At 63.7% G+C, this 113332-nt stretch carries 110 protein-coding genes and 1 pseudogene (1 of these 111 cut by a window edge); 62 read left to right on the top strand and 49 right to left on the bottom strand.

Features of this window, described 5'->3' with window-relative positions; translation table 11 throughout:
* The 4 genes in view from C0Z19_RS19975 to C0Z19_RS19960 are tightly spaced (at most 23 nt apart) and all read left to right on the top strand, a layout consistent with a single transcriptional unit that may run on beyond the window.
* On the top strand, positions 1 to 1423 hold the 3' portion of the coding sequence (locus C0Z19_RS19975; RefSeq protein ID WP_102611567.1) for a glycosyltransferase. The gene continues 1091 nt to the left of window position 1, outside the view; the window shows 1423 of its 2514 coding nt (coding positions 1092–2514); its start codon lies off the left edge, out of view; it ends in the stop codon at positions 1421 to 1423.
* A gap of 10 nt (positions 1424 to 1433) precedes the next feature.
* Entirely contained in the window at positions 1434 to 3551 is a 2118-nt protein-coding gene (locus C0Z19_RS19970; RefSeq protein WP_102611566.1) for an O-linked N-acetylglucosamine transferase, SPINDLY family protein, read from the top strand.
* Positions 3552 to 3574: 23 nt separating this feature from the next.
* The gene (locus tag C0Z19_RS19965) at positions 3575 to 5857 is read left to right on the top strand and encodes a tetratricopeptide repeat protein (RefSeq protein WP_102611565.1); all 2283 of its coding nucleotides are present in this window, start codon (positions 3575 to 3577) and stop codon (positions 5855 to 5857) included.
* A complete protein-coding gene (locus tag C0Z19_RS19960; RefSeq protein ID WP_102611564.1) occupies positions 5854 to 7824 on the top strand; it encodes an O-linked N-acetylglucosamine transferase, SPINDLY family protein in 1971 nt (656 codons plus the stop codon). Before C0Z19_RS19965 ends, C0Z19_RS19960 begins: the two co-directional genes overlap by 4 nt.
* Positions 7825 to 7866: 42 nt before the next feature.
* On the opposite strand, the gene C0Z19_RS19955 is transcribed toward C0Z19_RS19960, so the two are convergent.
* From C0Z19_RS19955 to C0Z19_RS19940, 4 genes are all read right to left on the bottom strand, one after another.
* Entirely contained in the window at positions 7867 to 8727 is an 861-nt protein-coding gene (locus tag C0Z19_RS19955) for a hypothetical protein (RefSeq protein ID WP_102611563.1), read from the bottom strand.
* 319 nt (positions 8728 to 9046) lie between these two features.
* A complete protein-coding gene (fliT, locus tag C0Z19_RS19950; RefSeq protein WP_102611562.1) occupies positions 9047 to 9346 on the bottom strand; it encodes a flagellar protein FliT in 300 nt (99 codons plus the stop codon).
* A gap of 29 nt (positions 9347 to 9375) precedes the next feature.
* Complete coding sequence (gene fliD / locus C0Z19_RS19945; RefSeq protein ID WP_102611561.1) at positions 9376 to 10788, bottom strand: flagellar filament capping protein FliD; 1413 nt, start codon at positions 10786 to 10788, stop codon at positions 9376 to 9378.
* A 198-nt stretch (positions 10789 to 10986) separates the two neighbouring features.
* On the bottom strand, positions 10987 to 11805 hold the full coding sequence (locus C0Z19_RS19940) for a flagellin domain-containing protein (protein ID WP_102611560.1): 819 nt from the start codon (positions 11803 to 11805) through the stop codon (positions 10987 to 10989).
* Positions 11806 to 12425: 620 nt separating this feature from the next.
* On the opposite strand from C0Z19_RS19940, the gene rpsU reads away from it, so the two are divergent.
* Positions 12426 to 12638, top strand: coding sequence for a 30S ribosomal protein S21 (rpsU, locus tag C0Z19_RS19935; RefSeq protein WP_006401410.1), 213 nt, complete (start codon positions 12426 to 12428; stop codon positions 12636 to 12638).
* Positions 12639 to 12886: 248 nt separating this feature from the next.
* On the opposite strand, the gene C0Z19_RS19930 is transcribed toward rpsU, so the two are convergent.
* Together C0Z19_RS19930 and C0Z19_RS19925 are read right to left on the bottom strand one after the other, a co-directional pair.
* Positions 12887 to 13315 carry a hypothetical protein gene (locus C0Z19_RS19930; RefSeq protein ID WP_102611559.1) on the bottom strand — a complete coding sequence of 143 codons (429 nt, stop codon included), beginning with the start codon at positions 13313 to 13315 and terminating at the stop codon, positions 12887 to 12889.
* A gap of 139 nt (positions 13316 to 13454) precedes the next feature.
* Positions 13455 to 14036 (bottom strand): DNA-3-methyladenine glycosylase I, encoded by a 582-nt coding sequence (locus tag C0Z19_RS19925; RefSeq protein ID WP_102611558.1) that lies wholly within the window; start codon positions 14034 to 14036, stop codon positions 13455 to 13457.
* 197 nt (positions 14037 to 14233) lie between these two features.
* Here C0Z19_RS19925 and C0Z19_RS19920 point away from each other — a divergent pair, with 197 nt between their 5' ends.
* From C0Z19_RS19920 to C0Z19_RS19905, 3 genes are all read left to right on the top strand, one after another.
* Positions 14234 to 15118, top strand: coding sequence for a glucosamine kinase nucleotide-binding domain-containing protein (locus C0Z19_RS19920; protein ID WP_102611590.1), 885 nt, complete (start codon positions 14234 to 14236; stop codon positions 15116 to 15118).
* 51 nt (positions 15119 to 15169) lie between these two features.
* Positions 15170 to 15994 (top strand): Cof-type HAD-IIB family hydrolase, encoded by an 825-nt coding sequence (locus C0Z19_RS19915; RefSeq protein WP_102611557.1) that lies wholly within the window; start codon positions 15170 to 15172, stop codon positions 15992 to 15994.
* Between the two features lie 608 nt (positions 15995 to 16602).
* Positions 16603 to 16902, top strand: a complete 300-nt coding sequence (locus C0Z19_RS19905; RefSeq protein WP_102611556.1) for an H-NS histone family protein — start codon at positions 16603 to 16605, stop codon at positions 16900 to 16902.
* 286 nt (positions 16903 to 17188) lie between these two features.
* Here C0Z19_RS19905 and C0Z19_RS19900 read toward each other — a convergent pair whose 3' ends face one another.
* Positions 17189 to 18256 carry a glycosyltransferase family 4 protein gene (locus C0Z19_RS19900; protein WP_102611555.1) on the bottom strand — a complete coding sequence of 356 codons (1068 nt, stop codon included), beginning with the start codon at positions 18254 to 18256 and terminating at the stop codon, positions 17189 to 17191.
* Between the two features lie 521 nt (positions 18257 to 18777).
* Between C0Z19_RS19900 and flhD the strand changes: the two genes are divergently transcribed.
* From flhD to C0Z19_RS19830, 14 genes are all read left to right on the top strand, one after another.
* Complete coding sequence (flhD, locus tag C0Z19_RS19895) at positions 18778 to 19098, top strand: flagellar transcriptional regulator FlhD (RefSeq protein WP_102611554.1); 321 nt, start codon at positions 18778 to 18780, stop codon at positions 19096 to 19098.
* A gap of 86 nt (positions 19099 to 19184) precedes the next feature.
* Positions 19185 to 19766, top strand: a complete 582-nt coding sequence (gene flhC / locus C0Z19_RS19890; RefSeq protein ID WP_102611553.1) for a flagellar transcriptional regulator FlhC — start codon at positions 19185 to 19187, stop codon at positions 19764 to 19766.
* Positions 19767 to 19979: 213 nt separating this feature from the next.
* Positions 19980 to 20840 carry a flagellar motor stator protein MotA gene (motA, locus tag C0Z19_RS19885; protein WP_102611552.1) on the top strand — a complete coding sequence of 287 codons (861 nt, stop codon included), beginning with the start codon at positions 19980 to 19982 and terminating at the stop codon, positions 20838 to 20840.
* A gap of 34 nt (positions 20841 to 20874) precedes the next feature.
* Positions 20875 to 21897 carry a flagellar motor protein MotB gene (motB, locus tag C0Z19_RS19880; RefSeq protein ID WP_102611551.1) on the top strand — a complete coding sequence of 341 codons (1023 nt, stop codon included), beginning with the start codon at positions 20875 to 20877 and terminating at the stop codon, positions 21895 to 21897.
* A gap of 79 nt (positions 21898 to 21976) precedes the next feature.
* Positions 21977 to 22342 (top strand): response regulator, encoded by a 366-nt coding sequence (locus tag C0Z19_RS19875; protein ID WP_102611550.1) that lies wholly within the window; start codon positions 21977 to 21979, stop codon positions 22340 to 22342.
* 114 nt (positions 22343 to 22456) lie between these two features.
* Positions 22457 to 24664 (top strand): chemotaxis protein CheA, encoded by a 2208-nt coding sequence (gene cheA, locus C0Z19_RS19870; RefSeq protein ID WP_102611549.1) that lies wholly within the window; start codon positions 22457 to 22459, stop codon positions 24662 to 24664.
* Between the two features lie 23 nt (positions 24665 to 24687).
* Positions 24688 to 25215, top strand: a complete 528-nt coding sequence (gene cheW, locus C0Z19_RS19865; RefSeq protein ID WP_102611548.1) for a chemotaxis protein CheW — start codon at positions 24688 to 24690, stop codon at positions 25213 to 25215.
* 35 nt (positions 25216 to 25250) lie between these two features.
* A complete protein-coding gene (locus tag C0Z19_RS19860; RefSeq protein WP_102611547.1) occupies positions 25251 to 27170 on the top strand; it encodes a methyl-accepting chemotaxis protein in 1920 nt (639 codons plus the stop codon).
* A gap of 173 nt (positions 27171 to 27343) precedes the next feature.
* Positions 27344 to 28330, top strand: a complete 987-nt coding sequence (locus tag C0Z19_RS19855) for a CheR family methyltransferase (protein ID WP_102611546.1) — start codon at positions 27344 to 27346, stop codon at positions 28328 to 28330.
* On the top strand, positions 28327 to 29103 hold the full coding sequence (gene cheD, locus C0Z19_RS19850) for a chemoreceptor glutamine deamidase CheD (protein WP_102611545.1): 777 nt from the start codon (positions 28327 to 28329) through the stop codon (positions 29101 to 29103). Before C0Z19_RS19855 ends, cheD begins: the two co-directional genes overlap by 4 nt.
* A 46-nt stretch (positions 29104 to 29149) precedes the next feature.
* Complete coding sequence (locus C0Z19_RS19845) at positions 29150 to 30250, top strand: protein-glutamate methylesterase/protein-glutamine glutaminase (protein WP_102611544.1); 1101 nt, start codon at positions 29150 to 29152, stop codon at positions 30248 to 30250.
* 52 nt (positions 30251 to 30302) lie between these two features.
* Entirely contained in the window at positions 30303 to 30698 is a 396-nt protein-coding gene (cheY, locus tag C0Z19_RS19840; RefSeq protein WP_102611543.1) for a chemotaxis response regulator CheY, read from the top strand.
* 1 nt (position 30699) lies between these two features.
* Positions 30700 to 31404: a protein phosphatase CheZ gene (gene cheZ, locus C0Z19_RS19835; RefSeq protein ID WP_102611542.1), complete on the top strand. Its 705-nt coding sequence runs from the start codon at positions 30700 to 30702 to the stop codon at positions 31402 to 31404.
* A 170-nt stretch (positions 31405 to 31574) separates the two neighbouring features.
* Entirely contained in the window at positions 31575 to 32078 is a 504-nt protein-coding gene (locus tag C0Z19_RS19830; RefSeq protein WP_102611541.1) for a DUF2844 domain-containing protein, read from the top strand.
* Here C0Z19_RS19830 and C0Z19_RS28765 read toward each other — a convergent pair.
* Positions 32056 to 32391, bottom strand: coding sequence for a hypothetical protein (locus tag C0Z19_RS28765; protein WP_233196217.1), 336 nt, complete (start codon positions 32389 to 32391; stop codon positions 32056 to 32058). The genes C0Z19_RS19830 and C0Z19_RS28765 overlap by 23 nt on opposite strands.
* Here C0Z19_RS28765 and C0Z19_RS19825 point away from each other — a divergent pair.
* The 9 genes from C0Z19_RS19825 (at position 32372) to C0Z19_RS19785 (ending at position 43318) form a co-directional block, all read left to right on the top strand.
* Entirely contained in the window at positions 32372 to 33418 is a 1047-nt protein-coding gene (locus C0Z19_RS19825; RefSeq protein ID WP_233196216.1) for a DUF3443 family protein, read from the top strand. The genes C0Z19_RS28765 and C0Z19_RS19825 overlap by 20 nt on opposite strands.
* Positions 33419 to 33829: 411 nt before the next feature.
* Complete coding sequence (locus tag C0Z19_RS19820) at positions 33830 to 34339, top strand: DUF2844 domain-containing protein (RefSeq protein WP_102611539.1); 510 nt, start codon at positions 33830 to 33832, stop codon at positions 34337 to 34339.
* Positions 34340 to 34360: 21 nt separating this feature from the next.
* Entirely contained in the window at positions 34361 to 35614 is a 1254-nt protein-coding gene (locus C0Z19_RS19815; protein WP_102611538.1) for a DUF3443 domain-containing protein, read from the top strand.
* Positions 35615 to 35892: 278 nt separating this feature from the next.
* Positions 35893 to 37098, top strand: a complete 1206-nt coding sequence (gene flhB / locus C0Z19_RS19810; RefSeq protein ID WP_102611537.1) for a flagellar biosynthesis protein FlhB — start codon at positions 35893 to 35895, stop codon at positions 37096 to 37098.
* Positions 37095 to 39197 (top strand): flagellar biosynthesis protein FlhA, encoded by a 2103-nt coding sequence (flhA, locus tag C0Z19_RS19805; protein ID WP_102611536.1) that lies wholly within the window; start codon positions 37095 to 37097, stop codon positions 39195 to 39197. Before flhB ends, flhA begins: the two co-directional genes overlap by 4 nt.
* Positions 39194 to 41017 (top strand): flagellar biosynthesis GTPase FlhF, encoded by a 1824-nt coding sequence (flhF, locus tag C0Z19_RS19800; protein ID WP_102611535.1) that lies wholly within the window; start codon positions 39194 to 39196, stop codon positions 41015 to 41017. Before flhA ends, flhF begins: the two co-directional genes overlap by 4 nt.
* Positions 41010 to 41885 carry a MinD/ParA family ATP-binding protein gene (locus C0Z19_RS19795; RefSeq protein ID WP_102611534.1) on the top strand — a complete coding sequence of 292 codons (876 nt, stop codon included), beginning with the start codon at positions 41010 to 41012 and terminating at the stop codon, positions 41883 to 41885. The genes flhF and C0Z19_RS19795 overlap by 8 nt, the downstream gene beginning before the upstream one ends.
* Before the next feature lie 31 nt (positions 41886 to 41916).
* The gene (locus C0Z19_RS19790) at positions 41917 to 42645 is read left to right on the top strand and encodes an RNA polymerase sigma factor FliA (protein WP_102611533.1); all 729 of its coding nucleotides are present in this window, start codon (positions 41917 to 41919) and stop codon (positions 42643 to 42645) included.
* A gap of 103 nt (positions 42646 to 42748) precedes the next feature.
* Positions 42749 to 43318, top strand: coding sequence for a cysteine hydrolase family protein (locus C0Z19_RS19785; protein WP_102611532.1), 570 nt, complete (start codon positions 42749 to 42751; stop codon positions 43316 to 43318).
* Between the two features lie 100 nt (positions 43319 to 43418).
* Here C0Z19_RS19785 and C0Z19_RS19780 read toward each other — a convergent pair whose 3' ends face one another.
* From C0Z19_RS19780 to flgA, 5 genes are all read right to left on the bottom strand, one after another.
* Complete coding sequence (locus C0Z19_RS19780) at positions 43419 to 43751, bottom strand: type II toxin-antitoxin system HicB family antitoxin (protein WP_102611531.1); 333 nt, start codon at positions 43749 to 43751, stop codon at positions 43419 to 43421.
* Positions 43748 to 44002, bottom strand: coding sequence for a type II toxin-antitoxin system HicA family toxin (locus tag C0Z19_RS19775; protein ID WP_102611530.1), 255 nt, complete (start codon positions 44000 to 44002; stop codon positions 43748 to 43750). The genes C0Z19_RS19780 and C0Z19_RS19775 overlap by 4 nt, the downstream gene beginning before the upstream one ends.
* Before the next feature lie 144 nt (positions 44003 to 44146).
* Entirely contained in the window at positions 44147 to 44587 is a 441-nt protein-coding gene (locus C0Z19_RS19770; protein ID WP_102611589.1) for a flagella synthesis protein FlgN, read from the bottom strand.
* Positions 44588 to 44668: 81 nt separating this feature from the next.
* Positions 44669 to 45013 carry a flagellar biosynthesis anti-sigma factor FlgM gene (gene flgM / locus C0Z19_RS19765; RefSeq protein WP_102611588.1) on the bottom strand — a complete coding sequence of 115 codons (345 nt, stop codon included), beginning with the start codon at positions 45011 to 45013 and terminating at the stop codon, positions 44669 to 44671.
* 162 nt (positions 45014 to 45175) lie between these two features.
* Positions 45176 to 46564, bottom strand: a complete 1389-nt coding sequence (flgA, locus tag C0Z19_RS19760) for a flagellar basal body P-ring formation chaperone FlgA (RefSeq protein WP_102611529.1) — start codon at positions 46562 to 46564, stop codon at positions 45176 to 45178.
* 234 nt (positions 46565 to 46798) lie between these two features.
* Between flgA and flgB the strand changes: the two genes are divergently transcribed.
* The 12 genes from flgB to flgL all read left to right on the top strand — a co-directional run bounded on the left by flgB (position 46799) and on the right by flgL (position 58969).
* A complete protein-coding gene (gene flgB / locus C0Z19_RS19755) occupies positions 46799 to 47293 on the top strand; it encodes a flagellar basal body rod protein FlgB (RefSeq protein WP_102611528.1) in 495 nt (164 codons plus the stop codon).
* Positions 47294 to 47377: 84 nt separating this feature from the next.
* The gene (gene flgC, locus C0Z19_RS19750; protein WP_102611527.1) at positions 47378 to 47800 is read left to right on the top strand and encodes a flagellar basal body rod protein FlgC; all 423 of its coding nucleotides are present in this window, start codon (positions 47378 to 47380) and stop codon (positions 47798 to 47800) included.
* A gap of 11 nt (positions 47801 to 47811) precedes the next feature.
* Positions 47812 to 48522, top strand: coding sequence for a flagellar hook assembly protein FlgD (locus C0Z19_RS19745; RefSeq protein ID WP_102611526.1), 711 nt, complete (start codon positions 47812 to 47814; stop codon positions 48520 to 48522).
* 35 nt (positions 48523 to 48557) lie between these two features.
* Entirely contained in the window at positions 48558 to 49796 is a 1239-nt protein-coding gene (gene flgE, locus C0Z19_RS19740; protein WP_102611525.1) for a flagellar hook protein FlgE, read from the top strand.
* Positions 49797 to 49833: 37 nt separating this feature from the next.
* Complete coding sequence (gene flgF / locus C0Z19_RS19735; protein ID WP_102611524.1) at positions 49834 to 50592, top strand: flagellar basal-body rod protein FlgF; 759 nt, start codon at positions 49834 to 49836, stop codon at positions 50590 to 50592.
* Positions 50593 to 50652: 60 nt separating this feature from the next.
* Positions 50653 to 51441 carry a flagellar basal-body rod protein FlgG gene (gene flgG / locus C0Z19_RS19730; RefSeq protein ID WP_102611523.1) on the top strand — a complete coding sequence of 263 codons (789 nt, stop codon included), beginning with the start codon at positions 50653 to 50655 and terminating at the stop codon, positions 51439 to 51441.
* Positions 51442 to 51565: 124 nt separating this feature from the next.
* Complete coding sequence (gene flgH, locus C0Z19_RS19725; RefSeq protein ID WP_102611522.1) at positions 51566 to 52291, top strand: flagellar basal body L-ring protein FlgH; 726 nt, start codon at positions 51566 to 51568, stop codon at positions 52289 to 52291.
* Between the two features lie 5 nt (positions 52292 to 52296).
* Complete coding sequence (locus tag C0Z19_RS19720) at positions 52297 to 53448, top strand: flagellar basal body P-ring protein FlgI (protein ID WP_102611587.1); 1152 nt, start codon at positions 52297 to 52299, stop codon at positions 53446 to 53448.
* 12 nt (positions 53449 to 53460) lie between these two features.
* Complete coding sequence (flgJ, locus tag C0Z19_RS19715) at positions 53461 to 54468, top strand: flagellar assembly peptidoglycan hydrolase FlgJ (protein ID WP_102611586.1); 1008 nt, start codon at positions 53461 to 53463, stop codon at positions 54466 to 54468.
* Positions 54469 to 54844: 376 nt separating this feature from the next.
* A complete protein-coding gene (locus tag C0Z19_RS19710) occupies positions 54845 to 55600 on the top strand; it encodes a flagellar brake protein (RefSeq protein WP_102611521.1) in 756 nt (251 codons plus the stop codon).
* Between the two features lie 116 nt (positions 55601 to 55716).
* Complete coding sequence (gene flgK, locus C0Z19_RS19705) at positions 55717 to 57717, top strand: flagellar hook-associated protein FlgK (RefSeq protein ID WP_102611520.1); 2001 nt, start codon at positions 55717 to 55719, stop codon at positions 57715 to 57717.
* Positions 57718 to 57730: 13 nt separating this feature from the next.
* Positions 57731 to 58969, top strand: a complete 1239-nt coding sequence (flgL, locus tag C0Z19_RS19700; RefSeq protein ID WP_102611519.1) for a flagellar hook-associated protein FlgL — start codon at positions 57731 to 57733, stop codon at positions 58967 to 58969.
* Between the two features lie 85 nt (positions 58970 to 59054).
* On the opposite strand, the gene fliR is transcribed toward flgL, so the two are convergent.
* The 13 genes and pseudogenes from fliR to fliF form a co-directional block, all read right to left on the bottom strand.
* On the bottom strand, positions 59055 to 59837 hold the full coding sequence (fliR, locus tag C0Z19_RS19695) for a flagellar biosynthetic protein FliR (RefSeq protein ID WP_102611518.1): 783 nt from the start codon (positions 59835 to 59837) through the stop codon (positions 59055 to 59057).
* Between the two features lie 37 nt (positions 59838 to 59874).
* A complete protein-coding gene (gene fliQ / locus C0Z19_RS19690) occupies positions 59875 to 60144 on the bottom strand; it encodes a flagellar biosynthesis protein FliQ (protein WP_102611517.1) in 270 nt (89 codons plus the stop codon).
* Between the two features lie 26 nt (positions 60145 to 60170).
* Complete coding sequence (gene fliP, locus C0Z19_RS19685; RefSeq protein WP_175084041.1) at positions 60171 to 60887, bottom strand: flagellar type III secretion system pore protein FliP; 717 nt, start codon at positions 60885 to 60887, stop codon at positions 60171 to 60173.
* A gap of 60 nt (positions 60888 to 60947) precedes the next feature.
* Positions 60948 to 61571 carry a flagellar biosynthetic protein FliO gene (gene fliO, locus C0Z19_RS19680; RefSeq protein WP_102611515.1) on the bottom strand — a complete coding sequence of 208 codons (624 nt, stop codon included), beginning with the start codon at positions 61569 to 61571 and terminating at the stop codon, positions 60948 to 60950.
* 4 nt (positions 61572 to 61575) lie between these two features.
* Positions 61576 to 62064 carry a flagellar motor switch protein FliN gene (gene fliN, locus C0Z19_RS19675; protein ID WP_102611514.1) on the bottom strand — a complete coding sequence of 163 codons (489 nt, stop codon included), beginning with the start codon at positions 62062 to 62064 and terminating at the stop codon, positions 61576 to 61578.
* Positions 62057 to 63058 carry a flagellar motor switch protein FliM gene (gene fliM / locus C0Z19_RS19670; protein ID WP_102611513.1) on the bottom strand — a complete coding sequence of 334 codons (1002 nt, stop codon included), beginning with the start codon at positions 63056 to 63058 and terminating at the stop codon, positions 62057 to 62059. Before fliM ends, fliN begins: the two co-directional genes overlap by 8 nt.
* 102 nt (positions 63059 to 63160) lie before the next feature.
* A pseudogene (gene fliL, locus C0Z19_RS19665) lies at positions 63161 to 63584 on the bottom strand (flagellar basal body-associated protein FliL).
* Between the two features lie 272 nt (positions 63585 to 63856).
* Positions 63857 to 65371 carry a flagellar hook-length control protein FliK gene (locus C0Z19_RS19660; RefSeq protein WP_102611512.1) on the bottom strand — a complete coding sequence of 505 codons (1515 nt, stop codon included), beginning with the start codon at positions 65369 to 65371 and terminating at the stop codon, positions 63857 to 63859.
* Between the two features lie 70 nt (positions 65372 to 65441).
* Positions 65442 to 65894: a flagellar export protein FliJ gene (gene fliJ / locus C0Z19_RS19655; RefSeq protein WP_102611511.1), complete on the bottom strand. Its 453-nt coding sequence runs from the start codon at positions 65892 to 65894 to the stop codon at positions 65442 to 65444.
* A 13-nt stretch (positions 65895 to 65907) separates the two neighbouring features.
* Positions 65908 to 67638: a flagellar protein export ATPase FliI gene (fliI, locus tag C0Z19_RS19650; protein WP_102611510.1), complete on the bottom strand. Its 1731-nt coding sequence runs from the start codon at positions 67636 to 67638 to the stop codon at positions 65908 to 65910.
* The gene (fliH, locus tag C0Z19_RS19645) at positions 67632 to 68300 is read right to left on the bottom strand and encodes a flagellar assembly protein FliH (RefSeq protein WP_102611509.1); all 669 of its coding nucleotides are present in this window, start codon (positions 68298 to 68300) and stop codon (positions 67632 to 67634) included. The genes fliI and fliH overlap by 7 nt, the downstream gene beginning before the upstream one ends.
* Positions 68293 to 69288, bottom strand: a complete 996-nt coding sequence (gene fliG, locus C0Z19_RS19640; protein WP_102611508.1) for a flagellar motor switch protein FliG — start codon at positions 69286 to 69288, stop codon at positions 68293 to 68295. Before fliG ends, fliH begins: the two co-directional genes overlap by 8 nt.
* Positions 69278 to 71095 carry a flagellar basal-body MS-ring/collar protein FliF gene (fliF, locus tag C0Z19_RS19635; protein ID WP_102611507.1) on the bottom strand — a complete coding sequence of 606 codons (1818 nt, stop codon included), beginning with the start codon at positions 71093 to 71095 and terminating at the stop codon, positions 69278 to 69280. The genes fliG and fliF overlap by 11 nt, the downstream gene beginning before the upstream one ends.
* Before the next feature lie 264 nt (positions 71096 to 71359).
* On the opposite strand from fliF, the gene fliE reads away from it, so the two are divergent.
* From fliE to C0Z19_RS19610, 5 genes are all read left to right on the top strand, one after another.
* Entirely contained in the window at positions 71360 to 71701 is a 342-nt protein-coding gene (gene fliE / locus C0Z19_RS19630; RefSeq protein WP_102611506.1) for a flagellar hook-basal body complex protein FliE, read from the top strand.
* A 191-nt stretch (positions 71702 to 71892) separates the two neighbouring features.
* A complete protein-coding gene (fliS, locus tag C0Z19_RS19625) occupies positions 71893 to 72330 on the top strand; it encodes a flagellar export chaperone FliS (RefSeq protein ID WP_102611505.1) in 438 nt (145 codons plus the stop codon).
* Positions 72327 to 72656, top strand: a complete 330-nt coding sequence (locus C0Z19_RS19620; protein WP_102611504.1) for a flagellar protein FliT — start codon at positions 72327 to 72329, stop codon at positions 72654 to 72656. The genes fliS and C0Z19_RS19620 overlap by 4 nt, the downstream gene beginning before the upstream one ends.
* A 90-nt stretch (positions 72657 to 72746) precedes the next feature.
* Complete coding sequence (gene fliK, locus C0Z19_RS19615) at positions 72747 to 74327, top strand: flagellar hook-length control protein FliK (protein WP_102611503.1); 1581 nt, start codon at positions 72747 to 72749, stop codon at positions 74325 to 74327.
* Positions 74324 to 74704, top strand: a complete 381-nt coding sequence (locus C0Z19_RS19610) for an EscU/YscU/HrcU family type III secretion system export apparatus switch protein (RefSeq protein WP_102611502.1) — start codon at positions 74324 to 74326, stop codon at positions 74702 to 74704. The genes fliK and C0Z19_RS19610 overlap by 4 nt, the downstream gene beginning before the upstream one ends.
* A gap of 92 nt (positions 74705 to 74796) precedes the next feature.
* On the opposite strand, the gene C0Z19_RS19605 is transcribed toward C0Z19_RS19610, so the two are convergent.
* From C0Z19_RS19605 to C0Z19_RS28940, 8 genes are all read right to left on the bottom strand, one after another.
* Complete coding sequence (locus C0Z19_RS19605) at positions 74797 to 75081, bottom strand: PAAR domain-containing protein (protein ID WP_102611501.1); 285 nt, start codon at positions 75079 to 75081, stop codon at positions 74797 to 74799.
* A 10-nt stretch (positions 75082 to 75091) separates the two neighbouring features.
* On the bottom strand, positions 75092 to 75889 hold the full coding sequence (locus C0Z19_RS19600) for a hypothetical protein (RefSeq protein WP_233196215.1): 798 nt from the start codon (positions 75887 to 75889) through the stop codon (positions 75092 to 75094).
* A gap of 107 nt (positions 75890 to 75996) precedes the next feature.
* On the bottom strand, positions 75997 to 77169 hold the full coding sequence (locus tag C0Z19_RS19595) for a DUF2515 family protein (protein ID WP_102611500.1): 1173 nt from the start codon (positions 77167 to 77169) through the stop codon (positions 75997 to 75999).
* Positions 77170 to 77202: 33 nt separating this feature from the next.
* Complete coding sequence (locus C0Z19_RS19590; RefSeq protein WP_102611499.1) at positions 77203 to 77448, bottom strand: hypothetical protein; 246 nt, start codon at positions 77446 to 77448, stop codon at positions 77203 to 77205.
* Positions 77449 to 77511: 63 nt separating this feature from the next.
* Entirely contained in the window at positions 77512 to 77796 is a 285-nt protein-coding gene (locus tag C0Z19_RS19585) for a PAAR domain-containing protein (RefSeq protein WP_102611498.1), read from the bottom strand.
* A gap of 10 nt (positions 77797 to 77806) precedes the next feature.
* Positions 77807 to 78604: a hypothetical protein gene (locus C0Z19_RS19580; protein WP_233196214.1), complete on the bottom strand. Its 798-nt coding sequence runs from the start codon at positions 78602 to 78604 to the stop codon at positions 77807 to 77809.
* Positions 78605 to 78711: 107 nt separating this feature from the next.
* Positions 78712 to 79884, bottom strand: a complete 1173-nt coding sequence (locus tag C0Z19_RS19575; RefSeq protein WP_102611497.1) for a DUF2515 family protein — start codon at positions 79882 to 79884, stop codon at positions 78712 to 78714.
* A 33-nt stretch (positions 79885 to 79917) separates the two neighbouring features.
* Positions 79918 to 82488: a type VI secretion system Vgr family protein gene (locus C0Z19_RS28940; RefSeq protein WP_102611496.1), complete on the bottom strand. Its 2571-nt coding sequence runs from the start codon at positions 82486 to 82488 to the stop codon at positions 79918 to 79920.
* 348 nt (positions 82489 to 82836) lie between these two features.
* On the opposite strand from C0Z19_RS28940, the gene tssF (C0Z19_RS19565) reads away from it, so the two are divergent.
* The 3 genes from tssF (C0Z19_RS19565) to tssG are packed head-to-tail and all read left to right on the top strand — an operon-like array spanning position 82837 to position 87627.
* Positions 82837 to 84693 carry a type VI secretion system baseplate subunit TssF gene (tssF, locus tag C0Z19_RS19565; RefSeq protein ID WP_158243029.1) on the top strand — a complete coding sequence of 619 codons (1857 nt, stop codon included), beginning with the start codon at positions 82837 to 82839 and terminating at the stop codon, positions 84691 to 84693.
* Positions 84694 to 84715: 22 nt separating this feature from the next.
* Entirely contained in the window at positions 84716 to 86557 is a 1842-nt protein-coding gene (gene tssF, locus C0Z19_RS19560; protein WP_102611494.1) for a type VI secretion system baseplate subunit TssF, read from the top strand.
* Entirely contained in the window at positions 86521 to 87627 is a 1107-nt protein-coding gene (gene tssG, locus C0Z19_RS19555) for a type VI secretion system baseplate subunit TssG (protein ID WP_102611493.1), read from the top strand. The genes tssF (C0Z19_RS19560) and tssG overlap by 37 nt, the downstream gene beginning before the upstream one ends.
* A 105-nt stretch (positions 87628 to 87732) precedes the next feature.
* Here the strand turns inward: tssG and C0Z19_RS19550 are convergent, their stop codons facing one another.
* From C0Z19_RS19550 to C0Z19_RS19510, 9 genes are all read right to left on the bottom strand, one after another.
* Positions 87733 to 88761, bottom strand: coding sequence for an XdhC family protein (locus tag C0Z19_RS19550; protein ID WP_102611492.1), 1029 nt, complete (start codon positions 88759 to 88761; stop codon positions 87733 to 87735).
* Positions 88734 to 89300 carry an SRPBCC family protein gene (locus tag C0Z19_RS19545; protein WP_102611491.1) on the bottom strand — a complete coding sequence of 189 codons (567 nt, stop codon included), beginning with the start codon at positions 89298 to 89300 and terminating at the stop codon, positions 88734 to 88736. Before C0Z19_RS19545 ends, C0Z19_RS19550 begins: the two co-directional genes overlap by 28 nt.
* A 292-nt stretch (positions 89301 to 89592) precedes the next feature.
* On the bottom strand, positions 89593 to 90990 hold the full coding sequence (gene bcaP, locus C0Z19_RS19540) for a branched-chain amino acid transporter BcaP (RefSeq protein ID WP_102611490.1): 1398 nt from the start codon (positions 90988 to 90990) through the stop codon (positions 89593 to 89595).
* A 228-nt stretch (positions 90991 to 91218) separates the two neighbouring features.
* Positions 91219 to 91875, bottom strand: a complete 657-nt coding sequence (gene rqpR, locus C0Z19_RS19535) for a response regulator transcription factor RqpR (RefSeq protein ID WP_102611489.1) — start codon at positions 91873 to 91875, stop codon at positions 91219 to 91221.
* Positions 91872 to 92753 (bottom strand): sensor histidine kinase, encoded by an 882-nt coding sequence (locus tag C0Z19_RS19530; RefSeq protein WP_233196213.1) that lies wholly within the window; start codon positions 92751 to 92753, stop codon positions 91872 to 91874. Before C0Z19_RS19530 ends, rqpR begins: the two co-directional genes overlap by 4 nt.
* Before the next feature lie 453 nt (positions 92754 to 93206).
* Entirely contained in the window at positions 93207 to 93977 is a 771-nt protein-coding gene (locus C0Z19_RS19525; protein ID WP_102611488.1) for a ferredoxin--NADP reductase, read from the bottom strand.
* Positions 93978 to 94209: 232 nt separating this feature from the next.
* Entirely contained in the window at positions 94210 to 94851 is a 642-nt protein-coding gene (locus C0Z19_RS19520) for a LysE family translocator (protein ID WP_102611487.1), read from the bottom strand.
* 124 nt (positions 94852 to 94975) lie between these two features.
* Positions 94976 to 95785: an endonuclease/exonuclease/phosphatase family protein gene (locus C0Z19_RS19515; RefSeq protein WP_102611486.1), complete on the bottom strand. Its 810-nt coding sequence runs from the start codon at positions 95783 to 95785 to the stop codon at positions 94976 to 94978.
* 29 nt (positions 95786 to 95814) lie between these two features.
* Positions 95815 to 96408, bottom strand: coding sequence for a hypothetical protein (locus tag C0Z19_RS19510; RefSeq protein ID WP_102611485.1), 594 nt, complete (start codon positions 96406 to 96408; stop codon positions 95815 to 95817).
* 333 nt (positions 96409 to 96741) lie between these two features.
* Between C0Z19_RS19510 and C0Z19_RS19505 the strand changes: the two genes are divergently transcribed.
* The 3 genes from C0Z19_RS19505 to C0Z19_RS19495 all read left to right on the top strand — a co-directional run bounded on the left by C0Z19_RS19505 (position 96742) and on the right by C0Z19_RS19495 (position 99560).
* A complete protein-coding gene (locus C0Z19_RS19505; protein WP_102611484.1) occupies positions 96742 to 97719 on the top strand; it encodes an AAA family ATPase in 978 nt (325 codons plus the stop codon).
* A gap of 150 nt (positions 97720 to 97869) precedes the next feature.
* Positions 97870 to 99045 (top strand): NAD(P)/FAD-dependent oxidoreductase, encoded by a 1176-nt coding sequence (locus C0Z19_RS19500; protein WP_332882221.1) that lies wholly within the window; start codon positions 97870 to 97872, stop codon positions 99043 to 99045.
* Positions 99046 to 99245: 200 nt separating this feature from the next.
* Positions 99246 to 99560, top strand: coding sequence for a high-potential iron-sulfur protein (locus tag C0Z19_RS19495; RefSeq protein WP_102611482.1), 315 nt, complete (start codon positions 99246 to 99248; stop codon positions 99558 to 99560).
* A 123-nt stretch (positions 99561 to 99683) separates the two neighbouring features.
* On the opposite strand, the gene C0Z19_RS19490 is transcribed toward C0Z19_RS19495, so the two are convergent.
* On the bottom strand, positions 99684 to 100379 hold the full coding sequence (locus C0Z19_RS19490) for a dienelactone hydrolase family protein (protein ID WP_175084100.1): 696 nt from the start codon (positions 100377 to 100379) through the stop codon (positions 99684 to 99686).
* A gap of 352 nt (positions 100380 to 100731) precedes the next feature.
* On the opposite strand from C0Z19_RS19490, the gene C0Z19_RS19485 reads away from it, so the two are divergent.
* Both C0Z19_RS19485 and C0Z19_RS19480 read left to right on the top strand, forming a co-directional pair.
* The gene (locus C0Z19_RS19485) at positions 100732 to 101841 is read left to right on the top strand and encodes an NAD(P)H-dependent flavin oxidoreductase (RefSeq protein ID WP_102611481.1); all 1110 of its coding nucleotides are present in this window, start codon (positions 100732 to 100734) and stop codon (positions 101839 to 101841) included.
* 456 nt (positions 101842 to 102297) lie between these two features.
* Complete coding sequence (locus tag C0Z19_RS19480) at positions 102298 to 103446, top strand: branched-chain amino acid ABC transporter substrate-binding protein (RefSeq protein ID WP_102611480.1); 1149 nt, start codon at positions 102298 to 102300, stop codon at positions 103444 to 103446.
* Positions 103447 to 103587: 141 nt separating this feature from the next.
* Here the strand turns inward: C0Z19_RS19480 and C0Z19_RS19475 are convergent, their stop codons facing one another.
* A complete protein-coding gene (locus C0Z19_RS19475; protein ID WP_102611479.1) occupies positions 103588 to 104706 on the bottom strand; it encodes an MFS transporter in 1119 nt (372 codons plus the stop codon).
* Between the two features lie 275 nt (positions 104707 to 104981).
* Between C0Z19_RS19475 and C0Z19_RS19470 the strand changes: the two genes are divergently transcribed.
* From C0Z19_RS19470 to C0Z19_RS19460, 3 genes are all read left to right on the top strand, one after another.
* A complete protein-coding gene (locus C0Z19_RS19470) occupies positions 104982 to 105647 on the top strand; it encodes a HugZ family pyridoxamine 5'-phosphate oxidase (protein ID WP_102611478.1) in 666 nt (221 codons plus the stop codon).
* 405 nt (positions 105648 to 106052) lie between these two features.
* Positions 106053 to 106349, top strand: coding sequence for an H-NS histone family protein (locus C0Z19_RS19465; protein ID WP_102611477.1), 297 nt, complete (start codon positions 106053 to 106055; stop codon positions 106347 to 106349).
* Between the two features lie 304 nt (positions 106350 to 106653).
* Positions 106654 to 107847: a cation diffusion facilitator family transporter gene (locus C0Z19_RS19460; protein WP_102611476.1), complete on the top strand. Its 1194-nt coding sequence runs from the start codon at positions 106654 to 106656 to the stop codon at positions 107845 to 107847.
* A gap of 33 nt (positions 107848 to 107880) precedes the next feature.
* Here the strand turns inward: C0Z19_RS19460 and C0Z19_RS19455 are convergent, their stop codons facing one another.
* The 3 genes from C0Z19_RS19455 to C0Z19_RS19445 form a co-directional block, all read right to left on the bottom strand.
* Positions 107881 to 108339 carry an Lrp/AsnC family transcriptional regulator gene (locus C0Z19_RS19455; RefSeq protein WP_102611581.1) on the bottom strand — a complete coding sequence of 153 codons (459 nt, stop codon included), beginning with the start codon at positions 108337 to 108339 and terminating at the stop codon, positions 107881 to 107883.
* 90 nt (positions 108340 to 108429) lie between these two features.
* Positions 108430 to 109083, bottom strand: a complete 654-nt coding sequence (locus C0Z19_RS19450; protein WP_102611475.1) for a 3'-5' exonuclease family protein — start codon at positions 109081 to 109083, stop codon at positions 108430 to 108432.
* The gene (locus tag C0Z19_RS19445; RefSeq protein ID WP_102611474.1) at positions 109080 to 109724 is read right to left on the bottom strand and encodes an MBL fold metallo-hydrolase; all 645 of its coding nucleotides are present in this window, start codon (positions 109722 to 109724) and stop codon (positions 109080 to 109082) included. The genes C0Z19_RS19450 and C0Z19_RS19445 overlap by 4 nt, the downstream gene beginning before the upstream one ends.
* A 650-nt stretch (positions 109725 to 110374) precedes the next feature.
* Here C0Z19_RS19445 and C0Z19_RS19440 point away from each other — a divergent pair.
* Positions 110375 to 110959: a septal ring lytic transglycosylase RlpA family protein gene (locus tag C0Z19_RS19440; RefSeq protein WP_102611580.1), complete on the top strand. Its 585-nt coding sequence runs from the start codon at positions 110375 to 110377 to the stop codon at positions 110957 to 110959.
* Between the two features lie 200 nt (positions 110960 to 111159).
* On the opposite strand, the gene rsmI is transcribed toward C0Z19_RS19440, so the two are convergent.
* Positions 111160 to 112041 (bottom strand): 16S rRNA (cytidine(1402)-2'-O)-methyltransferase, encoded by an 882-nt coding sequence (gene rsmI, locus C0Z19_RS19435; protein ID WP_102611473.1) that lies wholly within the window; start codon positions 112039 to 112041, stop codon positions 111160 to 111162.
* A gap of 37 nt (positions 112042 to 112078) precedes the next feature.
* On the opposite strand from rsmI, the gene C0Z19_RS19430 reads away from it, so the two are divergent.
* Together C0Z19_RS19430 and C0Z19_RS19425 are read left to right on the top strand one after the other, a co-directional pair.
* Positions 112079 to 112531, top strand: coding sequence for a YraN family protein (locus C0Z19_RS19430; RefSeq protein ID WP_425330313.1), 453 nt, complete (start codon positions 112079 to 112081; stop codon positions 112529 to 112531).
* Between the two features lie 94 nt (positions 112532 to 112625).
* Complete coding sequence (locus C0Z19_RS19425; RefSeq protein ID WP_102611471.1) at positions 112626 to 113216, top strand: SIS domain-containing protein; 591 nt, start codon at positions 112626 to 112628, stop codon at positions 113214 to 113216.
* Positions 113217 to 113332: the final 116 nt, after the last annotated feature.

Below are 113332 nucleotides of genomic sequence, written 5' to 3'. Positions count from 1 at the left end.
TGAGTTTCTTGAGCAAATCGAATCCGTCGGCTCGACGCTCGAACGGCACTTGTGCCCGCACTGCCACAGTAATGACCGCGATCGGCACCTTTGGCTCTATATCGCCTTCACAGGCGTGCTCGAACAGGCTTCTGGGTTGAGGATTTTGCACGTCGCGCCTGAGCCGCAAATCGAGCAGCGGATTCGCCGGCTCGCGCCGCTCGAATATATCGCAGGAGACCTGCATCCGCGCTCGCCCGCGCACCGTAGGCTCGATGTCGAGGCTCTCGACTTTCCAGACGACTTTTTCGATCTGATCATCTGCAACCATGTGCTCGAGCACGTGGAGCAGCCCCATGCGGCGCTCGAGCAGTTCAATCGCTGCCTGAAGCCGGGTGGGCGTTTGATTGCGCAAACGCCGTATTCGCCGGTACTCAAATACACTTTCGAGTTGATCAAGGCCCCGACAGCGCAGTTCGCGACGCGTTACTTCGGGCAATCGGACCACGTCCGCTTCTTCGGCTCCGATATCGCCGATCATTTTCGCGAGGCGGGGTTTAGCGGCGAGTTGCTTCCACACGCATCGGTGCTCTCCGGTATTGACGCCGATGCGGTGGGGTGCAACGCGCGTGAGCCGTTCTTCCTCTTCACCAAGACCGGGGCGCCGCGCGCCGCTGTTCGGTCGGGGAAATCGCCACGGCGCGAGACGTGCGCCTGCGCGCCTGTGGTGTTGGGCGGCAACTCGGTCGATATTGCAGAGAAACCCATTCGCCTGGTGTGCGCGACACGCCATTCGCAAGACCGTTTCCTGCGCGAGACGGCGCTGGGCCGCTCGCTGTCCGTTCAGCGCCAAGCAAGAGCGCCCGAGTTGCTGTTGTTCGACGACAATACGACGGGCCTGCCGGCTCTCTATAACGCAGCTATCGAACAAGCCGCGGACAATCCGGCCATCCTCGTGTTCGTGCATGACGACGTGTCGATCAACGACTTTTTCTGGACTGAGCGCGTCCGCGAAGGGCTTCGAGAGTTCAACGTACTCGGCTTAGCCGGCAATCGACGCCGATCGCCTCAGCAGCCGGCCTGGGCTTTCGCGACACCGCACTTTACATGGGACAGCCCGGAATATCTGAGCGGCTCCGTCGGACACGGTAAAGGTCTCGCCAGTGAAGGCGTTTCGTACTTCGGTCCGGCCGGTGTCGAATGCAAGCTCCTCGACGGGCTCATGCTCGTTGCGGACAGTGAGCGCCTGATCGAGAGCGGTGTGCGCTTCGACGAGCAGTTCGACTTCCACTTCTACGACATGGACTTCTGCCGACAGGCGGAACTGAAAGGACTGACCATGGGTACGTGGCCGATCAGCGTAGTTCACGAGAGCGCGGGCGCATTCAATACACCCCCTTGGCGCGCCGGCTACGAACGGTATCTGCGTAAGTACGGTGAGTGAGCGTAGGGCGATGTCAGGTCGGCTGTTTACGAATCCGATAGAACAATTGCAGCAGTCGGAAGATGTGCCGCCGCCGGCGAAGTTAGCGCGGCCGGCGCTTTCGGCTGCGGGCTCGGCGCAAGGCGGCGTGCGTTTTGTGACGCCGCCGATCGTGGCTGCGCGCCGCATTGAAGGCGTTTCGCCGACACGTGTTGCCGAGGGGCGTGAGCCGGCCTTTACGCTTGGGCAGGGGTTCGCGCTAGTGTCGCCCGTCGTGCGCAACTCTTCCGCGGCAACGACGATTCCTGGCGGCGATAGACTCCGTCACGGACCTAAGGGCCTTGCTCCGGCTCTCGCGCCAGCGTCCGTGCTGCCGATCGAATCGGGCCTCGCCCTCCAACATGCGGGCCGGTATGCCGAAGCGGCAGCTGTTTATCGCCAAATCCTCTCGGCAGTTCCCGAACACCCCGATGCTCTGCACTTGATGGGGTTAGTCTCCTATCACGAGGGCGATTACGCATCGGCAGTCGATTGGATCATGCGTGCGCTGGGTCGTCACGAAAGCGAAATCTTCTACGGCAACCTCGGCAATGCCTTTGCGGCGCAAGGCAAGCGCGCGGCCGCGGTCGAATGCTTCCGCCAAGCGATCGCGCTCAAGCCCGATTACATCCAGGCGCACAACAACCTCGGCAATATGCTGCGCGAGCAGGGCAGTTATGCCGATGCGGTGCAATGCTTTCGCGTGGTGATTTCGCTGAAGCCCGACTACGCCGAAGCCCACAACAACCTGGCCAACGCCCTCGTCGACTTGGGCGATCTCGATGCCGCGATCGAAGCCTATCGCCGTGCGATCGCGCTCAAGCCCGATCTCGTCGAAGCACGCAGCAATCTGCTGTTCATTCTCAGTTATCGCGATGATCTGAATCAGGCCGACTATCTGAACGAAGCCGTTGGGTTCGGTCGTGTCGCGACGGCGAAAGCGCGAGCATGGCGCGACTGGCATGTTGTGCTAAGCGCCGATCAGCGCACGCGGCCGTTGCGCGTCGGACTCGTATCCGGCGACTTGAAGATTCACCCGACGGGTCATTTCCTCGAAAGCATCCTCGCGCATATCGATCGTAGCCGGATCGAACTCGTCGCTTATCCGACGCGCCGCCTCGAAGACGCCCTGACCGCACGCATCAAGCCCTATTTCGCCGCTTGGACGCAGCTTGCCTCACTGAACGACGAGCAGGCAGCCGCGCGCATCCGCGACGATCGCATCGATCTGCTGCTCGATCTGTCGGGGCATATGAACTTCAATCGCCTACCGATGTTCGCGTGGCGTCCCGCACCGGTGCAAGCTAGCTGGCTCGGTTATTTTGCGAGCACGGGTTTGCCGGCGATGGATTATCTGCTCGGCGACGCCCACGTGTTGCCGCCCGATGCGCAAGCCTGGTACACCGAGCGCCTATGGCGGTTGCCCGACAGCTACCTTTGCTTCACGCCTCCGCTCGAGCAGATCGAGGTGGGGCCGTTGCCGTTGTCGTCACAGGGCCATGTGACGTTCGGTTGCTTCAATCATCTGATGAAGATGAACGATGGTGTGGTCGACGTATGGGCGCGCATTCTGCAAGCGGTGCCGCACTCGCGCTTGTTCCTTAAAGCGAAGCAACTCGACGACGCGGCCACGCGCGCTACGACGCTTGCACGCTTTGCCGCGCGCGGCATCGACTCGTCGCGTCTGACGCTGGAAGGGCGTTCTCCGCGGACCGAATACTTCGCGGCCTACAACCGCGTCGACATCGCGTTGAGCCCGTTTCCCTATCCGGGCGGCACGACGAGCGTCGAAGGCTTGTGGATGGGCGTGCCTGTGTTGTGCCGGCGCGGCGATCGCTTCTTGTCGAACATTTGCGCGAGCATGCTGCACTCGGCGGGGCTGGCCGATTGGATCGCACAGGACAACGACGACTATGTCGCGAAGGCGATTGCTTTCGCGGGCGATGTCTCGCACCTTGCCGCACTGCGCGCGCGCCTGCGTGCGACCATGCTTGCGTCGCCGCTATGCGATGCGAAGCGCTATGCACGCAATTTGGAAGACGCGTTCGAAGCGATGTGGCGTGACGGCCTCGCGCGTTTGAGCGCAGCTGAATCGGCGTCTACCGCGTAGCGACACACAAGACCGGATCGAACATGCAAGACCTCGCCCAATTGCTCAACGCGGCACTGGCGCATCATCAGGCCGGGCGGCTTGCCGATGCCAAAGCGCTCTATACGCGCATTCTCGCGCAACAGCCCCAGCACGCCGATGCACTGCATTTCATGGGGCTGCTCGCCTGTCAGATCGGGCAGAGCGAGGCGGGCATCACGTTGATGCGCGAATCGATCGCCATGCATGCGAGCCCGATCTACTACAACAATCTCGGCAACGCGCTACGCGAGCTGGCCGCGCTGGACGACGCAATCGAAGCCTATCGACGTGCGGTCGGTCTGAAGCCCGACTACTTCGAAGCGCACAACAATCTGGGCAACGCCTTGCGCGAGTCGGGCAACGCCGCGGCGGCGCTGACGAGCTGTGCGCGTGCGATCGAGTTGCGGCCCGGCTACGCCGAGGCTTACAACAATCTCGGCAATGCGCTGAAGGATCTGGGTGAACCCGACGCCGCGATTGCCGCCTACGGCAAAGCGATCGACGCAAAGCCTGCGTCCGCCGAAGCGCACCTGAACCTGGGCGTCGCCTTGCAAGCGAAGGGCCATGGCGATGCGGCGCTCGAGTGTCTGCGCGAGAGCGTCAAGCTCGCGCCCCAGTTGGCCGCGGCCCACGACAAACTCGCCGGCATGCTCATGCATCGCGGCGAGATCGCCGATGCGATCGACGCCTATCGACGCGTAGTCGAGCTCTCGCCCACTTCGGCGCTGGCTTACAACACGCTCGGCAATGCGCTGAACGGCGCGGGGCGCGTGCCCGAGGCCGTGCCTTGCTACGAGCGTGCGATTGCGCTCGAACCCGATTTCGCCGATGCGTATCACAACCTCGCCAACGCATTGCGCCGGTTGAACGCGCCCGAGCGTGCACTCGCCTTCGCACGGCGCGCAATCGAGTTGCGCGCGGACATGCCGTCGTTCCACAACAATCTCGGCACGATCCTCGCCGATCTTGGCGAACCCGAAGGCGCACTGGCCTGTTACCGCGAAGCATTGGCGCTGAACCCCGATTTCGGCGAATCGCATACCTGCGTGCTGTTCGGTCAGTCGTATGTGCCCGATTGGTCGCCGCAAGTGCATCTGGCCGATGCTCGCTATTTCGGCGAAAGGATGCGCGCACGTGCGAAACCTTTCACCGACTGGCCCGCGCTGGCCGATTCGACCCGCACGGGACGCGCGTTGCGCGTCGGCTTCGTCTCGGCCGATTTGCGCAAACATCCGGTCGGCTACTTCTTCGAATCGGTGCTGACGCAACTGGATCGGACGCGCATCGAGCCGATCGCTTACTCGAACGCATTGCACAGCGACGAGTTGACGGCGCGCATCAAGCCGCGCTTCGCGCTTTGGCGGCATGTGGCTGAGCTCGACGACGCAGCGCTGGCCGAACGTATCCGCGACGACCGCATCGACGTGCTCGTCGACCTGTCGGGTCATACGGGACGCAACCGGCTGCCGATGTTCGCGTGGCGGCCGGCGCCGCTGCAGATCAGCTGGCTCGGCTACTTTGCGACGACGGGGCTCAGCGAGATCGACTATGTATTGGCCGACCCGCACGTGGTGCCGCCTGGCGAAGAAGCGCAATACACGGAACGGATCTGGCGTTTGCCCGACAGCTACCTGTGCTTCACGCTGCCCACGGAGCCCGTTGCAGTTGGTACGCTGCCCGCGCTGTCGAACGGCTGCTTCACGTTCGGCTGCCTGAACAATCACAAGAAGCTCAACGACGGCGTGCTCGAAGTCTGGTCGCAGATTCTGCATGCGGCGCCGCGGACGCGTTTGCTGCTGAAGAATCATCAGCTCGGCGAGCCGTCGATACGGCGCGAAACGTTCGCGCGCTTCGCCGGGCATGGCATCGACGAGTCGCGTCTATTGCTCGAAGGACCGTCGTCGCGCGAGCAGTACTTTTCCACTTACGATCGCGTCGATCTTGCACTCGATCCGTTTCCGTACCCGGGCGGAACGACGAGCGTCGAAGGGCTATGGATGGGGGTGCCCGTGTTGACGCGGCGCGGCGATCGATTCCTGTCGCATCTCGGCGAGCTCGTATTGAAGACGGTGGGCCTGCCCGAATGGATCGCGGCCGATACCGATGATTACATCGCACGCGCCGTGGCCGCGACGACCGATCTGCCGGCACTGGCCCGGCTGCGCGCAACCTTGCGCGAACGCGTCGAACGCTCGCCGTTGACGGACGCACGCCGCTTCGCCGGCCATTGGATGACGGCAATCGAACAGATGTGGCAAGCGAAACTGAAGGAGATCGCACGATGAGCGCGGTCGATCAAGGTGCATACGCACTCGTCGAAGACGGGCTCGTTCATCACCGGAGCGGGCGTCTGCAAGAGGCGCGCGCGCGTTACGAAGCCGCGCTTGCGCGGATGCCGCGCCATGCCGATGCATGGCATTTGCTCGGTGTCGTCGCGATGCAGGAGCAGCGTCACGCCGATGCGCTCGATCTCATCAGCCGCGCCATCGAAATCAGTCCGCAGGCGACGTACTTCGACAATCTCGGCTGCGCGCTCAGAAGTTGGGGCAAGCTGGCGGCGGCCGTGGAGAGCCACGAGCAGGCCCTCGCGCTCGACCCGCATCACTTTCGCGCGCACAACAATCTCGGCTTGGCGCTGATGGACATGCGGCTGCCTGCCGCGGCCGCGGCGGGTTTTCGTAAGTCGCTGGCAATCAATCCCGAGTTTGCGGAAGCGCATAGCAACCTTGGCAACGTGCTGCGCGAGCTGGGCGAATTCGAGGCGGCGGCCGATCACTGCCGCAAGGCCATTGCCTTGCAGGGCGGGTTCGGCCAGGCGCACAACAATCTCGGCAATGCGTTGAAGATGCAGCGCCAGCTGACCGAGGCTGCGGCCTGTTACGAGGAAGCGCTGCGACTGCTGCCGCACGAAGCTCAAGTCGCGCTGAATCTCGGCATCGTGCGGCGCGAGTTGGGCGATCATGCGGCGGCGATCGAAGCATTCAGAAGGTCAATTGCGTTGCGGCCGACGTGGGGCGAAGCCTGGAGCAATCTGCTGTTCACGTTGAGTTTCGCGCAGCATGTCGCGCCGCTTGATTACCTGACCGAAGCGCTCGCATTCGGGCGCATGGCTGCCGCGCAGGCGCGACCGTTTACCGATTGGCTCGTCGCGCGAGCGCCCGGGGCGCCATTGCGGATCGGCTTCGTGTCGGGCGATCTGCGCACTCATCCGGTCGGATTCTTCCTCGAAAGCGTGCTGACCCAGCTTGACCCCGCGCGCGTCCAGTTGTTCGCGTATTCGACGCGGCCTTACGAAGACGAATTGACGCAACGCTTGAAGCCGCGCTTCGCGCAATGGCGCACGCTCGTCGGCCTGACCGACGAAGCGGCGGCAGCGACGATACGCAACGACGGCATACACATCCTGTTGGACATGTCCGGCCACACGGATAGCAATCGCCTGCCCGTGTTCGCCTGGAAGCCGGCGCCCGTGCAAGCGAGCTGGATCGGCTACTTCGCGTCGACCGGATTGACGGCGATCGATTACGTCCTCGGCGATCAATGGGTGCTGCCGCCTGTCGAGGCCGAACATTTTGTCGAACGGCCGTGGCGGTTACCGCATGGCTATCTTTGCTTCACGCCGCCCGAGCCGGCAGTCGCGATCGATGTGAACGCGGCGACCGATGCGACGCGCCCACTGACGTTCGGTTGCTTCAGCGATCTCGTGAAAGTCAACGACCGCGTCGTGGCCGTATGGGCGCGCATCCTGCATGCGGTCCCCGGCGCGCGCCTGTTCTTGAAAGCGCAGCAGCTGGCCGACGAGGCGCAACGCGCGGCGACGCTCCAGCGCTTCGCCGCCCATGGCATCGCACCCGAGCGCGTGCTGATGGAAGGTCCGTCGCCGCGGGCCGAGTACCTCTCGGCCTACAACCGCGTCGATATTTCGTTGAGCCCGTTCCCGTATCCGGGCGGGACGACGACGGCCGAAAGCCTGTGGATGGGCGTGCCCGTGCTGTGCCGTCACGGCGATCGTTTTCTCGGGCACTTGTGTGAAAGCGTGCTCCAAAGCGCCGATCTCGGCGATTGGATTGCAGCGGACGACGACGCCTATGTCGCACGGGCGCTCGCGGCTGCAAGCGAGCGGGACGCTCTGGCGGCATTGCGCCGGCAATTGCGTGAGCGGGTATTGAACTCGTCGCTATGCAACCCCGATCGCTTCGCGCGCACGCTCGAAGGCGAATTCGAGCGCATGTGGCGCGCACGGAATCTTTGAGGCTACGCGCGCCCCGGCCGCCGCACCCGCATGGCTAACGCTTCAGGCCTGCATCCCTTTGGCCCGGCGCGCCGTATCGAGCAGCGTGTTTCTGATCTGCTGAAACATCTTCAGGTAGTTGTCATGCCCGGTTTCGATGGCAGCGGTCTTCAGTGCATCGAGCACGAGCAGATCGGCCGGATAGCCGCTCACGATCGAACCCGACATCGGTAGGCGCAGCGGATCGTAATGCTTCACGCGCCATTGTTTTTCGCCGAGCAGCAGCAGCGACACGACGCGCTCCTGCACGAAGACCTTCGCCGGCACGAAGCCGCTCGCATAGGGAATCGGCCCGTTGAGCAGTTGCGCGAGCGCACTGGTGCCGGCTTCCGCGACCGAGAACAACACCTCGTTCACCGCCAGCCACCGCCGCCAGAAAGCGGCCGTCGCCACGAAGTAGTTGCAGAAGATGCTGTGGCGCGAATCCATGACGACGTTGTGCGGATCGATGCCCGGGGCGACGAACGCAACGACCTGCTCGAACACCGGCCAGCTGTTCGCATGATTGGTGGCCGCCTGCTCGAACGTATTCAGGTGAACCGCCCCTTGATCGAAGAACGGCGAAAACCCGATGACGTCGATGTCGCGTGGCACAGTGGCGAGAAATTCATTCACGGCTACCGACGTGAGCGTCGTCTTCTGGCGGAACTTCGGCGAAAAGAACCCGTATAGCGTGTTTTCGTCGAGCGTATTGTTCTGCAGGAAGGTGCGAATCGGCCAGTACTCACGCCAATCGGGGCGCTGACCGCAATTGTCGAGCGCCATGAAACCGGGATCGAGCTGCTGACGGGTCGCCTCCGAGTAGAAGATCTGGCGAATCTCGACGCGGCGAGGGCCAGCGGGTGAACTCGACGGTGCTTGCATGGATGGATCCCGATCGTTTGAACTTGGCGTGCCGTTGTGTTGCGTCGCAGCGATGCGCGCGCACTACGACGAGTAGACAGTGTGCCAGTGAGCACGGCGATCGCATTGCTCGAAAAGCGCCCGAATCGCCGTTTAATTTAAGGTCAAAAATTTGCGTTCTGTGGCATCGTGGGACGCGTAGCTTGCGTCAGATGCGGGTAGCCCACGTATCGCCGCACCCAAAAAAAACAAAGCCGCGTCGCTGCGGCTTTCGAGGGTCACGCACCGCATCGACTTCATGCGGATGTTTTTCGTTATTCGATTCTGTGCGACCGATCGATCAGCGCATTTGCCCCGCGGCCAGATACTGCTGGGCCGCCGACACGCGCTGGCGCGCTTCGCCATGGTGGTCGGCGACAGCGTCGCGCGCGGTCGAAGCCTTGTTCATGATCGTCGCGTTCATCGCGATGATTTCGCGAATCAGCGCGAGGTCCGCGTCGGTCTGCTCGCGTTCGAGCGACATCAACAGCGGCGAACGCTGATCGGCCAGATCGGCCGCGAACGCGAAGTCGCCGGCGTCGAGCGCGGCGAGAAGCGTGCGCGTCAATTCATGGGCGCGCGTGACTGATTCGTTCGACATGACACTACTCTCGCTTCAATGCTTCGTGACTATTTCTTGTTGATCGTACCGGCGCTGCCGTTACCGCCGAACAATTGATTGAGGTACGTCGTGTTGTTCTGCGTCTGTGACATGATCGTGTTCAACTGCGTGAATTCGGCCTGATATTGCGACGTCAGCGCCGCTTGGTAGGCCACCAGATTCGTTTCCGCCTGCTGCTGCGCCGTCAGGTCGGATTGCAACGTCGAGTTGCGTTGCGCAATCTGACCGGTCACGGCCGTGGTGTACGAACTGATGAACGAACTCAATTGCTCGCCGATGCCATTCGTGCCGTTGAATACGTTCGAGGCCATCGAGGGCGACGATGCGAGCGTCGATTGCAGCGTCGTCGCATCGAGCGGCGCCAAGGTGCCGTCGTCGTTCAGGTTCACGCCCAACTGCGCCAGGCTGTAGGTCGTTCCGCCAACCGTGACCCCGCTCGCCATGATCGAGGCGATGCCGTTGACCGCCGAGTTCAGCATCGCGTCGCCGAGCAACGGGCCCGCCGCATGGGAGGTCGAGTCGTAGCTGGACAGGGATTTCACCGTCGAGATCCACGAGTTATAGGCCGTGGTGAAGTTTTGCAGCGCGGTCGAGATCGACGACGTGTTCGTCGCAACCGAAAGCGTTTGGCTTGTGCCGACGGACGCCGAAGTCAGGCTCAGCGTGACGCCCGACATCGCGGTCGTGACGTTGTTGCTCGCGCTGACGACTGACGTGCCGCTGACCGTCAACTTGGCGTCCTGGGCGGCCGTCACCTGCGTGAAGTTCGCCGTGGCCATGCCTGCGTCGACGGTCGGATCGGCGCTGACCGACACGGTGTTGGCCGAGCCCGTCTGGGTCGACGTGAGCACGAGGTGCTGGCCGTCGGTGCCCGTGACGACCGCAGCCGTCACGCCGGGGTTGTTCGTCGCGCTGTTGATGGCCGATGCAATTCCTGAGAGCGTATTGTTCGACGAAGTCAGCGCGATCGTCATCGTGCCCGTGCCGACGCCGATGTTCAGGTTGCCCGTGCCCAGCGTGGCATTGCTGGCATAGGCTTTGGAGGAAATCTGATTGGCGGTGGCGATTTGCTGCACGCTCACCGAATACGTGCCCGCGGCCGCGCCCGTGGACGTCGTGGCCGTGATGCCCGTGCCGCTCATGGAGGCCGACAATTTCGTGAAGATGCTGCCGTCGGCCAGGCCGCCGAGCGAGTTCAGCAGATTGGACATCGACGATTGCATCGAGCCGAGCGCGGACAACTGCGTATTGTCGCTGTTCGCGGCGACGGCGATCGTCGACGCTTGTGCAGCCGTCGCGCCGGTCACAAGGGCGGAAACGAGCGTGTTCACATCGAGTTGCGAGTTCGTCACGCCGCTCAGAATCGACTGTGCCGCTTGCTGAAGAACTGAACTGGTGCTGCTCGAAGATACCGTACTCATGCTTGGCTCCTTGTGCTGCGGCGCGATGATGAATCTGAACCGAGCCGCTCATCGAAGAGACGGCCTGCTATCAATACGTAACGGGAGGCATGCCTCCCGCTGCGTTCAAACCGTGTTGGCGGGCCCACGCGACGCGATTGCTTCGAGAGGGCCCGGCGGCGCGGCGAGATCAACTGGGACTCGCCGCGCGGCTTCCTTTTAGCCGAGGAGCTTGAGCACTTGTTGCGGCAGCGAGTTCGCTTGTGCGAGCACCGAGATACCGGCTTGTTGCAGCACTTGAGCCTTCGACAGGTTCGCCGTTTCTTGCGCGAAGTTGGCGTCGACGATCTGCGATTGAGCAGCCGACAGGTTCGTCGATTCCGTTTGCGTGTTCATGATCGCGGCCGAGAACGTGTTTTGCGTTGCACCCAGCGTTGCTTGGAAGTTGTTCACTTGCGACAGCGCTGCGTCGATTGCCGTGATCGCGTTTTGCGCGCCCGACGTCGTCGAGATGTCCACGCCCGACACGCCCAGGCCCGTCGTCGTCCACGACGTCGTACCGAAGTTCGCCGTCAGCGTTTGGTTGGCGGCTGCGCCGATCTGGAAGTTCACGCTGCCCAGGCCACCCAGCACGGCTTGGCCGTTGAACGTGGTTTGCGATTCAACGCGGTTGATTTCCGTCAGACGCGTCGTCACTTCCGTTTGCAGGTTCGCTTGAGCGGCGGTACCGAGCGAGCCGTCGCCCGATTCCACGGCGAGCTGGCGGATACGTTGCAAGTTGGCGACCGTCGACGAAATCGCGCCGGCGGCGGTTTGCACCATCGAAATACCGTCGTTGGCATTGGCCACGCCTTGGTTCAGCGCGTTGATCGACGCCGTTTGCGTCGTGGCGATCGCCAAGCCGGCAGCGTCGTCAGCAGCCGTGTTGATCCGCTTGCCCGACGACAGACGGTTGATGGCTTGCGACAGGGCGCCTTGTGAACCTTCGAGGTTCGTTTGCGTCTGCAGCGACAGAATGTTGGTGTTGATGTTCAGCATTTTGCTTCCTCGTTGGGAAAAACGGTCCAGGGTCTTGGCTGGTTTGGGGTTCGGCGTCGCGCTTTCGCGATTGGCGCTGCCCGCCTGTCCTGGTTGTCGGCGAGGGTGAGAAAAAACTTTAGGGACTGACCGACGAATTCGTGTGTTCAGACGGGGAAATTGGCTTGGAAGTCTTGTCGGACAGGGCTGAGAGAAAAACAAAACGTTTGCGAAATCGTGCGATCCGGCTGTTGTTTCGACGTCTGCACGCAGATCGCCCGGCGCAAAAAGTGGCCCGCTCGCGGTTTACCTGCTATCATCTCGGGTCGAATTGAGATCGCTGCCGTTTTCATTTGAGATCTGCTGCCCTTTCGTTGCACCGGCCAGGCATCATCGGTCGTCCTGCGGCGGGCTCGCGGTCACTTCGCGAGCGGCACGGGCAGGTTCAGCTCCGGCAGTCAAACGCGGCGTCGGTAAGGTAGCCGGCCGGCGTGCGCGGTGAACTCTCCGCTCTCTCTTTTCAGGCCAGTCCGAACGTGGCAATGTCCGCGCCGTCTATCGTACGGTTGCGTGGTGGCCTCTAGCGGACGGGCGCGTGCGCGAAAGCGCGCTACGCATTTGAACGTAACTTTGGGAAATCCATGACGACCATTCTTCTGAAGGAAAACGAGCCGTTCGAAGTGGCGATTCGCCGCTTCCGTCGTGCTATCGAAAAGAACGGCCTGATCGCCGAACTGCGCGAGCGCCAATCCTACGAAAAGCCTACGGCTGTTCGTAAGCGCAAGAAGGCAGCTGCGGTCAAGCGCCTGCACAAGCGCCTGCGCAGCCAAATGCTGCCGAAGAAGCTGCACTGAAAGTCGCGCGGCACTGTCGGCGCGACAGTGCGGCTGCGAAAACGAACGGCGGTGTGCTTCGAAAGAAGCAGCACCGCCGTTTGCTTTGGTGGCGTGAAGGCTGCGTGCGGCGTGTCGACGCGCAAGCGGAGCGAGCGGGTGCTGCTGGTGCGCATACGCGTGCCTGTGCGCGAGGATGCACCGCGGCGCGTGCCGCTACCGTGCCGATGTGCCGGCGCTGCAGTGGCGCCGGACCCGCCGCGCCCGCGTCAAGCCGCGTGCTTCTCGAGCCGGACGGTCGATAGGCTGAATTGCCGTGCGATCGATGCCAGCCGTTCGCGCCATTCCCAGACGCCGAACGCGTCGTGCACGTTTTGTAGACAGCTGAGCAGGTCGACCGTGGTGGGATCGTAAATGTTCACGCGTGCCTTCAACAGCGCTTTCCGGAGCGCCGTGACACCGGCGTCCATATAAGCCGGGACCATCGTGGCCGGTTTGTCGATATAGCGCACCGGCACGCCTTCGATCGCGGTCATGTAATCGCGCGGGTGAATCAACCGGCCGATCGGGCAGCCGCCACGATAACCGTGGTAGGCGCCGCCGCCGCGTGGCAGCAGCGCTGCCTGCCGTTGGACGAAAAGGTGATCGACGGCGTGATCGAATAACTCCTGGTGCGTCAGGAAACGCTGGGTCTTCATGTCCGGGTTCGCTGTTGGTCTTCAGCGATGAGGTCGTTGTTCATGATGGTTATAACGGCCTCGGCGAGAAAAAGTTACAGCGATTCGGGGATATTCCCTACGTCTTTTTCGCGTTCCCGTACCTCTTTCCGTCTAAGTGCTATTTCGCGCCGGCCAGCAGGGCGCACCGTTCGCGCGAACCGCAGTTCGTTTGATGATCGTTGACCATGCCGACCGCTTGCATGAACGCGTAGCAGATCGTCGAGCCGACGAATTTGCAGCCATAGTCTTTGAGCGCTTTGCTGAGCGCATCCGATTGCGGTGTGGAGGCGGGCGCATGTTGCTTGTACAGCGCCCAGTCGTTCTGCACGGGTTTGCCGTCGACGAACGACCAGACGAAGTTGGCCAGCGAGCCGTGTTCGGCCCGGATGCGCAAGACGGCGCGTGCGTTCGCGATGGCGGCTTCGATCTTGGCGCGGTTGCGGACGATGCCGGCGTCTTGCAACAGGGCGTCGACCTTCGCGGGGGAAAAGCGCGCGACCGCTTCGACATCGAAGTTCTTGAACGCGCGGCGATAGTTCTCGCGCTTGTTCAGAATGGTCGACCACGACAGGCCGGCCTGCGCACCTTCGAGGACCAACATCTCGAACAGATGACGATCGTCGTGCGAAGGCACGCCCCACTCGGTGTCGTGATAGTGCTCGTCGGCGGGCGTTTTCACCCAGTTGCAGCGCTCGGTCATAGTTCCTCGCTGGCCCGGCGCGCCCCACGTGAGCGGGCAAATGCCGGTGTTGGTAGTTCGATTAGGATAGCGGATCGGCATCGAAGAGAAACTTTGCCGTTCGGCCAATCGGTGAATCGGCGGAAGCGGATAACCTTGCGCGACGTCGCGCGCGCAACGATCAGGACATGCGGCTCAGCGCCGCGCGGAAGGTAAGCATGGAAGCAGCGGAGTTTTTGATTGGGGTCGACGGGGGCGGCACGGGCACGCGCGTCGTGTTGGCCGATGCTCGATGCGTCGAATTCGCGCAAGCAGCCGGCGAGGCTTCGGCCCTTGCGCTCGGCGCCGAGCGCGCCTGGCGCGCGATCGAGGCGACCTGTCGTCAGGCGTTCGCGTCGGCCGGGCTCCCGCTCGATTGGGCGCGCTGCGCATTGGGGTGCGGGCTTGCCGGCGTCAACAACCGCGATTGGCTGTCGGCGTTCGTAGCCGGTGCGCCCAAGCTCGCCGCGTTCGACGTGCAAAGCGATGCTTATACGACGCTGCTCGGCGCGCATGGCGGCGAAGCGGGTGTCATCGTCGCCGTCGGCACGGGCAGCATCGCGGCTTCGCTCGATCGCAGCGGCGCCTATCGCATCGCGGGCGGCTATGGGTTTCCGTCCGGCGACGAAGCGAGCGGCGCGTGGCTCGGATTGCGCGCCGTCGTCCATGCGCAGCAGGCGCTCGACGGCCGCGCCCGCCCGGATGCCTTCTCCGAGGCCCTGCTCGCACACCTGCATGCGGCCGATCGAGACGCACTCGTTGTTTGGCTTTGCGAAGCGACGCAAGCGAAGTACGCCGAATTGGCGCCCGTCGTACTGCAGCATCGCGCGCACCCTGTCGCGAAGGCGCTGCTCGCACAGGCTGGAGCCGACATCGCGAAGCTCGTCGATGCGCTGGACGCAAGCGGCGCGGCGCCGATCGCGCTCTGCGGCGGGCTTGCCGCGCCGCTTGCCGAGTACGTGCCCGCCTCACACCGCGCGCGGCTGCGGCCGCCATTGGCCGATTCGGCCCACGGTGCGCTCGAACTTGCGCGGCGCGCCGGCGCGGCAAGCGGCATAAAATAACGATCGTCTCGCCTCACTTACTTTGCGTGGGCCCATCGCCCGCCGTCCGCCATGTATAAGCTCGTCGCTACCGATCTCGATGGAACGCTGCTCAACAGCGACCATCAACTCGACCCGTTCACGGTGGCCACTGTCCGTCGGCTCGCCGAATCGGGCGTTCAATTCGTGATCGCGACGGGGCGCCACTATTGCGACGTCGCCGGTATTCGCGACGTGCTCGGTATTCGGCCGTACCTCGTCACGTCCAACGGCGCGCGCGTGCATGCGCCCGATGACACGATGATCCATTCGCGCAATCTGTCCGATGAGGCAGTGCGTCGGCTCGTGCAACCGGAAATCGTCGGCGACCATGGCCGCGTGATCGTCAATCTGTTTGCCGACGATGCCTGGCTAATCGACCGGGATGCGCCCGAATTGCTCGCATTCCATCAGGATTCGGGTTTTCGCTATGAAATCATCGATATGTGTGCGCATGACGGCTTCGATATAGCGAAAGTCCTTTATATCGGCGACCCGTCGGATCTCGCGCCCATCGCGGCGCGTCTGGAAAGCGAATTCGGCGATGCGCTCTACGTCACTTATTCGTTGCCCGACTGCCTGGAAGTGATGACGTCGAACGTGTCGAAGGGGCGTGCGCTGCGGTTCGTGCTCGGGCGTCTGCAGATGCATGCTTCCCACTGCGTCGCATTCGGCGACAACATGAACGATATCGATCTGCTCGAAACGGCCGGGCATCCGTTCATGATGAATAACGCCAATCCCGATCTGATCGCCCGCTTGCCGTTCGTGCCGCGCATCGGCAACAATTTCGAGGCCGGCGTCGCGCATCATCTGCGTAAATTGTTTTCCCTCACGGACGAAATCACCGCTTCCTAGTCTGGGGAAGGGACGCGTCGTGCGATGCGTCGCTCATCGCGCAGACGACGCGGGTGATGCGGGCGCATCGGGCAGCGCGGCGCAGGGGCAATCCGCAGCGCGTCCGTCAAGGCCCTCGCGATCGAGCGCGAAGCTGGCCCGCGGCGCGGGGCCTGCGCCCGCATGCGTGCTCTCATCTCATTTCCCTCGCAGCGAGATGGCTTGCAGTGGTTCACCGTGTCCGGCGTGGCCGGTTGTCGCCAAATCGCGCTGAATGCCCGTTGAATGTCGACGGGCGAATGCCGTTGTAATCGCACTCAGCAGGCCGGAAAAGGGCGAATGAACGGGCGGCGCAAACGCGTACGCTTGCCGAATGTGTCTTATATTCGGGGCCATTCGACATACGTCGCCAGCCCGGTTCGTCGTCGCATTCATGCGTATTCGGACCTTTAGTCAGGGCATGATGACCGGCTATTGGTCCCATAATGAGGCTTTACGCACGGTACGGACATTTTTAAGAATTATCATACGATATCATTTCGCCCGATCTCGGGTAAATTCGGCATTGCCAGTTGGTAAACTTCCGACTAACCTCCGAACAAACTCTTTTTCATTCAAGGGAGACCACGATGTCCCAATACGCAGAACTGAAGGCACAGATCGCAAAACTGCAGGCACAGGCAGACGAGGCGCGTCGCCAGGAAGTCGTCAATGTGATTGCCGAAATCAAGCAGAAGATCGCGGAATTCGGCCTGGGCGCACACGACCTCGGATTCGCGGAAGCCGCGCGGCGCGGCCGTCCGGCCAAGAAGGCGCCGTTGCCGGCCAAGTATCAGGATCCGAAGTCGGGAAATACGTGGAGTGGGCGCGGTAAGCCGCCGAAGTGGATCGCGGGCAAAAACCGTGACCGTTTCCTGATCGCCCAGTAAGGCGTTTGGCGGTCGATGCGATGCGCGCCGCGTGGCGCGCTTTTCGCATCGTCGGCTGTCTGTCTGGATGCCATGGCGCATTGTCTTTGCGACTCGCCAGGCAATGCGGATAGCGGTTTTTTGCGAATTATTTCAGCTACGGCTTCACGCCCGGATTGCTGCTCCGAGGTTTGCCCGATTTCGGCCTTGATTGCGGCCGCTTGCAGCGGCTTGCCGCCGTTGCAAGCCCAGCCCGATTGCGGCAATCCGACGATCGGGCCTGGCGCCTATTTGCATTCCTTCCGGGTTATCCCGCGGCCACACTGCGCAGTTGCGGACGTCCCCTGCCGTGTTCGAGCAGAGTCTCATAGCATTTGACGTAGTTGCGCGCCATTGTCTGCGCCGTAAAGCGGCGTTCGAATTGCGCGCGAATTTCGTTTCGTGACAACTCATCGAGGCGTTCCAGCGCCGCTACCGCGCCTTGGACGTCTTCCACGATATAGCCGGTTACCGCGTGGTCGATCACTTCGGGCACCGAGCCTCGATTGAAGGCGATTACAGGCGTGCCGCACGCCATCGCTTCGATCATGACAAGGCCGAACGGCTCGCACCAATCGATCGGAAACAGCAGCGCCTTCGCGCGCGACAAGAACTCGGGCTTGCGCGCTTCGTCGATCTCGCCGACGAACTCGACATGCGCCTGCGAGAGCAACGGCTCGATCTGTTCCTTGAAGTAATCGCGATCGACCTTATCCACCTTGGCCGCGATCTTGAGCGGCAAGCCGCTCATCGCGGCGATTTTGATGGCGGTGTCGACTCGCTTTTCCGGACAGATCCGTCCAAGGAATGCCAGATATTCGGGCTCGCAATGCGGTTGCGGTGTCAACAGACCCTCAGGCAATCCGTGGTAGACCGTATCGCGCCAACGCGCCTGCGGCAAAGGCATGCGTTGCGATTGCGAGATAGACACGACGTTCGCTTTGGAAAACGCATCGAATACGGGCTGCAGTTCGGGCAGATCGAGCCGGCCGTGCAGGGTCGTCAACGAAGGCGTACCGGCTTCGGCGAATAGCGAGAACGGCAAATAATCCAGATGAAAATGCAGCACGTCGAATTCACCGGCAAGCCGACGCACTTTTTCCAGCAGCAGCATATGCGGCGCAAGCGGATCGCGGATTGTCGGGTCCAGTCGCAGCGCCTTGGGCCATGCCGCATCGAGTGTCGCCGATGTGATCGAATCGCCGCTGGCGAACAGCGTGACATCGTGTCCGAGCTCCACAAGCGCTTCGGTCAAATACGACACGACGCGTTCGGTGCCTCCGTAGAATTTCGGCGGTACGGCTTCGTAAAGCGGTGCGATTTGAGCGATTCGCATGCATCAATCTCCTTTCGATGAGCGGCGTGCGCGACTTCGCCGCCGATGACTTTCGTGCTGCCCTGCCATTATCGGGAGTGGGTCCGCTCCACAAGAGCGGGTTTTCAAACCCTTAATCCTTGTTACACGCAGCAACAGCTGGGCCTGACAACAACGTATCAATCCGGTAAGAACGGGCCTTGTCTGTTTAAAAAGCCGGCATTTGTTGCGACGTGATGACGGCCGCCTTCGAAAATCGCGCCCGTTGGTGTCGCGCCACGGATCGGTCGGGCTTACTTTCGTCGAGACCTCTCCGGGAAACTGCCCCGATGCGGCGAAACCCGGCCGGGCGGACCGTGTCAGAAAAATTCCTACACGCTTTCTAGACATTTCCGGCACAGACCGGCGGTGCTCTTCCTATTTCCACCCCTTTTACAATTCGACACAATTTGCTCACGACCAAAACGGGCGGCAACACGCATTGATGCGGCGCGTTGCCGAGCAAACGTTTCCGAACGACAGACCATCAGCCCGGGGAAATCATGAGCGCCACAAGCGAAATGCTCAGCGAGATCAAGGAAGTCAACCTCTCGTACCTGTTGCTTGCGCAGCGTCTGTTGCGGGAGGACAAGGCGATGGGGATGTTCCGCATGGGCATCGGCGATCAACTGGCCGATGTCCTCGCCAACCTCTCATTTGCTCAAACGGTGAAGCTGGCTGCCTCGAATCAACTTCTGTGCCGGTTCCGCTTCGACGACCACGCAGTGCTGTCTTCGTTGGCCGACAAGGGCAAAACCGCGTCGTTGGCTCAGGCGCATTCGGCCATTCTCATGGCCGGCCAAAACGTCGAAGCGCTGAATTGACGCGTTCTATCATTTTTCGCCGCAATCGGACGTCGTTCGGACGTTCGAGGCGGCCGAATCTCAAGTAACCGGGGCGCACGGCCGATATGGCAACCAAGAGCGTCGTGCTCGAAGTCAAGGAAATCACGCTGGCGATCGAGCTCATCGAATTGGGCGCACGCCTGCAATTGCTCGAAGCGGAAACGAGCCTGTCGCGCGACCGGCTCATCAAGCTCTATAAGGAGTTGAAGGGGGCTTCGCCGCCCAAGGGCATGCTGCCGTTCTCGACGGACTGGTTCATGACCTGGCAGCCGAACATCCATTCATCCCTTTTTTACAACATTTACCGCTTCATGGCCGAGCACGGCGGCTGCGAGACGATTCAGTCGATCGTCAAAAGCTACCGGCTCTATCTCGAGCACACGGCGCTCAATGGCGACGAGGCGCTTTTGAGTCTGACGCGCGCCTGGACATTAGTGCGCTTCTTCGAATCGGAGATGCTGCAACTGACGTCCTGCGCGCGTTGCCGCGGGCAGTTTGTCGCGCATGCGCATGATCCGCAGCACGGCTTCGTGTGCGGTCTTTGCCAGCCTCCATCGCGGGCAGGCAAGACCCGGAAATCGGCTGCCGCCAAGGCGGAACAAGCCGCGGCGGGCGTGCAATCCGGCATCTCGGAGCTCGCTGCCTAGCCCGCCGGCGGATTCGTCCGCCTCCCTGCGATCGCGCGATCTTGCTTTCAATTTACTTTCAATAGTGCCCAGCCGGCGCAATACCCAGCCCGAGCGCGCGCCGTTCTGGTTTACACGGCGTCCCCGGCCCCCTTTTGCCCCCAAAGTTTTCGGCGTCCCTGCCGTAAACCAGTTTAACGACGGTCCCCCGTCGCTCTTGTGAGGACACCGGCTGTGCTGATTTTCGTTGGAACACTCGTTACCGTATTGTCCGTCTTCGGCGGCTATGCGCTCGCGGGCGGCCATCTGGGCGCGCTAGTGCAACCCGAAGAGGGGTTGATGATCGCGGGCGCAGGGCTGGGAGCGTTCATCCTCGGCAACGGCATGAAGACGATCAAGGCGACCATCAGGTTGCTGCCGACGCTATTCAAGGGCTCGAAGTATACGAAGGACACGTATATGGAGCTGATGGCGTTGCTTTACGTTTTGCTTGCGAAGGCACGTAAGGAAGGCACGCTCACGCTCGAGGCCGACATCGACGACCCCGAGAAGAGCCCGATCTTCACCCAGTATCCGAAGATCCTCGCTGATCACCACATCGTCGAATTTCTGACCGACTACCTGCGTTTGATGGTGGGCGGCAATATGAATGCGTTCGAGATCGAAAGCCTCATGGACGAGGAGATCGAGACGCACCACGCCGAAGGCGAAGGCCCGGCGCACGCGTTGAGCCGCGTGGGCGACGCCATGCCGGCGTTCGGGATCGTCGCCGCGGTGATGGGCGTCGTCCATACGATGGCGTCGGCCGACAAGCCGCCCGCGGTGCTGGGCGCGATGATCGCGCAGGCGCTGGTCGGCACGTTCCTCGGCATCTTGCTTTCGTACGGCCTCATCGGTCCGCTCGCGAGCCTCGCCGAACAGCGCGTGGCCGAGTCGACGAAGATGTTCCAGTGCATCAAGGTCACGATTCTGGCGAGCCTGAACGGCTACGCGCCGGCGATCGCCGTCGAGTTCGGCCGCAAGGTGTTGTTCTCGCCCGAGCGTCCGTCGTTCGCCGAGCTCGAAGAGCACGTGCGCCGCGTCAAGGCGAAGTGAGCGGTAAGGGCCGGGAAAGCGAGGGCGCGCAAGCATGACCAAGGGCAAGGACAGAGCAATCATCGTCAAACGCGTGGCGCCTTCGAAGAAGGGGCACCACGGCGGTGCATGGAAGCTCGCGTACGCCGACTTCATGACCGCGATGATGGCGTTTTTTCTGCTGATGTGGCTGCTCAGCGCCGTCACGCCGGTTCAGCTCAAGGGGATCGCCGAATACTTCAACCAGCCGTTGAAGGCCGCGCTGCTGGGCAGCGGCGATCGCAGCGCGCAGGAGTCGAGCATCATCAAGGGCGGCGGGCGCGATATTTCGACCGATACGGACGGTGTGACGCGCCGCTCCGACGGGACGACGTCGCAGGCCACGCACACGATCGCCAAAGCCGACGATCAGTCATTGAACATGTTGGAAGGCGCGCTCGAGCGGCGCGAGCAGGCGCGTCTGCACGATCTGCAGGTCAAGCTGATGGCCGCGATCGAATCGAATCCCGTATTGCGCCAGTTCAAGCAGCAGATTCGCATCGATTCGACGCTGACGGGCCTGCGCATCGAGATCGTCGATACGCAGAAGCGGCCGATGTTCGCGACGGCGAGCGACGAGGTACAGCCTTACATGCGCGACATCTTGCGTGCGATCGGCCAGACGCTGAACGACGTACCGAACCGGATCGTGGTTCAGGGGCATACCGACGCCGTGCCCTATGCCGGTGGCGGCAAGGGCTACAGCAATTGGGAGCTGTCGGCCGACCGCGCGAACGCATCGCGGCGCGAATTGATCGCCGGGGGCATGGACGAGAACAAGGTCATGCGCGTGCTCGGCCTCGCGTCGACGCAGAACCTGAACAAGGCAGACCCGCTCGATCCGGAGAATAGACGCATAAGCATCATCGTTCTCAACAAAAAGTCCGAGGATGCATTGATGCATGATGACTCGACGGCGACCACGCTGTCGGACAACGCCCCGAGCGCAGCGCCGTTGGTCGGCAAGATCGCCCCGCAGGCGGCGCCGGCGGCGGTTGTGCCGCCGCAGGGCGCAGCGGGGCAGGCAGGCAGGCAATGAGACAGGCTCGCCGCGCGTTCGTATCCGGTGCAGGCGCGCGGCAGGTGGGCGGGGTGAGGCATGGCGGTGTGAGGCATTCATGATCAAACACATTTTGGCGATCGACGATTCGGTCGCGATGCGTGAAATCCTTGCGGCGACGCTGCGCACGGCGGGCTACGAGGTGACCGTGGCGGCCGACGGCGACGAAGGGCTCGCGAGCGCCTTGTCGCAGACGTTCGACCTCGTGCTGACGGACCAGTATATGCCCAGCCGCAGCGGGCTCGACGTGATCGCGGCGCTACGCGCGCAGCCGGCTTACGCGACCACGCCGATTTTCGTGCTGACGACGGAAGACGGCGTCGCATTCAAGGATGCGGCGCGCGCAGCGGGTGCGACAGGCTGGATCGAAAAGCCGCTCGACCCCGATACGTTGACGGAACTCGTCGACGCGCTCAACGCATAAGACGCGTGAGCGCAGAGGCGCGATACAGATAACAGGCGGCGCAAGCCGCGTGCATTGACAACACGGATCGGCGACGCGAAGCAGCGGGCACACGACTCTTGGCGGTACTTACGCATGACACTCGACATTACACAGTTTTATCAGACCTTCTTCGACGAGGCGGACGAGCTGCTCGCGCAGATGGAGCAGCTGCTGCTGAACCTGAATGTCGGCACGCCCGATCCCGAAGATCTGGCGGCGATCTTCCGCGCGGCGCACTCGATCAAGGGCGGTGCGGCCACGTTCGGCTTCACGGCATTGACCGAGACGACGCACATCCTCGAATCGCTGCTCGATCGCGCGCGCAATAACGAGTTGACGCTGCGCAAGGACATGATCGACACGTTCCTCGAAACGAAGGATGTGCTGGCCGACCAGCTCGCCGCCTATCGTTCGAGCACCGAGCCCGATGCGGCCGCCGCTTCCGCCATTTGCGCGAAGCTCGAACGGCTGCATGTCGAAGGCAACGGCGCGATCGCGGAGCCGGCGCCGGCCGCAGCGACGGCCGAGCCCGCACCGGTCGCCATCGATAGCGCCGCGGGCGGCACGCCCGAGCACGTGGTCCAGCAGGCCGTCGAGGTTGCGCATGGTGCGGCTTCGGCCGGCGCGGCGACGAGCGATACGAACAATGAAGGGCCTCACCTGAAAGTTACGCTACGGGGGGTGGGGGAGAAGGACCAGGCGCTCCTGATCGAAGAATTGGGGAACCTGGGCACCATCGCCGGACAGGTGAAGAGCGGCGGCGACCTGGTCGTCTACCTCGAGACCGACGTGCCGTCCGACGATATCACCGCCGTGTGCTGCTTCGTGATCGACGAAAGTCAGATTCTGATCGGCCGCGGCACCGCGCCGGCCGGCATCGCACCGGGCGCAGAGGTGCCGTTCGCCAGCGTCTCCCAAGCGAGCGCGCCGGCGGCTGCGCCGGTCGCGGCGGCACCGGTTGCAAGCGTGACTGCGGGCGCGACTTCAAGCGCCGCGACGCCTGAGCTGAAAGCCGAGCCCAAGGCCGAGCCGCCCAAGGCTGTCGCCGCGGCGGCCACGGCGTCTGGCGCCGAGGACAAGAAGGCGCGTCCGGCTGCGGCCGCGGCAGCGGGCGAAGGCAGCTCGATTCGCGTCGGCGTGGAAAAGGTCGATCAGCTGATCAACCTCGTCGGCGAACTCGTCATCACGCAGGCCATGCTGGCCGAGACGACGAGCACGTTCGATCCGGCGCTGCACGACCGGCTCTTCAACGGCATGGCGCAGCTCGAGCGCAACGCGCGCGATCTGCAGGAAACCGTCATGTCGATCCGCATGATGCCGATGGATTACGTCTTCAGCCGCTTCCCGCGCCTCGTGCGCGATCTCGCGGCGAAGCTCGGCAAGGAAGTGGAACTCGTCACGTTTGGTCAGGCGACCGAACTCGACAAGAGCCTGATCGAACGAATCATCGATCCGCTGACGCACCTTGTGCGCAACAGTCTCGACCACGGCATCGAAACGGTCGAAGCGCGTCGCGCAGCCGGCAAGGACGGTGCGGGGCAACTCGTGCTGTCGGCCGCCCACCACGGCGGCAACATCGTGATCGAAGTATCCGACGACGGCGCGGGCCTGCGACGCGACAAGATTCTCGCCAAAGCCATGAAGCAAGGCATGCAGGTGAGCGAGTCGATGAGCGACGAGGAAGTCTGGAACCTCATCTTCATGCCGGGCTTCTCGACGGCCGAGCAGGTGACGGACGTCTCGGGTCGCGGCGTCGGCATGGACGTCGTCAAGCGCAACATCCAATCGATGGGCGGCCATGTCGAGATCACCTCGCACGCGGGCAAAGGCACGACGACGCGCATCGTCCTGCCGCTCACGCTGGCGATCCTCGACGGCATGTCGGTGAAGGTCGGCAACGAAATCTTCATCCTGCCGCTGAACTTCGTCATGGAATCGCTGCAGCCCGTCGCCGAGGACATCTACACGGTGGCCGGCGGCGAGCGCGTCGTGCGGGTGCGCGGCGAATATCTGCCGCTGGTCGCCCTGCACGAAGTGTTCTCGGTCGAGGGTGCTCGCACGGAGCCGACGCAGGGCATCGTGACGATCATGCAGACCGAGGGCCGCCGCTTCGCCATGTTGATCGACGAACTCGTCGGCCAGCAGCAGGTGGTCGTGAAGAACCTCGAAACGAACTACCGCAAGGTCCGCGGCATTTCGGCGGCGACCATCCTCGGCGACGGCAGCGTCGCCCTGATCGTCGACGTTGCGGCATTGAACCGTGAGGCCCGTGTATCGCACGGCGCCGTGAATTTTTCGTAATTCCCAACCGCTTGGGGGCTAACGTGGCAGAAGTCCAATCCAACAATGCAAACGCGCTCGTCGCGGCCGGTCGTCGCGACGCGCTGCAGGCCGATGCGACCGGTCAGGAATTCCTGATCTTCACGCTCGGCGCGGAAGAGTACGGCATCGACATTCTGAAGGTGCAGGAGATCCGCGGCTATGACAGCGTGACGCGCATCGCGAATGCGCCCGATTTCATCAAGGGCGTCATCAACCTGCGCGGCATCATCGTGCCGATCGTCGACATGCGGATCAAGTTCCATCTTGGCCGCGTGGAGTACGACCATCAAACCGTCGTGATCATCCTGAACGTCGCGCATCGCGTGGTCGGCATGGTCGTCGACGGCGTGTCGGACGTGCTGACGCTGACGGCCGACCAGATCATGCCCGCGCCCGAATTCGGCGCGACGCTGACGGCCGAATATCTGACGGGCCTTGGCACCGTCGAAGGACGAATGCTGATCCTGATGGACATCGAAAAACTGATGGTCAGCAAGGAAATGGCGCTCATCGAAACGTTCGCGCAGTAAGGCGACGGCTCGAGCGTACCCAACGGAGATTTACGATGCTGCAGAACTGGTCGATTCGCACGACGTTGACGGCGATCGGCGCCGTGCTCGTGGCGCTGACCATTGCGGTCGGCGTGCTCGGGCTCACGGCACTCTCGAGCGCGAGCCGCTCGCTCGATACGCTCGCGCACGGCGACTTGACGACCATTCATTCGCTCGACCAGGCGAGCGCCTATCTGCTGCGCTCGCGCGTCGCGCTCGATCGCTTCCGCGCATTGTCGGAAGCCGGCAATGCCGACGAAGCGAAGAAGGTGCTCGCGCGTGCGCAGGAGTTGCTCGCGACGTCGAATCAGGCTTGGCAGGCGTTTTCGAGCACGCCGCGCGAAGGTATCGATCCCGCGCTCGTCGACGAACTGAACGCACGACATGCGTCGCTGCTGCACGACGGCGTCGAGCCGGAGTTCGCGGCGGCGCAAGCGGGCGATCTGGCTGCGTATCACGCGATCGCCGATACGAAGATCAGCCCGATGTTCGTCGCCTTCGACAACGCTGCGGCCAATGTGCTGAAGGCGCGCCAGGCGCACGCCGAGTCGCAGCGTGACGAATCGGCCTCGCGCATCACGTTGATGAACTCGCTGATTATCGCCGTCACGGCGCTCGCCATCGTGGTCGTCGTCTTCATTCGCTTTGCGCTGCGCGGGCTCATCGTGCAACCGATCAACGATGCGATCGCGCATTTCGAGCGCATCGCCGACGGCGATCTGACGCGCCCGGTGCGCGCCCACGGCACGAACGAGATCGGCCGGCTCTACGCGGCCATCCTGCGCATGCAAAGTGCGATCACGACGATGGTCAAGGCCGTGCATACGGGCACGGAGTCGATCGATCTCGGCGCGCGCGAAATCTCGATCGGCAACACCGATCTTTCGCAGCGCACCGAGGAGCAGGCGGCTTCGCTGCAGCAAACTGCGACGAGCATGGGCCAACTGACCGGCACCGTTCGCCAGAACACCGAGAACGCGCGGCAGGCGAGCCAGCTCGCCGTCAACGCGTCGGATATCGCGACGCGCGGCGGCGAGGTCGTGAGCCAGGTCGTGACGACGATGCAGGACATCGCGACGAGCTCGAACAAGGTTGTCGACATCATCGGCGTGATCGAAGGCATCGCGTTCCAAACCAACATTCTCGCGTTGAACGCAGCCGTCGAAGCGGCGCGCGCGGGCGAGCAGGGCCGCGGCTTTGCGGTCGTTGCAGGCGAAGTGCGCAGCCTTGCGCAGCGCAGCGCCGCGGCCGCGAAGGAAATCAAAGCGCTCATCGGCGATTCGGCCGACAAGGTGGCGAGCGGCTCGGAACTCGTCGGCCGCGCCGGCACGACGATGGACGAAATCGTTCAAGCCGTGCGCCGCGTGACCGACATCATGGGCGAAATCAGCGCGGCATCGGAAGAGCAATCGACCGGTATCGAAGGCGTGAACCGCGCGCTCACGCAGATGGACGACGTGACGCAGCAGAATGCGGCGCTCGTCGAACAGGCGGCTGCGGCTGCGGCTTCGCTCGAAGAGCAGACGCGTCAGTTGAAGTCTGTCGTCGGCCAATGGCGCATCGACGGCTCGGCGCAGACAGTGCGTAGCGTGCCGGCAAAGGTCGTTGCCGCCCCTGCGGCCAAGGTGATCTCCACGAGTTCGCAAGCGCCGCGCGGGAAGACGGCGCAGGTGGCTTCCAAGGTGTCCGCGACCCCGCGCGCGGCGTCGCTCCCGCGCCGAACGGCCAGCGCGCCGAGCGCAGCGTCGGCCGCGCCGGCGGCGGATGCCGCGCCTGCTGTGCTGGCTGCGCCAGCCGTCAAGGCGGCGCCGGTCACGCAAAGTGCGCCGGTTGCAACGAAGCCCGCGTTGAAGAGCGCACCGGCCCCGGTTGCTGCGGCGCCGGTCGTGACGGCGTCGAGCAGCAAGTCCGACGACGACTGGGAAACGTTTTAAACCCGCGGCGCGTGCTTATCTCACGCGCCGCCAGCAGGAAAGGCAGACGAGCATGTGGCGTTTCGGCACCCCGCCCGCAACCGGGCGACTCATTGCGCCGCGCGTGGCCCGCGCGAGCGGGGCGCTGCTGACGCATTGGCGCTGCTCGGCATCCACGAAGTGAGAGAAGCACCATGACGACAGCGCGCGCATTGCTTCGGCCCGAACGGGCCGAGCCCGGCGGCCCAGGCGATCGGTCCGATGACCGGGGCGATCGCCCCGGCTTTGCCGATCGCGATTTCGAGTTCACCGCCGCCGATTTCGCCCGCATCCGCGAGTTCATTCACCGGCGCGCGGGTATATCCCTGTCCGAACACAAGCGCGACATGGCCTACAGCCGGCTCGCGCGGCGTTTGCGCGCGCGCGGGCTCGATACGTTTCGTCGCTATCTCGATCTGCTCGAATCCGAAAACAGCGCAGCGGAGTGGGAAGCCTTCACGAATGCGCTGACAACGAACCTCACGGCCTTCTTTCGCGAGTCGCATCACTTTCCGATCCTCGCGGACTTCGTCAAGCGCCGGCAGCAGCCGGTTTCAATCTGGTGCTCGGCCGCTTCGACCGGCGAAGAGCCGTACTCGATTGCGATGACGCTCGTCGAGGCGCTCGGCGAATCGCAAGCGCGTCAGGCGACCGTGCTCGCGACCGATCTCGACACGCAGGTGCTCGCAAAGGGCGAGGCGGGCATCTACTCGCTCGACCAGGTCAAGCAGCTGAGCCCCGAGCGTCTGAAGCGCTTCTTCCTGAAAGGAACGGGCCCGCATGCGGGGCTCGTCAAAGTACGGCCCGAGCTGCGCTCGATGATCCGCTTCGCACAATTGAACCTGACCGACGCCGATTACGGCCTGCGCCAGCCGTTCGACGCGATCTTCTGTCGCAACGTGATGATCTACTTCGACAAGCCGACGCAGTCGCAAGTGCTCTCGCGTTTCGAGCCGCTCGTGAAGACGGGCGGCCTGCTGTTCGCCGGCCATTCCGAGAATTTCACGTATGTCACGCAGTCGTTCCGGCTGCGCGGACAAACGGTGTACGAGCTTGCGCGCGACGCGCAGGCGGGCGGCCGCGGGCAGAGCGGCTCGCGCGCATCGAGCGCCTCACCCGTTCAGCAGGAGGCCACTGCATGAGCGCCCTTCCGATTGCGACGAACCTGTATTTCGACAATCACTTCGGCCGGCGCGGCGTGAAGCTGCTGCCGAACGAGTTTTATACGACGCGCGAGGACATGGTGCTCGTGACCGTGCTCGGCTCGTGCGTCGCCGCCTGCATTCACGACCGGACGGCCGGCATCGGGGGCATGAACCACTTCATGCTGCCCGACGACGGCGAGCAACCGTCGCAGGCCGCATCCGATTCGATGCGTTACGGTGCCTATGCGATGGAAGTGCTCATCAACGAGCTCATCAAAATGGGCGGCCGGCGCGAGCGTTTCGAAGCGAAGGTATTCGGCGGCGCGGCCGTGCTGGCCGGCATGACGACGATCAACATCGGCGATCGCAACGCCGAGTTCGTGCGCCGTTATCTGGGGCTGGAGAAGATCCGCATCATCGCCGAGGATTTGCAGGGCGTGCATCCGCGCAAGGTCGCGTTCATGCCCGACACGGGGCAGGCGCTTGTCAAAAAGCTGCGCTTGCAGCAAGAGCCGAGCGTGGCCGAGCGCGAGCAGGCGCTCGCAAAGCAGGTGGCCGAAGCGCGCGCGGCGCGTCATGCGAGGGCGGCGCGCGAGCACGGCCATGTCGAATTGTTTGCAGGCGCCGGCCAGGCAGCCGCGCAAAAACCACGAATCGAGTTGTTCGGCACGCCGGCCGCGCAAAAGCCGCGCGTCGAGTTGTTCGGCGCGGGCGCACGCGGTGTCGCGCCGGCCCCGAGCAACAGCGCCAAGACCGTAGAGGAGGCATGATGGACAACCCCCAAGCTCACTTCGTTCGTTGCCTCGCCAGGGAGGCATGATCGCTGTGCAGAAAATCAAAGTATTGTGTGTCGACGACTCGGCGCTGATTCGCAGCCTGATGACGGAGATCATCAACGCTCAACCCGATATGGCGGTCTGCGCGACGGCGCCGGACCCGCTCGTCGCGCGCGAACTGATCAAGCAGCACAACCCCGATGTGCTGACGCTCGACGTCGAAATGCCGCGCATGGACGGACTCGACTTCCTCGAGAAGCTGATGCGTCTACGGCCGATGCCGGTCGTGATGGTGTCTTCGCTGACCGAGCGCGGTTCGGAAATCACGCTGCGTGCGCTGGAACTGGGCGCCGTCGACTTCGTCACGAAGCCGAAGGTCGGCATTCGCGAGGGGATGCTCGATTACGCCGAAAAGCTCGCCGACAAGATTCGCGCCGCCGCGCGCGCCCGCGTGCGTGCGCGTACGGCAGTGCCGGCCGCCGCCGGGGCTGGCGCTGCGCAAGCGGCCGCGGCCCATGCGCCGATGCTCAACAATCCGCTCGTCAGTACCGAAAAGCTGATCATCGTCGGCGCTTCGACGGGCGGCACCGAAGCGATTCGCGAAGTGCTGACTCCGTTGCCGCCCGATGCACCGGCCGTCTTGATCGCGCAACACATGCCGCCCGGCTTCACGAAGTCGTTCGCGCAGCGCCTGAACGGTTTGTGCCGGATTACGGTGAAGGAAGCGGAGCATGGCGAACGCGTCTTGCCGGGCCATGCTTACATTGCGCCTGGCCATGCACATCTGTTGCTTGCACGTAGTGGCGCGAATTACATTGCGCACTTGTCGGACGACCCACCCGTCAACCGCCACCGTCCGTCGGTCGACGTTTTGTTCCGCTCCGCCGCCCAGCACGCCGGGAAGAACGCCGTGGGCGTGATCCTGACGGGGATGGGCCGCGACGGGGCGGCCGGATTGTTAGACATGAGAAATGCGGGCGCATACACTCTCGCGCAGGATGAGGCGAGCTGCGTCGTCTTCGGCATGCCGCGCGAGGCGATTGCGCTCGGCGGCGCCGACGAGGTCGCGCCTTTATCGGAAATGAGCCGCAGGGTGATGGCACGTCTCGCGGCGATGGGCGATCGAGTGCAGCGCGTATGATCGGGCCAGCCCGGTATCTTGCGCCGACCAATCAAGGTTAAAGGGAACGAAGATGGACAAAAGTATGAAAATCCTGGTGGTGGACGACTTTCCGACGATGCGCCGGATCGTCCGCAACCTGTTGAAGGAGCTTGGCTACGGGAACGTCGACGAAGCCGAAGACGGCGCGGCGGGCTTGTCGCGCCTGCAGGGCGGCGGCTTCGATTTCGTGATTTCCGACTGGAACATGCCGAACATGGACGGTCTGGAAATGCTCAAGCGCATCCGTGCCGACGCGGCGTTGTCGCATTTGCCGGTGCTGATGGTGACGGCCGAATCGAAGAAGGAAAACATCATCGCGGCGGCGCAGGCCGGTGCGAGCGGCTACGTGGTGAAGCCGTTTACTGCCGCCACGCTCGACGAGAAACTGACGAAGATTCTCGAGAAGATGGCGAAGACCGGGAGCTGATGTGGACGAGGCCAGCAATTTCCAATCGGATGGCGCGGAAGGCCCCGATCTGACGACCGATCGTATTCTTGCCCGCATCGGGCAATTGACGAAGACGCTGCGCGACTCGATGCGCGAGCTCGGTCTGGACAAGCATGTCGAGCAAGCCGCCGAGGCGGTGCCCGACGCGCGCGACCGCCTGAAGTATGTCGCGAACATGACCGAGCAGGCCGCCGAACGCGTGCTGACGGCCATCGATATCGCCAAGCCGCTGCAAGAGAAGTTGCAGGCCGATGCGGCCGAACTCGACAGCCGTTGGGAGCGTTGGTACGCGGCCCCGATCGAGCGCGAGGAGGTTCGCACGTTGATGACCGATACGCGCGCTTTCCTCGGGCGCGTGCCCGATGCGACTTCGGCCACGAATCAGAAACTGCTCGACATTATGATGGCGCAGGACTTCCAGGATCTGACCGGACAGGTCATCAAGAAGATCATGGACGTCGTGTATATCATCGAGCAGCAGTTGCTGACGGTGCTCGTCGAGAACATCGCGCCCGAGCGGCGCGAGCAGTTCGCGCAAACGGCGGCGGCGCTGGCCGCCGAACCGAGCGCGACCGGTACGCCCGATCACCTGCTCAATGGCCCGCAGATCAATCCCGAAGGGCGCGCCGACGTCGTGCAGGATCAATCGGACGTCGACGATCTGCTCGCCAGCCTGGGGTTCTGAACGCACTGTTTTCCGACTTCGATTTCGGGGTTCGGACTCTGAAAATCGAACGACGCCTCCTGTTTTTACCGGGTGCGCCTGTGATAGCGTTACGTGCCGGCCGATCTGCGGCGGCACGCGACTCTCCACACGCGTGACAACCAAGAAAACGAACCCTCCGAGGACTACAGATGCCCAGTCGATCGATTCGCGCCACGTTGGTCGCGACGCTCGCCGCTGGCGGCGTGTTGTACGCACTGCCGTCAGCTCACGCCGCGCTCGGCGGCACGCCGACCCCGCCGCCCGAGGGCGCGACGTCACGCTTGCTTGCACCGGTGGCTCGCGCCGCATCGGGTGCCGCGAGCGCCACCCCCAGTGCCTCCTATTCCGTCACGCAAACGACCTTGTCGTCGGGCACCGTCGTGCGCGAGTACGTCTCGACGGCGGGAACGGTGTTCGGCATCGCCTGGCGTGGGCCGATGATGCCCGACCTGCCGACGTTGCTCGGCAGCTACTTCACGCAATTTGACAGCGCGCGCAACGCACTGCGCGCGGCGCATCCGGGTCGCGGGCCGCTGAACCTTGAAGTGCCGGGGCTCGTCGTGCGCTCGGGCGGCCATATGGGTGCGTTCTCGGGGCAGGCCTATCTGCCCCAGTCGCTGCCGGCCGGCGTCAGCGCCGCCGATATCCAATAACGAATGAGATCGAGGAGAGAACGATCTTGCGAATCGACAGCAAATGGGGCCGAACGCTCGGCGCGTTCATCCTGGCGACGGCCGTAGCGTTGGTGGCGGGTTGCGGGGGCGGTGGTTCGAGCAGCGTCTCGGAGGGCAGCACAAACAGCAGCACGAGCGGTACAGGTAGCACGGGCGGCACCAGCACCGGCAGCACTTCGACCGGATCGACCGGCGGCACGGGCACACCGACGCTCGCCGCCAACCAGACAGCGATCACCGTATCGTCGGGTTTGACGGGCGCGGCCCCGAACATGCCGATGGTCAGCGTCACGCTCTGCGTGCCGGGCACCACGACATGCCAGACGATCGATCACATTCAACTCGATACGGGCTCGTTCGGTTTGCGGCTCGCGAGCGCCGCCGCGAGCACGTTCCTCGGTTCGCTGCCGAAGGAAACGCTCAGCGGCTCGGCGGTGGCCGAATGCGCGGGCTTCGCAGACGGGTACACCTGGGGCTATGTCCACGTGGCCGACGTGAAGATGAACGGTGAGACGGCATCGAACGTACCCGTGCATGTGCTTGACGATCTGTCGCAGTCGGCTGTGGCGAGCGGCCACTGCGCAACCGGCACGCTGAACAATACGCCGTCGCGGTTGGCGGCGAACGGCATTCTCGGCGTGGGGACCGCTCGTTACGACTGCGGCAGCTATTGCGCCACGACAATCGCGAACGGCGCCTACTACGTCTGCCCGACTTCCACGAGCTGCAGCAGTTCGTTGATGCCGCTCGCCGGACAAGTGTCGAATCCGATCCGCAGCTTCGCCACCGACAACAACGGCATCGTGATCGCGATGCCCGCCGTTGCGGCGGCGGGTGCGACGAGCGTCACGGGCAGTATCACGTTCGGCATCGGCACGCAGACGAACAATGCCTTGCCGGGTTCCGGCATCAACAGCTACACGACGGACCACTACGGCGACGTGCAAAGCGCGACGCTGGCCGGCACGGGCGGGCTGACGGCGTTCTTCGATTCGGGCTCGAACGGCCTGTTCTTCGTCGACAACTCGATTGCGCAGTGTAGTAGCGGTTTCTTCTGTCCGTCGTCCACCGTCCAGCGCGGTGCGACCGTAACAGGGTTCAACGGTACGACGGGTTCACTCACGCTCAACATCGCCAACGCCACGCAACTATTGAGCAGCAACAACTACGCGTTCGACGATCTGGGCGGCTCGATCTCGGCGATCAGCGATCTCGACCTCGGCATGCCGTTCTTCTACGGCCGCTCCGTCTACATCGGTTACGACATCGCCTCCAGCGGCAGCGCCGGCGTTGCCTCGTCGGCATACGTCGCGTTCTAGCGCGAAGCTGTCCGCGCGCCGTAGGCGTGCGGCGACCTCGGCCGCTCGCGGATGAAAAACGGCGCGGCGCCAGCCATCGACGGCTGGCGCCGCGCCGTTTCTGCGAGTTGCCTCGCTCCTTTCCATTCCCTTTCGCCGCTCTATTGACGGCAGATGGCCAGCCCCATCGCGCCGCGTCGCCGGGAACCGCCCGGCGCTTCCCCTTACGCCCCTTGGCCCTTGGCCACGCTCCCCGCATCGAGGGACGGACGATTCGAATCGTCCAGGCACGCGACTTGCGCCTTCATTGTCCTTACGCACACGCTGTCTATGTACTAAATTTGCACTGAGGAATGCCGGCAACGACGGCGCTCGCCGCCCGTCCAGGCACGGTCACGCGACCGATCACTCCAACCCGGAGGAACCGATCCGATGTCGAATCGTCCTGTTTGCGCCGCCGTGTCCGCGGCGTTCGTCCTTTGCGCGTTGGGGGCGCTCTCCCGGCCAGCCAGCGCCGCGCTAGGCGGCAGCCCGATGTCCACGCCCGCCGACGCCACCACCACCACACTCCAGCCCACGGCCCGAGCGGCCTCGACCATGCAGGGCGCATCGCCAGCGGCGGCGGCCGCCTATTCCGTCCGAGCCACGACGTTCGCCACCGGCACACGGGTGAGCGAGTACGTCGGCGCCGACGGGAACGTCTTCGGCATTGCGTGGAATGGCCCGCGCATGCCCGACCTGCAGAGCCTGCTCGGCGGCTATTTCCCGCAGTACGCGAGCAGCGTGCAAGCGCAGCGGGCGGCGCGCCCAGGCCGCAGGCCGGTCGCGGTCGAGCAATCGAATCTGGTCGTGCATTCCGGTGGGCACATGGGTTCGTTCTTCGGCCAGGCATGGCTGCCGAGCGCATTGCCGGCCGGCATCACGGGCGCGGACATCAAATAACGAGCGAAGGAAGGGAGCGCCATGTCGCTTACTCACAGCAAACACAGCAGCGTATTTCGAGTGCTTGGTGCGCTCGGTTTGGCTGTCGTGACGGCGCTCATCGCCGCCTGCGGCGGCGGGGGCGGCGGGAGCGGAGGCGGCGGTTCGGGTGGGACACCGCCCGCAGCGAACCAGGCAACCGTGACCGTCGGCTCGGGCGTGGAAAACGTGGCGAACATTCCAACCGTCAGCGTGACGATCTGCGCGCCCGGGACGACCGTGTGTCAGACGGTCGACAATATCCAGGTCGATACCGAATCGTTCGGGCTCAGGGTGGCCAGTTCCGCCGCCAGCCAAGTCCTGGGCTCCTTGCCGAAGGAAGCCGTGGCGGGCGCCCAGTTGGCCGAATGCACGGCCTTCGCGGACGGGTTCACCTGGGGCTCGATCCGCACGGCCGACGTCAAGATCAGTGGCGAGACAGCGGCGGGTTTGCCGATTCAGATCGTCGGCGACATGCCGCAGGGCGCCGTGCTCACGGGCAACTGCTCGTCGGGCTCGCTCGAACTGACGCCGGCCGCGCTGGGCGCGAACGGCATTCTGGGCGTGGGCGTGGCGCCCAATGACTGCGGCGGGGTGTGCGCCGCCGGATCGGCGGGCAACAGCAGCTATTACGCGTGCCCGAACGGCGCCAATTGCGTCCAAACCCTCGTTGCCGTGTCGCAGCAGGTCACCAATCCCGTCTCGAAGTTCGCCAATGACAATAACGGCGTCATTTTGTCGATGCCCGGCATTTCCCCGAGCGGCCAATCGACGGTCACCGGCACGCTCACGTTCGGCATCAACACACAGACGAACAATGCGTTGCCAAGCACCGTGACGAAACTAACCACCAACGCATTCGGCGACGTCAACGCGACATTCAACGGCGGCCCGATCACCGCATTCTTCGATTCGGGGTCCAATGCCTACTTCTTCACCGATCCCACGCTGCCCAATTGCACGGGTAACGCGTCGGCGTTCTACTGCCCGGCCGGGACCGTGACGCGCAACGTATCGGTGGCGAGCTACAACGCGAACACGACCGGTGCGCCCGGCGGCATGACGCTGACGATGTCGATCGGGAACGCATCCCAATTGCTGCAGAACGGCAATTTCGCGCTCAATAACCTGGCCGGCAGCCTCGGCAACGGCGCAACGTTCGTCGATCTCGGCATGCCGTTCTTCTATGGCCACACCGTCTATTACGGTATGGATCAGTCGGGTTCGGGCGGCTCGAATCCGTTCGTCGCTTTCTGATCGACGGCCCCGAAATTATCGGGGCCTTATCAGTTGACCTGCTTTCAGACGGCGGGCCCGTGTCGGGGTCCGCCGTTTTTGTTCCCGCTCGGGACGGCAATCGGCATCGATTCTCGTTGAGGCCGCCGCGGCGGCGCATCGCGGGAGGCCAACCGCCGATCACTCGAAATGCACCCGTTTCCCCCGCCTTATCCGCCGATCATCCATTGACCTGTGCGGGAATAATCGCTCTCACTGGATAACGGCATGTCGCCGGGATTCTTTCGGAGAAATTTCCCGTGGCAGAGGATAGCGACCTCGACAAAACCGAAGCAGCAACCCCCCGGCGCCTGGAGAAGGCGCGCTCGGAGGGCCAGGTTGCACGCTCGCGGGAATTGGCGACGTTCGCGCTGCTCGGGGCGGGCTTTTTTGGCGTGTGGGGCCTCTCGGGCCCAATCGGTCTGCATTTGCAGCACATGCTGCGCGGCGCGTTCACCTTCAACCACGCGGCGCTCGTCGACACCAACCGGATGCTGATCGGCGCCGGCAACGCGGGCCGCGAGGGCTTGCTGGCGGTGGCGCCGATCCTCGGGCTGACAGCCCTGGCCGCGGTCGCGGCGCCGATGGCGCTGGGCGGCTGGCTGCTTTCGCCGAACGTCTTCGAATTCAAGTTCGAGCGGCTCAACCCCGTCGCCGGCGTGGGCCGGATGTTTTCGATCAACGGCGTGATCCAACTCGGTATGTCGCTGGCCAAGACGCTGCTCGTCGGCGCGATCGGCGGCACGGCCGTGTGGCATCGCAAGGCTGAAATCCTCGGGCTCGCGACCGAGCCGCTGCACAAGGCGATCGGGCACGGTATGTCGATCGTCGCCGCCTGCTGCGCAACGACCGTTGCCGGCATGTTCCTGATCGCCGCCGCCGACGTCCCTTATCAACTCTGGCAGTACCACAAGAAGCTGCGCATGACGAAGGAAGAAGTGAAGCGCGAACACCGCGAAAACGAGGGCGATCCGCACGTGAAGGGCAAGATTCGCCAGCAGCAGCGCGCCATCGCACGCCGCCGCATGATGGCCGCGGTGCCCAAGGCCGACGTGGTCGTGACGAACCCGACGCACTACGCGGTGGCGCTGCAGTACGCCGACGGCGAAATGCGCGCGCCGAAGGTCGTCGCCAAGGGCGTGAACCTCGTGGCTGCCCGCATTCGCGAAATCGCAGCGGAAAACAACGTCGCGCTGCTCGAAGCGCCGCCGCTGGCGCGAGCGCTCTATCACAACGTCGAACTGAATCGCGAAATTCCGGGCGTCCTCTACAACGCCGTGGCCGAAGTACTGGCCTGGGTCTACCAGCTGCGCAAGTTCCGCGAGGAAGGCGGCGATATTCCGGCTGCGCCGACCGAACTCGACGTCCCGGCCGAACTGGACAAGAAGGGCCCGATTTCGGAGGCCGACGAGCGTGAAGAGGCCGAGGACGCACTCGGCGACGCGAACGAAGGAGCATCGGCATGAACGCACGCGTCGGAACCCTCTTCGGCAAGGGGCAGATGCTGAACGGCACGAACCTGCGCGCACTCGCAGGTCCGATCCTGATCTGCATGATCCTCGGCATGATGATCCTGCCGTTGCCGCCGTTCCTGCTCGATCTCTTGTTCACGTTCAACATCGCGCTGTCCGTGATGGTGCTGCTCGTCAGCATGTACACGCAAAAGCCGCTCGATTTCGCCGCCTTTCCGTCGGTGTTGCTGTTCTCGACGCTGCTGCGGCTGTCGCTGAACGTCGCATCCACGCGCGTCGTGCTGCTCCAAGGCCATACGGGCCCGGGCGCGGCGGGCCAGGTGATCGAATCGTTCGGCCACTTTCTCGTGGGCGGCAACTTCGCCGTCGGTATCGTCGTGTTCGCGATCCTCATGGTCATCAACTTCATGGTGATCACCAAGGGCGCGGGGCGTATCGCCGAAGTGGCCGCACGCTTCACGCTTGACGCGATGCCCGGCAAGCAGATGGCCATCGACGCCGACCTGAACGCGGGCCTCATCAACGAAGACGGCGCGCGCAAGCGTCGCCAGGCCGTGTCGCAGGAAGCCGAGTTCTACGGCGCGATGGACGGTGCGTCGAAGTTCGTGCGCGGCGACGCGATCGCCGGCCTCATCATCATGGTCGTCAACGTGTTCGGCGGCCTGATCGTCGGCGTCGTTCAGCATGGGATGGATTTCGCGTCGGCCGGCAAGACCTACACGCTGCTGACGATCGGTGACGGCCTCGTCGCGCAGATCCCCTCGCTCATCATCTCGACGGCGGCCGGTGTGATCGTCTCGCGTGTCGCGACCGACGAAGACATCGGGACGCAGCTCACGGGGCAGCTCTTCACGAACCCGCGCGTGCTGTTGATCACGGGCACGATCATCGTGCTGCTCGGCCTGATTCCGAACATGCCGCACTTCGCCTTCCTGCTGCTTGGCGGCGGTGCGATCCAACTCGGCCGCACGATGAACAAGCGCGCCGAAGCGGCCAAGGCCGGTACCTCGCTCGTCGATGTCGCGCCGTCGATCGTCGCGCCGGCGGAAAACAACGAAGCGAGCTGGGACGACGTCACGCTGATCGATACGCTGGGCCTCGAAGTGGGCTACCGCCTGATTCCGCTCGTCGACAAGAACACCGACGGCGAACTGCTCAAGCGCATCAAGAGCATCCGCAAGAAGTTCGCGCAGGAAATCGGCTTTCTGCCGCCCGTCATCCACATTCGCGACAACCTGGAACTGCGTCCGAACGGTTACCGCATTGCGCTCAAGGGCGTCGAAGTCGGTGTGGGCGAGGCGTATCCGGGCCAGTGGCTCGCGATCAATCCGGGGCAGGTCACGGCCGCGCTGCCGGGCCAGCCGACGCAGGATCCCGCCTTCGGCCTGCCGGCGATCTGGATCGATACGAACCTGCGCGAACAGGCTCAGGTGTACGGCTACACCGTCGTCGATGCAAGCACGGTCGTCGCCACGCACTTGAACCACCTCGTCGTGCAGCATGCGGCCGAACTGCTCGGCCGCCAGGAAGTGCAGGCGCTGATCACGCGCACCGGCAAGGATGCGCCTTCGCTCGTCGAAGACCTCGTGCCGAAAACGCTGTCGCTCACGACGCTGCAAAAGGTCCTGCAGAACCTGCTCGAGGAGGGCGTGCCGATCCGCGACATGCGCACGATCCTCGAAGCGCTCTCGGAGCACGCCGGCAGGTTGACCGACGCGCACGATCTGACGGCGACTGTGCGTCTGGCTCTGGGCCGCGCGATCACGCAGCAGTGGTATCCGGGCAACGGCGAGATGCAGGTCATGGGTCTCGATTCGAATCTCGAGCGTGTGCTCTCGCAAGCGCTCTCGACGAGCGCGAACCCGGGCCTCGAGCCAGGCCTCGCGCACACGCTGATGACGGCGACGCAAAGGGCGATCACCCGTCAACAAAACACCGGGCTGCCGCCGGTGCTGCTCGTGCAACACGCGCTTCGCGCGATGCTTGCCCGCTTCCTGCGCCGCAGCCTGCCTCAATTGAAAGTGCTCTCGTATGCCGAAGTGCCCGAGACGCGCACGATCAAAGTTGTTAACCTCATCGGGGGTCAAGCTTGAACATTCGTAAATTCATCGGCGCAACGAGCCGCGACGCGCTGCGTCTCGTGCGCGAGGCCCTCGGTGCGGACGCAGTCGTGTTGTCGAACCGGACCAACGAAGACGGCACCGTCGAAATCGTCGCGCTGGCCGATACCGACTTCGCGCAGATCGCACCCGACGCGCACGACGCGGCGCCGGCCGGCAAGCCGGCCAATCCCGATCATCCGTACCCCGGCGGTTCGCTGAGCGCGAGCACGCAACCTGCGCCGGCTGCGCCCTACCCGAACGCGATGGCGTCCAATCCGTACGCGAACGGGATGCCCGACGTGTTCTCGGCCGTATTCGGCGCGAGCCCGGAAGTCGGCGCGAAAGCCGAAGAAGGCCGCCCCGCATTGCCCGATGCCGCCGCGATTGCCGCGCCGCGCCTCACGGGGCGTACCGGTCTCGCCGCGCGGCCCGCCGCCAACGTCCCGTCGCCAAGCGCGCCGACGTCGGCCACGTCCGGCGCCACGGGCGCCGACGAGGCAGAGGGCGACGCGCCCACGATGGCCGAATCGAATCCCTGGCTGATCGACCACGCGCGCCGCATCGCGGCGCAAAGCGAGCGCGCCGCGCACAGCTCGCGTGCCCACGCGATGACGCCGGCCGCCGCGTCGGCCAAGGGTCTCGGCGCACCGGGCCGCGTGCTCTCGCCCGAGGAACTGGCGAAGGCGCAAGTGCCCGACTGGGCGCACGAAGCCGCCCGCGTGGCTGCGCGTCGCGCGGTGCCGCCGCGAGTGACCAAGCCGGCGTTCGAAGGCCTGGGCGAGAAAGAAACCGAAGCGGTGGCCGACGCGATCCGTTCGCGGGTGGAAGAGATCGTCAACCAGACCGTGATGAGCGAACTGTCCGCGATGCGCGGCATGATGGAAGAGCAGTTCGCCGGCTTGATGTGGGGCGAGCGCCAGCGCCGCAACCCGGTGGAAGGCGAAGTGACGAAGGCGCTGTTCTCGGCGGGCTTCTCGGCCCAGCTCGTACGGATGGTCGTCGACCGCATGCCTGAAGTGGAGACCACCGACGCCGGCATGGAGTGGGTGCATCACGTGCTCGGCGCGAATCTGCCCGTGCTCGAGAACGAGGACGCGCTGATGGAGCGCGGCGGCGTATTCGCGTTGATGGGCCCGACGGGCGTTGGCAAGACGACGACGACGGCCAAGCTTGCCGCGCGTTGTGTGATGCGCTTCGGCGCGAGCAAGGTCGCGCTGCTGACGACCGACAGCTACCGGATCGGCGGCCACGAGCAGCTTCGCATCTTCGGCAAGATCCTCGGCGTGTCGGTGCATGCCGTCAAAGATGCGGCGGATCTGCAGCTCGCGCTTGCCGAACTGCGCAACAAGCACATCGTGCTGATCGACACGATCGGCATGAGTCAGCGCGACCGCACGGTCTCCGATCAGATTGCGATGCTGTGCGGCGCCGGACTGCCCGTGCAGCGTCTGCTGCTGCTGAACGCGACGAGCCACGGCGACACGCTCAACGAAGTGGTCCAGGCATACAGCAGCGCCGAAGGGCAACCCGGGTTGGCCGGCTGCATTCTGACGAAGCTCGACGAAGCGACGAATCTCGGCGGCGTGCTCGATACGGTGATCCGTTACAAGCTGCCGGTCCACTACGTGTCGACGGGGCAGAAGGTGCCGGAGAACCTGTACGTCGCCACGAGCAGGTTCCTGATCAAGAGTGCGTTCTGCATTCCGCGCGACGGTTCGCCGTTCGTGCCGCAGGACGATGAAATCCCTGCACTGCTGTCCGCGTTGTCGAGCCGGACGAGCGCCGAGCTGCATGAGGTTCGCTTTGGTTAAACAAGTCACCGATCAGGCAGAAGGGCTGCGCCGGCTGCTCGCGAAGAGCGGTTCGCGCGTCGTCGCAGTGACGGGCGGCCCGGTGGGCGTCGGCTGTACGTCGACGGTGGTGAATCTGGCGGCGGCGCTGGGGGCGCTCGGCAAGGACGTGCTCGTGATCGACGAGCGTCCCGGCATGAACTGCGTCTCGACGATGCTCGGCGGCTTGCGCGGAGCGGGGTCGCTGCGCGCGGTGCTCGACGGCACGGTCGAACTCGGCCAGGCATGCGCGCGCCACGAACTGGGTTTTTCGGTATTGGCCGCGTCGCGCGAGAACTGCGCCGGCTATAGCGCCGGGCAACTCGCCGCGTTGCTGTCTGGCCCGTTTGACGTGGTGCTCGTCGATGCGCGACTCGATCGAAACGGTGCGCTCTCGCCGCTCGCGGTGCAGGCGCACGACGTGATGATCGTTACGCGCGTCGCGGCGCAGGCGATCACGGAAGCCTACGCCTGTATGAAGCGCCTGCACTTCGAACACGCGATCGCGCAATTCCGGGTGCTCGTCAATCACGTGTCGAGCCTTGCGGATGCGCAGACGACGTTCGAGAACCTCGCCGAAGTCGCGGCGCGCTACCTGTCGGTGTCGATCGAAGACGCTGGCTGTGTGGCGGCCGATCCGCTGATGGAGCGATCGCTCGAACTGAAACGCTGTGTGGTCGACGCTTTCCCGTCGGCTCATTCGGCGCGTGACTACCGTCACGTCGCCTCGGAAATGTTGTATTGGCCGATGCGCCCGGCGATGAGCTCGCCGCGCGCTGAAACCAAGATGCGCACGGCGATGCCGGCGTCGGCGCTCGCCGACACGGTGACCGCGCGCCAGCATGCTTGAAACGTTAGGGACAAGGAGAAGGGGGCCCTCGATGTACAACGCTCAAGGGAAAATGTCCCAGACGGATGTATTGACGCAGTACGCACCGCTGGTGCGCAGGCTTGGTTTGCAACTCGTGGCGAAGATGCCGGCGAGCGTCGATCTGGACGACCTGATTCAGGCCGGCATGATCGGATTGCTCGACGCGGCAAGCCGCTATAAGGAAGATCAGGGCGCGCAGTTCGAGACGTACGCGAGCCAGCGCATCCGTGGGGCGATGCTCGACGAGCTGCGCAACAACGATTGGTTGCCGCGCAGCCTGCGCAAGACGTCGCGCGAAGTCGAATCGGCCGTGCATCAGGTCGAGCAAAGGCTCGGTCGCTCGGCAAGCGAGACGGAAGTGGCCGACCATCTGCAGATGCCGCTCGATTCGTATCAGTCGATGTTGCAGGATCTGCACGGCAGCCAGTTGATCTATTACGAAGACTTTGATCGCTCGGCCGACGACGAACCGTTCCTCGACCGCTACTGCGTCGACCATGCGGATCCGCTGTCGGCGTTGCTCGACGATAGCCTGCGTTCGGCGCTGGTCGAAGCGATCGAAAAGCTGCCGGAACGCGAGAAGCTGCTGATGTCGCTGTATTACGAGCGCGGCATGAATTTGCGCGAGATCGGGGCGGTGATGGAAGTGAGCGAATCGCGGGTTTGCCAGCTGCATAGCCAGGCGGTGGCGCGGCTGCGGGCCAAGCTGCGGGAAATGGCCTGGGCCAGCGTGGATTGAGGCGGGATGGCGGCGCCTGGGTGGGCCGCCCGCATCTGCGGCCGCGCGCGGCGTGGCTGGCGCGCGCTAACATGGCGTTCATACCTTGAACGCTTCGCACACTATGCAACTGCTCGCCGCCAACGCCGCCCTCATCGTCATCGACATGCAAAACGGGATCAATCGGCCGACGCTCGGCCGGCGCAACAATCCCGATGCCGAACGCAACATCGAAACGCTGCTGCTCGGCTGGCGCGCAACGCGCCGGCCGATCGTCCACGTCCGGCACATTTCCCGTTCCCCCGAATCGATCTTTTGGCCAGGCCAAAGCGGCGCCGAATTTCAGCCGTGCTTTGTGCCGATGTCCCATGAGCACGTCGTCGAAAAGAACGTCCCTGATGCCTTCGCGGCGACGGGGTTGGAGCGCTGGCTACGCGTGCGCGACATTGAGCAGGTCGTCATCGTCGGCGTCATCACGAACAATTCGGTTGAAGCGACGGCAAGGAGCGCGGGTGGTCTGGGCTTCGAGGCGACCGTCGTGTCCGACGGCGCATTCACTTTCGATCAGCGGGATTTGACCGGTCGGCTATGGCCGGCCGAGGACGTGCATGCGCTGTCCCTGGCCAATATCGCAATGGATTACGCATCGGTGCGGCCAACCGCAGAGATCGTTCAAGCACTGAACGGGGGTTAAGCACGGGTTCGAATCCGTGCTGACGCGAGTGGGGCAGCGAGTCCGTCGTGCGGATACCCGCGCTGCGGATCGTTCCCGGGCGCTTTCGCCAGACCCGCCGCTACGCCCTGACTTCGTGCTCGATCGCCCGCTCGATGAACTGGTTGAGGCTGATCCCTTCGGCCGCGGCCGCTTCCACGGCACGCGCGTGCAGTTGCGGATCGATGCGCGCGTTGAAGCGCCCCGAGAAATGACGGTACGGTTCAATACCGTTTTCTTCGCAGACTTCGAGAAACGCAGCTAACGATTTGGCCCCTTCGGCCTTGAGCGACGCAATGTCGTTGGCGTAGAAGTCGGCACCGCCGTTGAGGCCGATGAATTCACCCCTCAACATATCCGTATCGGGATCATAAGTGACGACTGCTCGTTGATTGCCGATGGTCAAGAGATTCATGGCTTCACCCCATTGGACTCGAGCCACTTGCGGATGCTGGCTACGGCGCCTTTGTCGGTGGTCGGCTGCGGATGTGGGCGATGATAAACCTGCACCTGCCCAAATAGGACAACCGCCACTCGCGACCCCTCTCGCTGCGTAATTTTCCCGCCGAGTTCGATGAACAGCGCCTCGATGTCTTTCCATCGGACGTTGGCCGAAACAGGGCGGGCAAAGATCAGATCGAGGGTCTTGGCGTTGGCTCGCTTCATGCCGGTATGGTACCACAAAGCAGTACTGCTTCTGGAAAGCCGGTTTGTTGTGCGAGCTTTTGAGCTATCTGCCGATGGAGGGCGTGCTAATGCTGAAATTGAGCTTTGGACGAGCCGAATGCGGGCTAAAGAACCCGCAACGCCTCAAACCGCCGCCATCCGCCCATCCGGGCCGTACACGGTGGCCGCATGGCGCGCGGTGGTGCCGCGCAGGATCGCGAGCGCGCTTTGGTTGTAATTCATCCGAACCCGGATCATGAGGCCATTCGTGGCGTTGGCGCGGCGCGCGCGTTCCACGACGGCTTGCAAGAGCTTCCATTGCTTGGCCAGCCGCGCGTCGTCGGCGATGGCGAGCTCCATGCCCTTCCAACCGGCGGGCAGGCCCATCTGGCGAAGCTGGTCGTCGCGGGTTTTTTCGAGCGAAGCGAGTTTTTCCGTCAGCTCGTTCTTCTTCTCGATGATGCCGGGCAGCGTCTCGAGCGGCGACACGGCCGCGAGCGCTTTTTCCTCGTAGGCGAGCAAGGACGCGAACGCTTCGAGCGTCGCGTGTTCTTCGGTCACAGTGGCAAACAGGGCGTCTCTCATCTCATCCGCCAAAATCAAGTGCGCGCATGCACGCGCTCAAAATCCAGCCGACGGAACGAGCGTGACGACATGTCCGCCGCCTCAACCGCCCGTCGACGGGTTCTTCAACAGCTCGCGGGCCGTGGCCAGAATGCCGTCCGCGATCTTGCCCGCATCCATCTTCAACGTGCCGTCGGCAATGGCTTGCTTGATCGACTCGACGTGCGCGACGTCGATGTCGGCTTCGCCCGACGCAGCGAGCGAACGAAGTTGCGACGACAGCCCCGACAGGCTGACGCTGGCGTCGCCCGGAGCGGCGCTCTGGGCCGGCGCAGTGCTGCCGCCCGCAGGCGCGGCGCTCGCCGCGGCCTGGCTGCCGGCACGGGTACCCTGCACGTCGCCCTTGGGCGAAGTCAGGCTCGAACTAGAGGTGGAATCGACTTTCACGATAGCTTTCCCGAACGATTTCGATCTGAGTGTGATAACGGCGACACCCATCGAAACTTTAGCGCAATCGGGAAAATTACCGGCAGACCGCTTCCGTCGATCCGGCGACGAATCGCTCGGCGCTCCTATGTGCCTGCTTTTCGAAGCAATTCCCTCAGACCATCACATCTCCACCTGCACCGTCGAGCCGTCTTTGACGATGCCGGAAATGATCTGACCCCCTGCCATCCTGACCCGCACCTGCTGCCCCGGCGAGGCATTGTTCATCACGCTGCCCTCGGACGAAATCGAGAAGCCTTGGCCCTGTGCAACCACGCGTACGGTTTGGCCGATCGTCACGGCGCTCGCGCTCTTGAGCAGATCCTGACGCAACGGCATACCGGCGTTGATGCGCACGAGCGCCGTCGAGCCGACCGCCTGCGACGGGTCGGTAATGATTGCGCGCGGCAGGTTCGACAAGTCGCCGTCGCGGGCGAGCAAATCTTCTGCCGTCACCATCGCACCGGACTCGATTTGATGCGCGGCCAGGTAGTAGGTCGCTTCGATCGAGATTTGCGCTTGGAGGTAGAGCGTCCACGGCTTCGCGCCGGCGCAGCGCACGCCCACCGTGGTGCGGCCCCAGAGCCGTGCACCCGTCGGCATGAACGGTTCGAGCGTCGTGCAAGCGGCCAGGCCGCGCGGGAACGTCCGCATGACCTTGATGCCGATCTTGCCCGGCAATCCGACCGTCTGTTGTTGCAGAAAAGCGAGCGCCGCGCGGCGAATCGTTTCGCCGTCTTCCTGGCCGGCCGGCGCGTTCGTCGTCGGGGTTGCCGCAGCCGTAGGCGCAGGCGTCATCGCCGAAGCGGCCGAAGTGGCCGGAGCCGCCGGAGCAGGCGTTGCCGCGGCCGCCTGCGCTACCACGCGGGGCGCGACCCTGGCCGGGGCAGCCGGGCTGACCGGCGCTTGCACTGCCGTGCCGGTCTGCGCAACCGCCGCAGCGGGCGCGAAAGCCATGTTCGCCGGCTGCTCGACGGCAACGGGCTGGACCGCACGGGCGGCGCGCTGCGGTGCGGTCACGATGACGGGGATCGACCTGCCGGCAGTTGCGCCGACGCTGGTCGTACCGCTGGCCATGGGGCGCTGCACCGCCACGGTATTGGCCAGCGCTGCAGCCGGTGCGTTGGCGCGGGCCTCGCCCGGGCCGGGGATGACGATCATGCCGTTGGCCGCGGCGCCGCTTGGGGTGGAATCCGTGGCGCGCCTCTCGCCGGGTCCCGGAATCGAGATCATTGCGCTTTGCTGGCTGGCCTGTGGCTCGCCAGTGCCCGGAATCGAAACCGTGCCGCTTTGCTGGGCGGGGCGGGCCTCGCCCGGACCCGGAATATAAATCCGTCCGTTCGTGCCCGCGGTTTGCGCGTGCGCCGCGCCGGCCGGCAGGAGCAGTGCGGCCGCCAACACACCGCCAGCCGTGGCGATCAGGCGCGACAAACCCGCCAGGCGCATAGACCGCCGGCCGAGGGCACGCCTGCCGGAGCGGCGCGCGGGATCGGAAGCGGCGGACACGGACATCGGTTTTCTCCATTGAGACGAATTCTGACGACGAAACGAATTCTAGGGCTCGCGCGTGGGGCGCAAACGTTGAATAGAGGGCGCCTTCCCCGGTTATTCGTCCGATTGGCTCTTGTCCTGCGCCCCTAAGATGCACCTCATGCAAAAAAGCCTTCGCGGCCCACCTTGTCCCGAACCAGGGTGACGCCAAGAAGCGGCAACAAGCGGCCTACGCTTGGGTACGGAGAAACACCGATGCTGGACAAACTCGATGGTGAATTCGCCTTCGGCCGTGAAGCGCTCGATGTACGCGCCTATCGGCAGGAACTGCTGTCGTCGAACATCGCCAACGCCGACACGCCCGGCTATAAGGCGCGCGACGTCGACTTCTCGTCGTCGCTGGCGGGCGCGCTCAAGCGCACCGGCGCAACGAGCGCCACGGCAAGCTCGGGCACGGCGCAGCTCGCCATGGCCCAGCCGGCCGGCGTGACGGGCGGCATGACGATGGCCTCGACCGAAGCCGGTCATATGACGGGCAAAGCGTCCCTCATTCCGACCGGCGGTCAGACGCAGGACTACGGCACGCTGGCCTACCGGGTGCCGACGCAACCGGCGCTTGACGGCAACACCGTCGATCTCGACGCCGAGCGCGTTCAATTTGCCGACAACACGCTGCATTACGAATCAGGCATGACCGTGATGACGCAGCAGATGAAGCAAATGCTTGCCGCCATCACGTCGGGCGGTTAAGCGCACGCGTTGCGCCCCGGTTACGAATTTGCAAAGCACACCTCGAGCATTGTTTAAGCGTCCATCGAAAGAGGCACTCAAGCCATGGCATTGATGAACATCTTCACCGTTGCGGGATCAGCGCTGTCGGCCGAATCCGAACGGCTCAACGTCACCGCGTCGAATCTCGCGAACGCCGACAGCACGACGGGCCCGGACGGTCAGCCGTACCGCGCCAAGCAAGTCGTGTTCGCGGTCAAGCCGATCGGCGGCGCACACACGGCAAGCGGCCAGCAGGTGGGCGGCGTGCAAGTGTCGAACGTCATCGACGACCCCACGCCGATGAAGACCACCTACGACCCGACCAACCCGGCTGCGGACTCGAACGGTTACGTCAAGATGCCGAACGTCGATCCGGTGCAGGAAATGGTGAACATGATCTCGGCCTCGCGCTCGTATCAGGCCAACGTCGAGACGTTGAACACCGCCAAGAACCTGATGCTGAAGACTTTGACGATCGGCACCTGAGGAGAGTTTTAGTGACGTCATCCAATACGACCATCGCGAGCGGCGGCACCGTTTCGCAAAACCTGCTCGATACGATCAACGGCACGTCGTCGGGCAGCGCCGCGGCGAGCACGGGCAATTCGCCCACCGACATGCAAACGACTTTTCTGAGACTGCTCACGACGCAGCTTCAGAACCAAGACCCGACCAATCCGATGGACAGCTCGCAAATGACTTCGCAGCTGGCCCAGATCAATACGGTGACGGGTATCAGCCAGTTGAACACGACGCTGACCTCGCTGGCCTCGCAACTCTCGGCTGGCCAGAACGCGCAAGCGTCGCTGCTGATCGGCCAGAACGTGCTCGTTCCGGGTTCGACCACGAGCGTCGTCAGCGGCGCCTCGTCGGGCTTCGGCGTCACGCTCGCCTCGAACATGTCGGACGTCACCGTGACGGTCAAGAACTCGTCGGGCCAGGTGGTCAACACGCTCGATCTCGGCGCGCAGCAGGCCGGCACGATCCCCGTTTCATGGACACCGGTCGACTCGTCGGGCAATACGCTGCCCAACGGCACGTATTCGATCGTCGCATCCGGCACGGACAGCTCCGGCGCGACGTCGGCTCAGACGACGCTCTCGGGCGCCCAAGTGCAAAGCGTCGTCCGGCAAATCGACGGCAGCACGGGGCTCCTGCTCAGCAACGGCTCGACGGTCGATTCGACCCAAGTCGTCGCCATCCTGTAACGAACCAACGAATTTATCCGAAGGGAGACCGCTAAATGGGCTACCAACAAGGCTTGAGCGGCTTGTCCGCGTCGTCGAACGACCTCGACGTCATCGGCAACAACATCGCCAACGCCAACACGATCGGCTTCAAGCAAAGCACGGCCGAGTTCGCCGATCTGTACGCGAACACGATCGCAACGTCGGTCAACAACCAGATCGGTATCGGCACGCAGCTCTCGGGCGTGCAGCAAGACTTTACGCAAGGCACGTTCAAGACGACGGGCCAGGCGCTGAACGTCGCGATCAACGGCACGGGCTTCTATCAGATGTCGAACAACGGTGCGCTGACCTATTCGCGCAACGGCGTGTTCCAGCTCGATAAGAACGGTTACATCACGAACTCGCAGGGCCTGCAGCTGATGGGCTACGGCGCAAACGCGAACGGCGTCATCAACTCGGCTCAGACGGTGCCGATCCAGGTGCCGACGACGAACATCGCACCGATCGCGACGCAGAGCATCACCGCGCAGTTGAACCTGAATTCGCAGGACACGGTGCCGACCGTCACGCCGTTCTCGGCGACGAACTCGTCGACGTACAACTACTCGACCTCGATCCAGGCCTACGACTCGCTCGGCGGCTCGCAACAGGTCAACATGTACTTCGTGAAGACGGCCGCGAATGCGTGGGACGTCTATTCCGGCCCCGCATCGGGCACGATCAGCAAGGTGGGCTCGGTCGGCTTCAGCTCGGCCGGCACGTTGACGTCGACAACGGCGACGGCCCCGGCGACGAGCCCCAGCACGGGCCTGCTGAACTTCACGATTCCCACCACGGACGGCAGCACCACGCCGCAACCGCTGACGCTGAACCTCACCGGCTCCACGCAGTACGGCGGCAAGGACGGTGTGACGAACCTGTCGCAAGACGGTTTTGCCACGGGCGAGCTGACGAACTTCTCGATCGGCGCGGACGGCACGATCTCGGGTACGTACTCGAACGGCCGCACGCAAGCGCTCGGCCAGATCGTGCTCGCGAACTTCAACGATCCGAACGGCCTGCAGAACCTCGGCAACAACGAATTCGGCGAAACCGCGGCATCGGGCGTGCCCCAGATCTCGGCGCCGGGCAGCACGAACCACGGCACGCTGACGGGCGGCGCGGTGGAAAACTCGAACGTCGACCTGACGAGCCAGCTCGTCGATCTGATCACGGCGCAGCGCAACTACCAGGCGAACGCGCAGACGATCAAGACGCAACAGGCCGTCGATCAGGCTCTGATCAGCCTGTAAGCGCAGCGCACACCGGTAGAGCAACAGAAGGCGAGCCATGGACCGACTGATTTACACCGCGATGACGGGCGCCTCGCAGGCGCTCGAACAGCAGGCCGTCGTCGCCAACAACCTGGCGAATACCTCGACGACGGGTTTTCGTGCGGAACTTGCGAACTTCCGCAACGTGCCGATGAGTTTCGGCGACGGCACCACCGTCAACAACGAGACGACGCGTACCTTCGTGCTGTCGGCGACGCCGGGAGCCGACTTCGCGTCGGGCCCGATCTCGCAGACGGGCAACCCGCTCGACGTCGCGATCACAGGTCCGGGCTGGCTCGCCGTGCAGACGGCGGACGGCAACGAGGCCTACACGCGCGCCGGCAACCTGCACACCGATGAAAACGGCCAGCTCGTGACGGCTACGAATCAGCCGGTGCTCGGCACGGGCGGTCCGATTTCGATTCCGCCCGGCGCCAACGTGACGATCGGCAAGGACGGGACGGTTTCGGCGCTTGGCGCGGGCGATTCGCCTTCGCAGATCGTCGTGCTCGATCAGCTCAAGCTCGTCAACCCCGACGCGGCCACGATGACGCGCGGCGATGACGGCCTGTTTCGAACGAGCGATGGCCAGCCGGCCGACGTCGACCCGACAGTGACCGTGCAGCAAGGCGCACTCGAAGGCAGCAACGTGAACACCGTGGCGGCGATGGTCTCGATGATCTCGAACGCGCGTCAGTTCCAGTTGCAAACGAAGTTGCTGCAGACGGCCGACCAGAACGACCAGACGGCCAATCAATTGCTGTCGTTCACTTAACCGGTTCTGCGCAGCACGAAGAACCGCCAGAACCGGATTGCATTAACCAGGAGATTGACGATGAACCGCTCGCTCTACATCGCCGCTACCGGCATGAACGCGCAGCAGTCGCAGATGGACACGATTTCGAACAACCTCGCCAACGTGAGCACCACCGGTTTCAAGGGCTCGCGCGCGGTGTTCCAGGATCTGGTCTACCAAACGTTGCGCCAACCGGGTGCGAACTCGACGCAGCAAACGGAGCTGCCCTCCGGCCTGCAAGTCGGCACGGGTGTGCAGCAAGTGGCGACCGAGCGTCTGTACACGCAAGGCAACCTGCAGCAGACGGGCAACTCGAAGGACATCGCCATCAACGGCAACGGCTTCTTCCAGGTGCAGATGCCCGACGGTTCGACGGCCTACACGCGCGACGGCTCGTTCCAAACGAACGCGCAAGGCCAGCTCGTGACCTCGAGCGGCTACCCGATCATGCCGCAGATCACGATTCCGCAAAACGCGACGTCGTTTACGGTCGGCAGCGACGGCACGGTCAGCATCACGGTGCCCAATTCGACCAACAACCAGACGATCGGCACGGTCCAACTGGCCACGTTCGTGAATCCGGCCGGTCTCGAATCGAAGGGCGAAAACCTGCTGGCGGAAACGACGTCGTCGGGCGCACCGAATGTGTCGACGCCCGGCATGAACGGCGCAGGCACGCTCCAGCAGGGGTATATCGAAGCGTCGAACGTGAACGTCGTGCAGGAACTCGTGAACATGATCGAGACGCAGCGTGCGTACGAGATCAACAGTAAGGCGGTCCAGACTTCGGACCAAATGTTGCAGACCTTGAGCCAGATGTCGGTTTAAGAGGGCCCCCAAACCTGTCGCTGCGCGACAGGCCCCCCGAGGGGGCAAGAAAACTTGGGGCGGCCCGGCGTTTTCTTGAGGCGAGTAGGACAGTCGGTTTTTGAACAGCAGGCGGTAAACGAAGATGTCGCAAACGAGTCGAATTCCCTTTCGCGTGCGTGGCTTGCGCGCGGCGGCCACGCTCACTTATGCGGGTGCGCTCGCAACGGTGCTGGTGGGCCCTTTCGCCGGATGCGCGCAGATCGAGCACCGCCAGCCCATCACGCAGCAGCCGATGACGGCCACGCCGCCCGTGCCGCCGCAACTGCAGCCGCCGGGGTCGATCTACAACCCGGGCTATGCCGGCCATCCGCTGTTCGAAGACCAGCGTCCGCGCAACACGGGCGACATCCTGACGATCGTCATCGCCGAAAACATCAATGCGACCAAATCGTCGGCGGCCAACGCCGGACGCAACGGCAGCTCGAACCTGTCGGTGCCGACGGCCGGCTTCCTGAAAGGCCTGTTCAATCACGTGAACCTGTCGGCCTCGGGCGCCAACGGGTTCGCCGGCTCGGGTGGTGCGAACGCGTCGAACACGTTCAACGGCACGATCACCGTCACCGTCACGAACGTGTTGCCCAACGGCAATCTCGTCGTGAGCGGCGAGAAGCAAATGCTGATCAACCAGGGCAACGAGTTCGTGCGCTTCTCGGGCGTCGTCAACCCGAACACCGTCTCGGGCGAAAACACGGTGCTCTCGACCCAGGTGGCCGATGCGCGCATCGAGTATTCGGCGAAGGGCTACATCAACGAAGCGGAAACGATGGGCTGGCTCCAGCGTTTCTTCCTCAACATAGCCCCGTGGTGAGCGCGATGAGAACTTCGATCATGCGTGCTTTGCGATTGGCGCTCGTTCTCGTCGGCGCACCGCTCGCGCTGGCCATGGCCGGCACGGCACACGCGGAACGCTTGAAGGATCTCGTGCAGATCCAGGGCGTGCGCGACAACCCGCTCATCGGCTACGGTCTCGTCGTCGGTCTGGACGGCACGGGCGACCAAACGACGCAAACGCCGTTCACGACGCAGACGCTGACGAACATGCTCGCCAACCTCGGCATTTCGCTGAACAACGGTCAGGCGAACGGCGGCTCGGCTTCGAATATGCAGCTCAAGAACGTCGCGGCCGTCATGGTCACGGCGGTGCTCCCTCCGTTCGCGCGCCCCGGCGAAGCGATCGACGTCACCGTGTCTTCGCTCGGCAATGCCAAGAGCCTGCGCGGCGGCACACTGCTGCTCACGCCGCTCAAGGGCGCCGACGGCCAGGTCTACGCGCTGGCGCAAGGCAACGTCGCGATCGGCGGCGCCGGTGCGAGCGCCAACGGCAGCAAGGTACAAGTCAATCAGCTCGCGGCCGGCCGTATTGCGTCGGGCGCCATCATCGAGCGTTCGGTGCCGACGCAGGTCGCGCAGGCGGGCGGCATGATGCAAATGGAGCTGAACGACATGGACTACGACACGACGCAACGCATCGTGGCGGCCGTGAACAACGCGTTCGGCCAGGGCACCGCGCTGCCGCTCGACGGTCGCACGATCCAGGTGCGGGCGCCGGTCGATCCGGGACAGCAGGTCGCGTTCATGGCCCAGCTGGAAAACATCGACGTGCGTCCGGCACAGGCCGCCGCCAAGGTGATCCTCAATGCGCGGACCGGCTCGATCGTGATGAATCAGATGGTGACGCTGCAAAGCTGCGCGGTCGCGCACGGCAACCTGTCGGTCGTCATCAACACGCAGACGGCCGTGAGTCAGCCCGGGGCGTTCTCGAACGGGACGACGGTCGCGGCGCAGCAGTCGCAGATCCAGTTGAAGCAGGAAAACGGATCGCTGAAGCTCGTCAATGCAGGCGCGAATCTGGCTGAAGTGGTGAAGGCGCTCAATGCGCTCGGTGCGACGCCGGCCGATCTGATGTCGATCCTGCAAGCGATGAAGGCCGCGGGCGCGTTGCGCGCGGATCTCGAGATCATCTAAGAGGTCATGACGATGAACCCGAACGCCAGCAACACCGCCAGCCTCAATACGGGCACCGACATCAATCAGCGCTTCGCGCTCGACGTGCAGGGCTTCGACGCCATGAAGGCGCAAGCCGGTGCGTCGCCGCAGCAGGCGCTGAAGTCGACGGCCAAGCAGTTCGACGCCGTGTTCCTGCAGATGATGCTCAAGAGCATGCGCGAGGCGACGCCGCAAGACGGCATTCTCGATTCGAACGACAGCAAGCAGTATCAATCGATGCTCGACCAGCAGCTGTCGCAGCAGCTTTCGTCGAAGGGCGTCGGCGTGGCCAACGCGCTCATCACGCAACTCTCGCGCAACGCGGGGTTCAACGTGGGCGAGGGCGGAGCCGGTGGGATCGGCGCGAATACGATCGCCGGCGGCGGCTCGATCGGCGGCATGGCCGGCAATTCCGGCGACGCGGCCATGCTCAATGCGCTGGCGCGTGCCTATTCCAACGCGCAAGCGAACGGCTCGCTCGCCTCGGGCAAGGGTTACACGGCGCAAAGCGCGTTGACGCCGCCGCTGCACGGCAACGGCACATCGGCCAAGATCGACGCGTTCGTCGACAAAATGGCGGGCCCCGCCCAGGCCGCGAGCGCCGCGACGGGTATCCCGGCACGCTTCATCGTCGGCCAGGCCGCCCTTGAATCGGGCTGGGGCAAGGGCGAGATCAAGAACCCGAACGGCACGCCGAGCCACAACGTGTTCGGCATCAAGGCGACGCCGGACTGGACCGGCAAGACGGTCTCGGCGGTGACGACCGAGTACGTCAACGGTAAAGCGCACAAGGTCGTGCAAAAATTCCGCGCCTACGATTCCTACGCCGATGCGATGACCGACTACGCGAGCATGCTGCGCGACAATCCGCGCTACGCCTCGGTGTTGTCGACTTCGCACGACGCGGCCAGCTTTGCGCACGGGATGCAGAAAGCGGGCTACGCAACCGATCCGCACTACGCGACGAAACTGATTTCGATCATGCAGCGGATGGGGTAAGAGATATGCCGGGATCGAATGCTTGAATATCGATCACCGGCAACTACGGGGAGCGCACCAAAGCGCGATGGGGCCAAGCAGAAGACGGTAATAAGGCCGGCCGCCGAAAGGCGGCCGGCCGAGCCGCTTTAAACTGCCGCGCGACGCACTATAATGTCGCCCGACATCGATTAGAGACACGCAATGGACGGACTCGGCAGGGGCCGGGAAACCGAGCGTTTACTCGAAAACTAAAAAATTATTTCGGGGGCGCCTCTAAACTTTGCACGTCGGATGCCGCTAATCAGTCGAGACCCTTGTCGGATCGCTGAAATGGATCCGAAAGCTTTGGCGTCGACGCGCCTGACGCGCCGCGCAAGTACGCATACCCGAGCCCATGGATACCAATCAGTCGAATGGCCCGACGGAGGAAGCCGCCGAAAGTTATCATGACTTCGGCCGCCGCAATCCCCTCGAAATCGGCGTTCAACTCCGCAATCTGGCCAATCGCGGCGATTTTCTGACCGTTCAGTACAAGAACGGGCAGCTTGTCACGAAGATTCTCGATGTCGACGTGCGCGGTCGCACGTTCTCCTTCGACTGGGGCGCCCTGCCGGAGCAGAACAAAGGCGTGCTTGGCTCGTCGATCTGCACGTTCCGCGCATCGCCCGACGGTGTGCGCGTCGAGTTCTCCACGGTCACCCCGAGCGAGACCAAATTCGAGGGACTGCCCGCTTTCGAGGCACCGTTCCCGGAAGTGCTGTTCTACGTGCAGCGGCGCGAGTACTTCCGCGTCGATGCGCCCGTGCTGGACCCGTACTTCTGCCGCGGTCATTTGCCGGAAGGCGATACGTTCCGCTTCGAGGTGCATGACCTGTCGCTCGGCGGCATCGGCCTGCGCACGACCGATGAACGCGTCGCCGAACTCCCGATGGGGGCGATGCTGCCCGATGTCGAGGTTCACCTGAACGGCCACGGCATGCTGTCGCTCGATCTCGAACTCGTTTCGATGCGGGCGACCGAGCTGCCGAACGGCGGCCGCCGCTTCCAGCTCGGCATGCGCTTCGTCTCGTTGCCGGGCAGCGCCGAGAACACGCTGCAGCGGCTCATCACCCAACTCGAAATGCGCCGGCGCTCGCTCGTCAAAGCCTGAAAAAAAACAGGGGACGGTGCGCCCGTCCCCCTTAAACTTTCGCGTGCGCGGCCGATATACATGTGTTCCCTCAACGAGGCAGACAGCCAGGTGCCGTCCGCCCTTCAGGAAGACGCATGTCCAACGATATTTTCAACATCGGCTTGTCGGGTCTGAATGCCGCCCAGTGGGGCTTGACGACGACGAGCCAGAACATCAGCAACGCATCGACGGCGGGCTACACGGTCGAAAACCCCGTGTACGCCGAAGCGAGCGGCCAGTACACGGGCTCGGGCTTCCTGGGCAACGGCGTCGACACCGTCACGGTCCGCCGCAACTACAGCCAGTATCTGAGCACGCAGCTGAACAACGCCACGTCGACGAACAGCGCGCTGTCGGCCAACTATGCGATGGCCGCGCAGCTGAGCAATCTCGTCGGCAGCCCGACGGGCGGTATCTCTTCGGCGATCACGGCTTACTTCACGGGCATGCAGAATGTCTCGAACAACCCGAACAGCGTGCCGACGCGTCAAACCGCGATCAGCGCCGCGCAGACGCTCGCCACGCAGTTGAACGCCGCCGGCGAGCAGTACGACCAGCTGCGTTTGAGCGTGAACCAGCAATTGCAGACGGCCGTCGCCTCGATCAACACCTATTCGTCGCAGATTGCGGATCTGAACAGCCAGATCGCCGCGGCATCGGCGCAAGGTCAGCCGCCGAACCAGTTGCTCGACCAGCGCGACCAGGCGGTCGCCAACCTGTCGCAACTCGCCGGTGTCTCCGTCGTGCGAAACTCGAGCGGCTACAGCGTCTTCATCGGCAACGGGCAGCCGCTCGTCGTCGGTTCGCAGAACTTCCAGCTCGGCACGGCCACCTCGCAAAGCGATCCGAGCGAACTCGCGGTGACCTACAACGGCCTGAAGGGCGCGACGCCGACTCCGCCCGTCGAATACCTGCCGTCCTCGGCGGTGAGCGGCGGCACCGTGGGCGGCTTGTTGCAGTTCGTGAGCCAGACGCTCGATCCGGCCGAGTCGCAACTGGGCGCGATCGCGACGAGCTTCGCCGCTCAGGTGAACGCACAAAACGCGTTGGGTCTGGACCTGTCCGGCAACGTGGGCGGCAATCTGTTCACAGTCGGCTCGCCGACCGTCTACTCGAATCAGGCCAATACGGGCACCGCGACGCTGTCGGTCGCCTTCGCCAACAATACCCAGCCGACGAGTGACGACTACAATCTGTCGTTCGCGAGCGGCACGTATACGCTGACCGACACGACGACGGGCTCTGTCGTCGGCACCTCGGCCACGCCCCCGAACGGCTCGTCGTCGATGGGCGGACTGCTTCTGAACATCACCGCGGGTTCGATGAACCCTGGCGATTCGTTCACGATTCAGCCGACGCGCGGCGCGCTCAATACATTCGCGCTGGCGACATCGAACCCGTCGGCGATCGCGTCGTCCGGGCCGGTGCTCGCGTCTGCGCCGAGCTCGAACACGGGCACCGGCGCGATCACGCAGGGGACGGTGACGGCGGGCTACCAGATCTCCGGCACGACCACGCTGACCTACGACTCGGCCTCGGGCACGTTGAGCGGTTTCCAGGCGGGCACGACCGTGACGGTCGCCGGTACGCCGCCGACGTCGTACACGATCGCGTCGGGCGCCACGACGGTGCCGTACAGCGCGGCGCAAGGTGCGACGATGACGATCAACAGTACGGTCACACCCGTGCCGGCCGGCATCACGAACGGCGTGACGTTTGCGCTGAGCGGCTCGCCCGCGAACGGCGACACGTTCACGATCGCACCGAACACGGGCACCTTCGACGGGCGCAACGCGCTCGCGATGTCCAAGCTCGTGTCGAATGCGTCGCTGAACGGCGGCACCTCGACGCTGACCGCGGCCTACGCGTCGTACGTGAACAACATTGGCAACGCGGCGAGCCAGCTCAAGGCGGCGAACACGTCGCAAACGGCGCTCGTCGCCCAAATCACATCGGCGCAGCAAGGCGTGTCGGGCGTCAATCTCGACGAAGAAGCGTCGAACTTGTTGCAATACCAGCAGGCTTATCAGGCGAACAGCAAGGTCATTCAAACGGCCGAATCGATGTTCCAGACCCTGATGGGCATCTTCCAGTGAGGCTTGGCCAGCGATGCGCATTTCGACTTCGCAGTTCTATAACCAGAACATCCAGACGATGGATAACGAGCAGAGCCAGCTGGCGACGTACTACCAGCAGCTCTCGAGCGGCACGGCGTTGACGACGCCGGCCGACAACCCGCTTGCCGCCGCGCAAGCCGTCCAATTGACGATGGTGTCGGCTTCGTACTCGCAGTACACGACCAATCAGAACGCTGCACTGACGTCGCTGCAACTCGAAGACAAGACGCTTTCGAGCGTGACGGGCACGATGCAGGCGATCAGCTCGCAAGTCGTGCGCGCCGGCGACGGCAGCTTGAACGACTCCGACCGTGCGTCGATCGCCAAGGCGCTGCAAGGCTATCGCGATCAATTGCTGACGCTCGCGAACACGAGCGACGGCGCCGGCAACTATGTGTTCTCGGGTTTCCAGGCGACGACGCAGCCGTTCACGAACGCCACGGGCGGCGGCGTGAATTATCACGGCGACGACGGCATTCGCGAAGCGCAGGTGGCCGATACGCGCCAGGTCGCGACGAACGACAGCGGCTCGAGCGTATTTCTGTCCGTGCCTTCGGTCGGCACGACGCCGGTTTCGGCGGGCAATGCGGCGAACACGGGCACGGGCACGATCGGGCGCGCATCGATCACGAATCCCGTTGTGACGACGAACGGCCACAGCTATTCGATCGCATTCGGCGGGACCGCCGCGGCGCCGACCTACACGGTCACCGACAACACGGTCGTGCCGCCCACGACGACGGCGGCGACGGCCTACAACGCGAATACGCCGATCCCGCTTGGTGCGGGCATGCAGGTGGCCATCACAGGCGCGCCGAACCCTGGCGATACGTTCTCGGTGACGCCCTCGACGGCGCCGCAGAACAGCAGCATGTTCTCGACGCTCGACTCGATGATCGCGGCCTTGCAACAGCCGGTCAGCAATAACCCGGCTGCGCAGGCCACGCTCTCGAATGCATTGACGACGGGCTTGTCCGCGTTCCAGAACTCGCTGACGAACGTGACGGTGGTGCAGGCCTCGGTTGGCGGGCGCGAGCAGGAACTGCAGGCGCTGCAAACGACGACGCAGACCAATTCGCTGCAAACGAAGAGCGATCTGGCCAGCCTGACGGGCGTCGATATGGTGTCGGCGATCAGCAACTTCGAGCTGACGCAGAACGCGCTGCAGGCTGCGCAGCAGTCGTTCGTGAAGATTCAGGGCATGTCGCTGTTCCAGTACATCGGCGGCTGATTACCGGTTGACGAAGCCACTCGCCCGCAAGGGCGAGCGATAAGGCCGAAGTCCTCATATGGGGGCTTCGGCCGCTTTTTTTTGACTACCGCAACGCCGCGGCTACTTTCCCCATCACATCGACACCGCTATCGACGAGATGCGCGAAGAACGGAATCATGTTCGGCAGCATCAGCATGATCAGCAGCATGCCGACCAGCAGCGTGACCGAAAAGCCGATCTGGAACACGCCGATCTGCGGGGCGGCGCGATTGAGAATGCCGAGCGACAGGCTGGCGACGAGCAGCGCAATCACGACAGGCAGCGACAGCAGCAACCCCGCCGAGAAGATCGCGCCACCCCACTCCACGAGGGTCCGCATGCCCGGCGGGCCATACACGGCGGCCGCAATGGGCACCGACTGAAACGAGCCGATCAGCGCGGCAATCACCTGCAAATGGCCGTTGAACGTCAGGAACGCAAGCAGCGCGACCATGTTCAGAAAGCTTGCAATGACCTGCGCCGAAGCATTCGAGCTCGGGTCGAAGAAGGTCGCGAAGCCGAGTCCCATCTGCAAGCCTACGAGCGAGCCCGCCATTTCCACGGCCGCGAAGACGAGTTGCATCGCGAAGCCCAGCGCGGCGCCGATCAAAAGCTGCATCACCATGATCCAGACCCCGGTGGCCGAGAACACGGTCACCTGCGGCATCGGCGGCAGCGTCGGTGCGACGATCAGCGTGATGAAAGCGGCCAGCGCGATTTTCACGCGGGCCGGCAAGGCCGAATGGCCGAACATGGGCGAGGCCGCGACGAGCGCCGCGATGCGCGTGAACGGCCAGAGGAACGCCGTCAGCCAGACGTTCAGCTGCGCGTAAGTGACGGTGAACATGGGCGGGGGGCGGTCCGTCAGCGGGTGCCTGCGGCCGCTACCCTGCCATCGACGGAATGCTGGTCAGCATTTCGCGCATGTAGTCGAGCACAATCGAAAGCATCCACGGCCCCGCGATCACGAGCGTGATCGTCACGGCCATCAGCTTCGGAATGAACGACAGCGTGGCTTCGTTGATCTGCGTCGCGGCCTGGAAGAAGCTGACGAGCAAGCCCACCACGAGCGAGACGATCAGCGGCGGCGCCGTCAGCAGCAGCGCGACGTACATCGCACGGTGCGCGAGCGTCAGTACGGATTCGGGCGTCATGAGAAGCAATCCTCGTTAAATCGGGCTCAGGAGAAGCTCTGCGCGAGCGAGCCGATCAGCAGTTGCCAGCCATCCACGAGCACGAACAGCATCAGCTTGAAGGGCAGCGAAATCGTGACGGGCGAGACCATCATCATCCCCATCGACATCAGCACGCTGGCCACGACCATATCGATGATGACAAAAGGAATGAAGATCGTGAAACCGATTTGAAAGGCGGTCTTGAGTTCGCTCGTCACAAAGGCCGGCACGAGCAGCGGCAGCGGTACGTCTTCGGGTCCCTGCAGCGGCGGCGAATGCGAAATCCGTGCGAACAGGGCGAGGTCGGATTCGCGCGTCTGCTTCAGCATGAACTGCTTGAAGGGGGCCACGCCGCGCTGCACGGCCGTTTCCATCGGAATCGTGCCGTCGGCGAACGGCTTGTAGCCGTCGGTGTAAGCCTTGTTGAGCACCGGCGACATCACGAACAGCGTCAAAAACAAGGACAACCCGACGAGCACCTGGTTCGGCGGCGTCGTGGTCGTGCCGATCGCCTGGCGCAGCAGCGAGAGGACGATGATGATGCGCGTGAAGCTTGTCATCATCAGCACCATCGCCGGCAGGAACGACAGCATCGTGAGCAGCAGCATCGTCTGCACGCTCAGCGAGTAAGTCGTGCCGCCGCCCGGGCCGGGGCTCGTCGTGAAAGCGGGGAGGCCCGCCGGCGTTTGCGCCAGCGAAAGCTGCGGCAGCAGCGCGAACATCAAAAACGGAAGCGCAGGCAGCGCGGCGCGCGCGAGCCGCACGAGAGAGCTGGACGACATTTACCTGCCCCCGCCCGAAGTTCGAGAGAACCGCTTGCGCGCTTCGTCCGCCAGCGCGGCGCGAAACCGCGTGCCGAAGGTGCCGGCCAGCGGCCCCTGCGCGGGGTCGGCATCGCCGCCGCCCGGTGCGCCGGCCTCGTTCGCCTGGGGCGCGGGCATGGTATGGAGCAGCCGCACGTTGCCGGGCGCGGCGCCGACGACAAGCCAGGTGTCGCCGATCTGAACGACCGCCACGCGCTCCTTGCCGCCTAGCGACACGCCGCCGACGGTGCGCACGAGCTGGCCGCGCGCCGACGGCTGCAGGCCGAAACGGCGTGCAAGCCACGCGCAAGCAAAGACGAGCGCGACGACGACGGCGAGGCCGACCAGCGTCTGCAGCACGGCGCCCACGCCGACGGACGGCACGGCCGTGCCGGCGCCGACGCCCGACGCGATCCTGGCAGCGTTATTGACCGCGTTCATGTCGGCCGCCGCCGCCGCTGGCGCGAAGAGGGCCAAAGCCGCGACGGTGCAGGCCGCGTACGCTGCAAAGCCCGCGAACGCTGCGGGGCTTGCCGCTGAATGTGCCGCTGTATTTGCCACCGCATGTCGCGCTCGCGATATACGGTGCAAGATCAATTTCATTCGGTTATCGATTAAGTTTTCGGATACGTTCGGCCGGCGTAATGATGTCGGTCAACCGGATACCGAACTTGTCGTTGACGACGACGACTTCCCCTTGGGCAATCAAACAGCCGTTCACGAGCACGTCCATCGGTTCGCCGGCCATCCCGTCGAGTTCGACGACCGAGCCTTGCGCAAGTTGCAACAAATTGCGAATCGCAATTTTCGTGCGCCCCAGTTCGACCGTCATCTGGACCGGAATGTCCAGGATCATGTCGATGTCGTTGCGCGTCGTCGTCGCTTCGACCTTCGACAGCGGCTGGAATACGCCGGCCGCGGCGGGCGCCGGGGTTTCGTTCGAATTCTGCTCGGCCAGAGCGGCGGCCCAATCGTCGAGGCTCGCTTCGTCGTCGCTCGAGCCGGCGGCCTGTTTGTCGCGCTCGGCGGCCGCGGCGGCCAGGGCTGCATCGAGTTGTGCCGTGCCGTCACCGGGCATTGCGTTCAGGTCACTCATAATCCGTTTCCTTGATCGTGTTTTCCGCTGCGCTGATCATTTTTTGCACGCGCAACGCATATTGGCCGTTGAAGAGTCCGTAGCCGCATTCCATGACGGGCACGCCGTCGACCTTGGCCACGATGTTTTCGGGGATGTTGATCGGTAGCACGTCGCCCGCACGCAGGTTCAGGATGTCCTCGAACGTGACGGGGATCTGTGCGAGATCGGCGGTCAGCTCGACTTCGGCCAGCTGCACCTGCTTGGACAGCACGCGCACCCAACGGCGGTCGACTTCGAGCGCCTCGCCCTGGATCGGCGAAGTCAGCACGTCGCGGATCGGCTCGATCATCGAGTACGGCATGCAGATGTGCAGCGTGCCGCCTGTCGGGCCGAACTCGATCGAGAACTGCGTGACGATGACGATTTCGTTCGGCGTCGCGACGTTGGCGAACTGCGTATGCATTTCCGAGCGCATGAATTCGAACTGCAGCGGCCGCACGCTCTTCCACGCCGTCGTGTAATGGTCGAAGACGAGGCTCAGCAGCTTGCCGATGATGCGTTGCTCGGTGGCCGTGAAGTCGCGCCCTTCGACGCGCGTGTGGAACCGGCCGTCGCCGCCGAACAGATTGTCGACGACGAAGAACACGAGGTTCGGATCGAACACGAACAGCGACGTGCCGCGCAGCGGCTTCACATGGACGAGGTTCAGGTTCGTCGGAATCGGCAGGTTGCGCGTGAACTCGCTGTACTTCAGCACTTTGACCGGACCGACCGAGATCTCGGCCGTGCGGCGCATGAAATTGAAGATGCCGAGGCGAAGCAGGCGGGCGAAACGCTCGTTGATGATTTCGAGGCCGGGCATCCGGCCGCGAACGATCCGTTCCTGCGTCGCGATGTTGTAGGGGCGAACGCCTGCCTTTTCGCCGTGATCGGCATCGGAATCGGATTCGCCGGTTACGCCCTTGAGGAGTGCATCGACTTCCTCTTGGGACATGAACTCTTCGTGGCCCATTGCTTTGCTCGTCCCTGTGTTGCGGTTGGTGAGTAGCGTCTTAGGTAGTGCGTTTCGCCCGACCGCCTGCCTGCATGGCCGGCATGGAGCGGGCGCCTGGCACTACTGGACCACGAATTCCGTGAAGAGCACCGCTTCGACATGGACGGGCGGCTCGCTGGCGTCCGTCGGCTTCTCGATCAGCGTTTTCAGCTCTTGCGCAAGCGCATGCTTGCCCTCGAGCGTCGACAGCTCTTCCGGGTGCTTGTTCGACAGTGCAAGCAGAATGCGGCTGCGAATTTCCGGCATGTGCTGCTGCAACCCTTCCTGCATCTTTTCATTGGCAAGCTTGAGCGACAGGCCGACGCGCAGGTAGTGCTGGCCGTCGTCGGACAGCAGATTGACCGTCATCGGGTCGAGCGCGAAGAACACGGGCGGCGGCGCCGGCTGCGAAGATCGCAATGAGAGCGATCAGCAGAATGCGTTTGAGCTTGCCCGATTTCGCGGGTACGTCGACGGTCTGCTGATTTGCGGTCGTGGATGCCATGACAATGCTTTGCGTAAGTGCGGTAAGGTGAATTGTTCGCTAAAGCGGGCATCGGCGATAAGCCGAAAAGAAGGGACATTCGACGCCATCTCATTCGTTTAAGACGGCGGGGTCACGATCGCGCAAACAGCGGACAGCAAAAAGCGGGCCCCCGATATTCGCGGGGCCCGCGCCGAGCCGGGCGGCTCAGCTTTGTCTGCAGGCGGATCGGGCCGGACCGGCGAGGCGCCGATCCGTCGAACCGCCGAACTGCCGCTCGGTCGATGCCGGCGTCAGGCGAATGTATCGACGAGCCCGACGGTGCGCCGCGTGCTGATCGTCGCGCTCGCGGCCACCGTGACGTCGCCTTGGCCGCCGCCCGAGCCCGAGCCGTTGCCGCGGCGGCCCGAGCCGCTGCTCTGGTTGCCGGCTTGCTGTTGGCTGGCTTGGCGCGCGAAGCCATCGCTGACGCTGGCGCTGCCCAGGCCGAGGCCGCCGGATTCCAACGCGTCACGCAGCTTCGGCAGCGCGGCTTCGACAGCCTCTCGCACCTGCTGATGCTGGGACACGAACAGGGCGTGCGCATGGTTGTCGGCCACCTGCAATACGACCTGCAGCGGACCGAGATCGGGCGGATTGAGCGTCAGTTCGGCGCTTTGCTGGTGCGCATTCGACATGAATACGACCTTCTGGCTCAGCGCATCTTCCCAATCGGGCGTGCCCACTTGCGGCGCCAGCGAAGCGGCGGCCGCCGCCGCATTGGGCGACGTCGCCGCAGCGGCCGCCTGCGCCGCCGCGCTCGCGACGCTTGCGGCCGATGCCGTCTGCGTCGCGGCCAGCGCGGCGCGCGCGGCTTCGGCGTTGTCCTTCAGCGTTGCCAGGGCTGCCGTGGCGTCGCCGCCGCCGGCGAGTGCCTGGGCCGTCGCGGCTGCCGCGCTGTCGGACGAAGCCGTCGCGCCGGCCGACGCCTTGGCGGCCTGCTCGGCGGCGCTGCTGACAGCCGCCGCGTTGGCGCTCTTGGCGTCGCCCGTCAGGGTGGCCAGCACCTTGTTGCCGAGCGGCAGCGACCCCATGCCGTTGGTCAGGTTGCCGGTGTTCGTGCCTGCGCTCGTGTTGCCGAGCACTTGCGCGCCCGACGCCGTGGCCGCCGCGCCGGTGGCCGCTGCGCCTTGCATTCCCGCTTGCATCCCCGCCTGCATCCCCATTTGGGCCGCCAATGCGGCTTCAAGCGCGGCGCGCACCGTCTTCGGCGTAGAGCCGGTCACTTTGCCTGCGGCGCCCGTCGTCGCGCCTGCTGAGTCCGTCGTGCCGGCGGTCGTCGCGCTCGTCGCTGCCGCTTGAGCCTGCTGCTGTTGCTGCTGCTGCTGGGCGGCGGCGGCCTGCGCGGCCGCATTGCCGGCGTCCGCGGCGCTTTGGCCTTGACCGGCCTGCGCGCTTGACGATGCATCGCCGTGCTTCGAGGTCGAGCTCGATTGCGTCGACGACGCACCGTCGCTGCCGGTCGAATCCGACGTGGCGTTGCTGGCGGAAGTGGCCGGGTCGTTCGCACTGGCGCCGTTCTTCGCGTCGGCGCCGTTGCCGGTCGCAGTCGAAGCGGACTGTTGCGCATTGGCGCTCTGCGATTGCGCGTTGCTCGATGCCTCGGCGTGTGCGGCGCTCGGCTGGGCCGCATGTTGCTGCGACTGAACCGTCTGCTGGAGCGTTTGCGAGAACGACGCGGCAGCCGCGGTGCTGGCGGTGGCGCTCGCGGCGCCGTAGACCGCGCTTGCCGTTGCCGTAGGGGACCCGATGAGGGAAAGGGGCGACATGGTTATGCCTCAAAGTTCGTCGACCGGGCGGCAGCGTACCAGGCGCGCGGCCCGCCGACTCGATTCCGGTTCAATTCAAATTTTGCTGACGCATGCGCAGCATCTTGGCGGCATGCTCGTCGGCGTCGCGCTGCTCGCGTCGTGCCACGACACGTGCTTGCTCGGCCTCGCCGCGCGCCTGCAGGACTTCGTACGACCCCAGCTTCTGCTTTTGACGCTGCCACTCGGGCTTGGCCGCCTCGACGCGCGAGGTGGCCGTCGCGAGCAGGCGCCGTTGCTGTTCGATCGCCGCGTCGAGCGTATCGATGAACGCCTGAAAGTTGCGCCAGCTGCCGGCCGGCATGCCGGCCTGGGCCGAAGCGGAAAAATTTGCGTGATACTCGTCGCGATACCGCACCAGCGATTCCAACTGCGCTTCGACATCCCCACGTTCGCGCTGCGCGCGGCCGAGCTGCTTGGCCGCCGCATCGACGTCGTTTTGTGCGAGGTCGATGAGTGTCTTGATCGGAAAATGCTTGGTCATCGCTCAGAATTCCTCATTCAAACAACGCATTCAGCATATTGAGGCTTGGTGCGAACGGTGCACATTCGCGAAAGCCCTGCTGTAGAAATGCTTCGATGCGTGGATAGAGCGCGATCGCCCGGTCGAGCAGCGCATCGCGTCCGCTCGAATAGGCGCCGACGTTGATCAGGTCGCGATTGCGCTGATAACGGGACAGCATCTGCTTGAACAACCGCACGCGCTCCAGATGGTTCTCGTCGATGAGCGCCGTCATCGCCCGGCTGATCGACGCTTCGATGTCGATAGCCGGATAGTGGCCGGCTTCGGCGAGCGCACGCGACAGCACGATGTGGCCGTCGAGAATTGCGCGCGCCGCGTCGGCGATAGGGTCTTGCTGATCGTCGCCTTCGGTCAGCACGGTGTAGAACGCCGTGATCGAGCCGCCGCCTTCGGGGCCGTTGCCCGTGCGCTCGACGAGCGCCGGCAGCTTCGCAAAAACCGAGGGCGGATAGCCTTTGGTGGCGGGCGGCTCGCCGATGGCCAGCGCGATCTCGCGCTGCGCCATCGCATAGCGCGTGAGCGAATCCATCAGCAGCAGCACATGCTTGCCCTGATCGCGGAAGTACTCGGCAAGCGATGTCGCATAGGCGGCCCCCTGCATCCGCATCAACGGCGACACATCGGCCGGCGCAGCCACGACGACGGAGCGTGCGAGTCCTTCTTCTCCGAGGATCTGCTCGATGAATTCCTTCACTTCGCGGCCGCGTTCGCCGATCAGTCCGATCACGATGACTTCGGCGCTCGTATAACGCGCCATCGTCCCGAGCAGCACCGATTTACCGACGCCGGAGCCCGCGAACAAGCCCATGCGTTGGCCGCGTCCGACCGTGAGCAGCGCATTGATTGCGCGCACGCCGACGTCGAGCACCTGCTGAATCGGCTCGCGCTGCAGCGGGTTGATCGACGGCGCCGAGAGCGGCGCGTCGGCTTCGTTGTCGAGCGGGCCGAGGCCGTCGAGCGGGCGGCCCGACGAATCGACGACGCGGCCGAGCATGCCCCAGCCGACCGGCAGGCGCTTGGCGCCCGCGAGCGGGTCGGCAAGCGGCGCGCTCTCGCGCGGATAGACGCGCGCCCCAGGCAACAGGCCCGCGACTTCGGTCGTGGGCATCAAGAACAGACGATCGCCGGCAAAACCGACGACTTCGGCTTCGGCCATCGGCAGCATGCTGCCAGGCGGCATTTCGATCAGGCATTCAGCGCCGACGGCGAGCCGCATGCCAACCGCTTCGAGCACAAGGCCGGCTGCGCGCGTGAGGCGTCCGCAGGCCGAAAGCGGCCGCGCGAGCGCGCTGCGTTCGCGCAGTGCATTGAGCCGGCCGCGCCAGGCGCCGAGGTGCGGATTGTTCGCCAGCGCGGGATCGGGCGTGAACGCAGCCAACGGGGCCGCGGCGCGCGAGGCGCTGGCGAGCGGCGGGGCTGCGTACGCGCTGTGGCCCATCGCATGGTTATGCGTAGGATGCGGGGGCGCAGGCTCGTCCAATGAGGCGGCGTGCGTGCCCGCGTGCGGGTCGGCGCCTGCATGATCTTCAGCCAAGCCGCTTGGCAGATCGGCTTGCGCGACGGCCAGCGCATTGCCCGTCGCGGGTTCGAGCGCGCGGCGCGCGTCGGGCATCGCCTCGGGACGGAACGAGGCCAGCGCGAGTTCGACTTCGAGCGGCGACAGGCCGCTCGCACGCAGCGATTCGACGGTGACATCGCTCACCATTGGCTCACCTTGCCGAGTGCGGCCGCCACGCGCTGCCAGCGCGAGCCGATGGTGGCGTCGATTTCGCCGGTCGCTGCCTGCGCACGGCAGCCGCCGCGCTCGACGGCGGGATCGGTGCGCACGTTCCAGCCGAGTGCCTCGAGCTCGTCCTTCATATAGGCTTCGACGATCGGCAGATCAGCCGGATTGACGATCAACTGCGGCGCACCGGCCAGCGCGGGCTCGGCCGCGAGCACTTCGCGCGCGGCGGCGAGCAGGGCGGCCGGATCGTGGGCCACGTGCTGACGCACGACCTGCTGGGCGATGTCGATCGCAAGCGCGACCAGCGATTCGGCCATTTCGGTCTGCGCGCCGTCGAGGGCGGCCTTGAACGCATCGGCCAGCCCGGCGAGCCGCGCCGCTTCGGCGTGTGCTTCCTGCCGGCCTTTTTCGAGTCCCTGCGCATGGCCCTGGTCGAAGCCGGCCTGATAGCCGATGGCCTGACCAGCCACATGGCCCGAAGCGAGCCCTTGCTGATGGGCCGCTGCACGAATGCGTTGAATCTCTTGCGCGAGCTTGTTCTCGCGCACCGGATCGGGCGGAGGCGGCGGGTCGAACGAAGCCATCTCCCAGCGCTGGTACGCCGAGATGGGCTTCTTGTCCGAGCGGCCTGAATCAGACATAGGCATCTTCCGCCTTTCCACCAATCACGATCTGGCCGCTCTCGGCCAGGTTGCGCACGATCTGCAGGATGCGGCGCTGTTGCGTTTCGACTTCCGAGACGCGCACCGGACCGCGTGCGTCGAGGTCTTCGGCGAGCAGCTCGGCCGCGCGTTGCGACATGTTCGATAGGAACTTCTGACGCAGCGCCGGCGGGGCGCCCTTGAGCGAGATGATGAGCGCTTCGGACTCCACTTCCTTGAGCAGCAGCTGAATCGCACGATCTTCGAGATCGAGCAGGTTCTCGAACACGAACATCTGGTCGATGATTTTCTGCGCGAGGTCGGCGTCGTACTGGCGCACGCTTTCGAGAATCGACTCCTCGTGCATGCTCGGCATGAAGTTCAGGATTTCGGCCGCCGTGCGAATACCGCCCATCGGGCTGCGCTTGAGGTTGTCGCTGCCCGAGAGCAGGCCCGTGAGGACATCGTCGAGCTCGCGCAGCGCGGCCGGCTGAATCCCGTCCAGCGTGGCGATTCGCAGCAGCACGTCGTTGCGTAGCCGGTCCGTGAAGCACGCGGCGATTTCCGAAGCCTGGTCGCGATCCAGATGGACGAGGATCGTCGCGATGATCTGCGGGTGCTCGTTCTTGATGAGCTCGGCCACGGCGGGCGAGTCCATCCACTTCAGCCCTTCGATGCCGCTCGTATCGCTGCCTTGCAGGATGCGGTCGATCAGAACGCCGGCCTTGTCTTCGCCGAGCGCCTTGGTCAGCACCGAGCGGATGTAGTCGTTCGAATCGAGCGACATCGCCGTGTGCTGCTCCGCTTCCTTGACGAAGTCCTGCAGCACATGCTCGACCTGCTCGCGCGTGACGTTCTTGAGCGAGGCCATGGCGGCGCCGATCTTCTGCACTTCGCGCGGCGCGAGAAACTTAAACACTTCAGCGGCTTCTTCTTCGCCGATCGACATCAGCAGAAGCGCGCTCTTCGTGACCCCTTCAGCGCTCATCGGACACCCAATTCTTGACAACAGTCGCTACGATCTTCGGATCCTTGCGCGCAATCGTCCGCGCGTAATCGAGGTTCCGTTCGAACTTGTGCTTCTCGTTCTCGAAGGCGAGCAGGTTTTGCTCCATGTCGCTGTCGAGTTCCATCGCCGTCGTAACCGGCGACGGCGAGCCGCCGTCGAGCAGCACGGGCTCGCCGGGACCTTCGAGCCCACCGATGAAGCCCGGCCCCTCGGATGCCTGCGCCTCGCCGGGCGGCGGGAACGCACGCTTCATCGCGGGTTTGACCATCATCAGATAGAGAACCAGCGCAACGAGGGCAATGCCGAGCCACTTCGCCGCCTGGATCGCGAGCGAGATGATCTCGGGCTGCTTCCACCAGGGCAGATTCGCGAGCGGATCGGCTTCGGTCGAGAACGTCGCGTTGACGATGTTGACCGAGTCGCCGCGCTTGGCATCGAAGCCCATCGCGTCCTTCACGAGCTGCGTGACCTGGGCGAGCTTCTCAGGCGTGACCGGCTGCATCGTCGCATGACCCTTGGCGTCGACCACGCGCTGATAGTTGATGACCACGGCGGCCGACAGGCGCTTGACGTTGCCCTTGGCCTGCGCGACATGGCTCACGTGCTTGTCGAGCTCGTAGTTCGTCGTCGCGTCCTTGCGTTCGCTGACCGGCGTGCCCGCCACACCCGTGGCGCTCGTGCCGCTGGCCGCGACGATCGGGGCGGAAGCCGGTTGCGGCGGCGAGTTCGACAGCGCGCCGGGCACGCCCGAGGCGCCGCCTTGCGTCATGTCGGTGGCTTCGCTCGTTTGCTGGCTGCGGATCGCGGCCTGTTGCGGGCTGCCGTTCGGGCCGTAGGTCTCGGCCGTCTGCTCCACTTGCGAGAAGTCGATATCGGCGCTCACTTGCGCATGGGCGTTGCCGGCGCCGAACAGCGGGGCCAGGATCGCGTCGATGCGCTGCTGCGTGTTGTATTCCACTTGCTGAACGTACTTGAGCTGGGTGGCGTCGAGCCCGTTACCCGACGAAGGCTGCGTCAGCAGCGTGCCGTCCTGATCGACGATCGTCACGTTTTTGACGGGCAGATCGGTGACGCTGGATGCCACCATGTGCGTGATCGCCGAAACCTGCCCTTCGTCGAGCATGCGCCCCGGGTAGAGATTGACGAGCACCGACGCGGTCGGCGCTTCGCGCTCGCGCACGAATACGGACGGCTTCGGAATGGCCAGATGCACGCGTGCCTGCCGCACGACGGAGATCGATTGAATCGTCCGTTCGAGCTCGCCTTCGAGGGCGCGCTGATAGTTAACCTGCTCGGCGAACTGGCTGATGCCGAACTTTTCGTTGTCCATCAGCTCCATGCCGACCGAGCCGCTCTTGGGCAAGCCCTGCGAGGCGAGCTTCAGACGGACTTCGTTGACCTGATCCGACGGCACGAGAATGGCCGAGCCGCCTTCGGAGAACTTATAGGGCACATTCGCCTGCTGCAGGGCGGCGATGATGCTGCCCCCGTCCTGATCGGAAAGATTGCTATAGAGCAGGCGATAGTCGGGCGTCCGGCCCCAGAGCACGAGTGCAGTCACGACAGCCACCAGCACGGCCACGGCGATGATGAACGGCGCGCGCGGGTTGCCGCGCATCTGCGACAGCGACGACAGCCGCTGGGCGAAGCCGGCGCCGAGTTCGGCGCCGCCGGCCCCGCCGACACCCGCGCCTTGCAGCGCGCCGGCCGCCGCGGCGCCTGGCTGGGCGCCCGCGAGGCCCATGCGGGCGTCGGGGTTGATCAAAGAATTAGCCTGCGAATCCATGCGTCGGGGTTCTCCGGAATGCGGGGGTGTTCTCGCCGTTCTACCTGGGCTCGCAGCCTCGTCGGCAGGGGCGGGACACTTTCACGATAGGGATTATCCAGCTCGGGTCGCAACTGAATCAGTCGAATAGAAGCGGGTTTCCCCCCTAGTTTCACGGGTTTGCCGAGAGGCGCGCTGCTATCCTCACTCTCCGTGATGGGTCATTGCGTCGCGTCTTTGCGCGGCGCCGGCCTTTCGCCCCTTTTTTGTATTTGGAGAGACCAGATGACCGTGCCAGTCAATCCGCTCACGTCGGCCCTGCAGCAGATGCAGACGATGGCCGCAGAGGCGGCTGGAGAGTCGAAAGCCGCCGCGCTCGGGGAACAATCGGGCGTCGCGACGGCCGGCAGCTTTGCCACCGCGCTCAAGAGTTCGCTGGATAAGATCAGCGACGACCAGAACAAAGCGGTCGGGGAGTCGCAGGCGTTCGAACTCGGCTCGCCGAACGTGTCGCTCAGCGACGTCATGGTGGATATGCAGAAAGCCAATATCGGGCTGCAGTTCGGCTTACAGGTTCGTAATAAACTCGTCGCCGCTTATAACGACATCATGCAGATGTCGATTTAAGGTGGGGCGGCCATCCGTGGGGCGGCCGTCCGCGGGCGCTATCCGGGGCTGTGTCGGTCGGCCGTGGTGGTGCGGACTAAAGCTTTGCCGGAGCCATCCGATAACAGCGATATGAGCAGCGCGCTGCAGTCGGGTCACGAGGGGCGCGCTGGCAACCCACGCATATTGACGACCAACAAGGAGAAGCGCCGATGTTTTCCCAAGGACACGCTGGAGCGGGCGCCTATGCACGTGTCAGCGTCGAGACAGGGGTGATGGGCGCAAATCCGCATCGATTGATTCTCATGCTGTACCAGGGTGCGCGCAAAGCCATTGCACAGGCGCGCATGCACTTGCAGCAAGGCAACATCGGCCCGCGCGGCGAGGCGATCACGAAGGCCATGGGAATTATCGGCAGCGGCTTGCAGGCATCGCTGAACAAAGAGGTCGGCGGAGACGTCGCCCTCCGGCTGGACGCGCTCTATAGCTACATGACGCGTCGGTTGCTGGAAGCAAACATGGCTCAAAGCGAGGCGATGTTGATCGAAGTGGACGGCTTGCTCGCGACGCTCGAGGAAGCCTGGATCGCCATTGGCGCGGAAGCCGAGCGGCTTTTGGCGCAGCAGGGGCAGGCAGGCGCGCAGCGATGAATTCGAAAGCAGACTATTTTGCACGATACGAGGCGATTGCGGCGGTCTCCCAGCGCATGCTGGCAGCCGCGCGGCGTGCGCTTTGGGCTGAATTGACCGATTTGCAGGAAGAGTACCGGACGCTCGTCGACACGCTGATCGAAGTCGATGCCGGTATTTCGCTCGATGAGAACGACCGGCTGCGCAAGTACGATCTGGTTCGCCAGATTCTGGCCGACGACGCGGCTATCCGCGATCTCGTCAACCCGAGCGTTGCACGGCTGTCCGCGTTTTTTTCCGCGCGGCGTCCGGTGCACGTGCTTAAGGAACTGTTCGGCGCGCGCTGAGCGCGTCGGGATCATCCCCATTCACGGCCCCCGCGGCGCATCGCGTCCGCGTAACGAAGGCAGATCCGAACGACGGCGCAAGGACGCGGTATGACTGGAATCGACTCTGCCCTCGCCTCGATGCTTGTTAGTCGCATCGATAGTCTGCTCGACAGCGTCGGCGCGGGCTCGCGCACGAGCCCGGCCCAATCGGGGGCGACGGGGCTGACGGTCGATACGCCGGCTGCAGCCGACGCGGCCGCGGCATTCGGTGACACGCCTCCTCCCGCTTCCGCTCAAGCTGTGCTTTCCGAAGTCGCGCTGACGCTCGACGCTATCTCGCGTTTCGGCGGCGATGCGACGCCGGCCGTTATCGGTCAGACGCCGATCTGGCCCGCGCCGCCGGCCATCGACACGCCGACTGCGAAAGGCGGCCTCTTCGCGGCTGACGCCGGCGCCGCCGCGGCCGCCCGCGATGGGGCGGCGTCCGCCGAATCGGCCGGCGCGACCGGATCGACATCCACGGGCTCGGCGGGCTCGGCGGGCTCGGCGGGCTCGGCAGCCGGTGCGGCCGCCGTCGACGCCGCGGCTACCGCCATGCCCGTCGAGGAGCTGGCGGCCGCGCTCGAACATACCGTCAACGACTCGGGCCTCTTCTACGAGTCGCATCTGGCGCAGTGGCTTACCGGCGGCTATCCGGCCGAAGCGCTGGCGAACGAGCCGCAGACGCGGCTTGCGGCGCAGTCGCTGCAACTGCCGCTCGATTGGGGCAACCCGGTATCCGACGCGAGTGCGGACGGCTTGCCCGCCTGGCTCGGCGGCGGCGCGGCAGAGCCGTCGACGGCCGGCTGGCCCGCGCATGCGCTGCCGCCGCAGTTGTCGCTGCCACCGTTCGTCGCGAGCCCGCACGGCGTCGGCGCCCCATTCGCCAACGCGGCAGCCGACAGCCCCGGCTGGCGAGGCGCGGGAGCCGGCACCTTCGATGACGCAGAGTTTGGCGGTGCAAGCGCCAACCGCTCGGCGGGGATGGCGCCCGATTTGCGTGCGTCAATCGCGGCTTCTATTCATCCGGCAACAATTCCACTCGTGCGCCAGCAGCTGGACGTCCTGGCGACGCAGCAGTTCCGCTGGACCGGCGAAGTCTGGCCGGGTGCCAAGCTCGACTGGACGATCGAACCTGAGCGCGAGCGCAAAGGCCGCTCCGGCGATGCGGAGGAGGGTGATCTGCCGCAGACGTGGCGCACCCGCGTGACGCTCGCGCTGCCCACGCTGGGCACGGTCGATGCCGACCTCGTGCTGACGGGCTCGCAGCTTGTCGTGCGCGTGCAGGCCAGCCCTGGCGGCGCGGCGCGGCTCACCTCCGGGGGCGGGGCCTTCGGACGTCGCCTGGAGGCGGCGGGGATCGAGCTGACCGGCCTGCAGATTCGGGAAATCGGCGGCGCGGCGCCGGCGCAAGGCGGCAACGCCGCGTCGACGGCAACCTCCGCTTACGCGCGCGCGGCGGCCGACGCGCAGACGCGCGAAGCCCCGGACGACATTTCGGATGTGGAGGTGCGCGACGGCGCACCGGGCGGACGGGACCGGGGTGATGGCACAGGCGTGGGAGCGGCAGAACCGGCAGCGGGACGCGGCCCTGTGGCCTCGCCGATCGATCGCTTGTTCGACGATCCGTTCGAATGGGGCGGAACATGAGCCGCCGCCAGCGACGCCCGAGCGCGGCAGCCCTCGCCTACGACCCGCAAGGCGGCGACAAGACGCCGCGCGTCGTGGCGAAGGGGTACGGGCTCGTAGCGGAGATGATCATTCAGCGCGCGCAGGAGGCGGGCCTCTATGTTCATCGCGCGCCTGAAATGGTGTCGCTGCTGATGCAGGTCGACCTCGATTCCCGGATTCCGCCGCAGCTCTATCAGGCTGTGGCCGAACTGCTGGCCTGGCTCTATCGGCTGGAGAGCGGAGTGGCGGAGGAAGAGGGGGGCGAAACCGCGCCATCGGCCGCCGCCTCGCCGAATACCAGCGAAACCGTTACTCCACTGGCTTCCGGCTCAGGGTATCCGTTGCTGCCGCGCTGAGCGCGTTGTAGAAGAGAATCGGTTATGCGTTCGCTATGGGCACGACCCGTTGGAACGCGGAATTCAAGGAAAGCTCACCGCTGGCCCGACTGTCACTCAGTGCCGCCCGATTCAGCGATTAAAGCCGCGCCGCAGGTCGTTTTGTGTCCTTCAAGCGCAGCCGGCGCCCCGAAATCCAGGCTCCCATCACAGCCCTCTGCGATCTCGAAAATGTGAGGCTCGCATTGTGGGCACGTCACCTTGTCGCCTTTGCGGGCAATCGGAATCTCAGCCCGGCTCCATGTCGAAGACGGGCTGCCGGAGACCACCTGACCACCATGGCTGGTTGTATCGCCCACCACGATTTGCGCTTTGCCGCCTACAGTTGCTCGTGTCATCGACGGAGCCTCATTGCGGATTGGCGGATGATTCCTGCAATCCCTTGATCGGCGGGTCCTGATAGGTCGTGTCGATCGTGTAGCCTTGCTCTTTCAGGGCGGTTTCGGTCTTGAGTCGCTTTGCGTGGTATTTCGGCAGCTCAGCAGGAAGCAGTGCCTTCCAGTTGTCGATTTTCTCGGAGTCGCCTGAGAAATATCCTATTCCATAAAAAGCAAATTCGCTTCTAATGTTTATGGATAGGAGGTATGTCGTCTTTCCGACAAAGTCTCCCATATTGCTTTGCATGAGTGATACATCTAGATACACTCCATCGGCATAGAATGTCCAGTGTGGCATCTTCCTCACTGCGGACTTCCATTCATTAATGGTGGGTGTGTAATTTGGGTCTAGTGAGTAGACAGAATCGATTGCCAGGCGATCCCAAGCCTCCTTTCCAGTCAGGCGTGGATCACCTATATCGATATACCGCACCCACCCTCGTGCGCGCAGATCGGAAAATAACTTTATCATGCGCGCAAGCGCGGCTTCATGCGTATCGGCTTGTTCCGGGCTGACTCCAAAATTTATGTTCCATTGATAAATTCCTTCTGGTACATCCTGGTCATCCATGCCCAGTACGGAGAGCACATTGTCTATCGTAAAGCTGTGCTTGCCATGCACGAACTCCACAGTACCCAGGCTCCCTCTTTCCCACGAGCGCTGATAAAACTTCATCCCCGAGGGGTGGTTGTCGGTAGACGAACCTTGTCCACCCAGGTCAGAACCTTTAGGGTCGCCGAGTCGGATGCGCATAAGGGATGATTTCATGTCGTTGTCATGGCCAAGAGTTGAATGAGAGGGCAAATAGCGCACGGCCAACGCGGCACCACATACGAGCACCCCTAGGGTCAGTATGAGAGAGAGAATAGTTTTCATCATTTGTCTGGCAGATCGCCCCAGCTTTTGATGACTTCAAGATAGTCAAGCATGACCTTTGGCTTTGTCAGCATCAATCCGTGATATTTCCATGCCGCGTCTGTGATCCACTCCATACGCTTCTGGTAATCCTCCAAAACCAGGCGATCCGGAGCGTCGGACCGGAATTCGGTGTCGTCCGTTGTCCTATCGGGCGTTAATACCAGTTGAAGGCCCGGCACCAGGGCGCGGGTAACAGCCACCAGTGCGTCTGAGCCGTCGGATAGACCAGACCTAATCGTTTGCATCGATGCGTTGATTGCCATGTTGTCAGAAGTCGCCAGGGCGCCACGCTGTAATTTGAGCCACTTCTGGAATTCCGGATCATCGTAGATCAGGCCTTGCAGCACCTCGCCCTGCTCGTGCTGGGCGATCAGAAGGAGATGGGCGAACGCAATCTTAGGCCGCTTTTCACCGGTTTCATTTTCCCAGTCTTTGACCGCCTGGAACCCGTCCTTCACAATCTGCGTGCATTTGAGATATCCGAGCTTCGCCTTCTTCAGGCCCGTCTCACCATCGATCTCGTGAGGAACCTTATCGATCGATGCGGCGTCGTTCTCGAACTGCCGTGCAAAGTTGGTGGTGACCTGATCGACAAACTGCCTGCTGTCGCGCGCATGCATGCACTTTTCGAACGTATCGGCGCCGGCAGCGTAGCCGTAGAACCACGCCAGGACGTCGTTGAAGAGCCAGAGATTGCCCCTGCCCAAGCCAGCGCGCAACTCGGAGCAGTGCGCCACGTATTTCACCTGCCAGGTGTGGAGCGTTGCCGCGACCTGCTTGGACGCGAATGCACCCAGGCCCAGCCAATAGAAGCGGCCGACCTTGCTCTTGTCGCCCAGGTGAAAGTCCTCGAGAAACACGCGCGCATACGCCGCCGCAATCCGCTTTGCTCTGACTTCGAGGTCGCTGACGAACTTGGGCGTCCAATTCTTCTCGAGCTGCTCGCCCAACACATGCCCGTTGCATTCGCGATAGTCGGGCAGATGAGCGTGCATGGGCGCATGCGTCACAAGCTGCCGCATCGAGAACTGCTGCGCCATCGACCAGATGATCTCGCAGCTGCACTGCGCATCCACGCAGGTATTTGGATCAGGATTGGTCGTTCCCGTGACTTTCAGATTCTCTGCCAAACTCTGTGCTCCCTGTCGATTCGGTGGTTGGGGTCAAGCGCCGGAACGGGCGGAAGGCGCGGCAAATTCATCCCAGTGCAACTCAAATTGCGCGGCCTCTTGCTGCGCTGTATTCAATGTCGGCGAGCGGCCCTGATCGCCCGTCCTAAAGACGTGGCCGCCGGATGGTGCGCTGACCTGGTAATCCACGCCGGGAAGCGGCGTGCCGGATGGTGAGAGAACCCTGAACGTCTGGTCGTGTAGCTGCACATCCGGTTGCCCGATAGCGTTCACGCCCATCGACCCATACGTGCGACCTGCTGGAAGGCGAAATACAGGGAAGGCTCACCGCCGGCCCGACTGTCAGTCAGCTCCGCCCGATTCAGCGATCAAAATTGCGCCACAGGTCGTCTTGTGCCCTTCAAGCGCAACCGGCGCCCCGAAGTCCAGACTCCCGTCACAGCCCTCTGCGATCTCGAAGATATGAGGCTCGCATTTCGGGCACGTCACCTTGTCGCCCTTGCGGACAATGGGAATCTCGGCCCGGCTCCATGTCGAAGACGGGCTGCCGGAGACCACCTGACCACCATGGCTGGTTGTATCGCCCACCACGATCTGTGCTTTCCCGCCTACGGTCGCTCGTGTCATCGACGGAACCTCATTGCGGATTGGCGGATGATTCCTGCAATCCCTTGATCGGCGGATCCTGATAGGTCGTGTCGATCGTGTAGCCTTGCTCTTTCAGGGCGGTTTCGGTCTTGAGTCGCTTTGCGTGGTACTTCGGCAGCTCAGCAGGAAGCAGTGCCTTCCAGTTGTCCATTTTCTCAGAGTCGCCGGAGAAATAGCCTATTCCATAAAAAGCAAATTCACTTCTCATGTTTACTGACAGCAGGTATGTCGTCTTTCCGACGAAATCTCCCATATTGCTTTCCATGAGTGACACCTTGAGGTAGACGCCATCGGCATAGAATCTCCATTGAGGCATTTTCCTCAACGCAGCCTTCCATTCAGCAATGGTGGGCGTGTAATTTGGGTCCAGTGAGTATACGGAATCGATTTTCAGGCGATCCCAAGCCTCCTTTCCAGTCAGGCGTGGATCACCTATGTCGATATACCGCACCCACCCTCGTGCGCGCAGATCGGAAAACAACTTCACCATGCGACCCAGCGCAGCTTCATGCGTATCGGCTTGTTCCGGGCTGACTCCAAAATTTATGTCCCAGTCATAAATTCCTTCTGGTACATCCCGGTCATCGGTGCCCAGTACAGAGAGCACATTGTCTATCGTGAAACTGTGCTTCCCATGCACGAACTCCACGGTACCCAGGCTACCTCTATTCCATTCGCGCTGATAAAACTTCATCCCCGAGGGATGGTTGTCGGTAGACGAGCCTTGCCCGCCTAGATCAGAATCTATAGGATCGCCGAGTCGGATGCGCATAAGGGATGATTTCATGTCGTTGTTATGGTCAAGAGATGAATGTGAGGGCAAATAGCGTACGGCCAACGCGGCACTACATACGAGCCCCCCTAGAATCAATATGAGAGAGAGAATCGTTTTCATCATAGGTCCGGCAGATCGCCCCAGCTTTTGATGACTTCAAGATAATCAAACATGATTTTTTCCTTTCTCTGCATCAATCCGTGATATTTCTTCGCCGCCTCTTTGATCCACTCCATACGCTTCTGGTAATCCTCCAAAACCAAGCGATCCGGAGCGTCGGACCGGAATTCGGTGTCGTCCGTTGTCCTATCGGGCGTTAATACCAGTTGAAGGCCCGGCACCAGGGCGCGGGTAACAGCCACCAGTGCGTCTGAGCCGTCGGATAGACCAGACCTAATCGTTTGCATCGATGCGTTGATTGCCGTGTTGTCAGAAGTCGCCAGGGCGCCACGCTGTAATTTGAGCCACTTCTGGAATTCCGGATCATCGTAGATCAGGCCTTGCAGCACCTCGCCCTGCTCGTGCTGGGCAATCAGAAGCAAATGATTGAACGCAATATCAAGCCGTTTTTCACCTGTCTCATTTTCCCAGTCTTTGACCGCCTGGAACCCGTCCTTCACAATCTGCGTGCATTTGAGATATCCGAGCTTCGCCTTCTTCAGGCCCGTCTCACCATCGATCTCGTGAGGAACCTTATCGATCGATGCGGCGTCGTTCTCGAACTGCCGTGCAAAGTTGGTGGTGACCTGATCGACAAACTGCCTGCTGTCGCGCGCATGCATGCACTTTTCGAACGTATCGGCGCCGGCAGCGTAGCCGTAGAACCACGCCAGGACGTCGTTGAAGAGCCAGAGATTGCCCCTGCCCAAGCCAGCGCGCAACTCGGAGCAGTGCGCCACGTATTTCACCTGCCAGGTGTGGAGCGTTGCCGCGACCTGCTTGGACGCGAATGCACCCAGGCCCAGCCAATAGAAGCGGCCGACCTTGCTCTTGTCGCCCAGGTGAAAGTCCTCGAGAAACACGCGCGCATACGCCGCCGCAATCCGCTTTGCTCTGACTTCGAGGTCGCTGACGAACTTGGGCGTCCAATTCTTCTCGAGCTGCTCGCCCAACACATGCCCGTTGCATTCGCGATAGTCGGGCAGATGAGCGTGCATGGGCGCATGCGTCACAAGCTGCCGCATCGAGAACTGCTGCGCCATCGACCAGATGATCTCGCAGCTGCACTGCGCATCCACGCAGGTATTTGGATCAGGATTGGTCGTTCCCGTGACTTTCAGATTCTCTGCCAAACTCTGTGCTCCCTGTCGATTCGGTGGTTGGGGTCAAGCGCCGGAACGGGTGGAAGGCGCGGCAAATTCATCCCAGTGCAACTCAAATTGCGCGGCCTCTTGCTGCGCTGTATTCAATGTCGGCGAGCGGCCCTGATCGCCCGTCCTAAAGACGTGGCCGCCGGATGGTGCGCTGACCTGGTAATCCACGCCGGGAAGCGGCGTGCCGGTTGGCGAGAGAATCCTGAACGTCTGGTCGTGTAGCTGCACGTCCGGTTGCCCGATAGCGTTCACGCCCATCGTCTTGGACGGCATGGTGCTGACCTGAGCATTGACCTCAAACTTCCCGCTGCCCACGGTAATCTGGCCGCGGTTCAGGCTGATATAGCTGTCGCCGCCGTTGAGCATGAGTTGCTTCGTGGCCCTGATCGTGATGCTTTCCGCCGTCTGCGTGATGTCGAGCTTCGCCAGCAGGTTCAGGTTCTTTTGCAGCGCCTTGATATCGATGTCGCCGGCATAGGAAACCATCCGTATACCGAGCTTGTAGGCGAAGAAACGGATCGCGTTCTTTGCGGAAGCCAGCAGGCTGCTGCCGGTGCTCACGCTCAGGTGGCCGCCCGTGGTGATCGCCGTATGTTCGCCGCTGGCGAGGTGGGCGCTGCCGGCTGTCGTCGCCTGTATCCCGGCGGGAGAGGCAAGCACCAAATGGGGTTTCGACAGTTCCGGAAAGTCTCCGCCCGCCTGCCCACCGATTTCGTCGTTCTGTCTCTTCAGCGCATCGGTCACTGCCGGCTGATCCTGCCCGTCCTGTGCCTGGGCCTTTACCGCCGCACTGGCGAGCGTATCGTGCTGCTCGCGCGCCTGCGCGAGACGTTGCACCGTCTCGCACATGTCCTTGACTGCCGCCGCCGCACCCGCGCGCGCCTCGGTCGTCACCAGCATGCCCTTGTTCGCACGCAAGACGCCCCACGCATCGGTCGCCAGTTCCCAACCGGTGCCGCGCGCCTGTCCGCGCCCCGCGTGGCCGGTAATGCGCGTGTTATAGCCGACCACCAGGCGGGACTGAGCATAATCGCTCGATACCTGGACCTGTAGTTTGCCGTTCGTGTCATCGGCCACCACCCGGTTTTCCTGCACGCCGGCCAATTCGCGCGAACGCAATCCCGAGAGCGCCTGGTTATCCGGCAGTTTCCACTGCACGGAGTTGATGGTGTTCGACACGCTCCCCATGATGATCGGCCGGTCCGGCGAACCATCCACAAAAATGACGGCGACCTCATCGCCAATGCGCGGGATATGGAGCATCCCGTACCCGCGTCCTGCCCACGGATGGATGGTGCGCAGCCAGCACGAACTCGTGTGGTCCTGCTTCCCCAGCCGGTCCCAGTGGAAATGCACCTTCACGCGGCCCAGCTCGTCGGTGTAGATTTCCTGGCCAGCCGGTCCCGTGACGAATGCGGTTTGCACGCCCGAAATCACCGGTCGTGCGATCGTCTGCGCCGGGCGGTAAGGAATCTTCTTCCGAATGCAGGTGAACGTTGCGCTGTAGGTCGCCGCGCCGTCGCCCGTCTGGTAATTGTTGCGTGCGCTGTGCCTGATTTTGATCAGCATGAACTGCCGGTCTTCAGGTTCGGCGTCCTCGTGGTCGTAATGGTTCTCTAGCTGGAAGTAGCGCCTCGGCATCAGCTTGCGGCTCGTCGTCTCCCCAAAGAACAGCTTGGCGGTGGCGGCGATCGCCTCGGCCCGGAAGCCGGCCAGTTCCTGCCCTCGGTCCTCGTCCGGGTAGGCGTGCGCGCCCGGATAGTCGTAGATGTCGTAGGAGGGCACGTCACCCTGGTCGTTTTCGATGTCGAGCCCAGCCTCGCGCAGCGCGTGCGGCACCTTGTAGTCGGCCGTCTTGAGCGACACGCTGCCCGATGACATCTGCCGAAATGACCGGAACGACGAGATGACGTCGATGTTATCCAGCCGTTCGTCCTGCGAATACGGGATTTGCGGGCTGAACCCGTCAATTGGTTTCGCACTGGTGGAGGTATCGGTGATGATGAGCTTATGGCTTCCCTTCGTATGCTCGAAGTAAAAGAAGAGGCCTTCTTCCTGCATCAGCCGCAAGACAAACGCCAGATCGGTCTCGCGATACTGCGTGCAGTAGCTGCGGTTCGCGGTGGCCTTCGAGAGCCGGAACTCGAACGATGCGAGTGACCCGAATTCGTGGAACACCCTGGAGAGAATTGCCTCGACGCTCTGCTCCTGGAAGATGCGGATATCCTGGCGGCGCGTCAACCTCCACAGCCACGGCCGTATCTCGGCTTCATACCGAGCGAGGCCTCCATCGTTATTCACGTGAGAAAAGGCGGTGATATAGCCGTGAAAATACCGTTGCTGTGAACTCGAGAGGGCGTTGTCCTGCTGCAGAAAAACCGTCACCGGCTGGCCGATCATCCGCTTTAATTCGATGGTCGGATCCTGAGACACGAAGCTCGCCTGCATTTCATCGATAAGCGATAACCCTTCGGTGCAGTCAAAGGCAACCAGCAATAGCTTTGACCGCCCAGACAGAGGTGTCTGGGCGTCGATATGACGGGGGGCGTTCAGGAGCTTGAAGAAATCCGGGGCCTTGGACATTGGATTTGAATGGCGGAGCCGCAATGCCGTCTAAAACGGGAGTCGAATAGTACAGTGAAAAATTGGTACTTGTCATGTTATTAAAGGTAGAAAAACGTTTCCATTCGGGGGGTGCTTCGAGTTGATGGGTAATTGAGAATGTTCTTATTGCATTTAGATTCAATCCGCTTCAAATTGCGAGTGAAATTATTCAATCTCTGCTTCGCGAAATATCCATTTCGAATAATCTTGCCGGATGCATCGCATTCTATTAAGGCTGCGGCGCATAATGCGTCCCCTTTGCGCGGCTCCCGCACTCCATGCTCCTGCGTTGTGTGCTTCATGTTTCGCGCGCCGTACCCCGACCTCATGGACGACCTCGACACCCTGCTGCCTTACTTCGAACGCGAACTCGCTCTGCTGCGTCAGGGCACGGAGCGATTCGCGCGTGAGTTTCCGAATGCCGCGATCCAGCTTTCGCTGTCTGGCGCACTAAGCGACGATCCGGGCGTCGGGCGCCTGATGCAGGGTGCCGCGTGGCTCTATGCTCGTGCCTCGCAGCGGATCAGCGACCACGTGCCGGAGTTCACCGAAGCGATGCTCGAAACGGTGTTCCCCATATACCTGCGGCCGGTTCCGTCGTGCTCGATCGCGCAGTTCGACGTGTCCCGGCTGTTCGAGGATCGGACGCAGACACTCATGGTGCCGCGCGGCACCGGCCTGGCGTCCCGCCCGTCGCTGTGCCGGTTCACCACGGTATGCGACGTGACACTCGCGCCGCTCGACATCACGCATGCGCAGTTCGCACCGACGAGCGTCGCGCCCATGCCCAACGCTGGCCGGTTGCCCGGCGATACAGTGGGAATCATCTCTGTCGAATTCGCGTCGCTCAGCGGTGAACTGGTGCCCGGCAGTGAGCTGTTGCCGCAGACGCTGCGCGTCCACCTGCATGGTGAGCGCTTCTTCGCCGCCGCCCTGACCGATGCGTTCCTTCTGCACCCGACAACCGCCTTTGTCGAAGCTGACGGCAGCCGCTGCTGGCGGGCACTGGAGAAGAAGCCAGTGTCTGCGGCCGGCTTCGGGGACAACGAGGCGCTCATCGAGGAGCCGCAGCACGTGCCCACCCAGCCGGCGCTGCGGATGCTGATCGAATACCTGGCTTTCCCGCACAAATTCAGCTTTGTCGATCTCGATTTCGCGGCATTGATGCACGCGGCTGGCTCCTGCGCTCGACTCACGCTGCATCTGCCCGTCGCGGGACGGGTAGCCGATGCCCAGGCCGTCCAGCGACTCGCCCCGTTGAGCCGCGATCACCTGAGGCTCTTCTGCACGCCGGTCGTCAACCGCTTCCGGCGCGATGCGAAACCTACCGATGTAAAGCAGGGCCGGCCGTGCTACCCGATCGTGCTGCCCAAACCAAAAAAAGGGGCTGCACGTGCCATGCTCCATTCGATCGACGCCGTGCGCATGATGCTTGGCGAGGAAGGCAAAACGCCGGGAGACGATATCCCGCCCTTCCACTCATTCCAGCACGGGTCTCCAGTCGGAATGTTCTGGCTGCGGGAGCGCGACCGGCTAACCGCCCGGCGGGCAGGGGTCGAAACGGCTATCCAGGTGGTCGACTGGGGACGGCAACCGGTCGCGCCCGCGGCGGCCAAGCTCGCGATCACACTGACATGCACGAACGGCGACGTGTCGGCGATGCTCGGCGCCGGCACGCAAGAAGGCCGACTGCACAGCGAGTCGCTGGGTCTTACGGCACCGGTCACCATGCTCGTGCATCCGTCCCCGCCTATGTTCCTGCCCCAGGACGGCGAGTCGCACTGGCGGCTTGTTTCAGCGCTCTCGCCCAATCCGGTGACGCTGTCGCCATCAGGCCTTCCCATGCTGCAGGATCTGCTGCACCAGTTTGGCAAGGGCTTGCCGCGGGATGCGACCCGGTACGTCGACGGCATTGTGGGAATGGGCTGCAGCGTTATCCGGCCGGTGATGCACGTCCCGGGAATCCCGACGCCACACCTTGTACCCGGCGTCCAGATGACTCTGACCATCGACGAAGTCGCATTCGCCGGTGACGCGCGGCATACCTTCGCGCTCCTGATGGAGCGGTATTTCTTGCGGTACGCCGGCATGGACTGCATGCAGCTGGTGATCGTGTCGACCGGCGGCACTGAAGTCTGGCGTGGGGAGCCGCTGCTCGGGCCACCCGGGCAGGGCATCCTGTAATGCTTTCGGGGATCGGTAACAGATGGAAGGACTGCTGCCCTGGTATGAACGCGCGCTGTCGTATCTGCGGCATACTGCGCGTGGGTTCGCGGCGCGTTATCCGAAGATTGCGGGACATCTTGTCGCGGCCGATGAGGGCGAGAGCGATCCGCACGTCAAACAGATGCTCGACGCACTCGCGCTGCTGGGGGCGCGGATCGACAGGAGACTTGACGACGACTATCCGCAGTTCGCCGAAGCGCTGCTCGACGTTCTCTACCCCCACTACCTGCGGCCGTTTCCGGCTTGCTCGATTGTGCAGTTCGCGCCCGCATCGGGCACGGGGGCATGGGATGCGACTGCCCCAACCACGCAGACCATTGCGCGAGGGAGCGCACTGGAGAGTCGGCCCATCAATGGGGTCGCCTGCCGGTTCAGGACGACTTACGATGTCACGCTTGCGCCACTCGCCGTCAGCGGGGCGCGCTATACCTCGGCTACGTCTGCACCAGTCGTGCTGCCGCCCGACGCGACCGGCATCGTATCCATTACGTTCGAGCTCACCCGAGCGGACCTTGATTTACGTTCGCTTGACCTGCAGGCCGTCCGACTGCACCTGCACGGCGAGCAGTCCTTCATTGCCACGCTGGCCGACGGCCTGTTCATCGATGCCGTTGCCGCGTACGTCCAGGCCGGCGGATTGGCCTGGCAGCAGCTGCGAACCGTACCGGTCGCGCAGGTGGGTTTTGACACAGACGATGCGTTGCTCGACTATCCGGCACGGTCGCATCCGTCGTTTCGACAGTTGATCGAATATTCCGGCTTTCCAGAGAAATTCAATTTCGTTGACGTCGATTTCGGCGCGATGCTTGCCGCGGCGGGACCATGCCAGTGTCTGACGTTGCACGTCGTGTTGAAGGGCGTGGTTGGCGAGCCGCGTGCTGCACGGTCCCTGGATTCGCTGTCGGCGATGCATTTCCGGCTCTTCTGCACGCCGGTCGTCAACCTTTTCCGGCGGCCGGGCGAGCCGGTTCTCGTGACGCATAGGGCGGCGTCGTACCCGGTACTGGCGGATGCGCATCATGCGTCCGCCTACGATATTTATTCGATCGATTCGGTGCATCTCCTGCGTCAGACTCGCGACCGCGCCCAGATCATCGAATTCCGGCCGTTCTTTTCGGAGCGCTACGGCAAGGCGCACCAGCGCGGCCATTACTGGTTTGCTCGCCGGGACGACGTAGTCGCGGCAAAAAGCCCGGGCTATGAAACGGAAATTTCGGTCATCGAGGCGGATTTTGATCCGTCGATACCATCGACCGATACATTGAGCCTCGAGCTGACATGCACGAACCGGGATCTGCCGGCGCAGCTTGCCATCGGCCTTGACGGCGGCGACCTGTTCATCCGGGACGGTGAATCAGCCGCCAGCGTCGCGATGCTGCGCCGGCCCACCCGGCCCCTGCATTTCGAACGAAAACGCGAACTACACGGCCGCCTGTTGTCGCATCTCGCGCTCAATCATGCGTCGCTGGTCAATTCCGGCGTTGCAATGTTCAGGGAATTGTTGACGCTGTATGACCTGCAGCGTTCCGCCACGTCGTCCCGTCACATCGCCGGCATCGTCGCCCTGGATTCGCGTCAGGCCATGCACTGGCTGCCGGGCAAGCCGTTCGCAATGGCGGTTCGGGGCGTCGAGGTGCGAATGACGCTGGATGAGGCGCATTTCGTAGGCACAAGCATGGCAGCGTTTGCAGGGATGATGGACGCGTTCCTCGGTCTTTATGTCCATCTGCGCAGCTTCGTGCAATTGGTCATCGTATCGAAACAGACGGGCAGGGAGGTCTTGCGATGCCGACCACGAAACGGCGAATTACCGCTGATATGATCCGGCAGATGTTCAGGAAGCCGCACGCGTTCGGCTTCTTCCAACTTGTCCGGTTGCTGGAGCATTGGTACAAGCGTCACACACCCGGCGCGTCCCGCGATGTGCCTACCGAGAAGCTCTTTTTCCGCAATACGGTGTCGCTGTCGTTTGCGCCGAGCGAGGTCGAGCGCATGCAACTTCGTGATGCCGACGGGGCGCTGCTCGACGGTTACGAAGACGTGAGCATAGCCGTCGCGCAAGACCAGATTGAGCGGATTGGCCGGATCGAAGTTACGCCGGCATTTTTTGGGCTGCTGGGCGTCCATGGTGCGTTACCGCTGCACTACACGGAGCAGACTGCCGGGCGTGAGTCACTCAAACGCGAGTTCGCGGCGCGCGCGTTCCTCGACGTATTCAGCAATCGCGCGACCGCGCTGTTTTGGTCGGCGTGGAAGAAATACCGGCTGCCATTTCACTACCGGACGGACCAGGACGAGCACTACCTGCCGCGGATGCTCGCGCTGGCAGGTGTGGCGGACAGCGGCACGCGCACCCGCCTGCGCAGTGGCAGAGGCGCGTTCCTCGACGAAACCATCGCAAGCCACGCGCATGCCACTCGTCACTGGCCGATGTCCTCCGTGTACCTGCAGCAAACGTTGTCTGAATATTTTGGGGTTCCTGTACAGGTAAAACCGCTCGCTGGCAGGCGGTACAGCGTACCCCGGAACCACCTGTCCGGGTGGACGCAGTCTGGCGGGATGAATATGACGCTCGGCGCGACAGCACTCGCAGGCGAGCGGGTCTGGCAGTGCGATATCGGTGTCCAACTGCTGATCGGGCCTCTGTCGAAACGCGATTACGAAGCCTTCTTGCCGGGGTTTGATCGAGCTGTCGCACTACGGCGTCTTTTGACGATGCTGGCGGGTGTGACCGCCGAATACGAGGTTTCTTTGGTGCTGCGCCGTGCCGAAGTCAACCCGGCACGCCTGGGGGAGAGCGGAAGACTGGGATGGGATGCCTTTCTCTGTACGCAGGACCCGCGTAGCGATCGTGCCGATGTGTGCTATGAATTGCCCGCGAATCAGGGATAAGGTCGGACCCTGAGCCGGGATGTGGGTGGTTACATGATGATCCGAGGGCTATCGGGTCAGTGACGGCCCATCGAGATACAACGCATCCAGGCGGCAATGCGATCTCTACTTGCCGGTCGGCGCCTCACACTCCGGTGCGCGAGCTTGCTCACGCGCAGCCTTCGCACCCTCGACCTTCAGCATCGTCGGCAACGAAACACCGTTCTTCGCGGCCGTGACCTCGGCCAGGATCGAGATTGCGATTTCAGGCGGCGTGCGGCTGCCGATGTAAATGCCGACAGGCCCGTGCAGCCGTGCCAACTCGCCATCGCTCAGATCGAATTCCCGTAGCCGCTCGCGTCGCGCCGCATTGTTGCGCCTGGAGCCGAGCGCGCCGACGTAGAACGCGGGCGTCTTGAGCGCTTCCATCAAGGCCAGATCGTCGAGCTTCGGATCGTGCGTCAGCGCGATGACGGCCGAGCGTGCGTCGAGCTTCATTTCCGTTACAGCATCATCGGGCATCATGCGGACGATCTCGGTCCCGGGCACGTTCCACTCGTCGGTGTACGCTTCACGCGGATCGCACACCGTGACACGGTAGTCGAGCCCGACGGCCATCGACGCCAGATACCCCGACAGCTGTCCCGCCCCGATTACGAGCATCCGAAAGCGCGGCCCGTGGATCGTGACGAGCCGCTCGCCGTCGAAACGCAGTCCGTCCGTGGCGAGGGCCGGCGCAAGTCTTGCCACGCCCGTTGCCATATCGAGCGCGCGCGCGACGAGCGCCCCGTCAGCAAGCGCTTCGCACAACGCGTCGATGCCGCTCGCCGGCGTCAACGGCTCGAGCACGAGTTCGAGCGTGCCGCCGCAGGGCAGACCGAAGCGATGCGCCTCTTCGGCTGCAATGCCGTAGCGCGCCACGCTCGGCCGCTCAAGATCGATGTCGCCTCGGCGCACGCGCTCGATCAGGTCGTCCTCGATGCATCCCCCCGACACCGATCCGACCACAAGACCATCTTCGCGGATCGCCAGCATGGCCCCCTCCGGGCGCGGCGACGAACCCCAGGTCCTCACAACGGTGGCGAGGACGACGCGCTGACCTTCCGCGAGCCAGCGCCTGCCTGTATTCAGGACCTCGAGGTCCATGCTTTCCACGACTTCCCCCCTTTGCCCGATGGCGCCGATTCGAACACGGCAGCGTGCTGCAGCGATGGTTCGGCAGGCTGCGGCGCGTCGCTCGGCAATGCCAGGTCGCGGGCCGACAGTTGTGCCGCGAACCGCTTGAAGAATTGATCGGCGACTTTGCGCACGGCTTCGTGCGCCGGGCTGTTGCCGTCGACATGCAGCGCCTGCGAGCGCGCAGTGTAGAGGAGCGTCGTCGCGGCATCGCCGTCGGCCTCCAGCCGCAGCCGCGCGCTCGGAGTGCCGCCGTTCGCGGCGCCAGCGGGGCCATCGAGTTCGAACACGAGCGTGCGCGATTGGGGGCCAGCGGCCTCGCTCACTCGGACGCGCCCTTTGAAACGCGATGTGCCCCCCTCTGCCGAAAGATCCAGTGCCATGAAGAAGCCGTTTTCCCCGTCGGCTTGGATGTCTTCGCATCCAGGAATCGACGCGCGCAGGATCGCGGCATCGGTAAGCGCTTCCCAAGCCCGCTGTGGCGGGACGGGCAGTGTGTAGCTTTCGGTCAATTCCATTGCGTTGTTCCTCCTGTAAGAGGGAGCGACCAGAGCCCGCGAACTGTTCGCGCGCGCGGGTAGTCGTGGTTCCCATTATGTACCGTGCGGCGCGAGCCGGTTCGCTCACTTCGCGCCCCGGGGACTCATGCTCCCCGACCGTTGCCTTCATGGCCTCGAACAGGTCGTAGCGAGCAAGGCGCGTGCAAAGAAAAACGGCATCGCGGTCGAAACCGGCGATGCCGTTCATTAGCGTTCGCGTCCGAAGCGAAGCCGCACCCGGGAGGCACGGCCGGCCCAGCGGCCCCGGCGTCTAGCGCTTCCCGCGCGCCAGCAGCGAGTTTTTACGCGAGTAGCCGAAGTAGACGACCAGTCCGATCGCGAGCCAGGCGAGGAACGCAACCCATGTAATCCATTGCAGATTGATCATCAGGAAGACGCAGGCCGCTACCGCCCCGAGCGGCACGACGGGCACGCCCGGGCAGCGGAATGCGCGCGGAAGATGCGGATGAGTGCGGCGCAGGACGAGCACGGCGATCGACACCATCGAGAACGCCGCGAGCGTGCCGATGTTGATCAGTTCGGCCAACACGTTCAAAGGCACGAGGGCGCCGATGAGGCCGAAGAAAATGCCGACGATCCAGGTCGTCGTAAATGGCGTCGCAAAGCGCGGATGCACGCGCGAGAGCGCTTTCGGCAGCAGCCCGTCGCGCGACATCGCGAAGATGATCCGCGTTTGCCCATAGCTCATCACGAGAATGACGGTGAGCATGCCGAGTACGGCGCCCAGATCGATGAACCCGGCCACCCAGTTTTGCCCGGCGACTTGCAGCGCGTACGACACGGGGTGGGAAACGTCGGCGAAACCGGGCGAGGGCACGATGCCCGTCACGACGGCCGCCACTGCCACGTAAAGCACGGCACAGACGGCGAGCGAGGCGATGATGCCGATCGGCAGATCGCGCTTCGGGTCCTTGACCTCTTCGGCGGCGGACGAAACGGAATCGAACCCGATGAACGCGAAGAACATGACGGCCGCCGCGCCGAACACGCCGTGCCAGCCGTTCGGCATGAACGGACGCCAGTTGGCCGGTTGCACATGGAACACGCCGACTGCGATCACCGCCAGCACGACGGCCACCTTGATCGCGACCATCGCGTTGTTGACGCGCGTCGATTCGCGCACGCCGACCGACAGCAGCGTGGTGATCGCCATCGTGACGAGGAACGCAGGCAGATTGAACAGCGTGGTTGCGCCGGCGACGGCGCCCGGCGCTGCCGTGAGCGCCATCGGCAGCTTTACGCCGAAGCCGGCGAGCAGCGATTGCAGATAGCCCGACCAGCCCACCGAGACGGCGGACGCAGCAAGCCCGTACTCGAGCATCAGATCCCAGCCGATGATCCATGCCGCCAGTTCGCCGAGCGTCGCGTAAGAGTAGGTATAGATGGAGCCGGCGACCGGAATCGTCGATGCGAATTCAGCATAAGCGAGACCCGCCAGCCCGCAGGCCACCGCGGCGATGACGAACGCGATCATCAATGCGGGGCCGGCTTGCACGGCGCCCGTGCCCGTCAGCACGAAGATGCCGGTGCCGATGATGGCGCCGATACCGAGAAAGGTGAGATCGAGCGCGCCGAGCGATTTTTTGAGGCTGGTGCGCCCGGCACCGGCAATCATCTGCTCGACGTTCTTCTTGCGAAAAAGGGACATAAGGCGGGAGTCTCCTGGAGGACGCACCGAACCGGTGCGACTCTATGTACGGAAAAACCCTAGATTTTAGCCAATATGGCCCTCTTGGCCTGCCGTTCCGTAAGGAATCAGAAAAGTCTCAGGGGGTGAGGGAGCCCCGGGGGCGCAGAGTCCCACGAATTGCGTGAAGCCGGGTTTTGCAGGCCCCGTCCGGCCCTCATAGCCGGCCGGAACGAGCAAGAGAAGGCTTCAACCCGTCATGGCGGGATTCAGATCGACGAGCCGGTTGCTCATCACGTAAAACGTCAGTTCCGCGTTGTTGCGCAGCTTCATTTTCTCGAGCAGCCGCGCGCGGTACACGCTGACCGTTTTCACCGACAGCGAAAGCGCATGCGCGATGTCGGTCAGCCGTTTGCCCGAGGCGAGCATGCAGAGCGTCTGGTATTCGCGGTCGGACAACTTTTCGTGCGGCAGCTGATCGGTGTCGAACGAGACGTAATCGGCGAGCGCCTCGGCCAGCGCGGGGCTCACATATTTGCGGCCCGCGGCGACTTGCCGGATGGCGTCGATCATCTGTGCGGCCGTGACCGTTTTGGACAGATAGCCGCTCGCGCCGGCCTTCAGCGAGCGCACGGCGTACTGGTCTTCGCGATACATCGAAAACATCATCACGGGCGTGCGCGGCTCTCGGCGTTTCACGCGCTTGAGCACTTCGACGCCGTTCATGTCGGGCAATGAAATGTCGAGCAGGATGACGTCGAACGGGTCGCCGTCCAGGCTTGCGAGCGCCTGAGCGCCGCTCTCGGCTTCGACCACCTCGCGCGCGATGCCATGATTGACGAGCAACTGGCGCACGCCCTGGCGGACGACGGCGTGGTCGTCGACGAGCAGAATCCTCAGCGTCATCTGCCGTGCCCCGCACGCGAGCCCCGGCCTGCGCGGCGGCGCGTGTCCTCGTTTCGCTCATGCGCCATCGCCGCCCACAAGAAATGCGCGCGCACGGTCGTTCCGGGCTGTACTGCGGCGGCGTTGCCGGCCGCCGGCCAGGCGCCGTGCCATGGCGAACCGGGCGATTCCGCGCGCAGCCTCGACGCGATGCGCAGCGCGCCGCCGAACGACTCGCACCGCGCGCGCATGCCCGGCAGGCCGAAGCCGCGCGCGGAGGCCGAACTCGGTGCACCGGCGCGGCGCGCCCGTGGCGGCATCCCGCGGCCGTCGTCTTCGATGATCAACGTCAGCCGTTTCGCGTCCGTGACGATGCGCACGTCCGCGTGCGAGGCTCTGGCGTGTTTCGCGACATTGGTGAGCGCTTCCTGCGTCACGCGCATCACGGCCAGCGCGGCGTCGGGCGGCAATTGAGTCAGGCGCACATCGGCGGCGCAAACGAAGCTCGTCGAAAGGCCCGTGCGCTCGGAGAACTCGCGCGTCCACTGCGCGAGCGCGGCGACTACGCCGCCTTCGACATTCGGCGCATGCAGATCCTGCACGAGGCGCCGGCACGCTTCGCAGGCGGCATCGAGCGATTGTTGCGCAAGTTCAAGGGCCGCAGCGGCGACGTCCCGCCCCGCGCCCAATGCATGCTCGACATTGGCGAGGGCGAACCGGGCGGCGGTCAGTTCCGCGCCGAGACTGTCGTGGATCTCGCGGGCGACATGTTGCTTGATGGATTCGCGCGTTTGCGCGAGCTCGGCGGCAAGTGCGCGCAGGCGCCGTTCGGCGTCGGCTGCTGCCGCGCCTGCGCTGGTACCCGCTTCGCCGACGGCCAGCGGTACGACCATCGACATGTCCAAGTTATCGTGTTGCCGAGCGGCCTGAGCCAGACGTTGATTCATCGCGAAGACACAATCCCGGATTAGCACGCCGCTGCGTCGGAAAAGATGACGCCCTGCGTAACGAAACTTACATCTGGTAACAGGAGCGGAACGTTTTCATTCGACCCTTCATTGGGCCGCATAATATCTCAGAATTCGAAAAAATACCGGTCCCACGGGCGCTCCAGCGCCTTGACAAGCACGGATTGACAGCCCGGCGTTTTTCGGTTGTAGGACAAATTCCTACGACGAGATGGGTGGGACGGACGCCGATGTGTAACAAGAATGCCGCGTCAATGTCCATCAAAGAAAAAACCGGAGCCAGGGCTCCGGTTTTGACCAGCGACGCTTGTCGGTAGCAGGGGCGGGCGCTCGGGTTTGCGAGCGACGTGCGCGTTGCTCCTGTTGCCCGCCCTGCGTTTGTCGTCAGCCGACGAACGCTTTCTCGACGACGTAGTGCCCCGGCTCGTTATTGCTGCCTTCCTTGAAGCCGAGGCTGTCGAGCAATTCGCGCGTATCGCGCAGCATATGGGGGCTGCCGCAGAGCATCACACGGTCGTTGTCGATGGAGAACGGCGGCACGTTCAGGTCTTCGAACAGCTTCTTCGTATCGATCAGCTCGGTGATCCGGCCGCGGTTCTGGAACGTCTCGCGCGTGACCGTCGGGTAGTAGATGAGCTTTTCGCGGACGAGGTCGCCGATATGCTCGTGGGCCGGCAGATGCTCGGTGATGTAGTCCTTGTAGGCGAGTTCGTCGACAAAGCGGCACGTGTGCGTCAACACGACCTTCTCATAGCGGTCGTAGACGTCCGGGTCTTTGATGATCGACATGAACGGCGCGAGCCCGGTGCCCGTCGACAGCAGCCAGAGCGTCTTGCCCGGCAGCAGGTTGTCGGCCATCAGCGTGCCCGTCGGCTTCTTGCCGATCAGAACCTGATCGCCCACCTTCAGGTGCTGCAGGCGCGAGGTCAGCGGGCCGTCTTGCACCTTGATGCTGAGAAATTCGAGGTTTTCCTCGTAGTTCGCGCTCGCCATGCTGTACGCGCGGATCAGCGGCTTGCCCTCGACTTCCAGCCCAACCATCGTGAACTGCCCGTTTTCGAAGCGAAACGACGAATCGCGGGTGCAGGTGAAGCTGAACAGCGTATCGGTCCAGTGGTGGACGGAGAGGACGGTTTGCGGATTCAGATTGCTCATGGCTACGGTGAAAGTGCGAAGAGGTGGGCGCCAAAGCGCTCGGCACACGAACGCTCCGGCCGGCGGGGGCAAGGGGCGATGGGCTGTCGCGGCGCGTCAGACGACGCTAAAAGATGGCTATTTTAACGCGCCCGCAGCAATACAGCGACGAGCGTTCTATGTCGATTCGGCATGTCGATATAACCGCCGCGCGGGGCGGCGCCGCGCCGGCAGCCGCCCGGCGGGCCTCCCGCTACCGTTCGGCCACGAGCTTGGCGCCGAGCCCGACGAGCGCCGCGCCGCACAATGCGTCAATCGGCCGCCGCAGCTTGCGATAGCTGCGCTGCGTGCGCTCGGTCGCGAACATGAACGCGACGCCGCAGTACCAGCTGGCCGAGAGCGAGCCGATCGTCGCGAAGACGGCGCTATAGAACCAGAGGGGTGGGTGTGCCGGAAACATCGCGGCGAACACGCTCGTCCAGAACGCACACGACTTCGGATTGGTCGCGCAGGTGACGAATCCCGAACGGTAGGCGCGCAGCCAGGCAGCCGCATCGTGCGCGAGCGGCGCGGCTTGGGCCGCTGCGCTGGGCGCCGGGCTTGGGCGCGCGCTCGAACCGAGCAATTTGAACCCGAAATAGACGAGATAGAGCGCGCCGGCGATACGAACGCCCGTGTAGAGCCATTCGAGCCGCTGCAAGACGGCGGCGAGGCCGAGCATGGCGAGCGTGACCCACAACATCGACGCCGTGCAGACGCCAAGCGCCGACGCCGCGCCGAGCGTACGCCGTCCAGTCAGCGAGAGCTGCGTGACCATGAAAAAGTTCGGTCCGGGACTGGCCGCCGCCACGAGGTAGATGACGGCGATTTGCAGAAGGATCGGGAGGTAATGCATCGCAGCGGGCCGGAAGGAAAGGATCGGGTTCGATAAACCGCTAATCTAGCGCATCCCGTCTATCGGCTCCTGCCAATCGCTTTACCGCACGCCACTGAGGGCGCCCGGTTCTCCATCGTTGAACTCAATGGCTCAATTCGAGCCGCGCGATGTAGGGCAGATGATCGGAAAGCCAGGCCGTGTCCTGCGTGGGTTGCACGCATTCGATGGGCTGCATGCCGCGCACGAACATTTTGTCGAGCGCGAGCGCGGGAGAGAATGCCGGAAACGTGCGGGCCGGCTGCCCCAGCAGCGTCGCGACTTCGACGAGGCCGTGTTCGCGGAACAGCGGGACCGAGTCGTTGCGCCAATCGTTGAAGTCGCCTGCGAGCACGAGCGGCCCGTCTGGCGCCTCGCGGGCAATCCAGTGAGCAATCCAGTTCATTTGCCGCACGCGCGCCGCGCGCGTGAGCGCGAGGTGGGCGCATAGCAGCGTGACCGATCGACCCGCGAAGGTGGTGCGCGCGACGAGCAGCCCGCGCCGCTCGAACCGGTGCGCCGAGATATCCCAGCGCCCGCCCAGGTCGAGCGGATGCGGCGACAGGATGGCATTGCCGTGACGCCACGACGGCTTGAACACGTTGGGCCCGAGGGCGATTTCGAGGTCGAGCGCGTGTGCGATTTCGGTCGCCTGACACTCCCAGACATCGACAAGCGGTTCATGGACGGGCGCGCCGAAGCTCGTCGCGAGCACCGGGCCCGGCATCCGCCGCGCCATCGCTTCCTGCAGGAAGTAGACGTCGGCATGCGTCGATTCGACCCAGCGCTGCATCGCTTTCCATGCGGTGAAGCCGAGCGGCGAGCGGCCCTTGTGCAGATTCCAACTGACGGCGACGAACTCCTTCTTCTGTGGCGCCGTCGCCCCGGGGTGCGTGAGCTCTTCTGGATTTCGCATGCCGCTTCGTGTCCGCTTTCTTCCAACCGTTAATGTGGTGCGACGCTCGCATGGAGGCGATAGACAAGCGTCGGATTCTTGTCGATGAGGGTCCAGGCGACCCACTCGCCGGCGGGCACGACGAGCCCGGGATGGCTCGCACTGACGCGCCGGGGCTGCGGCGGCAGCGCACACCCTTCCGGGGTGGTCGGCGCCGTATCGTCTTCGATCGTTTCGTTGGCGTCGATGATGAGCGTGACGCCGCCTGCATCGGCGGCGATGGGGGAGACCGAGATCGTTCGCGCAAGATCGATGCCACCGGCCGGCACGTCCTTGCAGCCTACCCGATGCGTCGTTTCGTCGTGATGAGTCGCGCTGAAGGCCTGTCCGAGCGTGGTCGTCGCTTCGAAGCGATCGATGGTTTGCCCGTCGCGCACGACTTCGAGTTGCCATGCTACGGGGGGCGGCGCGTCGTCGCCGATCGAAGCAGCGGCAGCGCTCGCGGATGAATCCGCCGCCAACCCGCCCGCGGCCCTCGCGGTGCTCGCAGACAGTGCGCTGGCGAAGGCAAGCGCGGCCGCCGCGCCTATGACGCAGACGAAAACGCCACCGAGTGTGGCGACGACGCGGGTGGCACGTCTCATCGAACTTCTCTCCTTACCGCAGACAAATGGCGCGGCGAGACGACAAGCGTTCATCTTACGCCTAACGGTCGGCCCAGCCGTGATCGAGCGGTTCGCTCGCTTTGCGAGATGCATGGCTCATACCCGTCCTGTGTCGTCAGACGGAAAACCGGCTCGAAATGGCGGGAAAGCCCTGTTAGCAGCACGCGGGCGAGGCTGCTGGCTTTTCGCATGGAACTTGCTTGACTACACTGGAGTGACGACGAAGCGAACGATGCGCCGCCCCAAGGCCGGACGCAGGCAGCAACACCAGAATCGGCGGGGCGCGCTCAAACGCAGCATGCGAGGTGAGCGATGACGACAGCCGTGGTGAAGCAGGAAATCGCAGTGGCGTCGTTCAGCAAGGTCTACGATCTCGATCGGGTCGAAACCGCGCTGAACGAGCTCAGCGAAGGCGCGAGCGAAGCGCTGCGCGCAACCTACGAAAAAATGCTCAAAATCGGCAACCTGCGTTTTTGCGTGAAGCCGAACCGCATGCCAGCCATCGACGGCCTCATCGACGCGCTGCCGAACTTCGCCGATCCCTTGGAAGACGTGCGCCGGCAAGTCGCGCTCTGCATCGAAACGGAAGACCGGCTCGAACTGATGCCGATGCTCTTGCTGGGCGATCCCGGCATCGGCAAAACGCACTTTGCCAAGGCGCTCGCGCGTCTGCTCGGCACGACGCACCATTATGTGGCCATGAGTTCGCTGACGGCGGGCTGGATCCTGTCGGGCGCTTCGTCGCAATGGAAGAATGCGAAGCCCGGCAAAGTATTCGAAACGCTCGTGAACGGCAGCTACGCGAACCCCGTGATCGTCGTCGACGAAATCGACAAGGCGAGCGGCGATTCCCAATACGACCCGCTCGGTGCGCTCTACGCGCTGCTCGAACACGAGACCGCGCAAACCTTCATCGACGAATTCGCCGAAGTGCCGATCGACGCGGGCCAGGTGATCTGGATTGCGACGGCCAACGACGAGCGTGCGATCCCCGCACCGATTTTGAGCCGGATGAGCATCTACGAAATCGAGCCGCCCGATCGCGAGGGTGCGCGCCGCATCGCACGGACGATTTACGAGGAAGTGCGCGGCGCCCATAACTGGGGACGGCGCTTTCCGGCGCAGCTCGACGAGGACGCGCTCGAAGCGTTGTCGCGCGCTTCGCCGCGCGATATGCGCCGCGCGATTTTGCATGCTTTCGGCACGGCGCGGGTGGACGGACGCGACGTGGTGCGCGCCGACGATATTCGTCCCGAACGCGGAGCCCGCCGTCGGCCGATCGGCTTTTGACGAGCCTGCGGCCGTTAGCGCACGGTTTCGGGCCGCTTGCCGAAGCGGCTTTTGCCGCGCGTCGTACAATCGCCCTCATGTATCGACGCAATGCCGCTTCATGCGGGCCGCGCGATGCGGAGCCGGACGGTCCGGGCGTGGTAGGCGCTCTTGCGACGAAGTCCCACCGAAGGTGCAAGCGGACGGAGAAGCGCGGCCAAGCGGGCCGCGACGACAGACATGGATGAGATCGAATGTGTGGTGATCGGCGCGGGCGTGGTCGGTCTTGCGGTGGCGCGCGCGCTGGCGCAGCGTGGTCGCGAGGTGATCGTGCTCGAAGCGACGGAAGCGATCGGCACGGGCACGAGCTCGCGCAATAGCGAAGTCATACACGCGGGGCTTTACTATCCTCGCGGCTCGCTGAAGGCGACGCTGTGCGTGCGCGGCCGCGAGATGCTCTACGAATATTGCGCCGACCGTGGCGTGCCGCACGAGCGTTGCGGCAAGCTGCTCGTCGCGACCGCGCGCAACCAGTTGCCGCAGCTTGCCGCGATCGAAGCGCGCGGGAAGGAAAACGGCGTGCTGGACCTGATCCGCCTGAGCGGCGCAGACGCGCGTGAGTTGGAACCGGCGTTGCAATGCGAAGCGGCCGTGTTCTCGCCGCAAACCGGCATAGTCGACAGCCACCAGCTACTGCTGGCGCTGCAAGGCGATGCCGAGCGCAACGGCGCTGTCTGCACGTTCCATTCGCCAGTCGAATCGGTCGAAGCGCGGGCGGGGCGGTTCGTCGTGACGGTTGGTGGCGACTCGCCCACGACGCTTTCGGCTGCATGCGTCATCAACAGTGCGGGGCTGCACGCCAATGCGCTGGCCCGCAAGATTCGGGGCCTCGATGCGCGCCACGTCCCGCCGCTGTACCTCGCGCGCGGCAGTTACTTCAGCATCTCAGGCCGCGCCCCGTTTTCGCGGCTCATCTATCCGATGCCGAACGAAGCGGGACTCGGCGTGCACCTGACGCTGGACCTCGGCGGGCAGGCGCGCTTCGGTCCCGATGTCGAGTGGGTCGATACGATCAATTACGACGTCGATCCCCGCCGCGCGGACTCGTTTTACTCGGCCATCCGCGAATATTGGCCGGCCTTGCCCGACGACGCGCTGCAGCCGGCTTACGCGGGCATCCGCCCGAAGCTGTCCGGCCCCGGCGAGCCTGCAGCCGACTTCGTGATTCAAGGGCCCGCCGCCCACGGCGTGCGCGGCCTCGTCAATCTGTTCGGCATCGAATCGCCGGGTTTGACGGCCTCGCTTGCGATCGCACAGCGCGTGTGCGAACTCGCGGGGCGGGCGTGACGCGCCGATGACACAGCGAGAAAGAAACTTATCGCCGGACTGAGCGCCGGACAGGCAGGCGCCAGGGCGGCCGCGACGAACTGACGCACTTATCCGGGACATTTGCTCAAGCTGGCTGCGCCGGCCGCACTTCGTTGCTATGCTGGGCCACTGCTGCCGTAGAGCAGCGGTGAGCAGGACCATACCTAAGGAGAGTCCCCATGAAATCGTCCCGTCGCACGTTTCTGATTACGAGCCTGGGCGCCGCCTCCGCGCTCGCGCTGGGTTCGCGTCAGGCTCTGGCCGATGCGCCGAAGGTCGCCGAAAGCGACCCGACCGCGCAAGGGCTCGGCTACAAGCTGGACGCGACCACGGTCGACAAGGCGAAGTACCCCAAATACGCCGCAGGCCAGGAATGCAGCAATTGCCAATTCTTCCAGGGCAAGCCGACCGACGCTTTCGCGCCGTGTCCGATTTTCGGCGGCAAGCAGGTGTCCGGCAAGGGCTGGTGCAGCGCTTATTCGAAGAAGGCTTAACCAGCCCGTTCAACGCGCCCTGGCCTTCGCGGGCCGGCGCACGCTCCATCCGGCGCGGCGCTCAGCCGCCGCGCTTTTCAGCCCCGCTGTCCCGCCGCACCGTCCCGCCGCTTCAACCGCATCTCAAAGAATCGACGAAAGGAACGTCAACGTGCGCCCGTGCGCAAGCGCCGACGCATGTTGGTCGTAGGCGGAACGGTCCGAGCAGTTGAAGCCGTGCTCCGCGCCCGGGTAGTCGAAGAACTGCACGCCGGCGTGTCCCGCCATGCGTTGCTTCACCTGTGCCACGGCGTTCTGCGGAATCGACGCATCGTGTTCCGCATAGTGGAACAGCATCGGTACGCGGATATTGGTCGCTTCGTCGAGTTTGTTCTGAATACCCCCGCCGTAGTAGGCGACGGCCGCATCGACGCTGCCGCGTGCCGCCATCAGATAAGCCAGCTGGCCGCCGAAACAGAAGCCGACGGCGCCGATCTTGCCTGTCGTTTCGGGTAGGGCGCGCAGCGTATGGGCAGCCGCGCCCAGATCGGCAGCGGTCTGGTTCGCATCGATGCGCTTGAGCAACGCCAACGCCTTGTCGCGGTCAGGGCCGACGTAGCCCAGTTCCACCCGCCGCTCGGCGCGCCAGAAAATATCGGGCGCGAGGGCGACATAGCCCGCGAGTGCATATTGTTCGGCGACAGACTGGATATGCGCGTTCACGCCGAAGATTTCCTGCACGATGATGACGCCGGGGCCTTTGCCCGCACGCGGCACGGCGAGGTATCCATCGTAGCGCTCGCCGCCACCCGCATCGATCTCGATCCATCGAGTCGTCACGCTCATTCGCCACCTCAATCTCGTAGTCAAAGGGTCCGCCAGTTTGGCACCGAATTGCAGAGTCCGCTGAACGCGCGCCGTGGGTTCTGCCCGGAGCCGGGACGGTTGAAGGGCGGGCCGCCTGTCCGACACGTCGTCGCGCTGGTCTTCGGCCTGGACCGCGTAATTCGCGTCATTCACCGAATGGGAATGAATCGATCTCGATAATTCATTTTTCGTGCGCCCGGCGCGCGCGTAAAGTGAGGCGAACATCGGCGAAGGCATCGGCGGATGCATGGCGGCGCCCGGCTCCGCCGCGCCGCTCCCCCGTAGCTGCGGCCCGCCGGACCGAATCTCGAGGATCGATATGAACATGAGCGCAACGAATCCCTCTCTCCCCGCGTTTGCGGAGCGTTTCGGCCTGCGGCTGCCGCTCGTGCAGGCGCCGATGGTGGGCGCGACGACGCCCGCGATGGTGATTGCGACCAGCAACGCCGGTGCGCTCGGCATGTTGGGCGCCGGGGCGATGGCGCCGGACAAGCTGGCCGCCGAAGTGGCGCAGATTCGCGCAGCGACCTCGCGCGCGTTCGGCATCAATCTTTTCATGCCGAGCGCGGCCACGCCCGACGACGCCACGGTCCGTCGCGCGCTCGACGCCATCGACCCGTTGCGCGCGGAACTCGGTTTGCCGCCGGGCCGTACGCCCGAGCGCTATGCGCCAGCGTTTCGCGAACAACTGGAACAAGCGATCGCGCTGCGCGTGCCCGTCGTCAGCTTCACGTTCGGCGTGCTCGACGCGCCCGACGTCGAGCGCCTCAAAGCGGCCGGCAGCTATGTGATCGGCACGGCGACCCATGTCGCCGAAGGCCTCGCGTGGCGCGACGCCGGCGCCGACGCCGTCTGCGCGCAAGGCGCCGAGGCGGGCGGGCATCGCGGCACGTTCATCGATGCGCAAACCAATCCGCTGATCGGCACGATGGCCCTCGTGCCGCAACTGGTGGACGCGCTCGAGATCCCGGTCATCGCGGCGGGCGGCATCATGGACGGGCGCGGGATCGCAGCGGCGCTCGCACTGGGCGCGCAGGCCGCGCAACTCGGCACCGTGTTCCTCGCATGCGCCGAAAGCAGTGCCGCCGCGGACTGGAAGCAGCGGCTCGCCGCCAGCGCAGACACCGCGACGAGCGTCACGCGTGCGATCACAGGCCGCTATGCACGCGGCATTCGCAATCGGTTGATGGACCGCCTCGAGGCGGAGCCCGCGCGCGTTGCGCCCTATCCCGTGCAAAACGCGCTGACGCAGGAGTTGCGGCAAACCGCGGCCCGCTCCGATCGCGGCGATTACCTCTCGCTTTGGGCGGGCCAGGGCGCGCCGCTGATTCGCAATCGGCGGCCCGGCTGCGGTGCCGCGGAGATCGTCGGCGCGCTCGATGCCGAATGGCGGGCTCTTTCCGGCCAGGTGCCGCGTTTGCCGACATTCGAATAAACAGTCTACGAGAGGCTGTATAAGCGCCTCGGTAGTCATGGCAACTGAATGCCGTTTGCATGCCGCGCTAAACGTTATTTTTGATCGCGATCAATGTGTTAGGCGATTTTTGCCACGAATTTATGAAGGGCGCCGCGTGATCGCCGTGCAGGGCGACTACGCGAAAACCCGCATGCCTATTGCGTTTCCGGGCGGGAGATGGGTTTTTGCCAGAACTTTTCTGCGCTCGGCGCTATTAGTAGTCTTCCCAGTTTCTCAAAAAAGCCCCCAACTTTAATTTGTTGCCCTACACTTGCGCGCAGCACGAAGGCGCGGCTTGTCACGAACAGGTCCGCTCGCGTGCCCGACCAAGTGCATGACGATGCATCCGGCGTAATTGCCCCTTCGGCACAGACAAGAGGAAGGCGGGGATTAGGGCGATCACGTCGTTTTTGGGACCGAAAACCGGAGACTTACATGAATAGCAAGATGCAAAAACTGTTGCCGATCAGCGCGGCTGCGATGTTGGCTGCGACGATGGCAACGGGCGCAGCAGCTGATGAAATCGTCAAAATCGGCCACGTCGCGCCGCTGACTGGCCAGATCGCCCACCTCGGCAAGGACAACGAAAACGGTGCGCGCCTCGCCGTCGAGGAAATCAACAAGAAGGGTCTCGTGATCGGCGGCCAGAAGGTCACGCTGCAACTGGACGCGCAAGACGACGCGGCTGACCCGCGTACGGCTACGCAGGTTGCGCAGAAGCTTGTCGATGACAAGGTTGTGGCAGTGGTTGGGCACTTGAACTCCGGTACGACGATCCCGGCTTCGAAGATCTACAGCGATGCGGGCATCGCGCAGATCTCGCCGTCGGCAACGAACCCCCAATACACGCTGCAAGGCTTCAAGACGACGTTCCGCGTCGTGGCGACCGATGCGCAGCAAGGCCCGGCTCTCGCAAACTACGCAGCTAAGACTTTGAATCTGAAGAAGGTCGCGATCGTCGACGACGCCACGGCTTACGGCCAAGGCTTGGCGAACGAATTCGAAAAGACCGCGAAGTCGCTCGGCATGACCGTCCTCTCGCATGACGCGACGAACGACAAGGCGGTCGACTTCCGCGCGATTCTGACGAAGATCAAGGGCGAAGGCCCCGACGCGATCATGTACGGCGGCATGGATGCCACCGGCGGCCCGTTCGCCAAGCAAGCGAAGCAGCTCGGCATCAAGGCGAAGATCCTCGCGGGTGACGGCGTCTGTACCGATCAGCTCTCCACGCTGGCTGGCGATGCGACCGATAACGTCGTCTGTTCGGAAGCGGGCCGCTCGCTCGAGAAGATGGGCAAGGCTGGCCAGGAGTTCGAAGCCAAGTACAAGGCGCGTTTCGGTGTGCCGATCCAGATTTACGCACCGTTCACGTATGACGCCGTCTACATCATCGTCGACGCGATGAAGCGCGCGAACTCGACCGATCCGGCGAAGATCCTCGCGGCTTTGCCGTCGACGGACTACAAGGGCGTGATCGGCGAAACGCAGTTCGACGCACACGGCGACCTGAAGCACGGCGTGATCTCGCTGTACAACTACAAGGCCGGCAAGAAGACGCTGCTGAACGAAGTGGCGATGTAATCGGCTTGACCGATCGATGTGCGGCCGGCGCGCCAGCGTAGCCGGCTGCCGCAGAGAAAGGTGGAAGGGGCGTGTACGCGAACAGCGTGCGCGCCCCTTTGTATTGTGGGGTATCTATCGCCAACGGCGGCGGCACTGCATTCAAACGCCGAGCCGTTTCAGCACGCGCGGCCCGATGACCGCGACGAGCGCCGCACAGAGCGCAACGACCGACAGCCCGACCGAAAGATTCGTCGCCTGCGCAACGCCGCCGATCAAGACGGGCCCGAACAGCAAACCGACATAAGCGATGCTCGCGACGTGCGCCAGCCCGACGGCGGCATGAATGCCGCGCACGCGCATGGCCGCGGCGAACAGCACGGGCATCATGTTCGCGAGCCCGACGCCCATCATCGCGAACCCGACGAGCGCCGTAATCGAAAATGGCAGCACGAGGGCGCCGACCATGCCCGCACAGGCGATCGAGGCGCTAGCCAGCACGAGCTGCACGGCGCCGAAGCGCGCCCGCACGGCGTCGCCGGCAAATCGTCCGGCCGCCATCGCACCCGTGAATGCCGCATAGCCGGCGCTGGCGAACGCCGGCGTCGAATGCACGACATCGCGCATGTAGACGGCGGCCCAATCGTACATGGCGCCTTCGGCAATGAGCGCGATGAGCGCAACGGCCCCGAGCGCCCACAAGACGGGCGAACGCCAGCGGCTGGCGCCCGCCTCGCCGTGATGGCTCTCCGCGTGCGGCACCTGCGGCAACACGGCCGGGCAACTGAGCGCGAGCACGACGACGCAGACGAGCGCGGCCAGCAGCAGGTGCAGCGCGCCGGTCATGCCGTGCGCGAGCGCAAGGCCGCCTGCGCCTGCGCCGATCATCCCGCCGATGCTGAACATGCCATGCAGCGAAGACATGATGGGCCGCCCGAGCGCTTGTTCGACGGCGCTGGCTTCCGCGTTCATCGCCACGTCCATCGTCGCCATTCCTGCGCCGAATACGGCGAGCACCGGCAACAGCACGGCGTAGGTCGGCGCGACTAAAATCAACGCCATGCCGCCCGCCATGACGAGCCCGCCGACGAGACAGGCGCGGCGCGTGCCGACGCGTGCGATCCACTTCGCGTTGGTGACGGTGGCAGCGATCGAGCCGCCGGTCAGAACGAACAGCGCGAGCGACAGCGCCGCGGGGTCGAGGTGAAACTTGTCGCGCACGGTCGGCACATGCACGCCCCACGACGCGTAAGCCATGCCGGCGATGAAGAACAGCGCCATGGTGGCGTAGCGTGCGCGTTGACGCGCGGCGGGAGGGAGATCGCGGTGGGCCGCTGGGACGGCGCAGGACTGCGATGAACTGGTATGCGACACGGGCGCGAATGAGAACCGAAAAAGGGCGAAAAAGGGCGAAAACGGCAAAAAAGGGCGAGAGTGCGCGGGCAGGCGAAGTATTGGCGCGCGCGAGCGCTAAGATGGATGCAACCTAACGATTCTAACGGAGGGTCTTGCACCGCGCTGAAACCTGAACATGGTGCGGGACCGGGACACACGCGATGAACATTTCGGCACACGCGCCGTTGCATCTGTTGCACCGCAAGCGGGTCGGGGCTCTGGCGACGCACTCACGGGATCCGCTCGGATTCCCGTATCCGACGGCACTTCCGTTCGCTCCCGATGCCCGGCACCGGCCGGTCGTGCTCGTGAGCCGCCTGGCTGAGCACGCGCGCAATCTCGAAGCCGATCGGCGCTCCGGCTTTCTTGTCGTCGATTCGCCAGCGAACGACGACGTGCTGAACGGCGAGCGGCTGACGCTTCTGGGCCAATTCGTGCCGGGCGGGTTGGAACCGTCCCTGGTGCGCCGCTATTTGCGCTATCACCCCGACGCCGAGCGCTATCTTGCGCTCGGCGATTTTTCGTTTCGCGTGCTGGAAATCGAGCGAATGCGATACATCGGCGGCTTCGGCGCAATGGGCTGGCTCGATGCGGAAGAACTGGACCCGCTCGAGCCGTTGAGCGACGAAGACGAAACTGCACTGATCGAATACTTCGACCGGCATGTAAGACGTCCGGCGTTAGTGCGATTGGCCGGCGTCGACCGATACGGGGCCGATTTAAGAGTAGACGGCCAACGGCGACGCTATCCGTTCGATTCGGCAAAACCTGATATGTCAGCGCTGGAACGGGCGCTGGCGAGTTGCATAGCAGATCACGCCGATTAGCCGGAAAGCGTTTTTCCCGATAGGGAAAGCGCCGATCGCACGCGACGCTGTCGATCGACGCACCCCGCGGATAGCCGCGCTGGTGCAGCATCCTTTCATGCTGTGAGAACTTTTTGCCGCCTGTTCGTTACCCGTTTCACGAATTGAAAGTTGCGGCCACCGACGGTTCCCATTGGACTGGAAAATACGAGAGCACTTGCATTGGGTAATTCGAGACAAGCTGATCGCGATGACGAATGAGTGAAACAAACAATGAGAATCTTTTTTCCCTGATCGTCTTTTCGGGCTTTTCGTTTGCCGGCCTTTTGTGCTAATCTCGCTTCCGAAATATCCGAGGCACCACGCATTCAGATGGCAATACCCGGCATGAGATCGGCGCCATTTATCGAAACCACAAGGGATTGTATGTCTTCTTACAAGGAACTTCTCGCTCAACGAGAGAAGCTGGAGAAGCAGATCGAAGAGGCGAAGGCGAAGGAATACGCCGAAGTGCTGAACGAGATCAAACAGAAAATGGCTGACTACGGCATTACCCTCGCCGAACTCGGCGGCGGTCGTGGCAAGTTGGGCAAGGGTGGTCGTCCTCGCGCCGGCGTTGCGCCGAAATATCGCGATCCCGCGAGCGGCAGCACGTGGTCGGGCCGCGGCAAGCCGCCCCGTTGGATTGCTGGTCAGGATCGCGAACAGTTCCTGATTAAGTAACTAATCGGCAATAGACCGCTTAGTGTGCGATCAGCGTCGATCTCGACGTCATGGTTTGCACGAGCCGGATAGAACCGCGTTACCCCTCAGGGTGCGCGGTTTTTATTTGTCTAATGTATCGATTGAAAATCCTCGTCCCTGCTTCACCGAAAGCAGTAGACACAGTGAGGACGCAAGTCGCAATAAGAATGGGTTGCGTTCTCATAACGCCATGATTTGAAAGAAGAAAGGTGCAGGCGGCGACAGCGCTCGGGCGTTCGGCTTGGTAGAATCGCGATAGACAACGCTGTGGCTTACCTTCCCGATGCATTCCCACGCTGCCGAACTCGAATCCGCCCAAAAACAAGCCGTCGCGCGCAAAAGCACGTTTGTGAGCGTCGCGCTGAACCTTGTCCTGATGTGCTTGCAGGTCGCGATCGGTGTCTTCGCGCATTCCCAGGCCCTTATTGCCGACGGCATCCATTCGCTCGCGGATCTGATTTCCGATTTCATCGTGCTGATTGCGAACCGGGCCAGCGCGGAACAACCCGACGCCGATCACAACTACGGGCATGGCCGGTACGAGACCGTTGCGTCGCTGTTTCTCGGCGGGCTACTTGTCGCCGTCGGTATCGGCATGCTGTGGCGCGCCGGCACGCGGCTCGCGAATATGGACAACATTCCGGCCGTCCATGTCAGTGCGCTTGTCGTGGCCGTGCTCGTGCTCGTGTCGAAGGAGTCGCTGTTTCGGTACATGCTGCGACAAGCCCAGAAAGTGCGTTCGGCCATGCTGATCGCGAACGCATGGCATGCGCGCTCCGACGCCGCATCGTCGCTCGTGGTTGCAGTCGGTATCGTGGGAAGCTTGTTCGGCGTGCGCCTGCTCGATCCGATCGCCGCGGCGATCGTCGGCTTCCTCGTGGCGCGCATGGGTTGGGTGTTCGGCTGGGATGCGCTGCAAGACCTGTCCGACCGGGCGCTCGACGAAACGGCGACGGCCGATATCCACAAGCTGTTGATGGCGACGGCGGGCGTGCGCGATGTCCATGAGTTGCGCACGCGCAAAATGGGCGACCTTGCGCTCGTCGACGCGCATATCCTCGTCGACCCGCTGATCTCGGTATCCGAGGGGCACTACATTGCGGAATCGGCGCGCGCACGCGTCATGACCGACAAACGCGTACTCGATGCACTGATTCACGTCGATCCCGAAAACGACGCGATTGCACATCCGCCGGCGCGCTTGCCGACCCGCGTGGCCGTGGCCGCGCTCGTCGACGCCGAACTGGCGAAATACGGACTGCGCGCAGCGAACCTCAATGTTCATTACCTGAGCACGGGGCTCGACGTCGACATCACGTTGTCGGCGGATCGATTGGCCGATCGCGAACACGATGCGGATCTGGTCGGTCGTATCGACATGGATCAGCTCAAGGCACGACTTGGGGCGCGCAACGTCACGCTGCAACGACAGCTTGTGCCGGTGAAGGCAGATGCTGCGAGTCCGAGGCACGCCTAAGCGAGCCGGGCGCAAACACGCCGAGGCGTGGCTTCAGAGCGGCAACTGCGTATCAAATTTGACTTCGCGCAGCACGACGCTCGTGCGTACTTGTGAGACGGCGGGGATTTTGAAGATGCGATCGTGGAGAAACGCGTCGTAGGCTTTGATGTCGGGCGCGACGATTTTCAGAATGTAATCGGCTTCGCCCGTGGTGCTATAGCACTCGGTCACTTCGGGGCAGGTGGAGATTTCGCGTTCGAATTGCTCGACGCCGCCCTCCGTGTGCCGCATCAGGTGGATATGGGCGAGGGCGCACACATGCAGCCCGAGCTTTTCGCGATCGAGCAACGCCGTATAGCGTTGAATGACGCCCGATTGCTCCATGTCCTTGATGCGCCGCCAGCACGGCGTGCTTGAGAGCCCGACTTGCTCGGAGATTTCCTGGACGGAGCGTCGGGCATCGAGCTGCAACAGGCGCAGGATTTTCTGCGAAAACGTATCGAGTGACATCCGCGCCTCCTTTCCGACAGCCATTGCGTTTGATATTAGTGGCGGAAGAAATAAAAGGCAATCGGACTGCGGACGAGCGAGGGAATTTCCCTAATTTGGCGGGCTCTCGGTGTCGATTTGTCCTAACGGCTGCGCATCCACCTCGCTGCTGCGCTGCCTCGCTTCGGCAGCGGCGGCCGATGTCCGTTGCATCACGCGTAAGTCCTTGAGCATGTTGCAAAAGAGTGCGCCTTGCTCGATGGCGTCGTCTAGCGCCACGTGCGTGTGCGGGTGATCGTCGAACCAATGCTTCGGCATGCGCGGCTTGATGCACTTGCGATAGGGCAGCCCCGTCATGGCGAAGGCGAGCGTTTTCACGTCGAGCGCCGACCAGGAAAACGGACAGCGCCCCGTAAAGCGCATCATGTACCAAAACATGAACGTGAAATCGAAGCCGGCCGGCATGCCGACGAACACGGGCTTGCCCGGCAGGGCTTCGACCCATTCGACGTAGGCGACGAGAGCTTCCTCGGGGCGCCGCAGATCCGAGCGGCACGCGGCCCACGCTTGCGGCTGCGTTTTCCACCAGGCTTCCTGCACAGGGTGCGCTTGCGCGCCGGGCAGCGTTTCCAGATTCGCCGAAAACGTGCCGATCAACTGCTTGTCGTCGGTGTAGGCCGCCGACGCGAAGCTCAGCATCGAATGCGGGCCCGGGATCGGGCCGTCGGCCTCGATGTCGGTACTGACATAGATTTCGCCCGTCATGCGCTCACTCCGTCTGCGACATAGGGATTCGTGCGCCGCTCCTCGCCGAACGTCGACGTGGGGCCGTGACCGGGGACGAACGTGATGTCGTCGCCGAGCGGCCAGAGTTTCGTGCGAATCGAGTTGATCAGATCGGCGTGATTGCCGCGCGGGAAATCGGTGCGACCGATCGAGCCCGCGAACAGGACGTCGCCGACGAACGCGATCCGATGCTTCGCGCTGACGAAGACGACATGGCCGGGCGTGTGGCCTGGACAGTGATAAACGTCCAGGGTTTCTTCGCCGAAGCGGACCGTATCGCCTTCGACGAGCCAGCGATCGGGCTCGAACGCTTGCGCCGCGGGAAAGCCGAAGCGCACGCTTTGGTCGGGCAGCTTCTCGATCCAGAAGCGCTCGTCCTGGTGCGGGCCTTCGATGGGGACGCCGTAATGCGTGGCCAGCGTTTTTGCGCCGGCGCAGTGATCGACGTGGCCGTGCGTGAGCAGGATTTTCTCGACGGTGGCGCCGTTCTCTGCGACGGCGCGCTCGACCAGTTCGAGATCGCCGCCCGGATCGACGACGGCTGCCCGCTGCGTCGCTTCGCAGATCAGGAGCGAGCAGTTTTGCTGAAACGGCGTGACGGGAATAACGAAGACCTTCATCGGCGGGAGCGCTGGCTGCAAAAAGAAAGATGGTACCAGCCGGCTCGCGCCGGCGCTGCATGGCCGAATGGCCACGATGGCCGCTTTCCAATGCGCATTGTTGCGTCCATAGGGAGAATCAATGACGGCCCGAGCCTGGCGCCCGGGATTGCCTTCCCTTTCTGCTATAATGCGGCTGCACTTTGCGCGGGGTGAGTCCTGCGCTGCTCTACTGGCGATTCGGCCCTTGCTCGAACTAACGCATGCCGGTCGCTGTCAATTGAAGTCCGAAGTCGCGGTGAGCGGCTTCGTTTCTGTGTCGATGAAGTTCGACGCACACGTCTTACCCAGCCAGGCGCCACGCGCCTGACACGGCCTGTCGGCCGTACCGCTGGGTGAGCCTACGCCGCCGTTCCTCGTGCCTGCGGGCGCGCAAGAACGTGATAGCCATGTTCGATGGCGGCGTTTGGGGTCTGGTCAAGCTGACGGGGACAGCCGCACCAGACGTGAACACCAACCGGGCTGTATGCGGCCGAACGTGGCCGCAGCCGAGTGCTGTACCGCTGCACACGCTTCAAGGCGTGCGTGCTGTGCCGTGCTCGATCGCCCGAGCCGTACCGCGATGCGAAACATCCATCACAGATCGGCTCGACAGATTGGCGAAACATCATATGAAACATCGATGGTATCGATCGCTGGGGATGCTTTTTGTCGTGACCGCCTTCACGGGTTGCGCGGTCCAGCCGACGCAGACAGGGAGCGCAAGCGCCATTCCCGCCGTAGCGCAGGCGGCGAACGCACCGGTTGCATTTGGGAGCGCGGCGCCGCTTCCTGCCGGGCACGACCAATCGCTTGCCAACGCGCAGCCAATCGACGACGGCACGCCCGACGTATCCGATTTCAAGCAAGTGGGCCGCGCCTCGTGGTACGGGCGGCATTTCGTGGGCCGCAAGACGGCCAGCGGCGAACGTTACGACATGAATGCGATGACGGCCGCGCACAAGACGCTGCCGCTCGCTTCGTACGTGCGCGTGACGAATACGTCGAACCACAAGTCCGTGGTGGTCAAGATCAACGATCGCGGGCCGTACGTGCGTGGGCGCGTGATCGACTTGTCTTATGCGGCGGCAAAGCTGCTCGGCTTGGCGCATGCGGGTACGGCTCGCGTGCAGATCGAAGGGCTGTCGCAGGAAGAAGCGCGTGCGGAGCGTGCGGAAGTATTGGCTAGCAATGCGGGCAAGGATGCGGGCAACTGATACCCGCTGTGTTGTGTGAAGGCTCTTGAAGGCTCTTGAAGGCTCTTGAAGGCTCTTGAAGGCTCTTGAAGGCTCTTGATGGATCGATGGCGGCGTCCCTTTTCGGGGCGCCGTTTTTGTTCAGGTGAGGATATTCAGGAGTCCTAACTATGGCGCCGGCATGATGCGGCGCCGCGCTTCCTGCTTTCGTTCCTCGCCGCTTATCCCTCCCGCTTCGCCAACTCCAACGCTCGCGTGTAAAGCAGATTGCGCGACGCCCCTGTAATCGCAGCCGCCAAGCGGGCCGCGCTGCTGACGGACACTTCCTCCAACAGCAACGAAAGGAGCGCGTCATGCGCGGCTTCATCTTCCTGCCCCTGCGCGGGCGCGCCCTGCACGACAAGCACGAACTCCCCGCGTTGCCGATTCGGATCGGCGGCCAGCCACGTTGGCCCTTCGGCCAGGGTGCAGCGATGAATGGCCTCATGTAGTTTTGTCAGTTCGCGCGCAATGAGCAATTGCCGGTCGCCGCCGAGCGTATCGGCCAACGCTTGCACGGTTTCGACGATGCGATGCGGGGCTTCGTAAAACACCATTGCATGCGGGTGGGCAGCGATCTGCTGCAAATGGGTCGCGCGTTGTTTGGCTTTCGTCGGCAAAAAGCCGAGGAACGAGAACGAGCCGACGAAGTCTCCCGCAGCCGAGATGGCGGTCGTTACCGCGCTTGCACCGGGAAGCGGCACGACGGCGAAGCCGGCTTCGCGCACGGCGTCGACAAGCTTGGCGCCTGGGTCTGACACGCCGGGCGTGCCGGCGTCGGAGACATAGGCGACGCGCTCTCCGGCTCGCAGGTGATCGACGATGCGTCCGGCCGCTTCGCGCTCGTTGTGCTCATGCACGGCAACGAGCGGCTTCGAGATCCCGTAGAGCCCGAGCAACTGCCCCGTATTGCGTGTGTCTTCGGCGGCGATGCGATCGACGAGACCGAGCACGTGTAGCGCGCGCAGGGTGATGTCGGCGGCATTGCCGATCGGCGTTGCAATGACGTAGAGCGTGGCGGCGGGGTACTGCTGCCGCTGCGCAAGATCGAGGAGATCGGACATGAAGCGAGAAACGCCAGGTAGCGAGGGAAGGCCGCCATTGTGCCACGCGAGGCAGGCGGCCACGGCCCGCGAGCAGGCGCCGCGGCTGCAGGGCCAAAGTCGGTACGACGCTGCGGACAACTTTTCCGGGCGGCGCGGGTCGAAACGCGTCGGAGCGCAATACGAGGGGCTGGCGCTCGATTTCCTGCGGCGGCAGCGGCTGCGCCTTGTCGCGCGCAACGTGACGTGCCGGGGCGGGGAGATCGACCTTGTCATGCGCGATCGTGACGGCATGCTGGTTTTTGTCGAAGTGCGAGCGCGCTCCGGTGGCCGTTATGGCGGGGCTGCGGCGAGTATCGGGCCGAGCAAGCGGCAGCGCATCTTGCTGGCGGCGCGGTATTTTTTGGTCACGCGCGGTGCCGGTGCGAGTGTTTGCCGGTTCGACGCGGTTGTTTTCGAAGGGCGGCGGCTCGTCTGGTTGCGCGACGCGTTTCGCGAGGACGGCAGCTAGTGCCGGAATAACGTGCGGAGGCAGTGGGCCAGTACGGTAAACTTGCGCGCTGACGACCGGCCGCAATGGGCGGGGCCGGCAGAAAAGAGAACCGATGTCAGTCGAACGAATTCAACAGCATTTTCGCGAAAGCGCGGCATTGAAACTCGAGGCGCTCGACGCCTTATCGATGCCGATCGCGGCAGCCATCGACACGATGTTCGGTGCGCTGGCGAACGGCAATCGGATTTTCGCGTGCGGCAACGGCGCGGGTGCGGCGGACGCGCAGCGATTCGCCGCGCAGCTGATCGCCGGTTTCGAGCGCGAGCGTCCGAGCTTGCCGGCCATTGCGCTCACGGCCGACTCCACCGTGTTGACGGCGTTGAGTGCGGGCGGTGCGTTCGATACGGTGTACGCGCGGCAACTGCGTGCGCTGGGGCACGCGGGCGACGTGTTGCTCGTCATTGCGGCGGGCGGCGACGAGCCTGATTTGCTTGGAGCGATCGTCGAAGCGCATGAGCGCGAGATGGTCGTGATTGCGTTGACGGGCGAGGGCGGCGGCGCGAGAGTGGCCGAAGCGCTGGCTGACACCGACATACAGATTTGCGTGCCGTCGCAGCGGATGGCGCGGATTCGCGAAGTGCACGTGTTGATTATTCACTGCCTGTGCGACGGCATCGATGCCATGTTGCTCGGCGAAGATTGACTTCGAAGGGGATTCGTTGATGAAGGCAGATCGCGTCATGAAGACGATCGTACGGGGAACGCTGGCGGCCGCGGCGGCAGCTGCTTTGGCGGCGTCGTTGCAGGGGTGTGTGTTGG

Origin of the sequence: Trinickia soli (assembly GCF_002879855.1) — a bacterium.
GTDB classification, from domain to species: domain Bacteria; phylum Pseudomonadota; class Gammaproteobacteria; order Burkholderiales; family Burkholderiaceae; genus Trinickia; species Trinickia soli.
This window is presented reverse-complemented; position numbering and strand designations above follow the sequence as displayed.

What these genes read in the sequence shown, in the direction of transcription:
- C0Z19_RS19600 (WP_233196215.1), bottom strand. Translation starts at nt 75,889, where the DNA reads ATGAAATCATCCCTTATGCGCATCCGACTCGGCGACCCTAAAGGTTCT.
- C0Z19_RS19505 (WP_102611484.1), top strand. Translation starts at nt 96,742, where the DNA reads ATGACGACAGCCGTGGTGAAGCAGGAAATCGCAGTGGCGTCGTTCAGC.
- C0Z19_RS19425 (WP_102611471.1), top strand. Translation starts at nt 112,626, where the DNA reads ATGTCAGTCGAACGAATTCAACAGCATTTTCGCGAAAGCGCGGCATTG.
- rpsU (WP_006401410.1), top strand. Translation starts at nt 12,426, where the DNA reads ATGACGACCATTCTTCTGAAGGAAAACGAGCCGTTCGAAGTGGCGATT.
- C0Z19_RS19460 (WP_102611476.1), top strand. Translation starts at nt 106,654, where the DNA reads ATGCATTCCCACGCTGCCGAACTCGAATCCGCCCAAAAACAAGCCGTC.
- C0Z19_RS19860 (WP_102611547.1), top strand. Translation starts at nt 25,251, where the DNA reads ATGCTGCAGAACTGGTCGATTCGCACGACGTTGACGGCGATCGGCGCC.
- flgG (WP_102611523.1), top strand. Translation starts at nt 50,653, where the DNA reads ATGAACCGCTCGCTCTACATCGCCGCTACCGGCATGAACGCGCAGCAG.
- fliG (WP_102611508.1), bottom strand. Translation starts at nt 69,288, where the DNA reads ATGAGCGCTGAAGGGGTCACGAAGAGCGCGCTTCTGCTGATGTCGATC.
- C0Z19_RS19495 (WP_102611482.1), top strand. Translation starts at nt 99,246, where the DNA reads ATGAAATCGTCCCGTCGCACGTTTCTGATTACGAGCCTGGGCGCCGCC.
- flhA (WP_102611536.1), top strand. Translation starts at nt 37,095, where the DNA reads ATGAACGCACGCGTCGGAACCCTCTTCGGCAAGGGGCAGATGCTGAAC.
- C0Z19_RS19515 (WP_102611486.1), bottom strand. Translation starts at nt 95,785, where the DNA reads ATGCGAAATCCAGAAGAGCTCACGCACCCCGGGGCGACGGCGCCACAG.
- flgL (WP_102611519.1), top strand. Translation starts at nt 57,731, where the DNA reads ATGCGCATTTCGACTTCGCAGTTCTATAACCAGAACATCCAGACGATG.
- C0Z19_RS19775 (WP_102611530.1), bottom strand. Translation starts at nt 44,002, where the DNA reads ATGAAGCGAGCCAACGCCAAGACCCTCGATCTGATCTTTGCCCGCCCT.
- C0Z19_RS19825 (WP_233196216.1), top strand. Translation starts at nt 32,372, where the DNA reads ATGCCGATGGTCAGCGTCACGCTCTGCGTGCCGGGCACCACGACATGC.
- C0Z19_RS19605 (WP_102611501.1), bottom strand. Translation starts at nt 75,081, where the DNA reads ATGACACGAGCAACTGTAGGCGGCAAAGCGCAAATCGTGGTGGGCGAT.
- cheY (WP_102611543.1), top strand. Translation starts at nt 30,303, where the DNA reads ATGGACAAAAGTATGAAAATCCTGGTGGTGGACGACTTTCCGACGATG.
- C0Z19_RS19960 (WP_102611564.1), top strand. Translation starts at nt 5,854, where the DNA reads ATGAGCGCGGTCGATCAAGGTGCATACGCACTCGTCGAAGACGGGCTC.
- C0Z19_RS19520 (WP_102611487.1), bottom strand. Translation starts at nt 94,851, where the DNA reads ATGCATTACCTCCCGATCCTTCTGCAAATCGCCGTCATCTACCTCGTG.
- C0Z19_RS19620 (WP_102611504.1), top strand. Translation starts at nt 72,327, where the DNA reads ATGAATTCGAAAGCAGACTATTTTGCACGATACGAGGCGATTGCGGCG.
- flgJ (WP_102611586.1), top strand. Translation starts at nt 53,461, where the DNA reads ATGAACCCGAACGCCAGCAACACCGCCAGCCTCAATACGGGCACCGAC.
- flgC (WP_102611527.1), top strand. Translation starts at nt 47,378, where the DNA reads ATGGCATTGATGAACATCTTCACCGTTGCGGGATCAGCGCTGTCGGCC.
- fliF (WP_102611507.1), bottom strand. Translation starts at nt 71,095, where the DNA reads ATGGATTCGCAGGCTAATTCTTTGATCAACCCCGACGCCCGCATGGGC.
- fliH (WP_102611509.1), bottom strand. Translation starts at nt 68,300, where the DNA reads ATGTCTGATTCAGGCCGCTCGGACAAGAAGCCCATCTCGGCGTACCAG.
- C0Z19_RS19525 (WP_102611488.1), bottom strand. Translation starts at nt 93,977, where the DNA reads ATGAGCAATCTGAATCCGCAAACCGTCCTCTCCGTCCACCACTGGACC.
- C0Z19_RS19920 (WP_102611590.1), top strand. Translation starts at nt 14,234, where the DNA reads ATGGAAGCAGCGGAGTTTTTGATTGGGGTCGACGGGGGCGGCACGGGC.
- cheA (WP_102611549.1), top strand. Translation starts at nt 22,457, where the DNA reads ATGACACTCGACATTACACAGTTTTATCAGACCTTCTTCGACGAGGCG.
- fliI (WP_102611510.1), bottom strand. Translation starts at nt 67,638, where the DNA reads ATGGTGAGCGATGTCACCGTCGAATCGCTGCGTGCGAGCGGCCTGTCG.
- C0Z19_RS19440 (WP_102611580.1), top strand. Translation starts at nt 110,375, where the DNA reads ATGAAACATCGATGGTATCGATCGCTGGGGATGCTTTTTGTCGTGACC.
- C0Z19_RS19955 (WP_102611563.1), bottom strand. Translation starts at nt 8,727, where the DNA reads ATGCAAGCACCGTCGAGTTCACCCGCTGGCCCTCGCCGCGTCGAGATT.
- fliP (WP_175084041.1), bottom strand. Translation starts at nt 60,887, where the DNA reads ATGTTCGCGCTGCTGCCGCAGCTTTCGCTGGCGCAAACGCCGGCGGGC.
- fliM (WP_102611513.1), bottom strand. Translation starts at nt 63,058, where the DNA reads ATGGGCCACGAAGAGTTCATGTCCCAAGAGGAAGTCGATGCACTCCTC.
- C0Z19_RS19545 (WP_102611491.1), bottom strand. Translation starts at nt 89,300, where the DNA reads ATGGAATTGACCGAAAGCTACACACTGCCCGTCCCGCCACAGCGGGCT.
- fliK (WP_102611503.1), top strand. Translation starts at nt 72,747, where the DNA reads ATGACTGGAATCGACTCTGCCCTCGCCTCGATGCTTGTTAGTCGCATC.
- flgH (WP_102611522.1), top strand. Translation starts at nt 51,566, where the DNA reads ATGTCGCAAACGAGTCGAATTCCCTTTCGCGTGCGTGGCTTGCGCGCG.
- C0Z19_RS19475 (WP_102611479.1), bottom strand. Translation starts at nt 104,706, where the DNA reads ATGGCGCTGTTCTTCATCGCCGGCATGGCTTACGCGTCGTGGGGCGTG.
- C0Z19_RS19900 (WP_102611555.1), bottom strand. Translation starts at nt 18,256, where the DNA reads ATGCGAATCGCTCAAATCGCACCGCTTTACGAAGCCGTACCGCCGAAA.
- flgK (WP_102611520.1), top strand. Translation starts at nt 55,717, where the DNA reads ATGTCCAACGATATTTTCAACATCGGCTTGTCGGGTCTGAATGCCGCC.
- C0Z19_RS19930 (WP_102611559.1), bottom strand. Translation starts at nt 13,315, where the DNA reads ATGAAGACCCAGCGTTTCCTGACGCACCAGGAGTTATTCGATCACGCC.
- C0Z19_RS19485 (WP_102611481.1), top strand. Translation starts at nt 100,732, where the DNA reads ATGAGCGCAACGAATCCCTCTCTCCCCGCGTTTGCGGAGCGTTTCGGC.
- C0Z19_RS19905 (WP_102611556.1), top strand. Translation starts at nt 16,603, where the DNA reads ATGTCCCAATACGCAGAACTGAAGGCACAGATCGCAAAACTGCAGGCA.
- C0Z19_RS19580 (WP_233196214.1), bottom strand. Translation starts at nt 78,604, where the DNA reads ATGAAATCATCCCTTATGCGCATCCGACTCGGCGATCCTATAGATTCT.
- motB (WP_102611551.1), top strand. Translation starts at nt 20,875, where the DNA reads ATGACCAAGGGCAAGGACAGAGCAATCATCGTCAAACGCGTGGCGCCT.
- C0Z19_RS19470 (WP_102611478.1), top strand. Translation starts at nt 104,982, where the DNA reads ATGAACATTTCGGCACACGCGCCGTTGCATCTGTTGCACCGCAAGCGG.
- fliJ (WP_102611511.1), bottom strand. Translation starts at nt 65,894, where the DNA reads ATGACCAAGCATTTTCCGATCAAGACACTCATCGACCTCGCACAAAAC.
- C0Z19_RS19855 (WP_102611546.1), top strand. Translation starts at nt 27,344, where the DNA reads ATGACGACAGCGCGCGCATTGCTTCGGCCCGAACGGGCCGAGCCCGGC.
- fliR (WP_102611518.1), bottom strand. Translation starts at nt 59,837, where the DNA reads ATGTTCACCGTCACTTACGCGCAGCTGAACGTCTGGCTGACGGCGTTC.
- C0Z19_RS19450 (WP_102611475.1), bottom strand. Translation starts at nt 109,083, where the DNA reads ATGACGGGCGAAATCTATGTCAGTACCGACATCGAGGCCGACGGCCCG.
- flgA (WP_102611529.1), bottom strand. Translation starts at nt 46,564, where the DNA reads ATGTCCGTGTCCGCCGCTTCCGATCCCGCGCGCCGCTCCGGCAGGCGT.
- C0Z19_RS19465 (WP_102611477.1), top strand. Translation starts at nt 106,053, where the DNA reads ATGTCTTCTTACAAGGAACTTCTCGCTCAACGAGAGAAGCTGGAGAAG.
- C0Z19_RS19455 (WP_102611581.1), bottom strand. Translation starts at nt 108,339, where the DNA reads ATGTCACTCGATACGTTTTCGCAGAAAATCCTGCGCCTGTTGCAGCTC.
- C0Z19_RS19780 (WP_102611531.1), bottom strand. Translation starts at nt 43,751, where the DNA reads ATGAATCTCTTGACCATCGGCAATCAACGAGCAGTCGTCACTTATGAT.
- C0Z19_RS19530 (WP_233196213.1), bottom strand. Translation starts at nt 92,753, where the DNA reads ATGTCGATGGTCGTACCGCTGGCCGTCGGCGAAGCGGGTACCAGCGCA.
- flgF (WP_102611524.1), top strand. Translation starts at nt 49,834, where the DNA reads ATGGACCGACTGATTTACACCGCGATGACGGGCGCCTCGCAGGCGCTC.
- C0Z19_RS19660 (WP_102611512.1), bottom strand. Translation starts at nt 65,371, where the DNA reads ATGTCGCCCCTTTCCCTCATCGGGTCCCCTACGGCAACGGCAAGCGCG.
- C0Z19_RS19790 (WP_102611533.1), top strand. Translation starts at nt 41,917, where the DNA reads ATGTACAACGCTCAAGGGAAAATGTCCCAGACGGATGTATTGACGCAG.
- C0Z19_RS19480 (WP_102611480.1), top strand. Translation starts at nt 102,298, where the DNA reads ATGAATAGCAAGATGCAAAAACTGTTGCCGATCAGCGCGGCTGCGATG.
- C0Z19_RS19585 (WP_102611498.1), bottom strand. Translation starts at nt 77,796, where the DNA reads ATGACACGAGCGACCGTAGGCGGGAAAGCACAGATCGTGGTGGGCGAT.
- rqpR (WP_102611489.1), bottom strand. Translation starts at nt 91,875, where the DNA reads ATGACGCTGAGGATTCTGCTCGTCGACGACCACGCCGTCGTCCGCCAG.
- rsmI (WP_102611473.1), bottom strand. Translation starts at nt 112,041, where the DNA reads ATGTCCGATCTCCTCGATCTTGCGCAGCGGCAGCAGTACCCCGCCGCC.
- tssF (WP_158243029.1), top strand. Translation starts at nt 82,837, where the DNA reads ATGGACGACCTCGACACCCTGCTGCCTTACTTCGAACGCGAACTCGCT.
- C0Z19_RS19710 (WP_102611521.1), top strand. Translation starts at nt 54,845, where the DNA reads ATGGATACCAATCAGTCGAATGGCCCGACGGAGGAAGCCGCCGAAAGT.
- C0Z19_RS19845 (WP_102611544.1), top strand. Translation starts at nt 29,150, where the DNA reads ATGATCGCTGTGCAGAAAATCAAAGTATTGTGTGTCGACGACTCGGCG.
- C0Z19_RS19875 (WP_102611550.1), top strand. Translation starts at nt 21,977, where the DNA reads ATGATCAAACACATTTTGGCGATCGACGATTCGGTCGCGATGCGTGAA.
- bcaP (WP_102611490.1), bottom strand. Translation starts at nt 90,990, where the DNA reads ATGTCCCTTTTTCGCAAGAAGAACGTCGAGCAGATGATTGCCGGTGCC.
- C0Z19_RS28940 (WP_102611496.1), bottom strand. Translation starts at nt 82,488, where the DNA reads ATGTCCAAGGCCCCGGATTTCTTCAAGCTCCTGAACGCCCCCCGTCAT.
- fliO (WP_102611515.1), bottom strand. Translation starts at nt 61,571, where the DNA reads ATGAAATTGATCTTGCACCGTATATCGCGAGCGCGACATGCGGTGGCA.
- fliS (WP_102611505.1), top strand. Translation starts at nt 71,893, where the DNA reads ATGTTTTCCCAAGGACACGCTGGAGCGGGCGCCTATGCACGTGTCAGC.
- tssF (WP_102611494.1), top strand. Translation starts at nt 84,716, where the DNA reads ATGGAAGGACTGCTGCCCTGGTATGAACGCGCGCTGTCGTATCTGCGG.
- cheD (WP_102611545.1), top strand. Translation starts at nt 28,327, where the DNA reads ATGAGCGCCCTTCCGATTGCGACGAACCTGTATTTCGACAATCACTTC.
- flhC (WP_102611553.1), top strand. Translation starts at nt 19,185, where the DNA reads ATGGCAACCAAGAGCGTCGTGCTCGAAGTCAAGGAAATCACGCTGGCG.
- fliN (WP_102611514.1), bottom strand. Translation starts at nt 62,064, where the DNA reads ATGAGTGACCTGAACGCAATGCCCGGTGACGGCACGGCACAACTCGAT.
- C0Z19_RS19830 (WP_102611541.1), top strand. Translation starts at nt 31,575, where the DNA reads ATGCCCAGTCGATCGATTCGCGCCACGTTGGTCGCGACGCTCGCCGCT.
- flgB (WP_102611528.1), top strand. Translation starts at nt 46,799, where the DNA reads ATGCTGGACAAACTCGATGGTGAATTCGCCTTCGGCCGTGAAGCGCTC.
- C0Z19_RS19770 (WP_102611589.1), bottom strand. Translation starts at nt 44,587, where the DNA reads ATGAGAGACGCCCTGTTTGCCACTGTGACCGAAGAACACGCGACGCTC.
- C0Z19_RS19510 (WP_102611485.1), bottom strand. Translation starts at nt 96,408, where the DNA reads ATGAGACGTGCCACCCGCGTCGTCGCCACACTCGGTGGCGTTTTCGTC.
- fliE (WP_102611506.1), top strand. Translation starts at nt 71,360, where the DNA reads ATGACCGTGCCAGTCAATCCGCTCACGTCGGCCCTGCAGCAGATGCAG.
- C0Z19_RS19590 (WP_102611499.1), bottom strand. Translation starts at nt 77,448, where the DNA reads ATGGGCGTGAACGCTATCGGGCAACCGGATGTGCAGCTACACGACCAG.
- C0Z19_RS19820 (WP_102611539.1), top strand. Translation starts at nt 33,830, where the DNA reads ATGTCGAATCGTCCTGTTTGCGCCGCCGTGTCCGCGGCGTTCGTCCTT.
- C0Z19_RS19965 (WP_102611565.1), top strand. Translation starts at nt 3,575, where the DNA reads ATGCAAGACCTCGCCCAATTGCTCAACGCGGCACTGGCGCATCATCAG.
- C0Z19_RS19445 (WP_102611474.1), bottom strand. Translation starts at nt 109,724, where the DNA reads ATGAAGGTCTTCGTTATTCCCGTCACGCCGTTTCAGCAAAACTGCTCG.
- flhD (WP_102611554.1), top strand. Translation starts at nt 18,778, where the DNA reads ATGAGCGCCACAAGCGAAATGCTCAGCGAGATCAAGGAAGTCAACCTC.
- fliQ (WP_102611517.1), bottom strand. Translation starts at nt 60,144, where the DNA reads ATGACGCCCGAATCCGTACTGACGCTCGCGCACCGTGCGATGTACGTC.
- C0Z19_RS19720 (WP_102611587.1), top strand. Translation starts at nt 52,297, where the DNA reads ATGAGAACTTCGATCATGCGTGCTTTGCGATTGGCGCTCGTTCTCGTC.
- C0Z19_RS19610 (WP_102611502.1), top strand. Translation starts at nt 74,324, where the DNA reads ATGAGCCGCCGCCAGCGACGCCCGAGCGCGGCAGCCCTCGCCTACGAC.
- C0Z19_RS19925 (WP_102611558.1), bottom strand. Translation starts at nt 14,036, where the DNA reads ATGACCGAGCGCTGCAACTGGGTGAAAACGCCCGCCGACGAGCACTAT.
- C0Z19_RS19970 (WP_102611566.1), top strand. Translation starts at nt 1,434, where the DNA reads ATGTCAGGTCGGCTGTTTACGAATCCGATAGAACAATTGCAGCAGTCG.
- flgE (WP_102611525.1), top strand. Translation starts at nt 48,558, where the DNA reads ATGGGCTACCAACAAGGCTTGAGCGGCTTGTCCGCGTCGTCGAACGAC.
- C0Z19_RS19815 (WP_102611538.1), top strand. Translation starts at nt 34,361, where the DNA reads ATGTCGCTTACTCACAGCAAACACAGCAGCGTATTTCGAGTGCTTGGT.
- tssG (WP_102611493.1), top strand. Translation starts at nt 86,521, where the DNA reads ATGCCGACCACGAAACGGCGAATTACCGCTGATATGATCCGGCAGATG.
- C0Z19_RS19915 (WP_102611557.1), top strand. Translation starts at nt 15,170, where the DNA reads ATGTATAAGCTCGTCGCTACCGATCTCGATGGAACGCTGCTCAACAGC.
- C0Z19_RS19785 (WP_102611532.1), top strand. Translation starts at nt 42,749, where the DNA reads ATGCAACTGCTCGCCGCCAACGCCGCCCTCATCGTCATCGACATGCAA.
- fliT (WP_102611562.1), bottom strand. Translation starts at nt 9,346, where the DNA reads ATGTCGAACGAATCAGTCACGCGCGCCCATGAATTGACGCGCACGCTT.
- C0Z19_RS19940 (WP_102611560.1), bottom strand. Translation starts at nt 11,805, where the DNA reads ATGCTGAACATCAACACCAACATTCTGTCGCTGCAGACGCAAACGAAC.
- fliD (WP_102611561.1), bottom strand. Translation starts at nt 10,788, where the DNA reads ATGAGTACGGTATCTTCGAGCAGCACCAGTTCAGTTCTTCAGCAAGCG.